The following is an 81,979-nucleotide window of genomic DNA, read 5'->3' on the forward strand; positions in this document are numbered from 1 at the left end:
GTTCGAAATTGGCTCCCTGCAGCGGGTCGAACGGAGAATAGAATTCACCGGATTGCAGAATCGGACGCAACGTACCGAATTCCTTGCAGTAATAATGCTTGTAACCCATCGAACGGTCGTAGAACATCTTGGCGTCTTCCTTCTTGCCCAGCGCCTTGGCCAAGGTAGACAACGAATAATCGGCGATGTAATACTCCAGCGCGTGCGAAACGGAATTGTCGAACTGAGATTCCATCGGACAGTAGCCGCGCTTGATGTATTCGTCGATGTCCGGACGCATCAGGTTGTCCTTGCCCGGCGTGGTAGCCGACTTGTACATCCCTTCGTAAGCCAGGTTGATGTCGAAGTCGCGCAGGCCCTTCATCCAGGAATCCACGATGACCGGAATGCTCGGGTCACCTTCCATGGTCAGGGTTTCCCGTCCGTACAACTCCCATTTCGGGAACCAGCCGTGTTCCTGGTACATGCCCATCATGGTCCGGATCATGTCCATCTGACGTTCCGGATAAACCAGGGTCATCAGCTGATGGACGTTGCGGTACGTGTCCCACAGAGAGAATACCGTATAGCGGTTATGCGTAGTGGTCAGGATGGAATCGCTTTCCATCATCGGATACTGGCCGTTCACGTCCTGCAGGATGTTCGGATGAATCATGGCGTGATACAGAGCGGTGTAGAAGACACCCTTCTGTTCCTCGGTTCCGCCTTCCACCAGGATACGGCTCAAGTCTTCGTTCCATTTTTCGCGGGCATCGGCACGCAACTGGTCGAAGGTCGTGCCGGCCGGCTGTTCGGTATCCAGGTTCAGGCGGGCGTTCTCGATGCTGACGAACGATACACCGATGCTGACTTCCAGGGTTTCGCCGGCCTGGGTGTTGTAGGTGAACCAGGCGCCGATGTCGTCGCCGCTCATCACGCGTCCGTAATTGGTATAGAGCTTGTATTTGCCGGCATCAGCATCCCACTGTGCCTCCACATCCATCGGACGCTGCATTTTCCAGTAACCGCGTTCTTCGGGCGCCTTGTGGATACGCATCACGAAATAAATCGGGAACACCGCCTGCGGATTGTAGCAGAACGTTCCCAGCAGCTTGGAGCCCTCTATCTCGCAGTCGTTCACGAAACGTACCGACGCGCCGCTCTCGTTGGTCAGTCCTTCTCCCAGATTCAGCAGGATATTGCTTTGACCGGCCGGGAAGGTAAAGCGGGCACGGCTGGTATGCAACGTAGCCGTCATTTCGCACTGCACATTGTACTTGGAAAGTTTGTTCCTGTAATAACCCGGTGTAGCTTCCTCATCCGTATACTCACTACCGTACTGACGATAGTTCACGTTCAGCTCGCCGGTCGTCGGCATCAGCAGCAAGGAGCCCAGGTCGGGACAGCCCACCCCGCTCAGGTTCACGTGCGAGAAGCCGGTGAGATACTTGTTGGTGACATCATAAGGCGTAGACCACCACTGCTTGTCCTTGTCAAACTTGTTCAGGTCCGACCCCATCACATTGAAGGGGGTGGCCGACATCATGCCTTGCGGAAGCACGGCACCCGGATTCGTCGTTCCGTAATTCGTCGTACCGACAAACGGGTTGACGTAATCCACCGGTTGTTCCTGGGCCGATACAGAAAGGAATGCCGTCAATGCGGCACCCAACAACATAAGTTTGGATTGTTTCATAGTTCCTGTTTAAATTTTGAGACAGCGGCACCGGCCCGAGGGCCGGCATCGCTGTCGGAGCAATTATTTTATCACGATTTCGTCCGTAAACAAGACACCGCCGAACTTGTCGCTCGCCAGGGCCTGGTAACGGACATAACGGGCTTTGGCAGAGCCTGTCCAACCGAAATTCTTGAACGTCACGGCATCGTCACGCACCACCTCGTGTTTCAGGTCGGCCAGTTGGGTATAGTTCTCACCGTCTTCCGAAACCGAAATGATGACCTGTGCCGGCATGAATACTTCCGGACCGCAAATCTGCATGAAGTCGGCGGCGATGGAGTGGATGTCTGTCACCTTTTCCAGGTCGATGACCACGTCCACCCGGTTCTTGGTCACGAAACCTTGCCACAACTTGTCGTTGTAGTTCCAGCCTCCCCGCAGACCGTCGGTCAGCGTCTTGTCGCCGTTGGCCGGATAGTTCTCCCAATACGGCGCGTTGTAAGTCACCTTCTTGCCGAGTCCCAAATGTTCAATCGGCTGCTGAGCCTCTTTCCGGTTACCGATTTCCTTGCTCAGGTCGAACGGATGATAGCCTTTCTGCTTCAGTTCCTCCACAATCTTCAAGGCACGTCCGTGGAAATCGTCCCACGAGCGGTTGTCCTGGGCCGACCATGCCACTTCGGCGATGGCCATCATGCGCGGATAAATCATGTATTCCACGTGTTCCGGAGTCGGAATGTATTCCGTCCACAGGTTGCCCTGTACTCCCGAAATGAGCTGTACCTTGTCGGCCGACAGCGTGTCCGGCACCGGGTTATAGCTGTATACCTTCTGGAGCGGAAGGTAACCGCCGATGGCTTCGGGCTGTGAATACGGCGCATCCTGATAGCCGTCCAGGTAGCAGAATTCACCCGGGCTCATGATGGCATGATGACCGGCATCCACCGCCTTCAGGCCCCCCTCGGTACCGCGCCAGGACATCACCGTCGCGTTCGGAGCCAGACCGCCGTCCAGAATTTCATCCCAGCCCAGCAGGTTACGGCCGTGGCTGTTCAGGAAACGTTCCATGCGGTGAATCAGGTAACTCTGCAGTTCGTTCACGTCCTTCAGCCCTTCTTCCTTCATGCGGGCCTGGCAGAGCGGACAGGTCTTCCACGATGCCTTTCCGGCCTCATCTCCCCCTACATGGATGTATTTCGAGGGGAACAGGTCCATCACTTCCAGCAGCACATTTTCCAGGAACTCGTAAGTCTTCTCGTTGCCGATACAGAAATCCGCCTGTTTGTACGGTTCGTGGGTACACGAAAGTTCCGGATAAGCGGTCAGTACCTCTTCCGAGTGGGCAGGCATCTCGATTTCCGGAATCAGCGTGATGTAATGCTGCTGCGCGTAGGCCACCAGTTCGCGAATGTCATCCTGGGTATAGTAACCGCCCTTTGCCTGCGGGTCGTTCTCCTCGCAGTACTTGCGGTCGCCGTTCCACCAGTCTTTCCATACCGCCTGCGGACGCCAGGCAGCAAACTGGGTCAGCCGCGGATACTTCTTGATTTCGATGCGCCAGCCGGCCGCATCCGTCAGATGCAGGTGCAGGCGGTTGATCTTGTAATAGGAAAGGATGTCCATCTGTTTCTTCACGAATTCCTTGTCGAAGAAATGACGGGAAACGTCCAGCATCATTCCCCGGTACGGGAAACGCGGCTCGTCCTTGATGGCGAGGGCAGGAAGCTGGGTGCCGTACTGCCCTTCCAACTGCAGCAGCGACTGTACGCCGTAAAAGAGTCCGGCACCGGAAAGCGCCGTGATTTCCACCTTCTTCGGAGTCACCGTCAGCCGATAGCCTTCCGGCGAGGTCATCCCCTCGATGGCCGGAACCACCTTCAGCACCACCTGCTGTTTGCTGGCCTCCTTCCTGGCTGCCTTCAGTTTCAGGCCGGATGCCTGCAGATAATCCGTCAGAATCTGCTTATCCGCCTGCGGAGCGTCTATCCACAAGGAAGTATTGTCCTTCCATACGAATTCACCTTGCAGGATGACCAGTTCGGACGGGACCGGAGTCAGGGCCGGACGGGTATCTGCTACAACAGCTGTTGCTGTGTACATCCCTGTACACAGCAACAAGGCTACAAATATTCTTTTCAGTTTCATGCGTTCATCAGTTCAGAATGAGTTCATCTACAAACAGGAATCCCGGATTGCCCTTACCGCCGTGCCAGCTTGGGATGCTGTGTTCCGGCTGTGCGAATACCTTCACATAGCGGGCCTTGACCGGTGTAAACTTCAGTTCGTGGGTATAAATCTGGTTCGGGTCTGTTTCCTTCATGGCCGGATAAGTTTCCGAAGCCACTTCCTTGAAGGTCTTGTTGTCGTCCGATACGGATACCTTGATGGCACGTGCGTCGAATACCCAGTCACCCTTCTCTACACAAGTATGCAGGGTAAGCGAACTGATTTCAGTCGGTTCTTTCAGGTCGATGACCGCTTCCAGATCGTTCTTGTAGAAAGCAATCCAGCGGCCGGTCTTGTAATTGTGGTTCCCCGTCATACCGTCCACCAGTACGGTGGCTCCGGTAAACTCATACTGCTTGTTGATAGGCTGCAGCATGGTGATAGGCTTCATGGAAGATTTGCTGAAGAAAATGGAATCAGTGGTGATGCGTGAATTGCCTTCCGGACGTACAGCCACCGTACGCAGCACACAAGGCTTGTCAATCTGTACCACGCCGTTATAAAGCTGTGAAGAAGCGCCCGGTTCAGAACCGTCCAACGTATAATGGATAGGAGCATTGTCGATGGTACGTGCTACGGCATCCAGCGTGCCTTTCTCTGTATTCGGTTTCAGTTCCAGCATCACATCGAAGATATGGGTAGCGTAGGTCCATCCTTTCTGCTTGTAGATATTCACCAACGGAATGATACGGCTCAGGAATTCATCGTAGTTCTTCTTTTCCGGAGCGCACCACTGTGATTCGCAGAGGGCAGCCATACGCGGCAATACCATGTACTGTACCTGCTTGAAGTCCGGAATGTATTCCGTCCACAGGTTGGCCTGCACACCGATGATGTATTTCTGTTCTTCCGGAGTCAGCGACTGCGGCATCGGTTCGTAGCTGTATACACGTTCCATAGGCAGGTAACCGCCGATGGCCAACGGTTCGCCGTCTACATCCTTCGTCTGGTAATAGTCAAAGTACAGGTAGGTGTTCGGAGTCATCACCACGTCATGTTTCTGCTTGGCCGCTTCGATACCGCCGCCTTCACCACGCCAGGACATGACTGTCGCATTCGGAGCCAGACCGCCTTCCAGCGTTTCGTCCCAACCGATCATCTGACGGCCGTTGGCGTTCAGGAACTCTTCGGCTTCATGAATCACGTAGCTCTGCAGACGTTCCTCCTTGGTATGCTGCTTGTCCGATTTCAAGCCCAGGGCCTTGATGCGTGCCTGACACTTCGGACAGGTTTCCCACTTCACCTTCGGACACTCGTCACCCCCTACGTGGATGTATTCCGACGGGAAAATCTGGATGATTTCGGCCAGTACGTCCTTGATGAACTGGATGGTCTGGTCGTTTCCGGCACACAGTACGTTGTCCGAAACGCCCCACTGGGTCCATACCTCATACGGACCGCCGGTACAACCCAGTTCCGGATAAGCGGCCAGTGCAGCCTGCATGTGTCCCGGCAGGTCGATTTCCGGAATGACGGTAATGTAGCGGTCTGCCGCATACTGTACGATTTCCTTGGCCTGTTCCTGGGTATAGAAACCACCGTAAGGCTTGCCGTCGTATTTGCCGGAGTTACGGCCGATGACCGTTTCCTTACGCTGTGAACCGATTTCGGTCAGCTTCGGATATTTCTTGATTTCGATACGCCATCCCTGGTCTTCCGACAGGTGCCAGTGGAAGCGGTTGATGTTATGCAGGGCCAGCATGTCGATGTACGTCTTCAGTTCATCCATCGAGAAGAAATGACGGCCCACATCCAGCATCATGCCGCGGTAGCCGAAACGTGGCTTGTCCACAATTTCTACAGCCGGGAATTCCACCTGACTGTCCGGAGCGGCGGACACAGACTTGCGCAGGGTCTGGATTCCGTAGAATACCCCTGCTTCGCTCGGAGCCGAAATGACGATGCCGTCGCTGTTCACCTTCAACTGATAGGCTTCCGGATTCTCGTCCTGCATGCCCAACTGAAGGGTAATGTCCCCTTCCCCCTCGGCGGTCTTCAGCACCATACCGGTCTGGTCTTTCAGGAAAGCGGCCAGGAATTCGGCGTTCTTCTGCATCTTGGCATTGCCGGCAGGATAGCCGATGACGGCTCCGCTCTTCAGTACGAACGGCGACTGCTGGGCGGTAGTAATCTGCAACGGGGCCGGTACTACCTCATAGTCGGCCACAACGGTGGGGGCGGACGAACATCCGGTCATCAGCAGACTGGCCAACGACAGTCCCCACAGGGTTGATTTGATTGATGTTTTCATGATACTTGTATAATAGTTAATAATTAATTGTTAATCGTTAATCGCTGACAAGGTTTCCGGTTCCCCAGGCCCCTCTTCCGAGTTAATTCAACGCGTTGATGGTGTGTACGGTCAGTTGTACGTCCTTCAGCGGGCGGCCGTCCGGCAAGTCGATGACCACCTTCTTCTGCTGTCCGGGCAGCAGGTCGAAGAAATTGTCGGAGAAACGGGCTCCCTGTTCCGGTATTTCGAGGAAGATGTCGCGCATGAGTTTCCTGGCCTTGAGCGTCACCTCACACTTGCCGTTTTTCTCCTTCACCTGATAGCTGAGTCCTTCCTTGGGCAACTGCTGGTCTTTCGCGTAGGCGAAGTAATAGATTTCATCGGACAGCACCTCTCCCCGCTTGTTCTTCAGCACCATGTGTATGAGCGAAGTGGCGGCCGGCCGTCCCTGCAGTTCCTGTTCCCAGTTCTCCTTGGCAAGGAGCAGCGAGGTATTGGCCGGCAGTTTTCCGTCTATCTTCCGCTTGCTGTAAACCTTGCCGTCGAAATCCATCAGTTCCAGGTTCAGGGTCACGTCTTCGTCCGTCAGCTTGTCCGACATCAGGTAATAGCACAAATCCTCGCCTTCCTTGATGGCATCCACCAGCACGGGGGCAAAAGCCCGTTGGGTCTGATACTGCATGGCCTTCCAGTTGCCGTAATAGTCGATAGACGACCACGATACCACCGGCCAACTGTCGTTCAACTGCCAGGCCAGCGAGCCCATGCAGTACGGGCGGTTGCGGCGGTGGGCCTCCATGCCGTGACGCATGCCCTGTCCTTGCAGCACCAGTCCCACATACACCAGGTCCTCGAACTTCTGGGGCACCTTGTAATACAGGGCCATCGTCTTCTGAATCAGGAAATTCCCGATGGTACTCTTCTGGTGGGCGTTCATCACCTCCGATTCCAGGGCATAGTCCTTCGGTTCGGCAAAAGTCCGGATGGTCTTCATCTCCGGGAAAGCCTGGAAACCGTACTCGCTCATGAAACGCGGAATCTCCGTATCGAAACTTTCGAAAGGTTTCTGTCCGTACCAGGTCCCCCAGTTGTGGCTGTCGGCTATCTTCCAGCTTTCCGGACGTCCCCAGTTGGCTTCGTACGGCGAACCGTGCATGTAAAAACGGTCCGGATCCAGTTCCTTGACGAGGGACGGCAGCAGTTGCCGGAACAGCACATCGTAGCCCCGGGTCATCTCGGCATAGATTTCGGGAGTGTATTTCTCTTTCCATCCCCAGTAGCGCATCCCTTCGTAGATTTCATTGTTCCCGCACCACATGGCCAGCGAAGCGTGGTTGCGCAGACGCTTGATGTTGTATGCCGCCTCTTCGGCCACCCGTTTCAGGAAAGTCGGGTCGTGCGGATACGTGGTACAGGCAAACAGGAAGTCCTGCCAGACGAGGATACCATGTCTGTCGGCTTCTTCATAGAATTTGTCGTCTTCGTAGATACCGCCTCCCCACACACGGATCAGGTTCATGTTCGACCGCTGCACGTCTTCCATCAGGCGGGCATAGCGTTCCGCTGTCACGTTCGGCAGCAGGGCGTCGTTCGGAATCATGTTCGACCCCTTGGCGAACAGCGGCTTTCCGTTCACTTCGAAATAGAAGGATTCTCCGTCCTTGTCCTTTTCCTTCACGACACGGATGCTGCGCAGCCCGATCTGTTCCTTCTGCGAGGCCACTTCACGGCCGTTCACCGTTACGGAAGCGGTAAAGTCATACAAGGCCGGTTCTCCCCAGCCGTTCGGCATCCACAGATGCGGCTGGTCGATGACCAACGGCAAGCAGATGCGGTTTTTTCCGGGAGCCAAACTGACCGTCTGTTCCAAAGTCTTTTCCACCCCCTTACAGGAATAGTCAATACGGACTACCGCCTGCTGTTCCTTATCGGTGACATTGGTCACTTCCAACTGGTTCTCCAGCCGTGCCTCCTGCTCGCTGATAGCCTGCTGACGCACGTAATAGTCATCGATGCGGGCATCGTCGTAGAAGACCAGCTTCACCGGCCGCCAGATGCCGGAAGTCACCAGCCGGATTCCCCAGTCCCAACCGTAGGAATACGGAGCCTTGCGGCTGTACACACTGACCCGCTTTTCCGCATGGTCGTTATCGGCCGGATAGTTGAACCCGTCGCTTTCCCACTGGGGCAGCGTCTCGTTCACGGCCGAGCGGAACCGGATCATCAGCCGGTTCTCTCCTTTCCGCAGCACCGGCTTCACCGGCAGCGTATATCCTACAAACATGTTGTCCGATTTCAGTAACAGCGAACCGTTCAAGTACACATCGGCATACGTGTCCAGTCCTTCGAAACGCAGTTCCGCGGCACCGCGCGCCAGTTGCGCCGAGTCCACCTGGAATACGGTACGGTACAGCCAGTTCTCTTTCTCCACCCACTGCACTTTTTCCTCATTCATGCCGAAAAACGGATTCTCCAGCTTTCCCTGGTTCATCAGGTCCTGATGTACCGTACCCGGTACTTGGGCCGGAAGCCATTCCTCCGCGCCCTCTTTCGAAAATTCCCAACCTTGGGTCAATGCCACAGTCTGCGGCTGTCCGTCGGCGGCTCCCCATACACTGGCTGCCGTCAGACCACACACCCAGGCCATGATGCTTCTTTTCCACATATCTCTATCGTTTAAATTTAGCTGATTCAAAATCGGGATATTATCAAAGACGCCTCTCCGTTTACCCAACGAATCCAAACCGATGTGACGTATTTTTCATAATATTCCAAATTCGGTAGTAAAATTAAGAAAAAAAACTTTATGTAGGCAAACATACTAAAATTATTTACAAATAAATTTGCGCAAAAACAAAAAAATCCGTTTGCGGAGCCCCTATACCCCAAAAAAAATGACGCCAGGCCGCTCCGGAAATCATCGGAAACGGCCTGGCGTCCATGGGGAAAACAAAAAAATCACCGCGCGACCTGAGCGGCTGCCGGTGACTGTGCGGTGGTACACCCATGGGGAGTCGAACCCCAATCGATGGAACCGGAATCCATTATTCTATCCATTGAACTATGGGTGCATGGCTGAATGCGGTCACAAAAGTACAATTATTCCCGATTCCATCCTAATAATCGGGCAAAAAAATTTCACGGAAAGAGAAATTGGGCAAATCTGCGAAGTCTTGCACATTCTTCCGGCGGTTCGGGTTACGCCCCTCCGCCCCCGGCTGCCGATCTTTGCCCGTAAAACCAGAAGCGGATATTCTATGAAACCAAACGTACAAAACCAGCACGCCCCAAAGGGAACCCCTTCATGGGCTTCCTGTGGGGAATCCTGATTGTCCTGTTCCTGAACTGGCTCATCTTCCCCAACCTGACCAACCGGAAAATAAACGTAACGGACTATGGCACCTTCATCGGAAAGATGGAGGAAGGGAAAATCAAGGAGGTCATGATCAAGAACAACCAGATTTACTTCACCGTGGCCGAAGACGGAGACCGGACCCAGACCTACCAGACGGGAGAAATCAACGACCCGCAACTGGTGGACCGCCTGTTGGAAGCCGAAAGCCCGAACCCCACCGGAAAAATAGCGTTCAACCAGATTGTACCGGAAGAGAATTCACCGATACTCAACTTCATACTCATGTGGATTCTGCCGGGGCTGATTTTCTACCTCATCTGGAAACAGGCCACCAACAGCATCCGGGCCCGCATGGGTTCCAACGGCGGAAACTTCATGTCGTTCGGAAGCAGCGGTGCCAAAATCTATGCGGACTCCGATGTCAAAACAACTTTTGCCGATGTAGCCGGGCAGAACGAAGCCAAAGAGACATTGACAGAAATTGTTGACTTCTTGCATAATCCTCAAAAATACACCGACATCGGAGCCTCTTTACCGAAAGGGGCCTTGCTGGTCGGCCCTCCGGGTACCGGGAAAACCCTGATAGCCCGTGCCGTGGCTGGCGAAGCCAAGGTTCCTTTCTTTGCCATCTCAGGCTCCGAATTCGTACAGATGTTCGTCGGAATGGGAGCCGCCAAGGTCAGAGACCTGTTCAAGCAGGCCAACGAGAAGGCGCCGTGCATCATCTTCATCGACGAGATAGACGCCATCGGCAAGCGGCGGGACGCTTCCTTCGGAGGAAACGACGAACGGGAACAGACCCTCAACCAGTTGTTGACCGAAATGGATGGATTCGATGGACGGAAAGGAGTAGTTATCCTGGCCGCAACCAACCGACCGGAAAGTCTCGACAAGGCGTTGCTGCGTCCTGGACGTTTTGACCGTCGTATACAGATGGAACTTCCGGACCTGGAAGGAAGAAAGGCCATTCTGGAAGTTCACCTGAAAAAAATCAAGCATGATAACATAGACATGGATTTAGTAGCTCGTGCCACAGCCGGTTCATCCGGAGCAGAATTGGCAAACATCGTAAACGAAGCGGCTTTGCGTGCAGTGCGAATGAAACGGAACAGAGTGACTACCAATGACCTGGAAGAAAGTGTAGAAACGGTCATTGCCGGAGCACAAAAAAAAGGAAAAGTCATTTCTACAGACGAAAAAAGAATCATCGCCTACCACGAAATCGGCCACGCCATGGTGGCGGCCATGCAGACCCATTCAGCTCCGGTCCATAAGATTACTATCATTCCCCGTACATCGGGAGCCTTAGGATACACCATGCAGGTAGACAACAACGAACAGGTACTGTTGAGCAAAGAAGACTTGTTCAACCGGATTGTTACCTATACAGGAGGACGTGCAGCCGAAGAACTCATTTGCAACACAGTCACTACAGAAGCCTCCAACGACATTGAGCAAGCTACCAAACTGGCACGGGCCATGGTAACAAGATATGGAATGAGCGAAACTTATGATATGATGGGACTTGAAACAGTAAAGAACGCTTATCTGGGTGGAGACACATCCCTTACCTGCTCTACCGATACGGCAACTGATATAGACCACGAAGTTTTACGCCTCATCAAGGAAGCTCATCAGAAAGCCAGAAAAATCATAACAGAAAATCTGGAAGCCATGCACCAGGCAGCAACATTTCTAATTGAAAAAGAGACTATTACAGGAGATGAATTCATGAGAATACTCCAACAGACAGAAAAACAATAGTTATATAGAACTACCGGAATCCGGAAAATAGGGTCATACCTTGTTCCGATATTCCAAAGGAGTATATCCGGTACGCTGCCTGAAAAAGCGTACGAACGAAGAAGGGGTAGAAAAGTTAAGCGCTTCGGATACCTGTTGTATGGTAAGAGAAGTTGTTTTCAGGTAACGTTTGGCAGCCAATACCACTACATCGTATACCCAGCTCAATAACGGGGATATCCGGTAGTCTGTTTTATTACAGTAGAAAGATATTTTGCTGTAACACACAGTCTGTCTGCATAGAACGATGCCGCCCGCTCAGTCTGATAATACTGCAAAAGTAAATCAAAGAATCGACGCGTCAACACTTCCGGTCTTGAATAGGTTTGTACTTCAGCATGTTCTATCCTTTCATAAGATGAAGACACCATAAAGATTATGGAATGCATCAGCGCATTTTTCACCAGTCCGACAGATATGCCCTCATTATACCGCTTTATCATCTTGCATAAAGCCTTGATATCTTCCGATACCAAATCCAATTGTAGACAAGGACAAACATCAGCCTTTTTAAGCATTTGAAAATCTGGAGGAACCGGCAAGGACAATATAAAATCGGTAGACAAAAGGAATATTTTCAGTTCCAGATCAGGTGAACAGGATACAACAGAAAAAAGCCGATGTGGCAAAACAACAAAAAAACCTCCGGAAGAAATCCGGATTCCGTATAATTAAGCTTAAAGAGCAAATCACCCTGAAGACCAAAACCGAAAATCAATCCATCAAACAGAAATGAACCTTCACATACATATCCGGTCAAGAAATCAGAGAATTCCATGACTACAAAACCATTTATCTTTACTTTTCTATCAAACATGTGCTTCAATTAAACAGAATCAACAGCAAATATACGGATTATTGCTGACCAGACTTCTCCAGCAATAAGATATATCACCAACTTTTCATATTCTACCTTCTACAAAAAATTTCTGCAATTATTTCGGTTTGTCAAACTACATTCGTTATCTTTGCACCGCAAAACTAACTCTTATACTTTTATACAATGCAAAGAACCAATTTTTTCAATAACAAGATAGTCAATACCCAACCCAGTTGGTGTATTACGATTCTTATTATCCAATGGTTCTCTGGTTTTGTCCAATTTTCAGCAGTCTGATTTATTCCACCATGCCAGCTAAAGGCATTCATGCAACTCTCTGACAGGATAGTTATACCCGTCTGTGAACTAGTTGCATTCTTCCCGTGTACTCTCAATACATACGGGATAAAACCGACTGTAAACAATCAAATTGAACATACTAACCGACTATTTTGATAATATGTTGTATCTAAGTATATTGATAATCGGTCTTCTGACAGGGACCTTCTGCCGCAAAATATCACTTTTCAAAAAACTGGACACTTCTATTTCAGCTACCATCTGGACCATGCTGTTTGTATTCGGTGTGTCCATCGGTTCCAACAAGGAACTGGTCAGCAATGTAGGAAACATCGGACTACAAGCCTTCATTCTAGCTTTCTGTGGCGTCGCAGGCAGCGTTCTGGCTGCCAGCATGGCATTCAGTCTGTTTTTCAAGAAGAAAGGAGGCCGTCATGAAAAATAATCTGATGATTGTAGGCTGTCTTTTAACAGGTATCCTTTGTGGCATGTATCTTGACATTCCATTTCTGCCTTATTGTAAGGACATTTCTTCCTATCTGTTGGCTTTTCTGGTTTTTCAGGCAGGCTTAAACCTGGGAGCCAATAGCGATTTCAACTATATGAAAGCCAATTTCCAATGGTCTTCCTTCCTGTTTCCGGTATTTACCATCGGAGGTACCTTACTGTTCTCAGCTTTGGCTAGTATCCTACTGGCCATGAATCTATGGGACGGCATGGCTATAGGATGCGGATTCGGCTATTACTCGTTATCATCCATCATGATTATCCAACTGAAAGAAAACGTAATAGGCATGGATCTGGCTTCTCAACTTGGAGCAATTGCCCTGTTGACCAATGTATTCCGAGAACTGTTCGCACTTATCGGAGCACCACTGTACGCCCATTGCTTCGGGAAATTGGCTCCGATTTCGGCGGCAGGCGTAACTTCCATTGATGTCTGCCTGCCAGCCATCAGCAAATATTCCGGACAGGAATTCATACCGATAGCCGTTATCCAAGGTATCGTACTGGAAATAGCTACCCCTATGCTGATTACATTTTTCTGTGGATAATACCATTACTGCATTATATTTGTCAGAATCAATACCATCCAGAAGAGAGCGCAATAATATCATAAATACGTAAAATAAAGATATAATTAAAACATTTTGCTACAAATACATAAAAATTTAGTTGCATATTTACAAATTATACCTATCTTTGTCGACGTATTTAAAAATTAAACCAAAAGAACATATGAGTTACCTGATAAAACCTGCTAACTATAAGCCACTGCTCGATATGAAACAGACCGAGCTAGGTATCAAACAGATTAAAGAATTCTTCCAACAGAACCTTTCATCTGAATTAAGATTACGCCGTGTAACAGCCCCTTTATTCGTATTGAAAGGAATGGGTATTAACGATGATTTGAGCGGAATAGAACGTCCAGTGTCATTTCCTATCAAAGATTTAGGCGAACAGCAGGCCGAAGTAGTACACTCATTGGCCAAATGGAAACGTGTTACCTTAGCCGATTATGAAATTGAACCGGGATATGGAATCTATACTGATATGAATGCAATCCGTGCGGACGAAGAATTAGGTAACCTGCACTCCTTGTATGTAGACCAGTGGGACTGGGAACGGGTCATCACCCCAGAACAACGGACCGTAGAATTTCTGAAAAGCATCGTTACCCGTATTTATGCTGCTATGCGCCGCACAGAATACATGATTTGCGAAATGTATCCTCAAATCAAATCTTTCCTGGCACACGATATTCAGTTCATTCACTCGGAAGAACTGCTTCAGATGTATCCTGACAAGACTGCCAAGGAACGTGAGAACCTGATTGCCAAACGTTACGGTGCTGTATTCATTATCGGTATCGGAGGTAAACTGAGTAACGGCGAACCGCATGATTTACGTGCTCCAGACTATGACGACTATTCTACCATCGATCCGAATACCGGGCTGCCGGGATTGAACGGTGACCTCGTGGTATGGAACGATGTGTTGGGACGGGCCTTCGAACTTTCGTCCATGGGTATCCGTGTAGACAAGGAAGCACTGCTCAGACAGCTGGAAGAAACAGGCAAGCAAGACCGTCTGAAACTATATTTCCATAAGAGACTGATGGAAGATACATTACCGTTAAGTATCGGTGGAGGTATCGGACAGTCACGCCTGTGTATGCTTTACCTGAAAAAAGCACATATCGGTGAAATCCAGGCCAGTATCTGGCCGGAAGACATGCGCAAAGAATGTGCTGCCATTGGCATGCCACTGATTTAATGCATATACAAGTTCCCAAGTACGCGGGATACGGGTTATCGGTCTTTCAACAATCAGCCGATAACCCGTATTGTTTTTAAACAGAAAGAAGTCATTTTACTGAATAAATCGTATCTTTACCTGCTGAATATCTAATAATCGGAAAACTATGAACGTACAGATAGAAGAAAGTTGGAAACAAGTATTAGCTACAGAATTTGAAAAAGATTATTTCGTCAAACTGACGGATTTCGTACGACATGAGTACCAGACAACAACTGTATATCCCCCAGGAAAACTCATATTCAATGCCTTCAACCTATGCCCCTTCAATAAGGTGAAAGTAGTTATCATCGGTCAAGACCCTTATCATGGTCCGGGACAGGCACACGGACTCTGCTTTTCGGTAAACGAAGGAGTTCCACAACCGCCCTCGTTACAGAATATCTTCAAAGAAATACACGATGATTTGGGAACCCCGGTACCCTCTTCGGGGAATCTGACCCGTTGGGCAGAACAAGGAGTTCTTTTACTGAATGCCACTTTAACGGTGCGTGCCCATCAAGCAGGTTCCCACCAACGTCAAGGTTGGGAAGAATTTACTGATGCTGCAATACGCACACTGGCAGAGAATCGGGAACATCTGGTCTTCATTCTATGGGGAGCCTATGCACAGAAGAAAGGAGCCTTCATTGACCGCAACAAACATCTGGTATTAACCTCTGTACATCCATCTCCCCTATCAGCATACCATGGATTTTTCGGGAACAAACATTTCAGCAAAACTAATGAATACCTGATTGCACATGGAGAAACTCCTATCAACTGGTAATCTGAAAATAAAAGAACAAGCAAACGATGAAACCCACCAACATGTATATCCATCTGAAAGGACTAAAAATCTATGCCTATCACGGTGTACTTCCACAAGAGAATAAAATAGGAGCTGAATATAACATCGACTTACAACTGAAAACAGATTTCACGAAAGCCGCAGATACCGACCAACTGGAAGGTACAGTTAATTACGCAGCAGTTTTTGAAACAGTCAAAGCAGAAATGGCCGCTCCTTCCAAACTACTGGAACATGTTTCCTGTAGAATTGCCCGACGACTACTTCTAGACTTCCCCATTGAAGAAGTAAAAATAGCCCTATACAAACAGAATCCTCCCATGGGAGCCGATTGCCAACAGGTAGGAATAGAAGCCACTTATCGGAAATAATAAAATGTCCTCACGTTTATGAAATGACTCCAAAGATAAAATCTGAGGAACAAGTTTCATATCCGTGAGGACATTTTATTTTATATAAACACCGGTTAACGGGCTATTCTACGCAAACGAATACGCAAATTAGACAACTCCATATCCGCATGAGCCGATGCCGGATTATGAGCCTTGACAGTAATGGCATGTGACTTTTGGTTAGAAGTATCCAAAATATCAAAATCCTGACGATAAATAACCGGTTTTGGGGCTGGACGAAGCAAGTAACCTGTTTTTTCTTCAAAACGGTTGTATACACACAATACAACCTGATTGTCACCTTTCTTCAACGGAAGCAATACCTTTTCGGTACGGAAAGTACAACGATAAGGATTCAAATGCTTTAAAATCGACTTCCCGTTCAAGTAGATTTCGATTCCGTTTCCTGCACCTACTTCCACCAGAATCAGTTGATCGGCAGGAGACTGAATATTCTGCATAACATAATAGGTAGACAAGATATCACTCGCAAATTCATCCTGCTCTTTATCAGTTTCTTTCCATTGGCTTCTACGTGCAGGAGGATTGTTCAAGTCTGTTTGCAGTGTAGAAGGTGTATCAAACAGTCCACTACCCGGACCGCAAATATAACGTTTTCCCCAAACTGTACCGTTAGCCGGTTCCAGAGATTCTGCCTTTCCCCCTTTCAAAGTAACAGTATAAGATTTACCGTCCACCGATAAATCTATGGTTCTGTCTACCTCTTGGTCTGTATAAATGAACTGCAGCTGTTTCAGCAGATTCTGTTCTACATTCCAATTATAAGCCACTGCACTCCGGTAATTACTATAATAGTCAAAACAAGAATAACTATAATCCGGTGTGGCGTTAAGAGCAGTCAAAGTCATGCCTTTCACAGGAAGTGCTGGCTGCACTTCAACCGGTTTGTCCAGTTCCAAAGTCAAGACATGAATGGTAGAATCATTATAGGCAGATGCCGGAATAGACACAGAAATCTCATCGCCATATTGCAGATACATGGCCATCTTGCCGTCACCTTTCCGAAGCTTGTATCCTGGCATATCCAGCAGGATTTTACCATCCTTCGGATACTTGCCAGAAAGAATCAGGTAAAGTTTGTTGTCTTTTCGGGTAACAGTACCCCATTCGAAACTCTTCGGAAAAGGTGAAGCTTCTGTCTGATAAATAGCATAACCGTATTTATCCAACCAACTTCCGATAGATTCCAACACATCTTTTTCGAAAGGAACTATGCTTCCATCTCCCTTCGGACCGATATTTAACAGGAAATTACCTCCATGAGATACAACATTGGTCAGCTGGCAGAGTTTCTGGTAAACCTTATCTTTCACCTCTCCACGTTCCTGCCAGGAACGGTAGCTCCAAGTTTCATCAAACATAGAAGCTGCTGTCTGCCAGGGTGTATGTAACGAACCTTCCGGGTAAGCATTATCTGCCATCACACAGAAATCATACTGGTCATTACCTATACGTCCGCTCACCATACAGTCCGGCTGTAATTTATGTACCAATGCATAAAGTTCCTTGCTCTGTTCGGGAGTATTCGAACCCATATCAAACCAGAATTCAGAAATCGGGCCATAATTGGTCAGCAATTCCGTAATTTGTGCCTTAGAGAATTCCTGATGCTTTTCCGGTACAAAATCACAATTATGGTCTGACATAGGCGAAGCATACGGGAAATTCCAGTCAATGATAGAAAAATAAAGCCCAAAACGGATACCGGCCCGCTTACATGCATCCGAAAGTTCTTTCACGAAATCCCGTTTACAAGGAGTAGCATCGTAAGAATTATATGTGGTTGTGGCAGTATGGAACATACAGAAACCGTCATGATGTTTGGAAGTAAGCACAACGGATTTCATACCTCCCCGCTTGGCTAGTGCCACAATAGAATCTGCATTGAACTGAGTCGGATTAAAATCCTTTGCCAACTGCATATATTCTTCTTTCGGGATTTTAGCAAAAGCCTGTATTTGTTCACTGTAACCGTAAGTAACCGGCTGTCCTTTCCATACCCCCCCTGGTAAAGAATAAAGCCCAAAATGAATAAACATGGAATACTTGTTTCCATGCCAAGTCTTCAACGCTTCCGGAGCGATTTGTGCCTGCACGATTCCGGCCAGGACACATACTAAGAAAGTGAAAATAATTTTTTTCATAGTACGGATAAATAATGTTTTTTAGGAACAAAGATAATCACTTCTTTGTTTTTTCAGCCTTTTCTCTGTGATTTTTATAAGTTTTTTCAGAAAGAAGTATATGAAGACAACAATAACAGAGTGCCAAGCCATTCATCCGAAAACAGAAAGCCCCAGAAATCAAAGCGAACCAATCCAGTCCGATGACTTCCGGGGCATCATTCTATCAGATAAAATGTATCTTAATCTGTTTACTCATCCAATAACAGTTCCATAACCTGACAAGCAGATTTGGCAACTGATGTTCCTGGACCAAAAATAGCTACTACACCGGCCTTGTACAAGAAATCATAATCCTGTGCCGGGATAACACCTCCTGCAAATACCAGAATATCTTCACGACCCAGTTTCTTCAGTTCTTCGATAATCTGTGGAATCAAGGTCTTGTGTCCGGCAGCCAGTGATGATACACCTACTGCGTTCACATCGTTTTCAACGGCTTCACGGGCAGCTTCTTCCGGAGTCTGGAACAACGGTCCCATATCTACATCATAACCGCAATCGGCAAATCCGGTAGCAACTACTTTCGCACCACGGTCGTGTCCGTCCTGTCCCATCTTGGCTATCATGATACGCGGACGACGGCCTTCTTTTTTCGCAAATTCTTCGGTCAGTTCGCAAGCTCTTGCAAAATCTGCATCCTTTTTACTTTCTGATGAATACACGCCTGATATAGTTCTGATTATCGCTTTATAACGTCCGACAACTGCTTCGCAGGCATCGGAGATTTCTCCTAAAGTAGCCCGAACACGTGCAGCTTCTACAGCCAGTTCCAGCAAGTTTCCTTTACCGGTCTTCACACATTCAGTTATGGCAGCCAATGCCTTATCTACCTCTTCCTGATTACGACCTTCCTTTAAACGACGCAGGTTTTCAATCTGTTCCTGACGTACCGCCGTATTATCTACTTCCAGAATATCAATCGGATCTTCTTTCTCCAGACGATACTTATTGGTACCTACAATGGTCTGTTCACCTGAGTCAATACGTGCCTGGGTACGTGCAGCCGCTTCTTCGATACGCATCTTCGGAATACCGGTTTCAATCGCTTTAGCCATACCACCCAATCGTTCGATTTCCTGAATGTGTTCCCATGCCTTATGGGCCAGTTCATTGGTCAGAGCCTCTACATAATAAGAACCACCCCACGGATCAACATTCTTGCAGACCTGAGTCTCTTCCTGAATATAAATCTGGGTATTACGGGCAATACGTGCCGAGAAGTCTGTAGGAAGTGCGATAGCCTCATCCAGTGCATTGGTATGCAATGACTGAGTATGCCCCAATGCGGCAGCCATAGCCTCAATACAGGTACGACCTACATTATTGAACGGGTCTTGTTCAGTAAGCGACCAACCTGAAGTCTGTGAGTGAGTACGCAATGCCAAAGACTTCGGATTCTTCGGATTGAACTGTTTCACGATCTTGGCCCACAGCATACGGGCAGCACGCATCTTGGCTATCTCCATAAAATGATTCATACCGATAGCCCAGAAGAAAGACAAACGAGGAGCAAATGCATCAATATCGATGCCGGCTGCAATACCGGCACGGAGGTATTCCAATCCATCGGCCAGTGTATAAGCCAATTCAATATCAGCCGTAGCTCCGGCTTCCTGCATATGGTAACCCGAAATAGAAATGGAGTTGAATTTCGGCATTTTCTGTGAAGTATATTCAAAAATGTCTGAAATAATCTTCATAGAGAATGCAGGCGGATAGATATAAGTATTACGTACCATGAATTCTTTCAAGATATCATTCTGAATGGTACCGGCCATTTCTTCCAGTTTAGCTCCCTGCTCCAATCCGGCATTGATATAAAATGCCATAATAGGCAGTACCGCACCGTTCATGGTCATGGAGACAGACATTTTGTTCAAAGGAATACCATCGAACAAAACTTTCATGTTCTCTAATGAACAGATAGATACTCCTGCTTTACCCACATCTCCTACTACACGCGGATGGTCAGGGTCATATCCACGATGGGTAGGTAAGTCGAATGCGACAGACAAACCTTTCTGTCCGGAAGCCAGATTACGGCGATAGAATGCATTCGATTCCTCGGCTGTAGAAAAACCGGCATACTGACGGATAGTCCACGGACGGAACGTATACATCATGGAATAAGGTCCACGCAGATACGGTGGGATACCAGCCGCATAGTTCAGGTGTTCCAGACCTTCCAGGTCTTCTTTCGTATAGACCGGCTTGACCTGAATCTGTTCCGGTGTCTTCCAGTTGGCTGTGATGCCGTTGGCTTTCTGCCATTCCATGCCGTTCTGTGGCTGGAATCCGGCATATATATCGATGTTTCTGAAATTTGGTTTCATAGCTTTACTTAATTCCTAACTTTTCGTTATACGATTTCAAGGTCTCCAAAACATTGCAACGAACATGAATGAAATTTTCAATGCCGGCTGCCTTCAGTTCTTCCATACAGGCCGGTGCTCCGGCTACAATGAACAGGACTTTATCTTTCAGCAGTTCATAAGCAGGAACAGCATATTGAGCATATTCGTCATCACTGGAACAGATAACTACAATATCTGCCTGAGCCTTCAAGGCAGCTTCAGCACCCTCTTCTACTGTTGCAAACCCAAGGTTATCGATAACTTCATAACCGGCACAAGCCAGGAAGTTGCAAGAGAACTGAGCACGTGCCTGACGCATAGCCAGGTTACCGATGGTCAGCATGAATGCTTTCGGACGTTTTCCGGAATGCTCCGTCTGTAAACGTAAAGCCTCGAATTCACTGGCGGCACGGTCTGTATTCAAGCTGGCAAAGGCTGCTTCATTTTCATGACCTCCACAGCCACAACAGCAACTTACCGGCATCTTTCCTTCTGCCCGCTCACTGAAATTCGGATATTGATTGGTTCCAAGCAGAATTTCCTTCCGTTTTGAAACGGCTTCATGACGTGCTTTATTGCTGGCATTCACAGTATCCTGTACTGTACCTTGCTGAATAGCAGCCAACATACCTCCGGCATCTTCTGTCTCCAGGAAGAGATTCCAGGCCTGCTGAGCAATAGCGACAGTCAGATTCTCAATATAATAAGAGCCACCTGCAGCATCAACAATACGGTTCAGGTGTGCTTCCTCTTTCAACAGCAACTGCTGATTACGTGCAATACGTTCCGAGAATTCATTCGGAGTTTCATAAACCTTATCGAATGGAGTTACTGTAATAGAATTTACACCGGCAATAGCCGCGCTCATAGCTTCTGTCTGTGTACGAAGCAGATTTACATGCGCATCGAACAAGGTAAGATTGAAAGTAGAAGTTTCTGCATGTGCTACCATCTTGCAAGCACATTCTTCAGTCGGACCGTAAGCCTTTACAATATCGGCCCAGAGCATACGTGCAGCACGGAATTTGGCAATTTCCATGAAATAATTGGAACTGATGCCGAAGTTGAATTTGATTTTCCGAGCTGCCAGGTCGACAGGAATACCCGCTTCTACCAATGCATTCAAGTAATAATTTCCCCACGCCAATGCATATCCCAATTCCTGATAGATATACGCTCCAGCATTATTCAATTTGAGAGAATTTACAGCAATGCAGCGGAATTTAGGAAACGGAGCGAGTACTTTTACCAGTTCTGCTCCCTTGGCAACGATACCACTCAGATCTTTCCCTTTTTGCAGCATCTTGCTTATCGGGTCGAAATTGACAGAACCTTGTATCTTTTCCGGGTCATATCCTTTTTCTTTGAAATATGCCACCAGTAACTCTGCCAACTGGAGGGTATGACGCTGACAAGTAGTGAAGTTCAATTCAATGCATTCACAACAGATATCTTTCAGTAAAGTACGGATAAAATCAGCATCCAGTGCTTTGGCCGGTACATGGAAACCTAAAGAGTCAATACCTTTGTTCAGAATGCCAAGTGCCTTGGCATTGGCTTCGGCCGGATCGTCCACCCGGATATCCTGCCGGATAAACCAAGTGTTGTCATCTTTCTTGATTCCACGAAGATAAGGATATTGTCCAGGCAATCCATCGGTAGTCTTTAGTCCTTCCAGATCCTCCTGACGATAGAAGGGTTTGACTTTGAATCCTTCATTGGTTTTCCACACCAACTTCTTTTCGTAATCAGCCCCTTTCAGATCCACTTGAATTTTGTCCATCCATTCCTGGGTAGACACTGGAGGAAAGTCAGAAAAGAGTTTTTCTTTACTATCTGCCATAGTGATGAGTGTTTTTATGTTTAATTAGATCTAATGATATTTTTCTCAGACAGGACGAATCCTGTACACTGTATAGGCAAATATACTAAAATCTTCTGATGTTTGTCTTTTTTGATGGAAAAATGCTCACCCCCTAAACATTTATTGGATATTTCTTTGATTTTTTCTCTAGAAACCATACTTGAAAGGAGCAAAAGCCCGTCAATTTCATTCACCTCCATAATTATTCAGAGCAATACATTGTTATATATAATATGGTGTAAAAACAGAATGCAGACACAAAGAAAAACTCTCCATCAGGAAACGAAGTAAACAATCTTCCCACATTAATATTCTATAATACCCGGAAACATATGTTTCTCCCCACAAAGTAAATTATTGCGAATGAAAAATTTGTTCTCTGACGATAATTACTTACATTTGCCGAAATTTAAATTTGATATTATGAATTGGGTTCAAGATTTATTGACTAATCCTAACTCCATTGCACATATTGTCGCCTTGTATTCCTTTGTCATAGCGGCAGGTGTATTGTTAGGAAAAATCAAGTTCTTCGGCATTTCGCTAGGAGTAACTTTTGTCCTGTTCGTAGGAATCCTGGTCGGACATTTCGGCTTCACGGGAAATCCGGCTATTCTTTCTTTCCTACAGGATTTTGGCTTAATTTTATTCGTGTTCTGTATCGGTCTGCAGGTCGGTCCTTCGTTCTTCTCTTCTTTCAAGAAAGGAGGTATCACAATGAATCTGCTCGCAGTAGGTATCGTGGCACTGAATATTACAGTAGCTCTGGTCATGTATTATGCATTGCAGGGACGGGTAGAACTGCCCATGATGGTAGGTATTCTATGTGGAGCAGTAACCAATACCCCGGGACTCGGTGCTGCCAATGAAGCGTTACAGCAGCTTAGCTACCAGGGACCTGAAATTGCGATGGGATATGCCTGCGCCTATCCGTTGGGAGTAATGGGTATCATCCTCTCCCTCATTGTCATCCGGTTTATCTGTCGTGTCAACCTGACTCAGGAATCGGAAGAAATCCAACGCGGCGAGGAAGCCAATCCGCATCTGAAACCGTATACTATTTCATTACGGGTGGAGAATACGGCACTGAATGGAAAAAATCTGTTACAGGTTCAGACATTTCTGGCACGAGATTTCGTATGTACACGCATCATTCAGGAAGGACACATGAACACTCCGAATGCCAACACTGTTTTGCATATAGGCGACCTCATGTTCATTGTATGTGCGGAAGATGACTCGGAAGCCATTATGGCATTCATCGGTCCGAAAGTGGAAGATGTAAATTGGAACGATCCATCCTATCAGGAAAAACCGATGGTTTCACGCCGTATCCTGATTACACAACCCAACATCAACGGAAAGACATTGGGAGAGCTTCATTTTAGCAGCATGTATGGAGTAAATGTAACCCGTGTCAACCGTTCCGGTATGGACTTGTTTGCTGCCCGTCAGTTGACATTACAGGTCGGCGACCGTGTCATGGTGGTCGGTCCGCAGGATGCTATCGAACGTGTAGCTAATTTATTGGGTAACCAGTTGAAACGTCTGGACCATCCGAATATCGTGACTATCTTCATCGGTATCTTATGTGGTATCCTGTTCGGTAGTCTGCCTATTGCTATTCCAGGCATGCCTACCCCGGTAAAATTGGGTTTGGCCGGTGGTCCGCTTATCATCTCCATCTTGATTGGCCGTTTCGGTCATAAAGTCAAACTGGTCACCTATACCACCATGAGTGCCAACCTGATGCTGCGTGAAGTGGGACTGGTATTGTTCCTAGCGAGCGTGGGAATCAAGGCGGGCGAGAACTTTGTCCAGACGGTAGTGGAAGGCGACGGTCTGCTGTATGTAGGCATCGGATTCCTGATTACCTTCACCCCGCTGATCATCATCGGTATGATAGCCCGCTGGCACCACAAGATCAATTACTATACGCTGATGGGATTGATAGCCGGTAGTAACACGGACCCCCCTGCACTGGCATACGCCAACCAGGTTTCCGGCAACGACGCTCCGGCAGTAGGCTATTCTACCGTCTATCCGTTGACGATGTTCCTGCGTATCCTTACGGCACAGCTGCTGATTCTGCTGTTGGCTTAGCGCCCCGGCAGACAGCTTTTCTTCACTGACGGGATTGTCCTTTCACCGGTTGCAGCCCTTTTCTTTCAGAAGGAAGAACAGGACTGACGGTGGAAGGACAATTTTTTTATTACCATACAGAATGTTGGCGGTCCTGACAGAAGTATATCTGCAGCTGATATTTCAAGATGTGAAATCTTAGTATCAAAACGATACCGTAATCGCAGACTCGGAGAATATCTCAAAGAACTCGATTTGACAGAAGGCCGTAGTACTGGTATTCCTACTATTCAGAATGTTTTGGTGAATAATGGTTCACCACGAGCCAATGTAGTTACTGATGAAGAACGAACCTTTTTTAGAATAACAATCCCATGTCATGAAGCAGCTGGCAATATTATTGCTGACATTGCACATAAAGATGGCTCATTAAAAGTTTCCAAACGTGGTTCATTAAAAACTGCACTACAAAGTGCACCAGAAACTGCACTACAAATCATTAAAGAGATTAGGAATAATCCTAATATTACCCTTTCTGAGATAGCAGAAAAAATTGGAGTATCTCGCCGTTGGATAGCCACTAATATTAAACACCTTCAAGACACTGGAGTTGTGAAGAGGATTGGACCTAATAAAGGCGGGCATTGGGAAATTATAGCATAAATCAACCGCTAAAAAGAAACCTAATATGTTCTCAGGACTTCAATTCTCTTTCCGATTTGCCGCCATGAGTAATGGGACTTGTTATTTATGAAAGGTGTGTTTACCCATGACTTACTTGATTAAAGGAAACCGGTAAAAAAGAACACCAATAGGTAACAGCCGTAAAAACACTGCCTGTGGCATAAGCAAAAAAGAAAGGAACAAGGTCGTCAAATTCATTGTTGACGATGTTCCTGCGTATCCTTACGGCACAGCTGCTGATTCTGCTGTTGGCTTAGCGCCCCGGCAGACAGCTTTTCATCACTGACGGGATTGTCCTTTCACCGGTTGCAGCCCTTTTCTTTCAGAAGGAAGAACGAGGTTGACGGTGGAAGGACAATTTTTTGTATCTTTGCCCATAAATTACTCTAACGATTTATGAAAAAGACTCTATCCGATATCCGACTTTCAGATTTTCCTGAAAAGATAAACTTCACTGGACCTTCTGGAGAAAAAATACAGAAATACATGTATGGGCCAAAGTCATCAGATAATCAACTGGCCGTCATTACACATTATTTGCATAATCATGAATTTGCGAAAAGCTTTTCTATTGAACAAGCAAAAAAATTTCTAAAAGAGTATTTATCAATTAAATACCCCCAAACAGATATTTCGGACGAGATATTACGGGAGCCATTACAGGCAGGATTATTCAATGATTTATTCAATATTCCTTTTCCCGACCCAATAAATTACCAATTTACATTTATTGATTTATTTGCTGGAATGGGAGGATTCCGATTAGCAATGCAAAAACAAGGTGGAAAATGCGTTTTTTCATCTGAATGGAATGCATTCGCCCAGAAAACCTATATGGCAAACTTTGGAGAAATGCCTTTTGGAGATATCACTAAAGAAGAAACGAAAAAGTATATTCCAGAACATTTTGACATATTGTGTGCTGGTTTTCCATGTCAACCGTTCTCAATTGCCGGAGTATCAAAGAAGAAAAGCTTAGGAAGAGAAACTGGTTTTCTTGACAAGACACAGGGAACCCTATTCTTTGATGTTGCAGAAATTTTAAGACGTCATAGACCTAAAGCATTTTACCTTGAAAATGTAAAAAACCTTGTTTCTCATGATAAAGGCAATACATTCAAAGTTATTCAATCGACTCTTGAAGAGCTGGAATATTCTATACATTATAAAGTAATGGATGGAAAAGATTATGTGCCTCAACATAGAGAACGTATTATGATTGTCGGTTTTGACAAAAGACGTTACCATGGCAATGAAAAATTCGAATTTCCACAACCCAACAATTCTACAAAAAGAATACGGGATATACTAGAGAATAATCCAGACTACAAATACACACTTTCTGATAAACTCTGGAACTATTTAAAAAATTATGCAGAAAAACATAAAGCAAAAGGTAATGGATTCGGTTTTGGCTTAGTAGACCTTGATGGCATAAGCCGTACTCTAAGTGCTAGATATTACAAAGATGGCTCAGAAATTCTGATACCTCAAGGAGATGAAATAAATCCGCGTCGGTTAACTCCAAGAGAATGTGCAAGACTGATGGGATATCCAGATGAATATATCATTAACCATGTTTCTGATGTCCAGGCATATAGGCAATGTGGAAATTCAGTAGTAGTTCCTCTTATCACAGCTGTTTCAGAACAAATAGTTAAAACCATGTTAAAAGGTTAAGGTTTATGAGTAGCATATTAAATAGTGCCATATCAAAAGTACAAAACGCACAACATGCTTTTTGTCGTTTTATCACAGCAAATGATACAGGAAAGAACGGTTCACACCAAGCTGGGTTCTATATCCCTAAATGTGCAGCTCCCCTTTTATTCGATAAACCAGGAGTCAAAGGAGAAAATAAAGATAAACTTGTTAAAGTAAAATGGCAAGATGATTTTCTAACAGATAGTCGTTTTATCTATTATGGGCAAGGTACTCGAAATGAATACCGTATTACCCGTTTTGGTAAATCTTTTCCATTCTTTGAAGAAGACAATGTAGGAGATTTACTAATTATCGCCCAACAAAGCGATGATTTTTATCAGGGTTTCGTCCTGCAAACTGACCAGGACATTGATGATTTCCTTGCTTTTTTCAACCTTTCTCCTGAAAAGACAAATCAATTGATAGACATCACACAGTCTATTTCCACTGAAGAACGATTGAATACAGAAATACAAAACATAGTTTCATCATACTCGAGTTTTCCAGAGACCAAACAAATGGCTCAGTTGGCAAGAAACTTATACAATCGTATCCATAACATCACCGATACCGAAATTTGCAGTAACCCGGATTTACAAATACTAAAATGGATAGACACAGAATACAGTCTTTTCCGAGGATTCGAGGAAAAAATTTATTCAGCTGTTTATAATAGACCGTTTAAAAACTGCCAAGAACTAATTCAATTTTCAAATGCAATTCTTAATCGCAGAAAATCACGTGCCGGTAAATCATTAGAGCATCATTTAGCAACAATATTCACATCAGCAAGGTTGCAATTTGAAGAACAAGCAATTACTGAGGACAATAAAAAACCTGATTTCTTATTTCCCAGTGGTGAAGCCTATCATAATATACAGTTTCCTACCGATAAACTGATCTTCTTAGGTGCCAAAACAACTTGTAAAGACAGATGGAGACAAGTCTTAAACGAAGCAAACCGCATTGAAACTAAGTATTTGTTCACACTACAACAAGGTATTTCTAAAAACCAATTATCAGAAATGAAGCATGAACATCTAAAACTTGTGGTACCAGCAGCATATAAAACATCTTTTGACAAAGAATTTCAACCAGAGATAGAGACATTGGCTTCATTTATAACAATTGTCAAATCAACACAATGATATTCTTCTAAGTCAGCCTCTGGATCATAGAGCTATCTCCAATAGCGAAAAAAGGTGAAACCTTAATCTATAAGCAATCATACACATCAAAAGATGTATCATCAGAAAAAAAGGACGCACAGACCGTGCGTCCCTACATAAAACAGCAGGAATCTTATACATACAAACACTTCAAGTTCCATAAGAGTCTTCTCATTATCGTTTGTAAATACCCCAATCATTATATATGTAAATCTTTCTCTTTTATACAAGAGATAAAACCATTTCAACAACACGAAGTAATAGTGAATTTGACCAACAACCCAATGAAAATAACCGGTAGCACTTTGGCAGCGTTTCATTGCCTTCAACTTTTTCCTCACCCTCCCTCAAATAAGTCCCAATTTATGGCTAACTTTGCCTCCCGAAAATAAAACGAATAACCAATCAATTCACCTTATATAATAGTATATGATTTCAGTAGATGGCTTGACCGTAGAATTCGGCGGAACCACCCTGTTCAGTGACATTAGTTTCCAAATCAACGAGAAAGACCGTATCGCCCTGATGGGAAAGAACGGTGCCGGCAAATCAACCCTCCTAAAAATCCTGGCCGGCGTGCGCCAGCCTACCCGCGGAAAAGTGACGGCACCGAAAGACTGTGTAATCGCTTACCTGCCCCAGCACCTCATGACCGAGGACGGCAGAACCGTCTTCGAGGAGGCCTCGATGGCTTTCGCACACCTGCGCGAAATGGAGGCGGAAATCGAACGGATGAACAACGAACTGGCTGTCCGGACCGATTACGAAAGCGACTCCTACATGGAACTGATAGAAAAGGTGGCACTCATGAGCGAGAAATTCTATGCCATCGACATGACCCACTTTGAGGAAGACGTGGAGAAGGCCCTGCTGGGATTGGGATTCGAACGCAGCGACTTCGACCGTCCGACCAGCGATTTCAGCGGCGGATGGCGCATGCGCATCGAACTGGCGAAACTCCTGCTCCAGAACCCGGACGTCCTGCTGCTGGACGAGCCGACCAACCACCTGGACATCGAATCCATCCAATGGCTGGAGGATTTCCTCATCAACAGTGCCAAGGCAGTGGTAGTCATCAGCCACGACCGGAAATTTGTAGACAACATCACCACCCGCACCATCGAGGTGACCATGGGACGCATCTACGACTACAAGGTGAACTACTCGCAGTACCTGGTACTCCGGAAAGAACGCCGCGAACAGCAGATGAAACAGTACGAGGAACAGCAGAAGATGATTCAGGAAACCAAGGACTTCATCGAACGCTTCAAGGGTACGTACAGCAAGACGCTCCAGGTGCAGAGCCGTGTGAAGATGCTGGAAAAGCTGGAACTGATAGAGGTAGACGAAGAAGATACATCGGCACTCCGCCTGAAATTCCCGCCTTCGCCACGCAGTGGAAGCTATCCGGTCATTATGGAAGGAGTGGGAAAAACGTATGGAAACCACACCGTATTCCGCAATGCGACTCTAACCATTGAACGAGGAGATAAAGTAGCCTTCGTAGGTAGAAACGGGGAAGGAAAGTCCACACTGGTGAAATGTATCATGAATGAAATTCCATACGACGGTACCTTAACCCTGGGGCACAATGTACAGATAGGTTACTTTGCACAGAACCAGGCTTCACTGCTGGACGAAAACTTGACCGTGTTCCAAACCATTGACGAAGTGGCTAAAGGAGAAATCCGCAATAAAATCCGCGACTTGCTGGGAGCCTTCATGTTCGGAGGCCCAGAGGAATCAATGAAGAAAGTGAAAGTACTTTCGGGTGGAGAACGTACCCGTCTGGCCATGATCAAACTACTGTTGGAACCGGTCAACCTGCTGATTCTGGACGAACCGACCAACCATCTGGACATGAAGACCAAGGATATTCTGAAACAAGCACTGATGGATTTCGACGGCACCCTCATCGTAGTTTCACACGACCGTGACTTCCTGGACGGACTGGTCACCAAGGTTTATGAATTCGGACACCAGCGTGTGAAAGAACACCTGTGTGGCATCTATGAATTCCTGGAAACAAAAAAGATGGAAAGTCTGCAGGAACTTGAGAAGAAGCAATGACAATCTGATTATCAGAATAAATAAACTATTAAAAAACGAACGTTCATCTCAGTCAAAACAAACGTTCGTCTTAATTAAAGTGTCCTCACGTTTGAGTTAAAACGTGAGGACGTATTTTTTATCACATTAATTCAGCCTCGTCCGACCCTGTAAACCTGAATGGTCATCACGATTGCCAATACCACCAAAAGAGTGAAAGCCAATACATTGAATGCTCCGGCCCATTCCATAGGAAGCCCTAAATGACTGTTCCGTTCCGTCCAGCAGGTAGTCGCATTAATCATCGGCAAAACAATATTCAGCCAACGGGCAAAATGACACTTCCAGTAATTCTGTATCACCGTACGCTTCGGGTTCATCCGCACCGGGACATTGACGAACGACGGATTCCGGGAGGCAAAAAAGCCGATTACCCAGAACAAGACGGCAAGTACCATCCACACGGCGTACGAAGGACTTTCCGGTCCGTAGTTTTGACCTTTCTCCCATTCCTGCAGAAACACGAACAGAAGTAACTGCAAGATGACCAATGCCATCCCTGCCATATCCAGTATCCTATCCGACATCCGATAAGGCAATTCACTGCCGCTGCGGTGCAACGAAAAAAACTTTCTCATACATTTTCCTCCTCTTGGCCGGCTTCCGTTTCCGGCTTGTTTCTGGGTTTCTTCGGTTTCTTCAGCCGGCCGCTTTTCTTCAGCGCCTCCGCGATGATCCATTGAAGCTGACCGTTGGTGGAACGGAACTCGTCGGCAGCCCACGCTTCTACGGCATCCATCATTTCGGCGTCTATCCGCAGCACAAAACTCTTTATCACCTCTTTTTTAGCCATCGCATTCCGTTTTACAGTCCGTTTAATGATTCAAGGTACCGGAATTGATAACCGGTTGGGCAGGCTCATCGGCACAGAGTACCACCAGCAGGTTGCTCACCATGGCCGCCTTCTTTTCTTCATCCAGTTCGACAATATCGTCCGAATCCAGACGGTCCAAGGCCATCTTCACCATCGAAACCGCCCCTTCTACAATCTTCTCGCGCGCACTGATGATGGCACTGGCCTGCTGACGGCGCAACATGACGGCCGCAATCTCGGGCGCATACGCCAGGTAATTGATACGGGCTTCGATGACCTCCATGCCGGCCATGGCCAGACGCTCGTTCAGCTTCTGTACCAACTGTTCGTTCACCTCATCGCCACCGTTCCGCAGGGTCAGCTCCTCCTCTCCCCCTTCGTTATTGTCGTAGGCATAGAGTCCGGCCACCTGACGCAAGGCCGCATCGCTCTGTACACGGACGAAATCTTCGAACGCCTTCATCCGGCCGGCCAAGGAAGTACCGACCTCGTTCGGCTTGCTGGCCATGGTCTGCGAATCGATTTCGAACAAGGCCTTGTAGGTATCCTTCAGTTTCCAGACCAGCACCAGGCCTATCAGAATCGGGTTTCCTACCTTATCATTGACTTTTATCGGGTCAACATTCAGGTTACGTGCCCGCAGGGAAAGCTTCTTGGCCGTCATGAACGGATTGATCCAGAACAGTCCGGTCCGTCTGAACGTCCCTTTGTACGTGCCGAAGAAGACCATGGCACGGGCTTCGTTCGGTTCCAACTGGATAATTCCCGGCCACAGAAAGAAAGTAAAGACAATTCCGACAATGCCGATTACGTAAGCGGAAACTCCCAACTCTTCTTTCATAAAGAAAGAAAGAACAAACAAAACAGTCAATAACAGGATAATAAAAATCATCAGAAATCCATTGACAACCATCCCTTTAAATTCAAATTCACGTCCTTCCATAAGCATTTGTTTTGATATTGTTTTAATATCACAAAACTACAGAAAATTTCCATACGGTGTCAATCAGGCAGGTATGTTTGACAGCATAAATCTGTCATTTTGTCTTTCCGGCCGATTCCTGTCCGCAGTTGAAATACGGCAGGTTGATTTATATCAATAAAAGGGCACAAAAGCGAAAAATTATGCTGAAAAACACATTTCGTATGAAAAAAGGCGCTATGTTTGCATCGAAATCAATGAACAACAGGTTCTGAAACAAGAACCGATTTTAAGGATAAAAAGATAACAAGGATTCGAGGCCATCCGGGAGGAGCGCCGAGAAAAAGCAAAAATTAGACTTAGGTATTAATTAAATGAAGAAAGGGTAACAATTATGAAAAAGGTAAAAAGTATTTTCAAGAAGATTTCAAACGCCGATCCGATGATTTGGGGTTACGTGATGCTGAACGACAAGTTGAGCAAGTAACCTGCCAATCGGAAGGCGTTCGAATCCATTCAGATTCGAACATGAGCCGAAAGGCTTTTTAGGTAATAACGAGGCGACCTATAGAGGCCGCCTTTTCTGTTTATATTGCCATCTGACAGCCGAACGGATATTCTGCAAACAGTATGCAAGGGAGGCATTACATTCCTGTTACAATTTACCACAGCCCGCCTCCCTATAGCATTTATTTTTGATTTATATCAATAAAACGAGGGTAAAATTGAAATTCATGCTGTAAAACATATCCAGTATCGAAAAAGTCCGTATATTTGCATCGTCAACAAGAAAGACAAAGACTAGATTCAACAAACTAAAGAGGTTTAAACAAAAGGTATTAAGGTAAACAAGATTGTTCGAGGTCATTCGTGATGAACCACCGAGAACACCCTATAAGTTTTTATTAGGTATTAAAAAAGAAAGGATAACAATTATGAAAAAAGTAAGAAAAATTTTCAACAGAATCGCTAACGCCGATCCAATGATCTGGGGTTACGTCATGCTCAATGACAAACGGAGCAAGTAAGTAAACATGAAACGCACGGAACCGGATATCCTTCGGTGAAGGCGGATCAAGTAAAAAGAATCTGATAAATGCCGAGAGGCTTCTCATACTCTCACAAAGAAAGCGGTTATCCACATAACCGCTTTTTTTATTGCCTGTTTATTCGTATTTTTGCCGGACTTAACCGATTCTTATGGCACAGACTCCCATCGATACCGACAATCCTGAATTTCAGAATGCCCTGAAGCTGATTCAGTACACCCGCCAATCCGTCTTCCTGACGGGAAAGGCAGGAACCGGCAAATCTACCTTTCTGAAGCATGTCTGCCAGGTGACCCGGAAAAAATACGTGGTCCTGGCACCGACCGGAATCGCGGCCATCAACGCCGGAGGGAGTACCCTGCACAGTTTCTTCAAACTGCCGTTTCACCCGCTCTTGCCGAACGACCCCCGCTTTCAGGGCAGCAAACTCTACGACTTCCTGAAATACAGCTCCAACCACCGGAAACTCATCCAGAACCTGGAGCTGGTCATCATCGACGAGATTTCGATGGTACGTGCCGACATCATCGACTTCATCGACAAGATTCTGCGCACCTACTCGCAGAACATGCGTGAGCCTTTCGGCGGGAAACAGGTGCTGCTGGTGGGAGACATCTTCCAACTGGAGCCGGTGGTGAAGAACGAGGAACGCGAAATCCTGAACCGGTTTTATCCGAACCCGTATTTCTTCTCGGCCGCCGTCTTCCAGCAGATGGAACTGGTGGCCATCGAGCTGACCAAGGTCTACCGGCAGACGGACCCGGTGTTCATCGGCATCCTGAACCGCATCCGGACCAACACCGTGCAGCAGCGGGACCTCCTGCTGCTGAATACCCGCTACCAGGCTCCTGTCCGCCCGAACGAAAACGACCTGTACATCACGCTGGCCACCCGGAGAGACACGGTAGACTACATCAACGAGCAGCAACTGGCCAGACTGGAGGAAGAACCGGTGACGCTGAAAGGAGAGATACACGGTGAATTCCCCGAAAACAGCCTGCCGACCCTGATGGAACTGGTGGTGAAACCCGGTGCCCAGATTATCTTCATCAAGAACGACCCCGAAAAACGGTGGGTGAACGGGACCATCGGAACCATTGTGGGCATCACCGACCAGGACACCCTCTATGTACGCACCGAAAACGGGGCGGAATACGAGGTGGAACGCGAAAGCTGGAGCAACGTACGCTACCGGTACAACGAGGAGGAGAAGAAAATAGAAGAGGAAGAGCTGGGCACCTTCACCCAGTACCCCATCCGGCTGGCCTGGGCCATCACGGTACACAAAAGTCAGGGGCTGACCTTCAACCGGGCGGTCATCGACTTTACCGGAGGTGTCTTTGCCGGCGGACAGGCCTACGTCGCCCTGAGCCGCTGCACCTCGCTGGAAGGCATCCAACTGAAACGGGAAATCAGCCGTTCCGATATCTTCGTGCGGCCGGAAATCGTCGCCTTCTCGCAGCGGTTCAACGACAGCCAGGCCGTAGAACGGGCTCTGAAGCAGGCACAGGCCGACGAACAGTACATCGCGGCCGTCAAAGCCTTCGACAAGGCCGACTTCACGGCATTCCTGGACAACTTCTTCAAAGCCATACACAGCCGGTACGACATCGAAAAGCCGCTGATACAACGGTTCATCCGCAAGAAGCTGGGCATCATCCGCAGCCTGAAAGAAGAGAACAGCCGGCTGAAAGAACAACTGAGGGAACAACAGAAGAACCTGGAGAAATACGCCCACGAATATTACCTGATGGGGAACGAGTGTATCCTCAAGGCCCACGACGCGCGGGCTGCCATCGCCAACTTCGACAAGGCCATCGAACTGTACCCCGCCTACACCGACGCCTGGGTACGCAAGGGAGTCACCCTGTTTGACGAAGACCGCATAGACGAGGCCGAAGCCTGCCTGAACGAAGCGGTCCGGCTGCGCCCCACCGAATTCAAGTCCGTCTACAACCGGGGGAAACTGTACCTCTTCAGCAACCGCCTGGAAGAGGCCCTGACAGACCTGGACAAGGCCACCAGCCTGAAGCCGCAGCACGCAGGCGCCCACAGCTACTTTGCCGAGGCGCTGGAAAAGGCGGGCAAAACGGCCGAAGCCGCCATCCACCTGCGGATAGCCAAGGAGCTGAAGAAACGGAAATAAGGAACTGTTTGACCTCGCATTTCGTATCTTTTTTGTATTTTTGCAATTGTCCGGGTCACATCCCGGCCCTAACCCCATGATACAACGCTTATACACCAAGAATAACAACCCCAACGACCTGCAGCGCATCGTAGACATCCTGAACGACGGGGGAATCATCATCTACCCTACCGACACCATGTATGCCATCGGGTGCCACGCGCTGAAGGAACGCCCCATCGAACGCATCTGCAAACTAAAAAATATCGATCCGCGTAAACATAATCTGTCGATTATTTGTTATGACTTAAGCAACATCAGCGAATATGCCCGCGTAAACAACGCGACATTCAAACTGATGAAACGGAACCTGCCCGGTCCGTTCACCTTCATTCTGGCAGCGGACAGCCGCCTGCCTAAAATCTTCCGGAACCGGAAAGAGGTGGGCATACGGGTACCGGACAACAACATCATCCGGGAAATATGTCAGCTATTGGACGCGCCGATTCTGACGACGACACTGCCGCTGGGCGAAAACGAAGACATCGAATACATTACCGACCCGGAGCTGATAGACGAGAAATTCGGCGACCTGGTGGATGTAGTCATCGACGGAGGTATCGGGGGAACCGTTCCGTCTACCGTCATCAACTGTATCGAGGACGAACCGGAAATCATCCGTCAGGGGAAAGGGGTATTGGACGAATAATTCTTTACTTAACTAAATAACTGAATCATTAAATTTATGTTACTGACACTTTTAAACGCAGCACTGCTGAGTGCATCTTCTTCTAAATTCAAGGTTGACTGGAACTCCCTGATTGAACGCATGACCGACTGGTCCATCGAAATCGGGAAAAGTATTCTGGGAGCCATCCTTATCTATATTGTCGGCCGCTTTATCATCAAGCAGATCAACCGGCTGGTATCGAAGGTTCTGGAAAAACGGAAATTTGAAATCAGCGTACAGACCTTCCTGAAAAGCCTGCTGAGCCTGCTGCTGAACCTGATTCTGGCCTTCGCCATCATCGCCAAACTGGGAGTGGAGACCACAAGCTTCGCAGCCATCCTGGCTTCTGCCGGTGTGGCCATCGGTATGGCCCTGTCCGGTAACCTGTCCAACTTTGCCGGCGGACTGATTATCCTGGTGTTCAAGCCTTTCAAGGTAGGCGACTACATTGACGGCCCCAGCAACGCCAGCGGTACGGTGAAGGAAATCCAGATTTTCCACACCATCCTGTCGACCACCGACAACCGCATCATCTACGTACCGAACGGTTCGCTGAGCAGCAATGTCATCGTGAACTACAGCAAACAGGAAACCCGCCGTGCCGAATGGGTGTTCGGCGTGGAATACGGAGAAGACTACGAACGGGTGAAAGCCGTACTGGAACGCATCATCGCCGCCGACGAACGTATCCTTCAGACTCCGGCTCCGTTCATCGGACTGGGTTCGCTTTCTGCCAGCAGCGTAGACGTCAAGGTACGTGTATGGACCAAGAGTAGCGACTACTGGGACGTAGTGTTCGACATGAACCGTGTGGTCTATGAAACCTTCAACAAGGAAGGCATCGGATTCCCGTTCCCGCAGCTCACGGTACATCAGGCCAACGATTAACACCCGCAGGGGGCTTCTTCCCCAAGAAGCCTCCCAACGACGATACCAAAAGAGAGCCGTATCACCCAGGAGATTTTCCTGTGATACGGCTCTCTCGTTTTATCGGACAGCCTGTCCGGAACTCCCGGACGGGTTGCCTTTCTCGTTACTTGCGGTCGGCTTTCAGACGGTCGGCCATTGCCTTGGCCAATTCTTTAGCCTGCGCATAGTTGTCCTGCTTCATGGCCTGCTTCATTTCTACCGGATTGCCCACCAGTTCGAATTTCAGTTTCTCGGCAAATTCACCCAGCTTCTTGACAGCGGCGCTCGCCCAGGTGTAGGAACCGAAGTAACCCATGACACGGTTCTTCATTTCGCGGGCAGCCACCTTGCTCAACAGCGATTCCATTTCAGGGTACAGGTGCATGTTATAGGTCGTACAGCCCACAATCAATGCCTTGTACTTGAAGATGTCTGACAGGATAAAGGAATGGTTGGTCTGCGAAACATTGTACATCACGATGTTCTTGATACCTTCTTTACTCAATTCCTCGGCAATGGTTTCGGCCAGTTCCTCTGTATTGCCGTACATGGTTCCGTAAGCGATGACCACGCCTTCTTCGCCTTCGTAACGGCTCATCTTGTCGTACAGATCAACCACGCGCGGAATCTCTTCTTCCCACACCGGACCGTGAGTCGGACAGATGGTATTGATTTTCAAGCCGCCCAATTTCTGCAAAGCCTTCTGTACCGGATTGCCGAACTTGCCCACGATGTTGGCATAATAGCGGCGCATCTCGTTCCAATAGATATCGGTATTGATGTTGCGGTCGATGCAGCCACCGTTCAAGGCACCGAAACAGCCGAACGCGTCGCCCGAGAAGAGGATACCCTCGGTTTCATCGTAGGTAACCATCGTTTCCGGCCAGTGAACCATCGGAACCAGGTAGAAACGCAGGTTGTGGTGACCCAGCTTCAGGAAATCGCCTTCGCCTACCACATAGCGTTCGCCGGTTACTCCGTAATAGCCTTCCACCATATCGAAAGTCTTCTTGTTGCCTACCAGCACGATTTCCGGATAATACTGCTTGATCAGCGCGATAGAGCCCGAGTGGTCCGGTTCCATGTGATTGATAATCAGATAATCGATTTTACGGTCTCCGATGATGCTACGGATTTTCTTCAGGTAGACTTCGAAGAAACATACATCTACCGTATCTACCAAAGCCACCATTTCATCGTCGGCGATAAGATACGAGTTATACGATACGCCGTAAGGCAACGGCCACAGGTTTTCGAACAATGCTTTGTTGCGATCGTTCACTCCCACATAATGAACTTTACCTCTAATTTCCATTTTTCTATAATTATAAGATATTTACCATCATTTTTTCCAATATTTTCCTTGCCAGGAATCACGTTCGCGCAGGCGTCTGCGCACCTTTTCCGTGAATTCGTGGTTCTTCAACCCCCAGTCGGGCGCTATCAGTAGTTCTTTGGGCGACTGGGAAATGAAACGCTCCAGCACCAGGTCCGGACGGAGATGTTCGATATAATCAATGACCAGCTCGATGTATTCGTCCGCACTGTACAGGTGAAAGTCAGCAGGACACAAGGCGTATTCATGCGCCATCCTCGTCCCCTTTATCAGCTGCAACTGGTGCAGCTTCAAGGTAGTCAACGGCAAGTCGGACAGCCTCTCCGCCTGAAGAATCAGTTCCTCACGTCCTTCTCCCGGGAGGCCGAGAATCACATGTCCCCCTACACAGATTCCCCGCTCTGCCGTACGCCGCACCGCGTCGCAGGTGCAGGCAAAGGTATGTCCGCGGTTAATCCGCTCCAACGTCCGGTCGTCCGTACTCTCAATGCCGTACTCCACCAGGAGGAAAGTACGCCTGTCCAGCGTTTCCAGGTAATCCAGCAAGGCATCCGGCATGCAGTCCGGGCGTGTCCCGATGACCAGTCCGACGACGTCGGGCACCTGCAAGGCCTCCTCGTACATCCGTTTCAGCTTTTCCAGCCCGGCATACGTGTTGGTGTAAGCCTGAAAATAAGCCAGGTATTTCATTTCCGGATATTTCCGGGCAAAGAACGATTTCCCTTCCTCCAGCTGCTGCGACACAGACTTCTCCGTGCGGCAATAGGCCGGATTGAAAGTCTGGTTGTTGCAATAGGTACATCCGCCATATCCTTTCGAACCGTCCCGATTCGGACAGGTAAATCCGGCATTCAGCGAGATTTTCTGCACCTTGTAAGGAAACCGGGCAGCCAGGAATCCCGAAAAATCATTGTAACGCAAACGTTCGTCCATCCGTTTCTTTTTAAAAGCGTTGCAAAGTTACAAAAAAATCACGGAAACGACAACATTCCCAAACGAGTGACGAACAGAAGAAAAACTCCCGTCCGCAAACACCCGGACCCGCGACACGGGGAATCTTGTTTCAAAGCTGTAAACTCTTGCATAATCCTCCTTAAAAACTTCCACAAATTTGTATTTTATTACTATCTTTGCCCAACCTATCTATAAAGAAAAGAACATGCAGACGAGTGACAGCATCGTTATAATTCCGACCTATAACGAAAAAGAAAATATCGAAAACATTATCCGGGCCGTATTCGGACTTGAAAAATGCTTTCACATCCTGATTATCGAGGACAATTCACCGGACGGAACCGCAGACATCGTACGCCGGCTACAGCAGGAGTTTCCGGAACGCCTGTTCATGATTGAACGGAAAGGCAAGTTGGGACTGGGCACAGCCTACATTACCGGATTCAAATGGGCCATCGAACACGGCTACGACTACATCTTCGAGATGGACGCCGACTTCAGCCACAACCCGAACGACCTGCCCCGCCTTTACCACGCCTGCCACGACGAAGGGGCGGATGTGGCCATCGGTTCGCGCTACATCAGCGGAGTAAACGTCGTAAACTGGCCGATGGGACGGGTCCTGATGTCTTATTTCGCTTCGAAATACGTGCGCATCGTCACCGGACTGCCCATCCACGACACGACCGCCGGATTCAAATGCTACCGGCGCAGGGTGCTGGAGACCATCCCGCTGGACAAAATCAAATTCAAAGGCTATGCCTTCCAGATAGAGATGAAGTTCACCGCCTACAAGTGCGGATTCAAGGTCGTGGAAGTGCCCGTCATCTTCATCAACCGCGAACTGGGAACCTCGAAAATGAATTCCAGCATCTTCGGCGAAGCCGTCTTCGGAGTGATGCGGCTGAAATGGGACAGCTGGTTTAAGAAATACCCGCACCCGCAGAACTGAAACATTAACCCTTAACCCCTTCTGATAAACAATTGTCATGAAACGTACCTGGATACACCACGCCCTTATCGTGAACGAAGGCAGCTGCTTTGCCGGTTCCGTAGTCATAGAAAACGAAGTCATCAGCGAAGTGCTTCACGCAGACGAACGCCCTTCCCGCCCTTGCGACGAAGAGATAGACGCCCACGGCTGTTACCTCATTCCAGGTGTCATTGACGACCACGTGCATTTCCGTGACCCGGGCCTGACCCACAAGGCGGACATGGCCACCGAAACAGCCGCTGCCGCAGCCGGAGGCGTGACCTCCTTCATGGACATGCCGAACTGCAACCCCCAGACCACCACGCTGGAAGCCCTGGAACAGAAGTTTGCCGACGCCGCCACCAAATGCATCGTCAACTATTCCTTCTACTTCGGAGCGACCAACAACAATGTCCACCTGCTGAAGGAACTGGACAAGACCCGGGTATGCGGCGTGAAGCTGTTCATGGGAGCCAGCACGGGCAACATGCTGGTAGACCGGATGGAAGCCCTGCGCACCATCTTCTCGGAAGCCGGCATGCTGATAGCCACCCATTGCGAGGACCAGAACACCATCCGCCAGAACACCGAACACTACAAGGCCCTGTACGGGGAAGACCCGGACGTGTGCTACCACCCGCTGATACGCAGCGAAGAGGCCTGCTACCGCTCTTCTTCCCTGGCCGTGCAACTGGCCAAGGAGACAGGTGCCCGCCTGCACATCCTGCACGTGAGCACCGCCCGCGAACTGGCACTCTTTGAAGACAAGCCCATCCACGAAAAGAAGATTACCGCCGAGGCCTGTGTCTCTCACCTGTGCTTCTGCGACGAAGACTACCGTACCCTGGGGACACGCATCAAGTGCAATCCCAGCATCAAGACCCGTCAGGACCGCGACGCCCTGCGTGCAGCCCTGAAGACCGACAGGATAGACGTCATCGGCACGGACCACGCCCCTCACCTGCTGAGCGAGAAGAACGGCGGCGCCCTGAAAGCCGTTTCGGGCATGCCTACCCTCCAGTTCTCGCTGGTAAGCATCCTCGAACTGGTACACGAAGGCGTACTGAGCATCGAACAACTGGTGCAGAAGATGTGTCACGCACCGGCCGAACTCTATCAGATAAAGCACCGCGGCTACATCCGGCCGGGGTATCAGGCCGACCTGGTACTGGTAGACCCGAACCGGACCTGGACCGTCACCCCCGACTGCATCGAAAGCAAATGCGGATGGAGCCCGATGGAGGGAAAGACCTTCCATGCACAGGTGGTACAGACTTTTGTGAACGGAACTTCGGTCTATGCCCACGGAAAGGTAGACAAAGAACACCGCGGACAAGCCTTGACCTTCGAACGCTAAGCCCATGCAGACAGACATTACCGTAACGACATACCAGCTACACGACCTGGCCGAATACATCAACTGGATTTACTTCTTCCATGCCTGGGGATTCCAGCCACGCTTCGCCACGGTTTCGGATATACACGGATGCCCCGCCTGCCAGGAAGGCTGGGTGAGCCGTTTCGACGAAACGGACCGTGCCAAGGCCAGGGAAGCAATCAAACTGTACCGCGACGCCCGGCAACTGCTGAACGAGCTGGACGGCCGCTATCCGGTATACGCCGTCTACCGGCTGATGGAAGCCAATTCCGACGGCGACAACCTGATACTGAACGGAGTACACTTCCCGCTGCTCCGGCAGCAGACACGCGTGCATGCCGAGGCCCCGTTCCTCTGCCTGAGCGACTTCGTACGCCCGCTGTCATCGGGCATCCCCGACACGGTGGGCGGATTCGCCACGACCATCGACGAACGGATGGAAGCGGCATACAGCAACGACGACTATCAACAGCTCCTGGTAAAGACCCTGGGCGAACGCCTGGCCGAGGCCGCTGCCGAGAAGATACACGAAACCGTGCGCAAGGAAGTCTGGAAATACGCCCCCGACGAACAACTGTCCATCCGGCAGCTGCTGAACGAAGAATACCAGGGCATACGTCCTGCCGTAGGCTACCCTTCGCTTCCGGACATCTCGGTGAGCTTCCTGCTGGACGAACTGATAGACATGAAACGGATAGGCATCCGCCTGACAGAAAACGGGATGATGCAACCCCATGCCTCGGTATGCGGGCTGATGTTCGCCCATCCGGCCTCACGCTATTTCGCTGTCGGGAAAATCGATGAAGAACAACTGGCCGACTACGCCCGGCGGAGGAACCTTCCGACAGACACGATAAGAAAATACCTTACCGCCAATTTACAGAACTGATTATGATGATTCTACTACGCGTAACAATTGCTTTTCTGCTCCTGCTCCTGCTGCCGGACTGGTACATCCACCGGGTATACCTGAAAGGCCTGGCCAACTGGCAGAAAAGACTCTACTGGGCCCCCAGCCTCCTGCTGCTGGCGCTCTTAGGCATCTTCGTCACCGCCCAGGAAACCTTTCACGACTACTTCGGGATTTACCTGATCGTGGTACTCTGCATCGCTGTCCCCAAGACGTTCTTCGTGCTGTTCAGCCTGCTGGTACGCGGCATCGGGAAACTGTGCCGGTGCAGCCTGCCCCACGGATGGATAGCCCTCTTCCCCTCGTTGGGTGTGTGCGGATACGTCATCTACGGGGCGGTCTACGGAAAAGAGAATTTCAAGATACACGAAGTGACATTCTGCTCGCCCGACCTGCCCGAAGCCTTCGACGGCTACCGGATTCTGCAGATTTCGGACACCCATTCCGGAAGCTGGAAGGGCAACAGCGAAGGGCTGCAACGGGCCATCAACCTCTGCAACGCCATACAGCCCGACCTGGCCGTGTTTACCGGTGACCTGGTGAACAGCCGCTCGGACGAACTGCCCGAGTTCGCTCCCGTCTTCAGGCAACTGACCGCCAAAGACGGAGTGTACTCCATTCTGGGCAACCACGATTACGGCACCTACGCGCATTGGGACAGCGAACAGGACAGGCTGGCCAACGTGGACAGCCTCATCGCCTACCAGAGACGCATGGGCTGGCAGCTCCTGCTGAACGAACACCGGGTGCTGCACCGGGGCAACGACTCCATCGCCCTGGTGGGTGTGGAGAACTGCGGGAAACCGCCTTTCCCCGACAGGGCGGACCTGCCCAAAGCCCTGCAAGGCACCGAGGGCATGTTCAAGGTACTGCTGAGCCACGACCCCACCCACTGGCGCCGCGAAGTGTTGCCCGACACCGACGTCCAACTGATGCTGGCCGGCCATACCCACGACATGCAGATCAGCCTCCTCGGGTTCTCCGTCTCGCGGTTCATCTACCCCGAACACCGGGGCATGTACCTGGAAAACGGACGGGGACTGTATGTGAACATCGGCCTGGGCTACGTGCTCTTCCCGATGCGGCTGGGAGCATGGCCCGAAATCACGGTACTGACCTTACGGAAATGTAATTAATCCAATAAAATTCCTAACAGTTATGAGAATCTTATACATCATTTACCAAATCTGCATCGGACTGCCCATCTTCCTGGTCCTGACGATCCTGACGGCACTGGTCACCACCCTGGGATGCTGGTTGGGAAACGGCCATTTCTGGGGATACTATCCCGGTAAAATCTGGTCACAGCTGACCTGCATCACGTTCCTGCTGCCCATCAAGGTAGAAGGCAAAGAAAACATCGACGAAAAGACCTCGTACGTCTTTCTGGCCAATCACCAGGGAGCCTTCGACATCTTTCTGATATACGGGTATCTGGGAAGAAACTTCAAATGGATGATGAAGAAGAGTCTGCGGAAAATTCCTTTCGTGGGAAAAGCCTGCGAAATGGCCGGATTCATCTTTGTGGACAAGTCCAGCCCACGCAAAGTATACGAAACCATCAAGAACGCGGAACGTGTCCTGCAGGGAGGTACCTCGATGGTGGTATTCCCGGAAGGGGCCCGTACCTTCAGCGGCCACATGCGGGAGTTCAAGAAAGGAGCTTTCCAGATGGCCGACCAGCTGCAGCTTCCCGTCGTACCGATGACCATAGACGGCTCTTTCGACGTCCTGCCGCGTACCAGCAAGCTGCTGCACTGGCACCGCATGAAGCTGACCATCCACCAACCGATTTACCCCATCGGGAAAGGTCCAGAGAACCAGAAAATGCTGCTGGAAGAATCCTACAAAGCCATTGAATCGGGACTTCCGGAAAAATACAAGGGACAGGTGCCCGTCCAATAAGCGGGCATCCCCGAAAAAGAAACGTCCGTTTCGAGCAGTGGAACCTGCTGGAAACGGACGTTCTTCTATACTACGTTCTCCTTACGGATGATGATTCATCTTCTCCATATTACTCCGGGCCACCGCCACGTATTCCTTGACCAGCGGGTCGTTCATGAACGATTCGGGAGCCTTCGAAACAATCTCCTCCATCATGGGAGTCAGCATCGGATAAGGCATACCGTTGAACAGCATCAGGAATACGCCCGGTCCCAACACGTTATCATAATTCTGCTGGATAAACTCCTTGGCCAGGTTATTCATCTCATCGGCCAGCGCAGCCCGCTTCTTACCGATTTCATTATGTACCGTAGCCAGGTCGTGACCGTCCATAATCATCCGGCTCTCTTCGTGTTCCACATCGTAAGCCCTGTCGTCCAATGAATTCTTCTTCAGGATAAAATCGTTGAAACTGTCATTCAAAGGGGTTCCCTTGATGGTGATGCCGGCATTGTCGATGGAAATGCGGATGTTGCCCGGTTCGATAACCAAGGGCATGATACATTCATCGTCCATATACAACGAAGCGAAAACGGTGGAGTCCACCTCCCCCTTCATCTTGAACAAACCATGGATGACTTCGGCCGAATCAATATTTTCCCAGTGGTCGCCTGCCGGAACTTTGATGAAGAGCATTTTGCCGTCTAGCAAAGACACGGAAGAAATGCCTTCTATCTTATACTTCTTGGAGCAAGAAGCAAAAAGAACTGCGCAGAACAGAAAAAAATAAAGTTTATACATGCAGAAATCCTTCTTATCATTTTACGGGACAAAGGTATAATCTTTACGTCACGTTGGAAAGAATTTTATCAAAAATTAAACTTAATAGGGGTTTATTACTGAATTACACATTTGTTTACTTAAAAGCAGTAGAAATATGTATCTAACAAGCAGGTAGTGAGTAGATTCATTTCCCCCGAAGCACCTGCGGAAAAGCCGTTCCGCCACCGGGAAACGGCCGGAAACAGGCGGGATTTCCCCCTGCTCCAGCCCTTCTTCCGGCACCGGTCCGTTTATCGAAATCGTGATTGGAAACAGTAATTTTCATAAGCACGGCCATCGGCTTTCCGACCCGGCAAGGCGGACAGCATGTCATACAGGCAACTGTACAATGCCCACCTTCTTCTTCCCGTTCATCTTGATGGTGAGCGGGCGCTCGAAACGCACCCACCGGATGAACTTGGTCTCCTCGACCGCCGGCATGGCATCGAGCACCTCCTGGTTGTACAGCCCGTCGTTCATATAGGCGTTGATGGTGAAATATCCTACGCCCAACGAGGTCAGGTTCTGGAAGAAATGGGTGCCCTGACTCGGATCGACGCGGTAGTTGGTCAGACCGGCCTCGACGATGATACGTGCCGCCGAGATGTTCGGCCATTTCACCGGAATGCCCAGCCAGGTATCACTGCTTCCCCACCGTCCGGGACCTATCAGCACGTAATGCTTCCCTTCGTCCAGGAAACGCTTGTTCCATTTTTCAATATCGTAGGCTATCAGCTGGTTGTTGGAAGCGGAATACCCCTGAGTCTTCACGTAAATGACATCGCACACATCGTCGATGATGCCATGCCCCAACGCGTTCTCGCTCTTAAGCAGCAACTCTTCCTCCGGCACCGCATGCAAGTCTTCCGCCAGATCGGCCTTCACATCCACCATCGGACGAATCTGAAGCAGGTAGAACGTACCGCTCTTGGTCTTGGCATCGAAATTGACCGCGAACTCAATCTCTACCGGCCGCCTCATCTCGCCCTGTCCGTACTTTTGGGCCAGCCGGAGAATCTGCGCCAGCGGAAAGACATCATGCTGCAAGATGTTGGCAAAAGTGATGAGTTTGCGTCCCCCCGGATAGATACCGTCGCGGATGACCATGTCGTAAGGGTCGTAAGTAGAGGCCAGATAATCCAGTGCCCCGTCGGCCTCGGCATCCTTGACGGAAAGTTTCAACAGGTTGAAACCGTCGTCCAGGGAAAACTTCTGCCCCATATTCTTCAGGTCGAGGGCATAGAAACGGGTCTGCGTCTCGCGCAAGGCAATCTCCATCTCGCTGGTCTGCAGGACCTGCGTAGGATGATACGGACAGACACGCAGGGTGACACCGCCGTCGACGATGTATTTCCCCAGTCCCAGGGCCAGGCTGACAATGCCTTCCTCGGCCAGTTCATCGTTGATCGGGTAATAATTGATGGAACGGGCCACTCCCGAAATGGACGGGTAATACCGGTCGCCATACTGTGTACCCACCACTTCCTGCAGGATGACCGCCATCTTCTCTTCATCGATGACATTGCTGGTGGCCTGCATGTAAGCCTTGCTGTCCTTATAGAATACGGAAGCATAGACCGCCTTGATGGCATCGCTCAGCATGCGGAGCATTTCGTACTTGTCTTCCAGGTATGGAATCATATAGGTGGAATATACGCCTGCAAACGGCTGGTAGTGCGAATCCTCCAGCAGGCTGGACGAGCGGATGGCAATGGGTGTCTTGACCACCTCGAAGAAGGTGAAGAAATCCTCCACCAGGCGGTCGGGCAGCTTGGCACGCAGGAAGGCATGCAGGATGGTATCGTCGTCCACATCGCTCAAGGCCAACTGATACAGCTGGTTCGTTTCCATGAATTCATCGAAGATATCGGTACAGAGCACCACCGTCTTGGGAATCACCACCGACGCGTTCTCGAACTCGTCGAATTCCAGGTGACGTTTCAGCAGGTTATCGATAAAGGCCAGACCACGCCCCTTGCCCCCCAACGAGCCGTCGCCGATGCGGGCAAAATTGGAATAGCGGTCGAACCGGTCGCGCTTGAACTCGGCCACCACGCCCTGGTTCTTCTGCTTCCGGTAGCGGACAATCGCCTCGAAAATAATCTGCCGGTGGGCATCCAGGTCCTGCAACGACTCCCAGGTAACCTGCTTCAGGAACTCGGCCACCGGGAAAATGGCCCGTGAATACAGCCAGCGGGAAACGTGGTTACGCCCGATATGATACAGGAAAGAATCGGCCGGAATGGTAAAGACGGCATTCTGCAAATCCTTCAGGTTATGGATATGCGCCACCTCTGCTTTCGTCACCGGGTCGCGGAACACGAAATCGCCGAATCCGAAATGCTCGGAGATGGCCTCGCGCAGGTCGATATTCATCTTCTTGGAGTTCTTATCGACAAACTGGGCCCGGCATTCCACGGCATATTTCCGGTTTTCCGGCTCGGACGATTGCAGAATGAGCGGCAGGAAGGGATTCATGGAACGGATTTCTTTCAGCAGCCGGATACCGGCATACGGGTCGACCACCCCTTCGCGCGGGAAACGGGCATCCGAAATCACCCCCAATACATTGTTGGCATACTTCATATACAACTCCTTGGCCTCCTCGTACGAACGGGCCAACACGATTTTGGGACGTCCGCGCATACGCAGCGTACGCTGATGCTCGTTCAAAGCCTCCGTAGCAAACTCCTGGCTCTGCTTCAGCACGAACTTATACAGGTTCGGCAATACGGAGGAATAGAAACGGATGGAATCTTCTACCAGCAGAATCATCTGGACACCCACTTCCTTGATGTCGTGTTCCAGGTTCATCTTGTCCTCTATCAGTTTGATAATGGATACCAGCAGGTCCGTATTTCCCAGCCAGCAGAACACATATTCAAAAATACTCAGGTCTTCGTGCTCCATGCGCTTGCGGATGCCGTGCGAGAACGGGGTGAGGACCACCAGCGGCAGGTTGGCATATTTCTGCTTGATTTCGCGGGCAATGTCGAAAGTATCGCTGTTGTCGGAGCCCGGCATACAGATGACCAGGTCGAACCCCGTATTGTTCAGCTGCCTCCAGGCCTCCTCGCGGGTGACCACCTGTGTGAAACGCGGAGGATAACGCAGGTTCAGGTTCATGTATTCGTTGAAAATCTTCTCCTCAATCCGGCCGTCGTCCTCCAGCATGAAAGCATCGTAGGGGTTGGCCACCAGCAGGACATTGAAAATCCGGCGGGTCATCAGATTGGCAAACTGGGTATCTTTAAAATACAGTTGATTCAGTTTCAGATGGTTTATCATAGTCTTCTGATTTTAATCGTGGAAACAAAAATCGGAAATTCCGGCGAGTTATGCAACTACAATCCGCAAAATCCATCCGCCCCTTCCCATGAAAAAAAGCCGCAAACTTAACTTTTTATCATTCGATAGTGCTTTTTCACAGAAAAACACTTGCACGTTTCAAATAAAAAACTAACTTTGCAGTACCTAACAATTACAAATTGTCACACCTTAAACTAATCTTTTATGGATATCAACAGACTTATGTCATCCTTGGAAGCCAAGCATCCGGGTGAATCAGAATACCTGCAGGCGGTAAGAGAAGTATTACTTTCTATCGAAGAAGTCTACAACCAGCATCCTGAATTCGAAAAAGTATCCTTGATAGAACGATTGGTAGAGCCCGACCGTGTCATCACGTTCCGGGTTCCCTGGGTAGATGACAAAGGTAAGGTACAGGTCAACCTGGGTTACCGTGTCCAGTTCAACAATGCCATCGGCCCGTACAAGGGAGGTATCCGTTTCCACGCTTCCGTGAATCTCTCCATCCTGAAATTCCTGGGATTCGAACAGACCTTCAAGAATGCCCTGACCACGCTCCCGATGGGTGGCGGTAAAGGCGGTTCCGATTTCTCCCCCCGCGGAAAGAGCGAGGCCGAAATCATGCGGTTCTGCCAGGCCTTCATGCTGGAACTGTGGCGCCACGTAGGTCCGAACATGGATGTACCGGCCGGTGACATCGGCGTAGGCGGACGCGAAGTAGGCTACATGTTCGGCATGTACAAGAAACTGACCCATGAATTCACCGGAACCTTTACCGGAAAAGGACTGGAATACGGAGGTTCACTCATCCGTCCGGAAGCTACCGGTTTCGGAGGACTCTACTTCGTGAAACACATGCTCGACAAGAAGGGCATCGACATCAAAGGAAAGACCGTGGCCATCTCCGGATTCGGCAACGTAGCCTGGGGAGCTGCCACCAAAGCCACCCAACTGGGCGCCAAGGTAGTGACCATATCCGGACCTGACGGCTATGTATACGACCCGGCTGGCATCAGCGGCGAAAAGATAGACTACATGCTGGAACTGCGGGCTTCCGGAAACGACATCGTGGCTCCGTATGCCGAGAAATTCCCCGAAGCTACCTTCGTACCGGGACGCCGTCCGTGGGAGGTAAAGGTGGATATCGCGCTTCCTTGCGCCACCCAGAATGAATTAAATGGCGAAGACGCTTGTAATCTGATAAAAAATTCCGTTCTTTGTGTCGGAGAAATCTCGAACATGGGATGTACCCCCGAAGCCATTGACGCCTTCATCGAAAACAGAGTGATGTATGCACCGGGCAAGGCAGTCAACGCAGGCGGTGTAGCGACCTCCGGACTTGAAATGACCCAGAATGCCATGCACATCAGCTGGAGCGCACAGGAAGTGGACGACAAGCTGCACCAGATTATGCATGACATCCACGAACAATGTGTGAAATACGGCACCGAAAAAGACGGTTACATCAACTATGTAAAAGGCGCGAACATCGCCGGTTTCATGAAAGTGGCCCATGCCATGATGGCACAGGGAATCGTATAAAAGACTTATGTAACAAGAAAAAATATCTCGTTTAGTTGTATTTGTATTTTGTATTGTAGCTTGCGCTGCTCTGCCTGTGAAGGCAGGGCAGCGATTTTTATATCAAGCCGGACATAACACCTAGGAATACTCAGACCGCTTTACCTTCGACAGGGGAGAAACACAATTCATGAACGGCATCTTTTTTCATCCAGAAAAAACCTTCTTCCCGGGAAATTTGCAAGGAGCCTGCGTTCTATATAATAAAATTGCACTTATGAAAAGATTCAGTATCCTGTCTATCACTCTGTTACTGCTATCCCTGACACCCGGATGCAAAGAAGAAACAGCTATAGAGAACGCACCCTACGTCCACATTTCCGGAAACAACATCAGCGCCTTCCATGAAACCACACCTGTACGTGCCAGTACCGATGAAACATTTCCTGCCTCCAGTATCATTTCCTTTTACAGTGAAGGAGCATTAAGCGCGTCCGGAATCCCACTAACCTGGACCGGTCAGCACTGGGAAAGCAAGGAGCCGCTTGTGTGGACGAATGCTTCCCCCTCCGCCGAAATCAAGGCGTATTACCCCGCCGATGTCTTCGAGTCTCAAAAACTCTACAATGACGCAGGAGAATTAGCCGACATCCTGTTTGCCTCACAGAGCAGCCAGTCCGGTAACATCAACCTGACTTTCGGACATCTCTTTTCTAAAATCACGTTCCGTATCGCCCACTCCTTCAACCATCGCATACAAAAGCTTACCATCACCCCCTCTCATCTCGTTTCATTCATCCATGCAATGGAAGCATCTGTAACGGCAGAAGAAAACACCGGGAACCTGAGTCTGACCCGAGAAGTAAATCCGGAAGGAATCTATTCATTGATTGTCCCTTCCGGAATTCCATTGTCCTTATCGCTGAAGATTACCTGTTCAGGGAAAGAATATGTATATGAACTTCCGGAACAGGTATACACACCGGGGGTAGCATACCTCCACCCCATAAACAGCCGGCAACCCGGCGTGGGAATCGACAGCGTAGAAGACTACATCGCTTTTACCCATCTGATCAACGGTTACGAATACGAGGGACGTTCGTTGGAAGAATTCGGTGAAACCATAGATGGAGAAACCATCTATTATCTGCTCAAAGACCTGACATTCACCGAAGAGACTTCCGAGGAAGTCATGGAAATCGGTTGGAAAGACTACTATAAAAATTCTCCTTTCAACGATACCTTCGAGGGAAACTACCATGTTATAAAAGGACTGAATCTTACCGGAAAATCCGGTCAAGCGTATTTTGCCATATTCGGATATATCGGTAAAAAGGGAAAAGTCAGCAACCTGGTTATCGAGGATTTATTCATCCATATCACCGATTCAGAATCAATCCGGATAGGAGGGATAGCCGGTTACAACAGTGGAGTCATCGACAATTGCCTGCTCCACAATTTCACCACCCACTCGGAAAGTTCATACGAAGACATGAATGCAGGAGGAATTTGCTTTATAAACTTTGGAACAATCCAGAATTGTACCGCAACCTCCATCACCATATCAGGGAATTATATAGGAACCGGTGGAATCACCTATAAAAACCAAAGTGAAATAACGAACTGCCACATATCTTCCTTAAAAAGCACCAACCGCAAAAAATGCGCTGCCATCAGTTACGTAGTGGATACCGACTGTAGGCTGACAAATGTGCTATGCTCCAAAATATCCGGTAATGTCATCCATACATACGGCAGCCCATACATTGCCGAGCATTGCTACTATCCTTCAAGCATAAATTTGTCATTTGACAACGATTATTCCAAAGAATTCATTCCTTACCAGGAAGAGAACTATCAATGCACAGACGGTACAGCAATAGAAACAGTGTTGAACCAATGGATTTTATCGAACGGACAAGCGCTGCAACCCTGGATACGAACCACAGACCAGACTGTCACATTAAATACATACGGTTATTGAACTATTTTTCTGAAATAAACATACAGACTCCATAATTTATTGTATTTTTGCCCCCAAAATGGACAAAATTTATGGATAAGAACAAGAAACTGGTAATAATCATTGCTGTTTTGGTGGTTGTGATTGCGGTTGTAGGCTTCCTGGCTTTCAACGAGTCACGCAAAAACAAAGAAATGAGTGAACTGTTTGCTGTAGAAAAACAGGAAATGGAAAATGAATACAGTACTTTCGCTACCCAGTACGATGAACTGCAGGTGCAGATCAACAACGATTCGTTGAAAGAAAAACTGGAAAGCGAAAAGCTGAAGACCCAACGCCTGCTGGAAGAACTGCGTCAGGTAAAGACTACAAACGCGGCCGAAATCATGCGTTTGAAGAAAGAGCTGCGTACGGTACGTGCCGTATTGAGAAGCTATGTAATGCAAATTGACTCACTGAACAAAATCAATGAAGCACTGACCAAAGAAAACGTGGAAGTGAAGAACAAATATTCGCAAGCCACCGCACAGATCAGCAACCTTTCTGCCGAAAAGAAAAGCCTGAATGAAAAGGTGACCTTAGCCGCTCAGCTGGATGCGACCAACATTTCTGTGCTTCCGACCAACAAACGAGGCAAAAAGGCTAAAAAAGTGAAAGATGTCAAAAAACTGGCTATTTCATTCACCATCGTGAAGAACATTACCGCCACGACAGGGAATAAGACAATCTATGTCCGCATTGCCAAACCGGACAACGAAATCCTGACGAAGAGCAGTGCCAACACCTTTGCCTACGAAGACCGCAACATCGGCTACTCCATCAAGAAATACATCGAATATACCGGTGAGGAACAACAAGTTACCGTATATTGGGATGTAGAAGAATTCCTACCTGCCGGAACCTACCACGTATACTTGTTCGCTGATGGAAATATGATTGGACAAAATGCTTTCTCTTTACAATAAAAATTGTCTCCAAAGAATACAGCCCGCCACACCGACGGGCTGTTTCTGTTTTCAAAACCTATAAAAACCTAAACCCCAGATTATCCTTCGACGATATTCCATTTTTTATATTATCTTTGCCGCTGGAAAACAAACAACCAACTTATGCTGAAAAAATTTTCTTACTGGACTGCTAGCCTGCTCTTTTTATGGGGAACGTTACTGACCTCGTGCTTTCAGGACCGATCAGTAGAATATTATGCACTGATTCAACCCAAGACCTGGATGTATGAAGTGATGCAACAATATTACCTTTTCTACGAAGATCTGCCCAGTGAAGAAGACCTGAACTTTTTCAATAAGCCACAGGATTTCCTGAAATCTGTTGTATCCTCGCAAGACCAGAAAAACGGAGTAACTTTCTCACACGTGGATTCTGTCTTCACCACCTCACGCGCGACGAGTGAAACTCCTACGTTCGGTATCGAAGGAGCGATGGTCCAGGTTCCTTCGGGAGCGTATGCCATCCGCGTACTTTATATCCAACCGGATTCCCCTGCCGAAGAAGCCGGCATCCATCGGGGCGACTGGATTATCTCGGCCGACAACAAGAAAATGAAATCGACCGATTACACCAAATACATCTCCAATCCGACCCAGGCCTATACCTTTACATTGGGGAATTATAACGGTGAAGAATTCGATACCATTCCGCAGACAGTACAGATGCCTGCACCACGCTACATCGAGGAACATAACCTGCTTTCACAAAAGATGCTCGAAATCGGAGGGAAAAAAGTGGCTTACCTGCTGTATAACGAATTCGGCGACCAGGATGAAGAAGCCCTTAACCAATGGTTTACCGACATAGCCTCGGCCAATCCGTCGGACATCATTCTTGACTTGCGCTACAACCCGGGCGGCTACTTGAACATGGCTCAAAAACTGGGCTCGATGCTGGCTCCACAAAGTGCACAGGGACAGCCCTTCGTGAAAATGACCTATAACGACAAGTTGAACCAGGAGGAAGTACTGAAGGTAGACCCTGCACTCATTCCCGGTGGAACTGCCTTGAATTACACCAACCTGTATATTTTAACGACTTCGAACACCGCATCCGCTTCGGAAGTCATCATCAACTGCCTGAAACCGTATCTGAAAGAACGGCTGATACAGGTAGGAACCGCCACATTCGGAAAGAACATCGGGCAACAGCTTTTCACCGATGAGCAGGCTCCGCAACTGGAATTCTGGCTGACGACCATCTACCTGAGCAATTCGGAAGGATTCAAGGACTATTTCGACAACGGACTGACACCCGACTATGAACAGGCCGAAGACATGTCCGGCACCCTGGGAGAATTCGCATCTGCCGAAGACGCGCTGATACAGCCCGTATTCACCCATATCCAGACAGGAAGCTTCCCGGTATTGCCGGAAGAAGGAGAAGAAACCCTGCAGAAATCGCGTGGAAACTCAGGCAAAAACATACGCATCCTTTACAACTCCATTGCGTCAAAGCCCCATACAGCAAAAAAATAAGTTGCATTGACAATCTTTTTCAACAATTTACTTGGCTTATTTGTTACAAAGTCATACATTTGCATTGTTGCATAAGCAACCAAACAAATAAGTCTGAATTGGTAATGAAAAGATTTTTAAGTATTATCTTATTGACTGGGCTGACTCTGGGAGTACACGCCCAGCGGGTTCTGACCCTGGACAGTTGCCGAGTACTGGCCCTTGAAAACAACAAGGAGCTACGTATCGCCCAAGAAAAAATAAATGCTGCCCACTACCAAAAGAAGGCCGCATTTACGAACTATCTGCCCAAAATCGACGTGACCGGTACTTACATGCGTACCCAGAAAGAGATTTCCCTGCTCAGTGACGAACAGAAACAGACCATCGGGAATATAGGTACCACCGCCAGCAATCAGATTCAGCAGGCCTTCCAGCAAATCGCAGCGACCAATCCAGGACTGGCTGCCTCCCTGCAACCGATAGCCGGTCTTCTCGGCCAGGTAGCCCCCAGTTTCGAAGGGGCACTGAACGCTATGGGACAAAGCGTGGTAGACGCCTTCCGGACCGATACACGGAACATGTATGCCGGTGCGGCTACACTGACCCAACCCCTCTACATGGGAGGCAAAATCATGGCCTACAACAAGATTACCCGCTATGCCGAACAACTGGCCGAATCACAGCACGCTACCGAAACCCAGAACCTCATCCTGAATACCGACCAGGCATACTGGCAGGTCGTATCACTGACCAACAAGAAGAAACTGGCGGAAAGCTACCTGTCGCTCGTACAGAAACTGGATGCCGATGTAGACAAGATGATTCAGGAAGGCGTAGCCACCCGTGCCGACGGACTCAGCGTAAAAGTCAAGGTGAACGAGGCCGAAATGACACTCACCCAGGTAGAGAACGGGTTGAGCTTGTCGAAAATGCTGCTCTGCCAGCTTTGTGGCCTCCCATTGGAGAGCGACATCCAGCTGACCGATGAAAACATGGATAACCTGACGCTTCCTTCCACCTATACCGAAAGTAATGTCAACACCGCGTTGGCCAACCGGGAAGAACTGAAGAGTCTGGAACTGGCCCAGAAAATATACCAACAGAAGGTCAATGTAGTACGTTCGGAATTCCTGCCGACCGTTGCCTTCACGGCCAACTACCTCGTCACCAACCCTTCTCTTTACAACGGGTTCGAAAACAAATTCCGGGGAATGTGGGCCGCTGGAATCATGGTGAAGATTCCGGTCTTCCATTGGGGCGAAGGCCTTTACAAGGTAAAAGCCGCCAAGGCAGAAGCGAACATCGCCCGCTACCAACTGGAAGACGTTAAGGAAAAGGTGGAACTGCAAGTGACCCAAAGCTCCTACAAAGTGAACGAAGCGACCAAGAAACTGGCCATGGCCCAGAAGAACATGGAAAAGGCAGACGAGAACCTGCGCTATGCCAACCTGGGATTCAAGGAAGGAGTCATTCCTACCAGCAACGTACTGGAAGCACAAACCGCCTGGCTATCGGCTCAATCCGGAAAAATAGACGCCCAGATAGACCTGAAAATGAGTGAAATCTACTTAAACAAATCAATGGGAACATTAAAATAACAACAGATATGGCTGAAAAATCTCAACGCAACAACATTCTGCTGGCATTCTTTACCCTGCTTGCAGTAATCGTTATCGTAAGTGTAATCGGATTCTTTACCCTGGGGAAAGGTCCGGAAATCATCCAAGGGCAAGCAGAAGCCACCGAATACCGGGTTTCCAGCAAAGTGCCCGGACGTATCCTGAAATATTTTGTGAGTGAAGGCGACCCGGTAAAAGCCGGCGATACCCTTGCCATACTCGAAGCACCGGACGTAATGGCCAAGCTGACTCAGGCACAGGCCGCCGAACAAGCCGCACAAGCCATGAACGAAAAAGCCCTGCGCGGTACCCGTTCCGAACAGCTTCAGGCAGCCTATGAAATGTGGCAGAAAGCCAAAGCCGGACTGGAAATAGCCGAAAAATCGTACAACCGTGTTAACCGTCTGTACGAAGAAGGGGTCATGTCTGCCCAGAAACGCGACGAAGCCAAAGCCCAATACGAAGCCATGAAAGCCACTGAACGGGCAGCCAACGCACAATATACCATGGCCAAGAACGGTGCCCAAAAGGAAGACAAGGAAATGGCCGCCGCCCAGGTAGAACGTGCCAAAGGCGCGGTAGCGGAAGTTTCTTCCTACATCAACGAGACCTACCTGATTGCCTCGGCCGACGGTGAAGTGAGTGAAATCTTCCCGAAGGTAGGCGAACTGGTCGGAACCGGAGCTCCCATCATGAACATCGCCCAACTGAATGACATGTGGGTGAGCTTCAACGTACGCGAGGACCTACTGAAAGACTTCACGGTAGGCGGAGAAATCAAGGCAGACATCCCTGCCCTCGAAACGACCGGTACCTTCAAAGTTACCTACATGAAGGATTTGGGAACCTACGCAGCCTGGAAAGCCACCAAGACTACGGGTCAATATGACTTGAAAACATTCGAAGTAAAAGCAAAGCCCGTACAGCCCATCGCCAACCTGCGCCCGGGCATGTCAGTCATCATCGAAAAATAAACCGGTTGAACCATGTCAATATCTGTCCTTAACAGTCTGTTGCAGATAGCCAGACGGGAAGTATTCCGTATAGCGGTAAAACCCATGTACCTGTTCTGCATGGTGATAGCACCGGTATTCTGTTACCTGTTCTTCACCACGCTGATGGGGAACGGACTTCCTACGGACCTTCCTGCAGGAATAGTGGACCTTGACAACACTTCAACGACACGGAACATTATCCGCAACCTGGATGCTTTCCAACAGACCAAAATCATAGCGCAATACAGCAGCGTAAGCGAAGCGCGCGAAGCCATGCAGCGGGGCGAGATCTATTCCTTCTACTATATACCGGAAGGAACCACCGAAGAAGCCCTGGCCAGCCGCCAGCCCAAAGTTTCGTTTTACGTCAATTACTCGTACCTGATAGCCGGGTCGTTACTCTACCGCGACCAGCGTACCATGTCCGAGCTGGCCGCAGGTGCCATCGGCAGGGCGAACCTCTATGCCCGGGGAGCTACGGAAGACCAGGCCATGGGATTCCTGCAACCCATCGTCATCGATACCCATGCCTTGAACAACCCGTGGCTGAACTATTCGGTATACCTGTGTAATACCTTATTCCCGGGTATCCTGATGCTGCTGATCTTCCTGACCACCTGCTACTCCATCGGAACGGAAATCAAAGAAAATACCGCCAAGGACCTGCTGTCGATGGCCGACGGCTCCATCGTAACCGCGCTGGTAGGAAAACTGCTGCCGCAGACGGTCGTGTTCTTCATCATGGCGACCTTCCACAACGTCTACCTGTACGGATTCATGCATTTCCCGTGCAACAGCGGCATCTTCCCGATGATACTGGCGGGACTGCTCCTGGTACTTGCCTCGCAGGCATTCGGGGTTTTCCTGTTCGGACTGTTCGGAAGCATGCGGTTATCCATGAGTGCCGCTTCCTTGTGGGGAGTGATTTCATTCTCCATTTCCGGATTCACTTTCCCGGTAATGGCCATGCATCCTACCCTTCAGGCACTGAGCAACCTGTTCCCGCTCCGACACTATTTCCTCTTGTATGTCAATCAGGCACTCAACGGCTATCCCATCGTCTATGCATGGCATTCCGTTGTGGCCCTGCTGCTTTTCATGCTGCTCCCCTTCTTCGTCCTGAAGAAACTCCGGACAGCCATGACAAGCTATGTCTATTTACCGTAAACCGATATACGCATGAAAGAAAAGTCATTCAAAACGATTATCAATCAGGGTCTGGCCGGTCTTTTCCACATCTGCGCACATGAACTGAAGAACGTATTCAAGGACCAGGGGGTACTGATATTCTTTATCCTGGTTCCCCTGCTCTACCCCTTGCTTTATGCTTTCATCTATACCGATGAAGTGGTACGCGAAGTTCCTGCAGCCGTAGTAGACCACAGCAAATCATCCATCAGCCGTAAATACCTCCGGTTGATAGATGCCACCCCCGATGTACATATCCAGTCCTATTGTGCCGACATGGAAGAAGCCAAAGAACTGGTGAAGGAAGGAAGAGTATACGGTATCATCTACATTCCGGAGGATTTCAGCAAGGAACTGGCTGCCGGAAAACAGGCACACGTCAGCCTGTTCTGCGACATGAGCGGTATGCTCTACTACAAGGCCTTGCTGATGTCGGCCACCAATGCCTCCCTGGAAATCAACAGGCAAATCAAGATTGTACGGTTAGGAAACACCACCGAAAGACAAGATGAAATCAGTACGGCCCCCATCACTTACGAGCCTGTCTCCCTGTTCAACCCACAGGATGGATTCGCCAGCTTCCTGATACCTGCCGTGCTGATACTGATTATCCAGCAGACCCTGCTTCTGGGTATCGGCATGGCCGCAGGTACCGCCCGCGAAAAGAACCGGTACGCCGACCTGATACCGGCAAGCCGCCACTACCAGGGCACCCTGCGCATCGTATTGGGAAAATCACTCGCCTACCTCCTGATATACGCCATCATCTCGGCTTATATACTCTGTGCGGTACCGAAGATGTTCAGCCTGGTACAGATTGCTCAGGCAGGTACGTTGCTGGCATTCGTCCTCCCATACCTGCTGGCCTGCATCTTCTTCTCGATGACCTGCTCCATCTTCATCCATCACCGGGAATCGTGCATGATGATTTATGTGTTCACTTCGCTTCCGCTGCTGTTCATTTCCGGCATTTCGTGGCCGGGAGCAAGCATACCGGCCTTCTGGAAAGTCTTTTCCTGGATTTTCCCCTCTACGTTCGGTATCAACGGGTTCGTGCGTATCAACAACATGGGAGCTACCCTGTGGGATGTACAGACGGAATACCATGCCTTATGGCTACAGGCCGGTATCTATTTTGTCACGACCTGTCTGGTATACCGGTATCAGATTCTCCTGAGCCACAGACATGCCATCGATAAACTCAAGCAACTGAAACAGAAAAGACTTCTGTTCAAGAAAACAGAGAAAGCCTGATTCGATTTACCTTTATTAACAGTCCGGAAGAATCGAATCAGCCGGAATACTCGTAGTTTTGCAGACTATAACGAACTTTGTAAAACTACGGGTATTTTTATGACATTCAATTTGAAATACATCCTCAGTATACTAGGATTCATCTGCTGCATCTGCTTACAGCTTACAGCGGCCCTTCCTTTTCCCCAGCAACCGGAATCGGCTCCGAAAAAACATTTCAAGATTACAGTCCAGAACTCAGGCAAACAGCCGCAGAAAGGAATGATTCTGCGTATTTGGGGCGAACAGGACGAGTTTACCAGCAATGAACAGGGAGTATTCGACTTCGAAGCCGAATGTCCGGAAGAGAGCAGCCGTTCCGCTTCCCTTTATTTCCCGGAAAATCCTTCAAGGTCTGCCTATACCTTCCAGCTTCAGACCATTACTTCGGATACGATTCTGGTAGTAGACGGCGAGCAAGACATTCTTTCATTCCGACAAAGCAACACACTGTTCCCCATACAAGGAATCGTCAAGGACCAATCGGGAAATCCTTTGGCCAAGGCACAAATCAGCATACAAGGCACCGGACGCAGGACCCAGACCAACGCTTCCGGAAATTTCACCATCCAGGCCGATTACAACCATCCCATTGTTATTCGTGCCAACGGAATGAAGAACCAAACACTCAATATCCAATATTTTCTGACTAATCCTGAAATTGAGAAAGCCATTTACATGCAGCCTCAAAATACCTATCAGGTCTATACAACGGTAGAGAAGATGCCGGAATTTCCAGGAGGCATGAAAGCCTTCCAGCAATACGTCCGGAAAAATCTTCCGCAACAGAATCAAGTGAAGGAGAAAGGAGTCGTCATCATCCAGTTCATCGTCGAAAAAGACGGAAGCATCTCCAGCCCGACCATCGCCCGCGGCTTCAAGGCCGAATTAGATACGCTCTCACTGAATCTGGTCAGCAACATGCCGAAATGGATTCCGGGCGAAGCAGACAACGGCAACAAAGTACGCTGCAAATATTCGGTTCCCATCCAGTTCAAGCCGAAGGAACCTGAAGCCCCCAAGAAAGTGGCCCCCAAAAAACCGGTAGCCCAACCGGTGAAGCCGGTACAGGACTCACTGGCACAAGATACCCTGGTTTCCTCCAAGCCACAAGAGGCTATCAAGCCGATGCCGGCAGACAGCCTGAAAACCCTTTCACCGACAGAAGCGGAAACCGTAAAGCCCGTAACTTCCACCGACAGCATACCGGGTACTGTTCCGGAACAGGAGCTAATTCCCGCTCCCGGAGACAGCCTGACACATCCTGTCCTGCCACCCGGAAAGGAGTCTCCGGCAGATACCCGGCAAACACAGGGGAACGACACGATACCGCCGGTGAAAAAGGTTTCAGAATAGCCTCTTTTTTCTTACCTTTGCAGGACATGAAAAACTAACCAATTAAAACAAGATAGAATCAATGAAAAGCTTATTTGCACTTCTGACATTGCTCTTCCTCAGTCTGGGGATACAGGCACAAAAAGTCACGCTGCAAGACGTCGCCCAAGGAACCTACCGGGCACAGAACATCTACGGACTGAAGCCGATGCTGGACGGGGAACACTACACCCAAATCAGCAGCGACCACAAACGCATCGTCAAATACTCTTTCAAGACCGGAAAAGAAGTAGAGGCTATTTTCGACGTAACGAAAGCCCGCGACTGTAACTTCAAGACATTCGATGACTACATCCTGTCGCCGGATGAGAAACTCATCCTGATTCAGACCGAGACCAAACCGATTTACCGCCATTCGTTTACAGCCGTATACTACATCTATAACGTCAAGAACAATACGCTGGAACCGCTGTCGAACAACGGACCGCAACAGGTACCTCTGTTCTCGCCGGACGGCAACCAGATTGCCTTCGTACGCAACAACAACATCTTCCTGGTAAAGCTGCTGTTCGGAAACAGCGAATCGCAGGTAACCAAAGACGGTGAATACAACAAAGTACTCAACGGTATTCCGGACTGGGTATACGAAGAAGAGTTCAGCTTCAACCGCGCCTTCGACTTCAGTGCGGACAGCAAGATGATAGCCTACATCCGTTTTGACGAAAGTCAGGTACCGATGTTCTCTTTCCCCTGGTACAAAGGCATGGCACCAGCCAAGGAAGACTATGCGACCTATCCGGGAAAATACGAATACAAATACCCCAAGGCCGGTGAGACCAATTCGACCGTAACGGTACATACTTACGACATCAAGAGCCATGTAACCCGCCAGATGGACCTTCCCCTCGACAAGGACGGCTACATTCCGCGCATCAAGTTTACTTCCGACCCGGAGAAACTGGCCATCATGACCCTGAACCGTCATCAGAACCGCTTTGACCTGTATCTGGCCAATCCGCGCAGCGCCACCTGTAAGGTAGCAATCCGTGACGAGGCCGAACAGTACATCAAGGAACAGGAATACGGAAGCATTGCCTTCTACCCGAACCACATCGTACTGATGAGCGAGCGCGACGGCTACAACCACCTGTACCTGTATACCATCGCCGGTAACCTGGTGCGCCAGATTACCAAAGGAAATTTCGAAGTGACCGATTTCCTGGGTTACGACGAAGCAAACGGTACCACCTATTATGCCAGCAACGAAGGCAGTCCCCTGCGTACCGCCATCTACAAGATAGACAGCAAAGGCAAGAAAACGAAACTGTCTACCAAAGAAGGAACCAACAATGCCCTGTTCAGCAAGAACTTCGCTTACTTCATCAATACCTATTCCAGCAAAGACACTCCGACCGAAATCACGCTGAACGACAGCAAAGGCCGTGAACTGGTTACCTTGCTCGACAACAAGCAGCTGAAAAGCCAGCTTACCCACCTGAATATGCCGACCAAGGAATTCTTCACCTTCAAGACTTCACAAGGAGTGGAACTGAACGGCTGGATGATGAAACCCGCCAATTTCGACCCGAACAAGAAATACCCGGTCATCATGCACCAATACAGTGGCCCGGGCTCACAGCAGGTACTGGACAAATGGGGAATCGGAAGCTTCGGCGACGGAGGTATGTTCGAAGCCTACATGTGCGACAAGGGCTACATCATGGTTTGTGTAGACGGACGCGGTACCGGCGGTCGTGGAGCAGCCTTCGAGAAATGTACGTACCTCTTCCTTGGAGTGAAAGAATCGGAAGACCAGGTAGAAACAGCCCGTTACCTGGGTACGCTGCCCTACGTTGACGGCTCACGTATCGGCATCTGGGGATGGAGCTTCGGAGGATACAATACGCTGATGTCCATGAGCGACGGCTCCGGTGCCTTCAAGGCCGGTGTAGCCATTGCCGCCCCATCCGACTGGCGTTTCTACGATACGGTCTATACCGAACGCTTCATGCGTACTCCGAAAGAAAACGGTGACGGCTACAACGCAGGCTCAGCCATCAGCCGCGCTTCGAAACTGCAAGGTAAACTGTTGCTTATCCACGGAACTGCCGACGACAATGTACATTATCAGAACGCGGCAGAATACAGCGAAGCACTGGTACAGGCCAACAAACAGTTCGACATGCAGGTATATACCAACCGGAACCATAGCATTTTCGGAGGAAATACCCGTAACCATCTGATGAACCGGGTGGCAAACTTCTTCCTCGAGAATCTTTAATATACTATTTTCTAACGGAGCTGCAGAAGGACAATCCTTCTGCAGCTCTTCCTCTATTTCAGATATACTATGGAACACATCAAGAAGCCGGAATGGCTGAAAATCAATATCGGAACCAATCCACGTTATACAGAGACCAAACGTATCGTAGACACCCATCGTCTTCACACCATCTGCAGCAGCGGACGCTGCCCGAATCTGGGAGAATGCTGGGGAAAAGGAACGGCTACGTTTCTGATAGGCGGAAACATCTGTACACGTTCCTGCAAATTCTGCAACACACCTACCGGCAAGCCGCTACCGCTGGATGCAAACGAACCCGGACAGGTGGCCGAATCCATCCGGCTCATGAAACTGAATCATGCTGTCCTTACGTCGGTAGACCGTGACGACCTGCCCGACCTGGGAGCCGGACACTGGGTACAGACCATCCAGGCCATCCGCCAACTCAATCCGGGAATTACCCTGGAGACCCTGATTCCTGACTTCCAGGGAAAAGAAGAACTTATCCGACAGGTAACCGATACACACCCCGACATCGTATCACACAACCTCGAAACCGTCCGCCGACTGACCCCACTGGTACGTAGCGTGGCCCGGTATGACACCAGCCTTCGTGTCATCCGCCTGATTGCGGACAGCGGCGTTACAGCCAAATCGGGCATCATGGTAGGACTGGGAGAAACCATCGCCGAAGTGGAAGAAACCATGGACGACCTGCTGGCAAACGGTTGCCAGATACTGACCATCGGCCAATACCTGCAACCTACCCGGAAGCATTACCCGGTGGCCGCATACATCACTCCCGAGCAGTTTGACTCCTACAAGGAAACTGCCCTACAGAAAGGTTTCCGGCTGGTAGAAAGCGGTCCGCTGGTACGTTCATCCTACTATGCCGAAAAACAAATCCGACAATTTTAAACTTTTTGATGTATAAAATTGTTACATGTGTGTATAGATAAACCCCAATGAGCACCAAACGAACATACAAAGGCCTACTGGTTTCCCTTGGACTGTTACCCTTGCTTATAACGTTGGTCGGACTTCATTTCTTTCCGGCCACTCTGATGCTTGGTATCGGTCTGGGCATCGGGATAACAGCCATCCTACTGAATATCATATACCTGAAAGATATCAACTTCTTTCTTCTTGTCGGCAGCATCAGTATCGGCCTATATTTCCTATTCCGTCTGTTTACCGGATACGAATACATTCCAGACAAGTGCAATACTCCCGTTCTGGAACTGCTCATGTTCACTTTCTGTTTCATCTATCTGACTCTTCCGGACTACTACCGGAAGTTCCACATGGCCATACATCTGCGTTCCAAACGCAACTATACCCTGGAAGCCGGTATCATTGTCGTACTTTCGGCTATCCACCTGATTATACTTGCCATCCTGCAGGAACAAAACCTGTTGGATAATCCCCGCGTATTTTTGGTAGCGGTCTATCTGGTTCCCATTCTGATTTACCTGTTCTGTATTACGGTCAATATCATCGGAATCAACATGGCTGCCCGCGAAGAGGGGTTCTACAACATCATCCGCATAGCACCGCTCTGGAACGGGAAAATCTACCTTTGTCCGCATACCGATGTCAACAACTGGAAAACAGTGTGGGATGTTCCTGTGGAAGAATGGCTGGAAGACCCGTTCCGCAACATGGAACACTACTCTACTTTGCTGGGACGGAAAATAGTCCGGAAAGGGAGCATGACTCCCCGATTCATCCTACGCTACCGCCAATCGCCCGCCACCCACAGTCTGCAAACCGTCCATCTTTACATACTCCCCCTGAAGACAGAACAAGAGCTGTCACTGAAAAAAGGACGCTTCTTTGATTTTGAAGAGTTGAGAACCGGAGAAATACTCTTGTCTGATTTCTTACAGGAAGAACTGGAACACCTGGACCTGGCAGCCTCCATGTGGAAAGAATTCTATTAAAAACATATACCCAAACACAACCTCACACCAGAAAGAATCATGATTCGAACCGTAACTTTAAACGACGCACAGGCAATAGCCGACATCTACAACGAATACATCGTTCATACCTGTATCACTTTCGAAACAGCACCGGTCAGTCCTGCAGAAATGGCGGACCGCATCCGAACCATCTCCTCCACCTATCCGTATTTCGTCTACGAAGCAGACGGAGAAATGCTAGGCTACTGCTACGCGCACGGATGGAAAGAAAAACAAGCCTACCGGCAAACGGCAGAAACGACTGTCTATGTAAAAAAAGGACATACTGGAAAGGGAATAGGCCAGGCACTGATGCAGCAACTGATTGACGCCTCACAGAAAGCCGGCCTGCATGTACTGATAGCCTGCATCACTTATCCCAACGAGGCCAGCGTCCGGCTGCATGAGAAACTAGGATTCAAGCAGGTGTCCCGTTTCAATGAAGTAGGAAGGAAATTCGGGCAATGGCTGGACATCTATGATTTCCAACTCGTTCTCTCCGAATAGAGTCAAGAGCTTCCGGAAGGAGGCTCTTTTTAGTTTTACTTATAAATAAGGAAAATGCAAGGCACCTTGGTAAGGTCCGGCAAATGGCCTTTCCATTCACGGATAGTCTTGGTATGGATATACTCGCCTTCGCAAGTGATGTTGGCGGCAATGCATAGTTTGGTCTGAGGACGACAGGTCTTCACGATATCCTCCATCATCTTGTTGTTCCGGTAAGGCGTCTCAATGAAAAGCTGGGTCTGATTCTCTGAATAGATACGTCCTTCCAACTCTTTCAGACGCTTGATACGGTCGGCAGCCTCAATCGGCAGATAGCCGTGGAACGCAAAGCTCTGTCCGTTAAAGCCAGACCCCATGACCGAAAGAATAATGGACGAAGGACCTACCAACGGAACGACCTTCAGATTTTTCCGCTGTGCCATCGCTACGACATCAGCACCCGGATCGGCTACAGCCGGACAGCCGGCTTCCGAAATGACTCCCATGGAATGCCCCTCCTGCAAAGGCTTCAGGTATCCCGACAGGTCGTCCGGAGACGTATGTTTGTTCAGCGGATAAAAAGTAAGTTCATCGATATTGATGGAAGCCTCTACCTTTTTCAGAAAACGGCGCGCCGAACGGACATCCTCCACGATAAAATGTTTGATACCCAAAATAATCTCTTTGTTGTAGGCAGGCAACACCTGTTCGACAGGCGTATCACCCAGCGTTACGGGTAATAAATATAAAGCTGTTTCCATCAGAATAAGATAAAAAATCAGTGTTTCGGTGTATGCATCAAATCGGAGAAGTCATCTTTTCCGAGCAAGTCTTTCAGAGTCAGGCGCTGGTTGTTCTTCATATATTTGTCCACCAGCTGCATTCCCAGCCAGATACCGATACATGGAGGCATCTTTTCGCCGTTGAAAGTCAGTGTCTGTTCACCGGAAGTATAAGAACGGATCAGCATCGGATCGGTACTTGCCAGATGTTCCTTCTCAGCCATTTCTTTCCACAAGGCATCCATGTACTTGCGGCACCAGTTCAGCTCTTCACGCGTATATCCCAGTGTCAGCCTTCCGGAGCCGTCGGACTGCAGGATATGCTCCACCGTCCAGGCAATCTTGCCCCGATACATCATAAAGTCAAACAAGGTACGGTGCCCTTCTTCCCACGGAAAAGGAGACAGGCTCAACAGATAAAAAGTAAAACAATCGGGTACAATGCGCTCGGGTACCATCGACCGACGCTGAAACGGATAATAATAACGTTTGTAAAGCGGATAATCCTGTCCCAGATATTTGTCCAGGCTGAATCCCAGCAGACTGTCGCCGACCACTACAGACTGGTTCAGCGCCGATATCTGCGAATAGATACGCGGAACAGGAATTGCAGGGACCTCCCGTTTCAAGTTTCTGAAACCTTTGGTCAAATCAGCTTCAATACCGGAAAGGTCCTTGAACTTTTCCTGTACATCATCCATCAACCTGACCAGCAGAGAATCGGAATAATAGGCACACAGCCGATCATTGATGTCAGGTTCGGCAACAGAACCGATACCCAGCACATCCTCAATCAGCAACTTCGTAGCCTGCGGACAATCTATGTTCATCTTCTGCAGAGCAGACACACTGTTCATCACAGTGGCCTCGTACTGAAGGCGGTCATAGCGTAATACCTTCACAGACGTCTGAAGAGATTCGTCTTTCTGCTCGCCGGAACGACAAGCAGAAAGAACGAACACTACCATTAATAATATTCCTATTATCCGATGCATCCGGTTCAATTATCCATAGATGATATTACCGTTCTCATCCTTGTATTCATCCAGACCCTTTTCATAGGTAGCCATGGCGCGCAAGCTCATACCTACACTGGAGAAACCACCGTCGTGGAACAGGTTCTGCATGGTAACCTTACGGGTCAGGTCAGAGAACATTACGATACAATAGTCGGCACATTCATCGGCTGAGGCATTTCCCAGCGGAGACATACGGTTGGCAAAATCGAACAGCTTGTCCATACCCTTCACACCCGATCCGGCAGTAGTCATGGTCGGAGACTGAGAGATGGTATTGATACGTACATGGTGTTCACGGCCGTAGATGTAACCGAAACTGCGGGCAATGGATTCCAGCAACGCCTTGGCATCGGCCATATCGTTGTAACCGTAGAAGGTACGCTGTGCTGCCACATAACTCAGAGCCACGATAGAACCGTATTCACTGATTGCATTCAGCTTCTTGGCTACCTGAATCATCTTATGGAATGAAACAGCCGAGATATCCAATGTCTTTCCCAACATATCATAATCCAAATCATCGTATGTACGTTTCTTGCGTACGTTCGGAGACATACCGATAGAGTGTAGTACGAAATCAATCTGTCCGCCCAATACTTCCATTGAACGTTTGAAAACAGTTTCCAGATCTTCCACGCTGGTAGCATCGGCCGGAATCACTTCACAGTGCAATTTTTCTGACAATTCCGAAACCTGTCCCATACGTACTGCTACAGGGGTATTCGACAACGTGATTGTTGCACCTTCTTCTACGGCCTTTTCAGCTACCTTCCAAGCGATAGACTGTTCATTCAAAGCACCGAAAATAATACCTCTTTTTCCTTTCAGCAAATTATAACTCATAGCTTTCGTATTATAAATTCGGCTGCAAAGATACAAACTTATTTAAAAACTTACTTGCTTTTGCGCACAAATATTCAAAAGTGTGCAATGTCCCAACGAGAGTAACCGGCTCTGAACATGTAAAATGCCGTACCTACCCTTGCCCTCATAGAGGGAAAAGCAGATACGGCACCTTACGTATAAAGAACAGCAGCTGTTCTGAATGGTTATCCGAGGAACGTAATCAGGACACCGGCTGCTACCGCAGAACCGATAACTCCTGAAATGTTGCTGGCCATGCAATACTGAAGCACATGGTTCTTAGGGTCGTACTTCAATGCGATTTCATTGGCTACACGGCTTGCCATCGGCACAGCACTCAAACCGGTAGCACCGATAAGCGGATTGATTTTCTTTTTCGTGAACAGATTCACCACCTTCACAAACAGAATACCACCGGAAATAGATAAGGCGAATGCCAGGAATCCACCGATAACGATACCGATAGTTGTCCAGTTCAGGAAAGCGTCGGTAGTCATGGTAGCTCCTACAGAGATACCCAGGAAAATGGTGGCAGCATTCATGATGCTGTTGGAAGCGGCATCAAACAAGCGGGAAGTATTGCTACCGATTTCCTTCACCAGATTACCGAACATCAGCATACCGATCAAAGGAACAGCACTCGGAACGAACAGAGCGACAATGGTAGTCACTGCAATCGGGAACAGAATCTTCAGGACACGCAGGTTCTTGATTTCTGTAGTAGAAGGATATTTCTTCTCCTGTTCCTTCATATTGATGGAAAGCTCTTTCTTGGTACACCAGATACGTACCACCAACGGAATGATGACCGGTACCAGCGCCATGTAGGAATAGGCTGCAATGGCAATCGGGCCCAACAGATGCGGAGCCAGCTTGATGGTCGTGAAGATGGCGGTCGGACCGTCTGCACCTCCGATAATACCCAACGAAGCTGCTTCCTTCGGTGTGAATCCCATCAGAATAGCAACCAACAGTACGGCAAAAATACCCAATTGGGCAGCTGCGCCGAAAATAGACAGACGAAGGTTACGCAACATCGGACCGAAATCGGTCAACGCACCGACACCCATAAAGATAATCGGAGGCAGGAAACCCGTCTTTATCAACATGTAATAGATGAAGTTCATCAATCCCAGTTCATGAGCGATTTCATGCAAAGGCATTTCCCAGATATTCTTCATCACACCCTTGACCATGACCATGCCATTCTCATCGGCCTGGATAACTCCCATATCGCCGCCCGGGAAATTGGCCAGCAATACACCGAAAGCAATCGGAACCAACAGCAGAGGCTCATACTGCTTCTTGATACCCAAGTAGAGCAGGATGAATGCAATGGCATACATGATCAGAAAACGCGGGTCAGCAACAATGTTGCTGAAAGCCGTCATTTCATACAATCTTTCAACTATATCTTCCATTACAAAATCTTCATTAATACGTCATCTTCAGAAACACTGTCACCTGAATTTACACAGATAGCAGTGATGGTACCACTGAACTCGGCCCGGATAGCATTGTAAGTCTTCATGGCTTCCACATAACAGATTACATCGCCCTGATTGACCTTATCACCTACTTTCACCGGAGTCTCCTGTGCGCTCTTGGTCAGGAAGAATTTACCTTCCAATGGAGAAAGTACCTCCTTGCCTTCGCCGGCAGGTGCCGGTGCGGCAGTCTGTCCGCCAGCCGGAGCAGCACCGGCCAACTTATCCGGATGTACATCGCCGAAAGCTACCGTTACCCGGTAAGCCTGTCCGTTCACATCCACCGTCAATACCTTTGTCTGGTCGCCGGCCATGTGTGACACTTCTTTCTCTTCCCGACGTTTCTTTACATCTTCCAGGAAGTCAGCTTTGGCTTTACCGCTCTTGTATGCCTCATACTGAGCCGGATGCATGGCATATTCAAAGAGTTCTTCGTCATCCTCACCGGTTTCCCATTTCTTTTCCCACATCATCTGGCGGTATTTCTCCAACTGATCCGGATAATTATCCTGCGGATTGCCGGTAAAAAACTTACGTCCCTCACGGTTTGCCTTCTCTACGATTTCAGGAGCCAGTTCACCCGGCAGTTTTCCGGCCTTTCCCAAAATCATGTCCCAGATATCATCGGCTATCATGCCCCAGCGTTCCTTGCCTTTCTCCATCTGAATGACATTCATCATTGCCAGATTCTTGACATACTGGCTGAACGGAGTCACCAGACACGGATAACCTACACGTGGCCATACGTAAGAAACTTCATTGAACAGTTTAATCAGCAGTTCATCCTGAGTCATGAACGGCAGATTACGTTTCGCCTTATACTTATTGATGGATTCCAGGTTCGTTTCCAGATCGGCCATCAAGCTACCCATCATACCGCCCGGAAGTCCCGGACCAATCAGCAACGAATTCATCAGACGGTTACGCGGACTGATGTACAAGCCCAGAAAATCGTCCATAAACTCCTGAATCATGGAACGCACTTTCATATAAGCATGCATGTTGATTTCACGTACCTTGAATCCGGCATCCTTCAGCATAGCCTGCACACTGATGACATCGGCATGTCCTGTACCCCATGATAAAGGTTCCATACCTACATCCACGTAATCACAACCGGCCTTACATACCTCCAGGATAGAAGCCATGTTGAAGCCCGGACCGGCATGAGAATGGTATTGGATAGTAATGTCCTTGATTTTCTTGATTCCGGCCACAATCTTACCCAAAAATACCGGACGGCCGATACCAGCCATATCCTTGATACAGATTTCATCACAGCCAGCATCGATAAGCTGTTTCGCCATATCCAGGTAATATTCCACCGTATGTACCGGTGAATAAGTGATACACAAACAACATTGGGAAATCATACCGGCATCGTGCGCATAACCGATGGAAGGGATGATATTGCGCACATCATTCAGTCCGCAGAACGTACGCGTAATGTCGGTACCCTGCGCCTTCTTCACTTTATAGAACAATTTACGGACATCTGCCGGCACCGGACTCATACGCAGCCCGTTCAAGGCACGGTCCAACATGTGTGTCTGGATACCTGCTTCATGAAAAGGTTTCGTCCATTCACGGACGGCCTTGTTCGGATTTTCTCCAAACAACAGATTAACTTGTTCAAAACCACCCCCATTTGTCTCAACGCGATCAAAACAATCCATTTCAATAATGGCAGGAGCCACTTTCACCAATTGGTCTACACGCGGAACATATTTTCCGGCGCTCTGCCACATATCGCGAAAGACCAAACTAAATTTTACTTCTTTTTCCATGTCAACAACAAGTGTTTTTCAATTCGATTAACGTAATTTTTCGATTTTGATTACCTGACCCTTACCGGCAGTCAGAATGTCTACAGCCGCTTTAATGGCATCCATAGCGCCCGTATCCGAAGATGTAGCCGTAGCAACCGGCTTCTTTTTCGGTTCTTCTTCCGGAGCAACCTTGTTCACCAACTTGATCAACAACTGACTAAGGTAGATAACAATGAGAAGAATTACGAAAACGGTAGCCATACCGACTACCATCAGCAATAATCCTGTTTCCAAGTTTTCCATACATCAAGGTTATTTAGCATATAAAAAAGTGACTTTCCGTCATCTCCGGAAAGCCACCCCAAAATTACGTCATTAAAATTACATTTTCTTTTAAATAGCGTTAAAAACATGCTATTTTATCAGAAAACAATCTCATTCAGTGTCTTTCTTCTTTTTTCTGGAACCGCTTCCTCTGTCGCGTATCCAATGGGAATCAAGACGGCCGGCTCCCAACTTTCAGGCAGCGACAAAACCTCCTTGCAACGGGAAGCATCAAAATTACATACCCAGCAAGTACCCAATCCTTGTTCGGCAGCAGCCAGACACAGATGCTCCACCGCTATGGCTATGTCCACATCTGCATGGTCTTTTCCATCCATCTTCCGATGCCAGGCTTCCTGATGGTCGGTACAGGCTACAATGATACACGGAGCCGTCTGAATCCACTCACGGGGGTAGGTAGATTTCAATGCAGCCAACTTTTCCGCATCGGTCACTATCGAAAAATGCCACGGCTGATAATTGACAGCTGACGGAGCCAGTCGTACGCACTCCATGATATAATTCATTTTATCCGCTTCTATTGCACGAGGCAAATAACTACGTACCGAATAACGTTTTTTTACCAAATCCAGAAAATTCATACTCATCTCTTTTGAAGGTTATACATTTGTACCCACAAAGATAGTGAAAAAGAGACAGAATCCCGTCGTGCTACATCCTGTTAAAATGTTGTTTATTGGCACCGGAATCCCTACCTTTGCGAATAAAAAAACAAAAACATGAAAAGACTAGTCATTTTTGATTTAGACGGAACACTTCTGAATACCATTGCAGACCTGGCAGCCGCCACCAACCATGCATTGCAATCCTACGGCTATCCCACCCACGATACTGACGCCTATCGTTTTTTTGTCGGAAACGGTATCAACAAACTGTTCGAACGGGCCTTGCCGGAAGGAGAAAAGAGTCCGGAAAACGTTCAGAAAATACGTGCCCGATTCATACCTTATTATAATCTCCACAATGCAGACCTGAGTCTCCCCTATCCGGGAATCCCCGAAATGCTGGAAAAACTACAGCATCAAGGTTTCCTTTTGGCAGTAGCATCCAACAAATACCAGGAAGCCACCACCAAACTGATTCATCAGTTCTTCCCTGACATCCGCTTTACAGCCATTTTAGGACAACGTGAAGGAATTCCCTCCAAGCCGGACCCGCAAATCATTGAAGAAATCGCGCAAAAAGCAAAAGTCTCCAAAGAAGCCATCGTTTATATAGGTGATTCGTGTGTAGACATGCAGACAGGAGTAAATGCTGGAGTAACTACCGTAGGAGTCAGCTGGGGGTTCCGTCCACGTACCGAGCTCGAGGCCTACCACCCGGCTTCCATCGCCGACAAAAGTGCAGACATACTTACCTTTTTGGGAATCGGTTAACTCCAAACCGATTTTCCCAAAAGGATAATAAAAAAAGACGCTCAAATTATCTTTGAACGTCTAACCTGTAGCGGGACCCGGGATTGAACCGGGGACCTCATGATTATGAATCATGCGCTCTAACCAGCTGAGCTATCCCGCCATCATTTTGAAAAACCGCCAGGCGTGGAAGCCACCCAACGGCTAAATCTTTTCTGTAGCGGGACCCGGGATTGAACCGGGGACCTCATGATTATGAATCATGCGCTCTAACCAGCTGAGCTATCCCGCCATCATTTCTCGATTGCGGGTGCAAAGATAGAGCAACTTTTTCATATATCCAAATCTTTGACTAAAAAATCTGCAATCTTTTTCACAGAGCCCGTCATTCGATACTAAAAGAAGAGGATTTGAAGCGTATATCAATAAAAAGAAGAATATAGTATTGTAGCATACAAAAAAAATACATTAATTTGCCACCCGAAATCTAAGAACTATAATAAAGCACACACATGAAGAAAAAAGTACACATTGAGTATCCTCTCAATCCCTCTTCGAGCAATATTATCTGGAGTATTGTCAGCACAGCCGCAGGATTGCAGCGTTGGTTTGCAGACCGCGTCAATAAGGCTGGAAAGACTTATACGTTCCAATGGGGAAAAACAGAAGTCCGTAGTGCAGACGTCATCAACTCCCGCGCCGAATCGTTCATCCGGTTCCATTGGACGGACGAAGAACCGAAGACATACTTCGAATTCAAGTTACATTACGATGAACTCACTACCAACCGGGTACTTGAAGTAACGGATTTCGCCGATGAAGGAGAAGAGGAAGATGTAAAGAGTCTTTGGGATTCGCAGATTGATGTTCTACGCAGAACTTGCGGTCTGTAATGCTAAAAATATCAAAACAATACCCTCCGCTCCGTTTTTTTATGCTATTTTTGCATCTCAATCAAGTAAAGTAAAAGATGCTACGCATAAAAAAACTCGATATATTTGTACTGAAAAGTTTCTTGTTGCTCTTTTCGGGAACATTCTTCATTTGTCTGTTCATCTTTATGATGCAGTTTCTATGGAGATACGTCGACGAACTAGTGGGGAAAGGTCTGGAAATTAGCGTTCTGGCTCAATTCTTCTTTTTATCGGCACTGACACTGATACCGTTGTCTCTTCCATTGGCCATCTTGCTGGCAGCATTGATGACATTCGGAAACTTCGGCGAACGGTATGAGTTGCTTTCCATGAAAGCTGCAGGCATCCCTTTGCTGCGCATTATACGCCCTGTGGTCATCTTATGTGTATTCTTGGGAGCCATGTCTTTTTTCTTCCAAAACATCGTAGGTCCCAAAGCCCAGAAGAAACTCTGGACCCTCTTGGTATCGATGAAACAGAAATCACCGGAAGTAGACATTCCTGAAGGCATCTTCTACAGCGACATTGAAGGATACAATATTTATGTAAAGCATAAGGACCGTGACACTGGAATCCTGAAGGACATGCTCATCTATAATTTCTCAGACGGTTTCGACAACGCCCGTATCATCTGGGCTTCGGAAGGCAAGATGGAACTGACTGCAGACAAAGGGCACCTGTTCCTGCACCTGTATGACGGGGAACAGTTCGAAAACCTGAAATCACAATCAGCCATTTCCAAGAACGTTCCTTACAGAAGGGAAACTTTCCGTGAGAAACATGTCCTGATAGAATTCGATACGCAGTTCAATATGGTGGACGGAAGCTTCCTGGACCGCCGTTCCGATATCAAAAACATGAACGAAATAGCGGAAGCGGTAGATTCTATCCAATGCTATGCCGACAGTGTGGGACGCTCCATCTACAAAGATGCCATGCAGACTACTTACCGGACTACCACTACCTTACCTAAAAAGGAGACTGATGAAACCGCAGAGCAACAGACGGCACTCATCAACACGGACAGCATTTTCAACGCCATGACTTCTACAGAAAAGCTGAGCACCCTGACAACGACCGGAAACCGAATCAATTCACTGGTTTCAGACTGGACCATGAAAAGTTATCTGACCAAAGATGCCGACGGAAGTATCCGTGGACACATTTCAGACTGGCACAAGAAAATCACTCTTTCATTGGCCTGCATCATTTTCTTCTTTATCGGTGCACCGCTGGGAGCCATTATCCGAAAAGGAGGATTGGGTATGCCGGTAGTAATTTCCGTATTGATTTTCGTTGTCTATTACATTATCGACTCAGGAGCTACCCGTGTAGGAAAGAGTGGAGAAATGAACGTAGCGCTAGGAACGTGGATGAGTACCATCATACTTGCCCCCTTAGGAGGCTTCCTGACTTATAAATCAAACAAGGACTCGGTCGTATTCAATATCGATGTTTATCTGGCATTCTTCCGGAAGGTCTTCGGCATCCGTACCGAACGTCACCTGTTCCGCAAGGAAGTTATCATCCAGACGCCCGATTATCAGAAAGCCATCACCACGTTGGACGAAATCTGTGCTGCCTGTGAGGGATATTCACGTACCCACCGGTTACTGGGTCCACCTAACTATTTCAAAATCTTCACCAACAACGAGCACGATGACAAGATTCAACAAATCAGTCAACAGATGGAAGATGAGATTGAAGATTTATCCAACTCCAAAGACGGCGTACTGATTAACCTGCTGAACAAATACCCGCAATTATCGGTTAAAGCACATAAAAGCTTGTTTGACAACCGATGGCTGAACCTGCTCTGCGGACTGGTTGTACCGGTAGGTATCCTGTTGTGGCTGAACATCTGGCGCTACCGGGTAAGATTGGACAAAGACTTGAAGACGATCGTCAAGACCAGCCGTGCTTTACAAGAACGTATTAAAACTAATCTCGATAATAATATTATATAGGAATTATGGAAAAAATTAAATTGAATACCATTGAAGAAGCTTTAGAGGACTTCCGGAAAGGTGAGTTTGTCATTGTAGTAGACGATGAAGACCGCGAAAACGAAGGAGACCTGATTATCGCTGCCGAAATGATAACTCCGGAAAAAGTAAACTTCATGCTGAAACATGCCAGAGGTGTACTTTGTGCTCCTATTACCATCTCTCGCTGTAAAGAGCTGGACCTGCCTCATCAGGTAGATGCCAACACCTCTATATTGGGAACTCCGTTCACCATTACCATCGACAAACTGGAAGGTTGTACTACCGGTGTATCGGCTGCCGACCGTGCCGCTACCATCCGTGCCCTGGCAGACCCGACTTCTACCCCTGAAACATTCGGCCGTCCGGGACATATCAATCCGCTGTACGCCCAGGACAAGGGGGTATTGAGACGTGCGGGACATACCGAAGCAGCTGTCGACCTGGCTCGTCTGTCCGCCCTTTATCCGGCTGCCGCTCTGATGGAAATCATGAACGAAGATGGAACCATGGCCCGTCTTCCGGAACTGCACAAGTTTGCCCAGGAATACAATCTGAAACTGATTTCCATCGCCCAACTGATTGCCTACCGGTTAAAACAGGAATCACTGGTAGAAAAAGGTGTAGAAGTAGATATGCCGACCGAATTCGGCCATTTCCGCTTGATTCCATTCCGCCAGAAGAGCAACGGTCTGGAACATGTGGCCCTTATCAAAGGCACTTTTGAAGAAGATGAACCGATTCTGGTACGTGTACATTCTTCCTGTGCTACGGGCGACATCTTCGGTTCCATGCGCTGCGATTGCGGCGAACAGCTGCACAAAGCCATGGAAATGATAGACAAGGAAGGAAAAGGCGCAGTCATTTACCTGAACCAGGAAGGACGTGGTATCGGACTTATGGAAAAGATGAGAGCCTACAAACTTCAGGAAGAAGGTATGGACACAGTAGACGCCAACATCTGTCTGGGACATCAGGCAGACGAACGCGATTACGGCGTAGGTGCTCAGATTCTGCGTGAAATCGGTATCCACAAAATGCGCCTGATGACCAACAACCCGGTCAAACGTGTAGGCCTGGAAGCCTACGGACTGGAAATCGTCGAAATCGTTCCTATTGAAGTAACTCCGAATCCCTACAACGAGCGCTACCTGCATACCAAAAAGGAACGCATGGGACATACTTTACACTTCAACTTATAAATAAACAACAGATGACAAGCTGTCAATCCGTCTGACACTCCGGTTTCAGACGGATTCCAGGTCATCCATCATCAACTAAAAACTTTAAAACCCTAAAACTTATGGAAAAAAGTAACGAACTCATCAAGAATTATGCCAAATCGGCCTCCGCTACCCTGTTCCGTCGCGTGTATCTTTGGATGACACTCGCCCTGACTATTACAGGTTTTGTAGCCCTTTATGTAGCCCGTTCCTATACCCTTCTGGAAATGATGCTTCAGAATCAGTTCATGTTCTGGGGCGTATTGATTGCCGAAGTGGCGCTGGTCATGTATATTTCTGTCCGTATCAACCGGATTTCAGTTACTACGGCTACCCTGCTCTTCATTGTTTACGCCGTACTGAACGGTATCACCATGTCTACGCTGTTTGTCATCTATACAGCCAGTTCCATCGCTTCTACCTTCTTCATTACAGCCGGCACCTTCGGTACCATGGCGCTGATAGGTAGCTTCACCCGCAAGGACCTGACCAAACTGGGCAGTATCTGTATCATGGGTGTAATCGGACTGATTATCGCTTCTCTGGTGAATCTGTTCCTTCACAGTTCCATGATGACCCTGATTATTTCGTACATCGGTGTCCTGCTCTTCGTCGGGCTGACTGCTTACGATGCACAGAAAATCAAAAGACTCCTTTCGGCTGATGGAATCGAAGTGAATGACAATACTCAGAAGATTGCGCTGCTGGGTGCTCTGACACTGTATCTGGATTTTATCAACCTCTTCATCTACCTGTTGCATATTTTAGGAGACAGAAAGTAACAGAAGTAGGTATTTCACTTGCTTAATACCATTTTCGAAGCTAATTTCTTTTATATTTGAAAGAAATTAGCTTCTTTTGCAGAATAAAATTCAACCTAATAATTAGAAGACAATGAACCAACTCTCAGATCGTTTGAACAGCCTGTCGCCATCGGCTACACTGGCTATGTCTCAAAAAAGTAGTGAACTTAAAGCACAAGGTGTTGATGTAATTAATCTTAGCGTAGGCGAACCGGATTTCAATACGCCCGACCACATCAAAGAAGCTGCCAAGAAAGCTATCGACGAGAACTACTCTCGCTACTCTCCTGTAGCCGGTTATCCGGCTCTGCGCAATGCGATCGTTGCCAAACTGAAAAACGAAAACGGTCTGGAATATACTGCTGCCCAGATCAGCTGTGCCAACGGTGCCAAGCAGTCTGTCTGCAACACCATCCTGGCCTTGGTAAACAAAGGAGATGAAGTCATTGTTCCGGCACCTTACTGGGTAAGCTATCCGGAAATGGTGAAACTGGCAGAAGGTACTCCAGTCATCGTACGTGCCGGTATCGACCAGGATTTCAAAATCACTCCGGCTCAGCTGGAAGCAGCCATCACTCCGAACACCCGCGCCCTGATTCTCTGTTCTCCGTCTAACCCGACAGGTTCAGTATACACTCAGGAAGAACTGGCCGGACTGGCTGCCGTATTGGCTAAACACGAACGTGTCATCGTCATCGCCGACGAAATCTACGAACATATCAACTACATCGGCAAGCACCAGAGCATCGCTCAATTCGCCGAAATCAAAGACCGTGTAGTCATCGTAAACGGTGTATCTAAAGCCTATGCCATGACCGGATGGCGTATCGGTTTCATCGCCGGTCCGGAATGGATTGTTAAAGGAGTAAACAAGTTGCAGGGGCAGTACACTTCAGGTCCTTGCTCTGTATCGCAGAAGGCAGCCGAAGCAGCCTATACCGGTACACAGGCTCCGGTAGAAGAAATGCGTAAAGCTTTCGAACGCCGTCGTGACCTGATTGTCAAACTGGCCAAGGAAATTCCGGGCTTCGAAGTAAACTTCCCGCAGGGAGCTTTCTACCTGTTCCCGAAATGTGACTCTTTCTTCGGCAAGAAAGACGGTGACCGTGTCATCAACAATGCCGATGACCTGGCCATGTACTTGTTGGAAGTAGGTCATGTAGCTTGTGTAGGCGGTACTTCATTCGGCGCTCCTGAATGTATCCGTATGAGTTATGCTACTTCTGATGAAAACATCGTTGAAGCTATGCGTCGCATCAAGGAAACATTGGCACGCTTGAGCTAACCGATCTCTAACAAATATTGAACGAAGCCGTTCCATCCTTGGATTTCCAAGCATTGGAACGGCTTTAATTTTAATTGCAGACATTCCAGTAGCCTGCTCAGATTATATATCCAGTTTCAACTTTCCATCAGACAGAAGCACCGTATACACCCCTCCCGCTTCCGTTTCAAACTCCAGTTTGTTACCTTTATAATATAAGCTGCAGGGAACTCCGGACCCCGAACGAATGACAGCCTTGGTCAGGTTATTGTCCTTCCAGTACAAATCCACAGTAAAGTTACCCCGCGCCCGCACACCGGTCAGTTTTCCTTCGTGCCATACATCCGGTAGTGCCGGAAGCAGGTGAATGAATCCCATGTGACTCTGCAGCAACATTTCCGTTACACCGGCTGTACCTCCAAAGTTTCCGTCAATCTGGAAAGGCGGATGTGAATCCCAAAGATTATCATTGGTACCGTTCTTAAGCAGATTCCCGTAAAGTGTATACGAACGGTTTCCGTCATGCAAGCGGGCCCATTGGTTCAGTTTCCAGCCCATACTCCAACCGGTAGCCCCGTCTCCCCGGTGTTCCAGGACCACCCGCGAAGCCTTTGCCAATGCAGGAGTCGTTACCGGTGAAACAGTATGTCCCGGATGCAACCCAAACAGATGATTCACATGCCGATGTGCGTCCGAAGGATCATCAATGTCCTTCGACCATTCCATCAACTGACCGTAACGACCTATCTTATACGGGACAATACCGGCCAGAACCGTCTGCCATTCCTGACGTTCTTCTTCGTCTACCCCCAATACTTTGCTGGCATCAATGGCATCCAACAGAATTTCCCGGATTACCGCATGCGAGAAAGTAGTACCTTCATCTATCGGACCATGTTCGGGCGAAGTAGAAGGAGCTGCCGTATACGAGCCATCCGGCTTATGCCACAGATAATCCGTTGCAAAACGGGCACTTCCCTTGATGATGTCATAACCTACCGACCGCAGGAAATCCACATCGCGGGTATAATCGTAATAGTTCCACACATGGGTAGCAAGCCACGGTCCGGCTACCGGTGAGAAGTTCCATGACATATCCTTGTCGCGCAACGGAGTGGTAAAGCCAAAAATATTGGAAGAGATAGAAGTAGTCCATCCACGTGCGCCGAAATAAGATTTTGCCGTTACAGCGCCCGGTTTTACCTGTGTCCGTATGAAATCAATCAGCGGAAGTTCACATTCGGCCAGGTTCGTCGGACAAGCCGGCCAATAGTTCATCTGGATATTGATGTTGTTGTGATAATCTATCCGCCACGGCCCGTCTACGTTGTTGTGCCAGATACCTTGAAGATTGGCAGGCAGATTTCCCGGCCGGGAACTGGCTATCAGCAAATAACGTCCGAACTGGTAATACAGTGTCTCCAACCCATAGTCGGGCGCACCGGTCCGGTACCTTTCCAAGCGTTTCGGAGTAGACAGTTTCTCTAAATCCTCAGCACTGCTATAGGAAGGATTCAGTTCAAACACAGTCCGACCAAATAAAGAAACATAATCCCGATAATGCCTGTCCAGCAACGCATCGTACCCATACGATGCAGCCTGACGAATCCAGGCTTCCGTAGTCTTCAACGGCTTCACCCCGACGTATGCCTTGGCATCGGTAAAATCCGGATCGAAATTCATCTGATAATCAGTATCGGCCGATACAATGAACATCACTTCGTCAGCATTTTCCACATGAATGGCACCGTTCTTATCGGTCCAGGACTTACCACCTTTTGTAACCGCCTTCACACGGACAGCATATTCCATCCGGTTATTATCCAGTCTGGCCGAATAGCAGAATTCCCCTTGCTGTTTCCGGATATACTTGCCTGTAGATACCGGATTAGGCAAATACGAGAATACCAGGTTCTGCCTACCCACCTCGGACGCCTTGAAACGGATAACCATTACATTGTCCGGATAAGAGGTAAAATAGGTACGGCTATACCTCACTCCATCGGATATAAAATCCACATGGACCAACGCAGAATCAAGAGAAAGTGTTCTGCTGTAACCGGTCACCTCGGCATCAGCCAGTCCGGTTGCTATACGAAACTCACCACAGGTGGTGAAACTACCGAACCTGGAAGGATTTTCGTCAGCAGATCCATAAGGCACCGTACTGTTAAAATTGTCCTGGGTCAATTCTGTCGCCTTTTTCGTGTCACCATCCGTAAAAGCCTGCCGGATATCCTTCAATACATGAGCCGACTCTTTGTTCACATTCCAATAATAAGCCGCACCTTTTGATGTGTTCGGTCCTCCCCGCCACAAGGATTTTTCATTGAAGGTAATGCGTTCGGTACCGATAGAGCCATAGACATTGGCTCCTATGCTTCCATTACCTATCGGCAAGGTGGTATGTTCCCAGTGCTTGTCCAGGTTACTCACGGCATCGCCAGCCGATACCAATGCGACATTTCCTCCCCACGCAGGGGTTTCGGACAACGGATTAGGAACATCAAACTTTATCTGATGCTGAGCATACAGATCAGGGAATGACAAGCAACATGCCATCACTCCGAGTAAATTCATCATTTTCATCGTATATCTGTTGTTTTTCATGAGTGTCAAAGGGTCAGATTCTCAACATTTTTTCTAATTTAGCAAGGCCAAAACATTTTACTCAGTAAAGTTACAAATGAAAAACGAATTATTACAATCGCTTCCGAAGGAAAAACTGGTACAGTTGATTGAAGAGTAAGCATTCAGTAAACCCCGTCAAATTCCAGCCTTGATTCTTCGTATTTTTGTGTCCATAACCAATATTGTGCAAATATGAAGAATATGACATTAGACCAATTCAAGCGGACATACGAAGA

General features: G+C 48.5%; 61 protein-coding genes and 3 tRNA genes (1 of these 64 running past the window's edge). 38 read left to right on the top strand and 26 right to left on the bottom strand.

All coding sequences use genetic code 11. The annotated features are described in order from the left end of the window. The 5 genes from C510_RS0110865 to C510_RS0110885 form a co-directional block, all read right to left on the bottom strand. Nucleotides 1–1,675, bottom strand: partial view of a GH92 family glycosyl hydrolase gene (locus tag C510_RS0110865; protein WP_025892656.1) — the 5' portion only. The gene continues 560 nt to the left of window position 1, outside the view; only the first 1,675 of its 2,235 coding nucleotides appear in the window; its start codon is at nt 1,673–1,675; its stop codon lies beyond the left edge, outside the window. A 63-nt stretch (nt 1,676–1,738) separates the two neighbouring features. After that, entirely contained in the window at nt 1,739–3,757 is a 2,019-nt protein-coding gene (locus C510_RS0110870; RefSeq protein WP_018711371.1) for a glycoside hydrolase family 20 protein, read from the bottom strand. A gap of 52 nt (nt 3,758–3,809) precedes the next feature. Next, nucleotides 3,810–6,134, bottom strand: coding sequence for a glycoside hydrolase family 20 protein (locus C510_RS0110875; RefSeq protein ID WP_025892654.1), 2,325 nt, complete (start codon nt 6,132–6,134; stop codon nt 3,810–3,812). Nucleotides 6,135–6,216: 82 nt separating this feature from the next. After that, nucleotides 6,217–8,781 carry a beta-mannosidase gene (locus tag C510_RS0110880; protein ID WP_018711373.1) on the bottom strand — a complete coding sequence of 855 codons (2,565 nt, stop codon included), beginning with the start codon at nt 8,779–8,781 and terminating at the stop codon, nt 6,217–6,219. 331 nt (nt 8,782–9,112) lie between these two features. Beyond that, nucleotides 9,113–9,187 (bottom strand) — tRNA-Arg (locus C510_RS0110885). Between the two features lie 233 nt (nt 9,188–9,420). Here C510_RS0110885 and ftsH point away from each other — a divergent pair. After that, nucleotides 9,421–11,235 (top strand): ATP-dependent zinc metalloprotease FtsH, encoded by a 1,815-nt coding sequence (ftsH, locus tag C510_RS0110890; protein ID WP_018711374.1) that lies wholly within the window; start codon nt 9,421–9,423, stop codon nt 11,233–11,235. Between the two features lie 33 nt (nt 11,236–11,268). Here the strand turns inward: ftsH and C510_RS17165 are convergent, their stop codons facing one another. Continuing rightward, nucleotides 11,269–11,442, bottom strand: a complete 174-nt coding sequence (locus C510_RS17165) for a helix-turn-helix domain-containing protein (protein ID WP_018711375.1) — start codon at nt 11,440–11,442, stop codon at nt 11,269–11,271. A 1,112-nt stretch (nt 11,443–12,554) separates the two neighbouring features. Here C510_RS17165 and C510_RS0110910 point away from each other — a divergent pair. The 5 genes from C510_RS0110910 to folB all read left to right on the top strand — a co-directional run bounded on the left by C510_RS0110910 (nt 12,555) and on the right by folB (nt 15,877). Then, entirely contained in the window at nt 12,555–12,839 is a 285-nt protein-coding gene (locus C510_RS0110910; RefSeq protein WP_018711378.1) for a LysO family transporter, read from the top strand. Beyond that, complete coding sequence (locus C510_RS0110915; RefSeq protein WP_018711379.1) at nt 12,829–13,449, top strand: LysO family transporter; 621 nt, start codon at nt 12,829–12,831, stop codon at nt 13,447–13,449. Before C510_RS0110910 ends, C510_RS0110915 begins: the two co-directional genes overlap by 11 nt. 184 nt (nt 13,450–13,633) lie before the next feature. Next, on the top strand, nt 13,634–14,674 hold the full coding sequence (gene asnA, locus C510_RS0110920) for an aspartate--ammonia ligase (protein ID WP_018711380.1): 1,041 nt from the start codon (nt 13,634–13,636) through the stop codon (nt 14,672–14,674). A gap of 148 nt (nt 14,675–14,822) precedes the next feature. Continuing rightward, nucleotides 14,823–15,485, top strand: coding sequence for a uracil-DNA glycosylase (gene ung / locus C510_RS0110925; protein WP_018711381.1), 663 nt, complete (start codon nt 14,823–14,825; stop codon nt 15,483–15,485). 26 nt (nt 15,486–15,511) lie between these two features. Then, nucleotides 15,512–15,877: a dihydroneopterin aldolase gene (gene folB, locus C510_RS0110930; RefSeq protein WP_018711382.1), complete on the top strand. Its 366-nt coding sequence runs from the start codon at nt 15,512–15,514 to the stop codon at nt 15,875–15,877. Nucleotides 15,878–15,972: 95 nt separating this feature from the next. Here the strand turns inward: folB and C510_RS0110935 are convergent, their stop codons facing one another. From C510_RS0110935 to mutA, 3 genes are all read right to left on the bottom strand, one after another. Continuing rightward, the gene (locus C510_RS0110935; RefSeq protein WP_018711383.1) at nt 15,973–18,063 is read right to left on the bottom strand and encodes an alpha-L-fucosidase; all 2,091 of its coding nucleotides are present in this window, start codon (nt 18,061–18,063) and stop codon (nt 15,973–15,975) included. Between the two features lie 230 nt (nt 18,064–18,293). Next, nucleotides 18,294–20,438, bottom strand: a complete 2,145-nt coding sequence (scpA, locus tag C510_RS0110940; protein ID WP_018711384.1) for a methylmalonyl-CoA mutase — start codon at nt 20,436–20,438, stop codon at nt 18,294–18,296. A gap of 4 nt (nt 20,439–20,442) precedes the next feature. Next, complete coding sequence (mutA, locus tag C510_RS0110945) at nt 20,443–22,302, bottom strand: methylmalonyl-CoA mutase small subunit (protein ID WP_026320196.1); 1,860 nt, start codon at nt 22,300–22,302, stop codon at nt 20,443–20,445. Nucleotides 22,303–22,746: 444 nt separating this feature from the next. Here mutA and C510_RS0110955 point away from each other — a divergent pair, with 444 nt between their 5' ends. The 5 genes from C510_RS0110955 (at nt 22,747) to C510_RS0110980 (ending at nt 30,032) form a co-directional block, all read left to right on the top strand. After that, nucleotides 22,747–24,426, top strand: a complete 1,680-nt coding sequence (locus C510_RS0110955) for a putative transporter (RefSeq protein WP_025892651.1) — start codon at nt 22,747–22,749, stop codon at nt 24,424–24,426. A gap of 234 nt (nt 24,427–24,660) precedes the next feature. Next, nucleotides 24,661–25,068 (top strand): winged helix-turn-helix transcriptional regulator, encoded by a 408-nt coding sequence (locus C510_RS16470; protein WP_018711388.1) that lies wholly within the window; start codon nt 24,661–24,663, stop codon nt 25,066–25,068. Nucleotides 25,069–25,485: 417 nt separating this feature from the next. Further along, the gene (gene dcm / locus C510_RS0110965; protein ID WP_025892649.1) at nt 25,486–26,769 is read left to right on the top strand and encodes a DNA (cytosine-5-)-methyltransferase; all 1,284 of its coding nucleotides are present in this window, start codon (nt 25,486–25,488) and stop codon (nt 26,767–26,769) included. Nucleotides 26,770–26,774: 5 nt separating this feature from the next. After that, nucleotides 26,775–27,941, top strand: a complete 1,167-nt coding sequence (locus C510_RS0110970) for a type II restriction endonuclease (RefSeq protein WP_018711390.1) — start codon at nt 26,775–26,777, stop codon at nt 27,939–27,941. 450 nt (nt 27,942–28,391) lie between these two features. Next, nucleotides 28,392–30,032: an ABC-F family ATP-binding cassette domain-containing protein gene (locus C510_RS0110980; protein ID WP_018711392.1), complete on the top strand. Its 1,641-nt coding sequence runs from the start codon at nt 28,392–28,394 to the stop codon at nt 30,030–30,032. 131 nt (nt 30,033–30,163) lie between these two features. Here the strand turns inward: C510_RS0110980 and C510_RS0110985 are convergent, their stop codons facing one another. Genes C510_RS0110985 through C510_RS0110995 form a run of 3 tightly spaced genes read right to left on the bottom strand, consistent with a single transcriptional unit; the run spans nt 30,164 to nt 31,828 of the window. Next, nucleotides 30,164–30,649: a hypothetical protein gene (locus C510_RS0110985; protein WP_018711393.1), complete on the bottom strand. Its 486-nt coding sequence runs from the start codon at nt 30,647–30,649 to the stop codon at nt 30,164–30,166. Continuing rightward, on the bottom strand, nt 30,646–30,864 hold the full coding sequence (locus tag C510_RS0110990) for a type II toxin-antitoxin system antitoxin (RefSeq protein ID WP_018711394.1): 219 nt from the start codon (nt 30,862–30,864) through the stop codon (nt 30,646–30,648). Before C510_RS0110990 ends, C510_RS0110985 begins: the two co-directional genes overlap by 4 nt. Before the next feature lie 22 nt (nt 30,865–30,886). After that, on the bottom strand, nt 30,887–31,828 hold the full coding sequence (locus C510_RS0110995) for an SPFH domain-containing protein (RefSeq protein WP_018711395.1): 942 nt from the start codon (nt 31,826–31,828) through the stop codon (nt 30,887–30,889). A gap of 1,179 nt (nt 31,829–33,007) precedes the next feature. Between C510_RS0110995 and C510_RS0111010 the strand changes: the two genes are divergently transcribed. From C510_RS0111010 to C510_RS0111020, 3 genes are all read left to right on the top strand, one after another. Then, on the top strand, nt 33,008–35,002 hold the full coding sequence (locus C510_RS0111010; protein WP_018711398.1) for an AAA family ATPase: 1,995 nt from the start codon (nt 33,008–33,010) through the stop codon (nt 35,000–35,002). Nucleotides 35,003–35,078: 76 nt separating this feature from the next. Next, nucleotides 35,079–35,690: an L-threonylcarbamoyladenylate synthase gene (locus C510_RS0111015; protein ID WP_018711399.1), complete on the top strand. Its 612-nt coding sequence runs from the start codon at nt 35,079–35,081 to the stop codon at nt 35,688–35,690. Between the two features lie 120 nt (nt 35,691–35,810). Then, on the top strand, nt 35,811–36,599 hold the full coding sequence (locus C510_RS0111020) for a mechanosensitive ion channel family protein (RefSeq protein ID WP_423806142.1): 789 nt from the start codon (nt 35,811–35,813) through the stop codon (nt 36,597–36,599). 145 nt (nt 36,600–36,744) lie between these two features. On the opposite strand, the gene C510_RS0111025 is transcribed toward C510_RS0111020, so the two are convergent. Next, a complete protein-coding gene (locus tag C510_RS0111025; RefSeq protein WP_018711401.1) occupies nt 36,745–37,935 on the bottom strand; it encodes an FprA family A-type flavoprotein in 1,191 nt (396 codons plus the stop codon). Between the two features lie 27 nt (nt 37,936–37,962). Then, nucleotides 37,963–38,889 carry a tRNA modification radical SAM protein MnmL/YtqA gene (gene mnmL / locus C510_RS0111030; protein WP_018711402.1) on the bottom strand — a complete coding sequence of 309 codons (927 nt, stop codon included), beginning with the start codon at nt 38,887–38,889 and terminating at the stop codon, nt 37,963–37,965. A 226-nt stretch (nt 38,890–39,115) separates the two neighbouring features. Between mnmL and C510_RS0111035 the strand changes: the two genes are divergently transcribed. Genes C510_RS0111035 through C510_RS0111055 form a run of 5 tightly spaced genes read left to right on the top strand, consistent with a single transcriptional unit; the run spans nt 39,116 to nt 44,076 of the window. After that, nucleotides 39,116–39,862: a polyprenol monophosphomannose synthase gene (locus tag C510_RS0111035; RefSeq protein ID WP_025892645.1), complete on the top strand. Its 747-nt coding sequence runs from the start codon at nt 39,116–39,118 to the stop codon at nt 39,860–39,862. A gap of 37 nt (nt 39,863–39,899) precedes the next feature. Continuing rightward, a complete protein-coding gene (locus C510_RS0111040) occupies nt 39,900–41,240 on the top strand; it encodes a dihydroorotase (RefSeq protein ID WP_018711404.1) in 1,341 nt (446 codons plus the stop codon). 4 nt (nt 41,241–41,244) lie between these two features. Continuing rightward, nucleotides 41,245–42,150: a vitamin B12 dependent-methionine synthase activation domain-containing protein gene (locus tag C510_RS0111045; protein ID WP_018711405.1), complete on the top strand. Its 906-nt coding sequence runs from the start codon at nt 41,245–41,247 to the stop codon at nt 42,148–42,150. Nucleotides 42,151–42,155: 5 nt separating this feature from the next. Beyond that, complete coding sequence (locus C510_RS0111050) at nt 42,156–43,307, top strand: metallophosphoesterase (protein ID WP_025892642.1); 1,152 nt, start codon at nt 42,156–42,158, stop codon at nt 43,305–43,307. A 22-nt stretch (nt 43,308–43,329) separates the two neighbouring features. Then, nucleotides 43,330–44,076 carry a lysophospholipid acyltransferase family protein gene (locus tag C510_RS0111055; RefSeq protein ID WP_018711407.1) on the top strand — a complete coding sequence of 249 codons (747 nt, stop codon included), beginning with the start codon at nt 43,330–43,332 and terminating at the stop codon, nt 44,074–44,076. A gap of 81 nt (nt 44,077–44,157) precedes the next feature. Here the strand turns inward: C510_RS0111055 and C510_RS0111060 are convergent, their stop codons facing one another. Together C510_RS0111060 and C510_RS0111070 are read right to left on the bottom strand one after the other, a co-directional pair. Continuing rightward, complete coding sequence (locus tag C510_RS0111060) at nt 44,158–44,856, bottom strand: DUF4369 domain-containing protein (protein ID WP_018711408.1); 699 nt, start codon at nt 44,854–44,856, stop codon at nt 44,158–44,160. A 351-nt stretch (nt 44,857–45,207) separates the two neighbouring features. Beyond that, nucleotides 45,208–48,165 carry a PEP/pyruvate-binding domain-containing protein gene (locus C510_RS0111070; protein ID WP_018711410.1) on the bottom strand — a complete coding sequence of 986 codons (2,958 nt, stop codon included), beginning with the start codon at nt 48,163–48,165 and terminating at the stop codon, nt 45,208–45,210. 225 nt (nt 48,166–48,390) lie between these two features. On the opposite strand from C510_RS0111070, the gene gdhA reads away from it, so the two are divergent. The 13 genes from gdhA (at nt 48,391) to C510_RS0111135 (ending at nt 65,323) form a co-directional block, all read left to right on the top strand. Then, complete coding sequence (gene gdhA, locus C510_RS0111075) at nt 48,391–49,728, top strand: NADP-specific glutamate dehydrogenase (protein WP_018711411.1); 1,338 nt, start codon at nt 48,391–48,393, stop codon at nt 49,726–49,728. A gap of 256 nt (nt 49,729–49,984) precedes the next feature. Continuing rightward, the gene (locus C510_RS0111080) at nt 49,985–51,691 is read left to right on the top strand and encodes a fimbrillin family protein (protein ID WP_169336143.1); all 1,707 of its coding nucleotides are present in this window, start codon (nt 49,985–49,987) and stop codon (nt 51,689–51,691) included. A gap of 71 nt (nt 51,692–51,762) precedes the next feature. Then, nucleotides 51,763–52,635, top strand: a complete 873-nt coding sequence (locus tag C510_RS0111085) for a hypothetical protein (RefSeq protein ID WP_018711413.1) — start codon at nt 51,763–51,765, stop codon at nt 52,633–52,635. 144 nt (nt 52,636–52,779) lie between these two features. Continuing rightward, nucleotides 52,780–54,156, top strand: coding sequence for a S41 family peptidase (locus tag C510_RS0111090; protein WP_018711414.1), 1,377 nt, complete (start codon nt 52,780–52,782; stop codon nt 54,154–54,156). A 104-nt stretch (nt 54,157–54,260) separates the two neighbouring features. Next, on the top strand, nt 54,261–55,736 hold the full coding sequence (locus C510_RS0111095; RefSeq protein ID WP_022340803.1) for a TolC family protein: 1,476 nt from the start codon (nt 54,261–54,263) through the stop codon (nt 55,734–55,736). An 8-nt stretch (nt 55,737–55,744) separates the two neighbouring features. Continuing rightward, on the top strand, nt 55,745–56,731 hold the full coding sequence (locus C510_RS0111100) for an HlyD family secretion protein (RefSeq protein WP_018711416.1): 987 nt from the start codon (nt 55,745–55,747) through the stop codon (nt 56,729–56,731). 12 nt (nt 56,732–56,743) lie between these two features. Then, a complete protein-coding gene (locus C510_RS0111105) occupies nt 56,744–57,919 on the top strand; it encodes an ABC transporter permease (protein WP_018711417.1) in 1,176 nt (391 codons plus the stop codon). A 12-nt stretch (nt 57,920–57,931) separates the two neighbouring features. Next, nucleotides 57,932–59,194 carry an ABC transporter permease gene (locus tag C510_RS0111110; protein ID WP_018711418.1) on the top strand — a complete coding sequence of 421 codons (1,263 nt, stop codon included), beginning with the start codon at nt 57,932–57,934 and terminating at the stop codon, nt 59,192–59,194. 99 nt (nt 59,195–59,293) lie between these two features. Continuing rightward, nucleotides 59,294–60,589, top strand: coding sequence for a carboxypeptidase regulatory-like domain-containing protein (locus C510_RS16475; protein WP_018711419.1), 1,296 nt, complete (start codon nt 59,294–59,296; stop codon nt 60,587–60,589). A 61-nt stretch (nt 60,590–60,650) separates the two neighbouring features. Then, nucleotides 60,651–62,849, top strand: coding sequence for a S9 family peptidase (locus C510_RS0111120; protein WP_018711420.1), 2,199 nt, complete (start codon nt 60,651–60,653; stop codon nt 62,847–62,849). A gap of 69 nt (nt 62,850–62,918) precedes the next feature. Continuing rightward, nucleotides 62,919–63,770: a lipoyl synthase gene (gene lipA, locus C510_RS0111125; RefSeq protein WP_018711421.1), complete on the top strand. Its 852-nt coding sequence runs from the start codon at nt 62,919–62,921 to the stop codon at nt 63,768–63,770. A gap of 47 nt (nt 63,771–63,817) precedes the next feature. Next, nucleotides 63,818–64,795, top strand: coding sequence for a hypothetical protein (locus tag C510_RS0111130; RefSeq protein ID WP_018711422.1), 978 nt, complete (start codon nt 63,818–63,820; stop codon nt 64,793–64,795). Between the two features lie 39 nt (nt 64,796–64,834). Then, on the top strand, nt 64,835–65,323 hold the full coding sequence (locus C510_RS0111135; RefSeq protein ID WP_018711423.1) for a GNAT family N-acetyltransferase: 489 nt from the start codon (nt 64,835–64,837) through the stop codon (nt 65,321–65,323). Between the two features lie 35 nt (nt 65,324–65,358). On the opposite strand, the gene C510_RS0111140 is transcribed toward C510_RS0111135, so the two are convergent. The 7 genes from C510_RS0111140 to C510_RS0111170 form a co-directional block, all read right to left on the bottom strand. Continuing rightward, entirely contained in the window at nt 65,359–66,063 is a 705-nt protein-coding gene (locus C510_RS0111140; RefSeq protein ID WP_018711424.1) for an SAM-dependent methyltransferase, read from the bottom strand. Between the two features lie 17 nt (nt 66,064–66,080). Next, nucleotides 66,081–67,079 (bottom strand): gliding motility protein GldB-related protein, encoded by a 999-nt coding sequence (locus C510_RS0111145; protein WP_025892633.1) that lies wholly within the window; start codon nt 67,077–67,079, stop codon nt 66,081–66,083. Between the two features lie 9 nt (nt 67,080–67,088). Continuing rightward, the gene (locus C510_RS0111150; protein ID WP_018711426.1) at nt 67,089–67,946 is read right to left on the bottom strand and encodes an enoyl-ACP reductase FabI; all 858 of its coding nucleotides are present in this window, start codon (nt 67,944–67,946) and stop codon (nt 67,089–67,091) included. Between the two features lie 206 nt (nt 67,947–68,152). Further along, nucleotides 68,153–69,388 carry a sodium ion-translocating decarboxylase subunit beta gene (locus tag C510_RS0111155; RefSeq protein WP_018711427.1) on the bottom strand — a complete coding sequence of 412 codons (1,236 nt, stop codon included), beginning with the start codon at nt 69,386–69,388 and terminating at the stop codon, nt 68,153–68,155. Next, nucleotides 69,388–71,241: a biotin/lipoyl-containing protein gene (locus C510_RS0111160; protein ID WP_018711428.1), complete on the bottom strand. Its 1,854-nt coding sequence runs from the start codon at nt 71,239–71,241 to the stop codon at nt 69,388–69,390. Before C510_RS0111160 ends, C510_RS0111155 begins: the two co-directional genes overlap by 1 nt. Nucleotides 71,242–71,268: 27 nt before the next feature. Then, nucleotides 71,269–71,526 carry an OadG family protein gene (locus C510_RS0111165; protein WP_018711429.1) on the bottom strand — a complete coding sequence of 86 codons (258 nt, stop codon included), beginning with the start codon at nt 71,524–71,526 and terminating at the stop codon, nt 71,269–71,271. 119 nt (nt 71,527–71,645) lie between these two features. After that, nucleotides 71,646–72,149: a nitroreductase family protein gene (locus C510_RS0111170; RefSeq protein WP_026320198.1), complete on the bottom strand. Its 504-nt coding sequence runs from the start codon at nt 72,147–72,149 to the stop codon at nt 71,646–71,648. 138 nt (nt 72,150–72,287) lie between these two features. Between C510_RS0111170 and C510_RS0111175 the strand changes: the two genes are divergently transcribed. Continuing rightward, nucleotides 72,288–72,944, top strand: a complete 657-nt coding sequence (locus tag C510_RS0111175; RefSeq protein WP_018711431.1) for an HAD family hydrolase — start codon at nt 72,288–72,290, stop codon at nt 72,942–72,944. Nucleotides 72,945–73,012: 68 nt separating this feature from the next. Here the strand turns inward: C510_RS0111175 and C510_RS0111180 are convergent. Both C510_RS0111180 and C510_RS0111185 read right to left on the bottom strand, forming a co-directional pair. After that, nucleotides 73,013–73,086: transfer RNA gene (locus C510_RS0111180), tRNA-Met, on the bottom strand. Nucleotides 73,087–73,141: 55 nt separating this feature from the next. Then, a tRNA-Met gene (locus tag C510_RS0111185) sits at nt 73,142–73,215 on the bottom strand. Nucleotides 73,216–73,435: 220 nt separating this feature from the next. On the opposite strand from C510_RS0111185, the gene C510_RS0111190 reads away from it, so the two are divergent. The 5 genes from C510_RS0111190 (at nt 73,436) to C510_RS0111210 (ending at nt 79,133) form a co-directional block, all read left to right on the top strand. Beyond that, entirely contained in the window at nt 73,436–73,816 is a 381-nt protein-coding gene (locus C510_RS0111190) for an START-like domain-containing protein (protein ID WP_018711432.1), read from the top strand. A gap of 77 nt (nt 73,817–73,893) precedes the next feature. Further along, the gene (locus C510_RS0111195) at nt 73,894–75,804 is read left to right on the top strand and encodes an LptF/LptG family permease (protein WP_022340815.1); all 1,911 of its coding nucleotides are present in this window, start codon (nt 73,894–73,896) and stop codon (nt 75,802–75,804) included. 5 nt (nt 75,805–75,809) lie between these two features. Beyond that, nucleotides 75,810–77,024 (top strand): bifunctional 3,4-dihydroxy-2-butanone-4-phosphate synthase/GTP cyclohydrolase II, encoded by a 1,215-nt coding sequence (locus C510_RS0111200; protein WP_025892629.1) that lies wholly within the window; start codon nt 75,810–75,812, stop codon nt 77,022–77,024. 101 nt (nt 77,025–77,125) lie between these two features. Continuing rightward, entirely contained in the window at nt 77,126–77,827 is a 702-nt protein-coding gene (locus C510_RS0111205; protein WP_018711435.1) for a Bax inhibitor-1/YccA family protein, read from the top strand. A gap of 112 nt (nt 77,828–77,939) precedes the next feature. Continuing rightward, nucleotides 77,940–79,133, top strand: coding sequence for a pyridoxal phosphate-dependent aminotransferase (locus C510_RS0111210; RefSeq protein ID WP_018711436.1), 1,194 nt, complete (start codon nt 77,940–77,942; stop codon nt 79,131–79,133). A 102-nt stretch (nt 79,134–79,235) separates the two neighbouring features. Here the strand turns inward: C510_RS0111210 and C510_RS0111215 are convergent, their stop codons facing one another. Next, complete coding sequence (locus C510_RS0111215) at nt 79,236–81,701, bottom strand: glycoside hydrolase family 95 protein (RefSeq protein ID WP_244870474.1); 2,466 nt, start codon at nt 81,699–81,701, stop codon at nt 79,236–79,238. Nucleotides 81,702–81,979: the final 278 nt, after the last annotated feature.

Source organism: Phocaeicola barnesiae DSM 18169 = JCM 13652, assembly GCF_000374585.1.
In the GTDB taxonomy this organism is placed as follows: domain Bacteria; phylum Bacteroidota; class Bacteroidia; order Bacteroidales; family Bacteroidaceae; genus Phocaeicola; species Phocaeicola barnesiae.

Excerpts from the sequence above, each read along its gene's own strand:
- C510_RS0111045 (WP_018711405.1), top strand. The coding sequence starts at position 41,245 with ATGCAGACAGACATTACCGTAACGACATACCAGCTACACGACCTGGCC.
- gdhA (WP_018711411.1), top strand. The coding sequence starts at position 48,391 with ATGGATATCAACAGACTTATGTCATCCTTGGAAGCCAAGCATCCGGGT.
- C510_RS0110875 (WP_025892654.1), bottom strand. The coding sequence starts at position 6,134 with ATGAAAACATCAATCAAATCAACCCTGTGGGGACTGTCGTTGGCCAGT.
- C510_RS0111020 (WP_423806142.1), top strand. The coding sequence starts at position 35,811 with ATGACCGACTGGTCCATCGAAATCGGGAAAAGTATTCTGGGAGCCATC.
- C510_RS0111095 (WP_022340803.1), top strand. The coding sequence starts at position 54,261 with ATGAAAAGATTTTTAAGTATTATCTTATTGACTGGGCTGACTCTGGGA.
- C510_RS0111035 (WP_025892645.1), top strand. The coding sequence starts at position 39,116 with ATGCAGACGAGTGACAGCATCGTTATAATTCCGACCTATAACGAAAAA.
- C510_RS0110935 (WP_018711383.1), bottom strand. The coding sequence starts at position 18,063 with ATGAAAAAAATTATTTTCACTTTCTTAGTATGTGTCCTGGCCGGAATC.
- C510_RS0111175 (WP_018711431.1), top strand. The coding sequence starts at position 72,288 with ATGAAAAGACTAGTCATTTTTGATTTAGACGGAACACTTCTGAATACC.
- ftsH (WP_018711374.1), top strand. The coding sequence starts at position 9,421 with ATGGGCTTCCTGTGGGGAATCCTGATTGTCCTGTTCCTGAACTGGCTC.
- C510_RS0111145 (WP_025892633.1), bottom strand. The coding sequence starts at position 67,079 with ATGCATCGGATAATAGGAATATTATTAATGGTAGTGTTCGTTCTTTCT.
- C510_RS0110990 (WP_018711394.1), bottom strand. The coding sequence starts at position 30,864 with ATGGCTAAAAAAGAGGTGATAAAGAGTTTTGTGCTGCGGATAGACGCC.
- C510_RS0111090 (WP_018711414.1), top strand. The coding sequence starts at position 52,780 with ATGCTGAAAAAATTTTCTTACTGGACTGCTAGCCTGCTCTTTTTATGG.
- C510_RS0111040 (WP_018711404.1), top strand. The coding sequence starts at position 39,900 with ATGAAACGTACCTGGATACACCACGCCCTTATCGTGAACGAAGGCAGC.
- C510_RS0111055 (WP_018711407.1), top strand. The coding sequence starts at position 43,330 with ATGAGAATCTTATACATCATTTACCAAATCTGCATCGGACTGCCCATC.
- C510_RS0111110 (WP_018711418.1), top strand. The coding sequence starts at position 57,932 with ATGAAAGAAAAGTCATTCAAAACGATTATCAATCAGGGTCTGGCCGGT.
- C510_RS16475 (WP_018711419.1), top strand. The coding sequence starts at position 59,294 with ATGACATTCAATTTGAAATACATCCTCAGTATACTAGGATTCATCTGC.
- C510_RS0111050 (WP_025892642.1), top strand. The coding sequence starts at position 42,156 with ATGATTCTACTACGCGTAACAATTGCTTTTCTGCTCCTGCTCCTGCTG.
- C510_RS0111070 (WP_018711410.1), bottom strand. The coding sequence starts at position 48,165 with ATGATAAACCATCTGAAACTGAATCAACTGTATTTTAAAGATACCCAG.
- C510_RS0111205 (WP_018711435.1), top strand. The coding sequence starts at position 77,126 with ATGGAAAAAAGTAACGAACTCATCAAGAATTATGCCAAATCGGCCTCC.
- lipA (WP_018711421.1), top strand. The coding sequence starts at position 62,919 with ATGGAACACATCAAGAAGCCGGAATGGCTGAAAATCAATATCGGAACC.
- C510_RS0111165 (WP_018711429.1), bottom strand. The coding sequence starts at position 71,526 with ATGGAAAACTTGGAAACAGGATTATTGCTGATGGTAGTCGGTATGGCT.
- mutA (WP_026320196.1), bottom strand. The coding sequence starts at position 22,302 with ATGGCAGATAGTAAAGAAAAACTCTTTTCTGACTTTCCTCCAGTGTCT.
- C510_RS0110955 (WP_025892651.1), top strand. The coding sequence starts at position 22,747 with ATGAATTGGGTTCAAGATTTATTGACTAATCCTAACTCCATTGCACAT.
- C510_RS0111100 (WP_018711416.1), top strand. The coding sequence starts at position 55,745 with ATGGCTGAAAAATCTCAACGCAACAACATTCTGCTGGCATTCTTTACC.
- C510_RS0110970 (WP_018711390.1), top strand. The coding sequence starts at position 26,775 with ATGAGTAGCATATTAAATAGTGCCATATCAAAAGTACAAAACGCACAA.
- C510_RS0111015 (WP_018711399.1), top strand. The coding sequence starts at position 35,079 with ATGATACAACGCTTATACACCAAGAATAACAACCCCAACGACCTGCAG.
- C510_RS0111200 (WP_025892629.1), top strand. The coding sequence starts at position 75,810 with ATGGAAAAAATTAAATTGAATACCATTGAAGAAGCTTTAGAGGACTTC.
- C510_RS0111135 (WP_018711423.1), top strand. The coding sequence starts at position 64,835 with ATGATTCGAACCGTAACTTTAAACGACGCACAGGCAATAGCCGACATC.
- C510_RS0110915 (WP_018711379.1), top strand. The coding sequence starts at position 12,829 with ATGAAAAATAATCTGATGATTGTAGGCTGTCTTTTAACAGGTATCCTT.
- C510_RS0111150 (WP_018711426.1), bottom strand. The coding sequence starts at position 67,946 with ATGAGTTATAATTTGCTGAAAGGAAAAAGAGGTATTATTTTCGGTGCT.
- scpA (WP_018711384.1), bottom strand. The coding sequence starts at position 20,438 with ATGAAACCAAATTTCAGAAACATCGATATATATGCCGGATTCCAGCCA.
- C510_RS0111120 (WP_018711420.1), top strand. The coding sequence starts at position 60,651 with ATGAAAAGCTTATTTGCACTTCTGACATTGCTCTTCCTCAGTCTGGGG.
- ung (WP_018711381.1), top strand. The coding sequence starts at position 14,823 with ATGAACGTACAGATAGAAGAAAGTTGGAAACAAGTATTAGCTACAGAA.
- C510_RS0111060 (WP_018711408.1), bottom strand. The coding sequence starts at position 44,856 with ATGTATAAACTTTATTTTTTTCTGTTCTGCGCAGTTCTTTTTGCTTCT.
- C510_RS0111085 (WP_018711413.1), top strand. The coding sequence starts at position 51,763 with ATGGATAAGAACAAGAAACTGGTAATAATCATTGCTGTTTTGGTGGTT.
- C510_RS0111105 (WP_018711417.1), top strand. The coding sequence starts at position 56,744 with ATGTCAATATCTGTCCTTAACAGTCTGTTGCAGATAGCCAGACGGGAA.
- asnA (WP_018711380.1), top strand. The coding sequence starts at position 13,634 with ATGAGTTACCTGATAAAACCTGCTAACTATAAGCCACTGCTCGATATG.
- C510_RS0110880 (WP_018711373.1), bottom strand. The coding sequence starts at position 8,781 with ATGTGGAAAAGAAGCATCATGGCCTGGGTGTGTGGTCTGACGGCAGCC.
- mnmL (WP_018711402.1), bottom strand. The coding sequence starts at position 38,889 with ATGGACGAACGTTTGCGTTACAATGATTTTTCGGGATTCCTGGCTGCC.
- C510_RS0111215 (WP_244870474.1), bottom strand. The coding sequence starts at position 81,701 with ATGAAAATGATGAATTTACTCGGAGTGATGGCATGTTGCTTGTCATTC.
- C510_RS0111160 (WP_018711428.1), bottom strand. The coding sequence starts at position 71,241 with ATGGAAAAAGAAGTAAAATTTAGTTTGGTCTTTCGCGATATGTGGCAG.
- C510_RS0110985 (WP_018711393.1), bottom strand. The coding sequence starts at position 30,649 with ATGAGAAAGTTTTTTTCGTTGCACCGCAGCGGCAGTGAATTGCCTTAT.
- C510_RS0111080 (WP_169336143.1), top strand. The coding sequence starts at position 49,985 with ATGAAAAGATTCAGTATCCTGTCTATCACTCTGTTACTGCTATCCCTG.
- C510_RS0111210 (WP_018711436.1), top strand. The coding sequence starts at position 77,940 with ATGAACCAACTCTCAGATCGTTTGAACAGCCTGTCGCCATCGGCTACA.
- C510_RS0111140 (WP_018711424.1), bottom strand. The coding sequence starts at position 66,063 with ATGGAAACAGCTTTATATTTATTACCCGTAACGCTGGGTGATACGCCT.
- C510_RS0110995 (WP_018711395.1), bottom strand. The coding sequence starts at position 31,828 with ATGGAAGGACGTGAATTTGAATTTAAAGGGATGGTTGTCAATGGATTT.
- C510_RS0110870 (WP_018711371.1), bottom strand. The coding sequence starts at position 3,757 with ATGTACACAGCAACAGCTGTTGTAGCAGATACCCGTCCGGCCCTGACT.
- C510_RS0111155 (WP_018711427.1), bottom strand. The coding sequence starts at position 69,388 with ATGGAAGATATAGTTGAAAGATTGTATGAAATGACGGCTTTCAGCAAC.
- C510_RS0111195 (WP_022340815.1), top strand. The coding sequence starts at position 73,894 with ATGCTACGCATAAAAAAACTCGATATATTTGTACTGAAAAGTTTCTTG.
- C510_RS0111010 (WP_018711398.1), top strand. The coding sequence starts at position 33,008 with ATGGCACAGACTCCCATCGATACCGACAATCCTGAATTTCAGAATGCC.
- C510_RS0111025 (WP_018711401.1), bottom strand. The coding sequence starts at position 37,935 with ATGGAAATTAGAGGTAAAGTTCATTATGTGGGAGTGAACGATCGCAAC.
- C510_RS0111170 (WP_026320198.1), bottom strand. The coding sequence starts at position 72,149 with ATGAATTTTCTGGATTTGGTAAAAAAACGTTATTCGGTACGTAGTTAT.
- C510_RS0110910 (WP_018711378.1), top strand. The coding sequence starts at position 12,555 with ATGTTGTATCTAAGTATATTGATAATCGGTCTTCTGACAGGGACCTTC.
- C510_RS0110980 (WP_018711392.1), top strand. The coding sequence starts at position 28,392 with ATGATTTCAGTAGATGGCTTGACCGTAGAATTCGGCGGAACCACCCTG.
- dcm (WP_025892649.1), top strand. The coding sequence starts at position 25,486 with ATGAAAAAGACTCTATCCGATATCCGACTTTCAGATTTTCCTGAAAAG.
- C510_RS0111130 (WP_018711422.1), top strand. The coding sequence starts at position 63,818 with ATGAGCACCAAACGAACATACAAAGGCCTACTGGTTTCCCTTGGACTG.
- C510_RS0111190 (WP_018711432.1), top strand. The coding sequence starts at position 73,436 with ATGAAGAAAAAAGTACACATTGAGTATCCTCTCAATCCCTCTTCGAGC.
- folB (WP_018711382.1), top strand. The coding sequence starts at position 15,512 with ATGAAACCCACCAACATGTATATCCATCTGAAAGGACTAAAAATCTAT.